The 115,343-nt window shown below is 46.7% G+C and carries 88 protein-coding genes and 1 tRNA gene (2 of these 89 running past the window's edge); 43 read left to right on the top strand and 46 right to left on the bottom strand.

The genetic code is table 11. The features are described from left to right. The 5 genes in view from VNM22_07560 to VNM22_07580 are tightly spaced (at most 39 nt apart) and all read left to right on the top strand, a layout consistent with a single transcriptional unit that may run on beyond the window. A protein-coding gene (locus tag VNM22_07560; protein HWP47006.1) for a hypothetical protein crosses the window boundary here: on the top strand, window positions 1-488 show its 3' portion. The gene continues 637 nt to the left of window position 1, outside the view; only the last 488 of its 1,125 coding nucleotides appear in the window; its start codon lies off the left edge, out of view; it ends in the stop codon at window positions 486-488. 10 nt (window positions 489-498) lie between these two features. Beyond that, window positions 499-1,299 carry a HAMP domain-containing protein gene (locus tag VNM22_07565; GenBank protein HWP47007.1) on the top strand — a complete coding sequence of 267 codons (801 nt, stop codon included), beginning with the start codon at window positions 499-501 and terminating at the stop codon, window positions 1,297-1,299. Window positions 1,300-1,338: 39 nt separating this feature from the next. Then, window positions 1,339-1,842 carry a roadblock/LC7 domain-containing protein gene (locus VNM22_07570; protein ID HWP47008.1) on the top strand — a complete coding sequence of 168 codons (504 nt, stop codon included), beginning with the start codon at window positions 1,339-1,341 and terminating at the stop codon, window positions 1,840-1,842. Window positions 1,843-1,865: 23 nt separating this feature from the next. Beyond that, complete coding sequence (locus VNM22_07575; GenBank protein ID HWP47009.1) at window positions 1,866-2,450, top strand: GTPase domain-containing protein; 585 nt, start codon at window positions 1,866-1,868, stop codon at window positions 2,448-2,450. Then, window positions 2,450-2,830, top strand: coding sequence for a hypothetical protein (locus tag VNM22_07580; protein HWP47010.1), 381 nt, complete (start codon window positions 2,450-2,452; stop codon window positions 2,828-2,830). The genes VNM22_07575 and VNM22_07580 overlap by 1 nt, the downstream gene beginning before the upstream one ends. A gap of 4 nt (window positions 2,831-2,834) precedes the next feature. On the opposite strand, the gene VNM22_07585 is transcribed toward VNM22_07580, so the two are convergent. Together VNM22_07585 and hisI are read right to left on the bottom strand one after the other, a co-directional pair. Continuing rightward, entirely contained in the window at window positions 2,835-3,179 is a 345-nt protein-coding gene (locus VNM22_07585; protein ID HWP47011.1) for a histidine triad nucleotide-binding protein, read from the bottom strand. Then, window positions 3,176-3,553, bottom strand: coding sequence for a phosphoribosyl-AMP cyclohydrolase (gene hisI, locus VNM22_07590; protein HWP47012.1), 378 nt, complete (start codon window positions 3,551-3,553; stop codon window positions 3,176-3,178). The genes VNM22_07585 and hisI overlap by 4 nt, the downstream gene beginning before the upstream one ends. A 58-nt stretch (window positions 3,554-3,611) precedes the next feature. Between hisI and VNM22_07595 the strand changes: the two genes are divergently transcribed. Beyond that, window positions 3,612-3,743, top strand: a complete 132-nt coding sequence (locus VNM22_07595; GenBank protein HWP47013.1) for a hypothetical protein — start codon at window positions 3,612-3,614, stop codon at window positions 3,741-3,743. 161 nt (window positions 3,744-3,904) lie between these two features. On the opposite strand, the gene VNM22_07600 is transcribed toward VNM22_07595, so the two are convergent. Continuing rightward, entirely contained in the window at window positions 3,905-4,726 is an 822-nt protein-coding gene (locus tag VNM22_07600; protein HWP47014.1) for a hypothetical protein, read from the bottom strand. Between the two features lie 546 nt (window positions 4,727-5,272). On the opposite strand from VNM22_07600, the gene VNM22_07605 reads away from it, so the two are divergent. From VNM22_07605 to VNM22_07620, 4 genes are all read left to right on the top strand, one after another. Then, entirely contained in the window at window positions 5,273-6,685 is a 1,413-nt protein-coding gene (locus VNM22_07605; GenBank protein HWP47015.1) for a S41 family peptidase, read from the top strand. 136 nt (window positions 6,686-6,821) lie between these two features. Beyond that, the gene (locus VNM22_07610; protein HWP47016.1) at window positions 6,822-8,141 is read left to right on the top strand and encodes a divergent polysaccharide deacetylase family protein; all 1,320 of its coding nucleotides are present in this window, start codon (window positions 6,822-6,824) and stop codon (window positions 8,139-8,141) included. A 27-nt stretch (window positions 8,142-8,168) separates the two neighbouring features. Next, on the top strand, window positions 8,169-9,314 hold the full coding sequence (locus VNM22_07615) for a glycosyltransferase family 4 protein (GenBank protein HWP47017.1): 1,146 nt from the start codon (window positions 8,169-8,171) through the stop codon (window positions 9,312-9,314). Beyond that, on the top strand, window positions 9,311-10,435 hold the full coding sequence (locus tag VNM22_07620; GenBank protein ID HWP47018.1) for a polysaccharide deacetylase family protein: 1,125 nt from the start codon (window positions 9,311-9,313) through the stop codon (window positions 10,433-10,435). Before VNM22_07615 ends, VNM22_07620 begins: the two co-directional genes overlap by 4 nt. A gap of 715 nt (window positions 10,436-11,150) precedes the next feature. Here the strand turns inward: VNM22_07620 and VNM22_07625 are convergent. From VNM22_07625 to VNM22_07710, 18 genes are all read right to left on the bottom strand, one after another. Then, entirely contained in the window at window positions 11,151-12,644 is a 1,494-nt protein-coding gene (locus VNM22_07625; GenBank protein ID HWP47019.1) for a Swt1 family HEPN domain-containing protein, read from the bottom strand. 8 nt (window positions 12,645-12,652) lie between these two features. Beyond that, complete coding sequence (locus VNM22_07630; protein HWP47020.1) at window positions 12,653-17,317, bottom strand: tetratricopeptide repeat protein; 4,665 nt, start codon at window positions 17,315-17,317, stop codon at window positions 12,653-12,655. A 118-nt stretch (window positions 17,318-17,435) separates the two neighbouring features. After that, window positions 17,436-17,822, bottom strand: a complete 387-nt coding sequence (locus tag VNM22_07635) for a type II toxin-antitoxin system VapC family toxin (protein HWP47021.1) — start codon at window positions 17,820-17,822, stop codon at window positions 17,436-17,438. Beyond that, window positions 17,819-18,043 carry a hypothetical protein gene (locus tag VNM22_07640; protein ID HWP47022.1) on the bottom strand — a complete coding sequence of 75 codons (225 nt, stop codon included), beginning with the start codon at window positions 18,041-18,043 and terminating at the stop codon, window positions 17,819-17,821. The genes VNM22_07635 and VNM22_07640 overlap by 4 nt, the downstream gene beginning before the upstream one ends. A 284-nt stretch (window positions 18,044-18,327) precedes the next feature. Continuing rightward, window positions 18,328-18,573, bottom strand: coding sequence for a phage integrase N-terminal SAM-like domain-containing protein (locus VNM22_07645; GenBank protein ID HWP47023.1), 246 nt, complete (start codon window positions 18,571-18,573; stop codon window positions 18,328-18,330). A 100-nt stretch (window positions 18,574-18,673) separates the two neighbouring features. Continuing rightward, window positions 18,674-19,846: a mandelate racemase/muconate lactonizing enzyme family protein gene (locus tag VNM22_07650; protein HWP47024.1), complete on the bottom strand. Its 1,173-nt coding sequence runs from the start codon at window positions 19,844-19,846 to the stop codon at window positions 18,674-18,676. Window positions 19,847-19,905: 59 nt separating this feature from the next. Continuing rightward, window positions 19,906-20,751: an alpha/beta hydrolase gene (locus tag VNM22_07655; GenBank protein ID HWP47025.1), complete on the bottom strand. Its 846-nt coding sequence runs from the start codon at window positions 20,749-20,751 to the stop codon at window positions 19,906-19,908. Window positions 20,752-20,788: 37 nt separating this feature from the next. Continuing rightward, a complete protein-coding gene (locus tag VNM22_07660) occupies window positions 20,789-21,862 on the bottom strand; it encodes an Ldh family oxidoreductase (protein HWP47026.1) in 1,074 nt (357 codons plus the stop codon). Between the two features lie 224 nt (window positions 21,863-22,086). Further along, window positions 22,087-22,608, bottom strand: a complete 522-nt coding sequence (locus tag VNM22_07665; protein HWP47027.1) for a cobalamin B12-binding domain-containing protein — start codon at window positions 22,606-22,608, stop codon at window positions 22,087-22,089. Between the two features lie 83 nt (window positions 22,609-22,691). Beyond that, on the bottom strand, window positions 22,692-24,401 hold the full coding sequence (locus tag VNM22_07670; protein HWP47028.1) for a methylmalonyl-CoA mutase family protein: 1,710 nt from the start codon (window positions 24,399-24,401) through the stop codon (window positions 22,692-22,694). Window positions 24,402-24,435: 34 nt separating this feature from the next. After that, a complete protein-coding gene (locus tag VNM22_07675; GenBank protein ID HWP47029.1) occupies window positions 24,436-25,188 on the bottom strand; it encodes a glucose 1-dehydrogenase in 753 nt (250 codons plus the stop codon). Between the two features lie 100 nt (window positions 25,189-25,288). Further along, the gene (locus VNM22_07680; protein HWP47030.1) at window positions 25,289-26,314 is read right to left on the bottom strand and encodes an NAD(P)-dependent oxidoreductase; all 1,026 of its coding nucleotides are present in this window, start codon (window positions 26,312-26,314) and stop codon (window positions 25,289-25,291) included. 16 nt (window positions 26,315-26,330) lie between these two features. Further along, window positions 26,331-27,185, bottom strand: coding sequence for a carbohydrate ABC transporter permease (locus VNM22_07685; protein ID HWP47031.1), 855 nt, complete (start codon window positions 27,183-27,185; stop codon window positions 26,331-26,333). A gap of 63 nt (window positions 27,186-27,248) precedes the next feature. Continuing rightward, the gene (locus tag VNM22_07690; GenBank protein HWP47032.1) at window positions 27,249-28,193 is read right to left on the bottom strand and encodes a sugar ABC transporter permease; all 945 of its coding nucleotides are present in this window, start codon (window positions 28,191-28,193) and stop codon (window positions 27,249-27,251) included. A gap of 98 nt (window positions 28,194-28,291) precedes the next feature. Next, window positions 28,292-29,737, bottom strand: coding sequence for a sugar ABC transporter substrate-binding protein (locus tag VNM22_07695; protein HWP47033.1), 1,446 nt, complete (start codon window positions 29,735-29,737; stop codon window positions 28,292-28,294). A gap of 150 nt (window positions 29,738-29,887) precedes the next feature. Continuing rightward, entirely contained in the window at window positions 29,888-31,879 is a 1,992-nt protein-coding gene (locus tag VNM22_07700; protein ID HWP47034.1) for a hypothetical protein, read from the bottom strand. Window positions 31,880-32,058: 179 nt separating this feature from the next. Beyond that, a tRNA-Lys gene (locus VNM22_07705) sits at window positions 32,059-32,132 on the bottom strand. Window positions 32,133-32,341: 209 nt separating this feature from the next. Beyond that, the gene (locus tag VNM22_07710) at window positions 32,342-32,620 is read right to left on the bottom strand and encodes a hypothetical protein (protein HWP47035.1); all 279 of its coding nucleotides are present in this window, start codon (window positions 32,618-32,620) and stop codon (window positions 32,342-32,344) included. Window positions 32,621-32,731: 111 nt separating this feature from the next. Here VNM22_07710 and VNM22_07715 point away from each other — a divergent pair, with 111 nt between their 5' ends. The 6 genes from VNM22_07715 (at window position 32,732) to VNM22_07740 (ending at window position 38,636) form a co-directional block, all read left to right on the top strand. Next, window positions 32,732-33,412 carry a TIGR04282 family arsenosugar biosynthesis glycosyltransferase gene (locus tag VNM22_07715; protein ID HWP47036.1) on the top strand — a complete coding sequence of 227 codons (681 nt, stop codon included), beginning with the start codon at window positions 32,732-32,734 and terminating at the stop codon, window positions 33,410-33,412. A 534-nt stretch (window positions 33,413-33,946) separates the two neighbouring features. Further along, the gene (locus tag VNM22_07720; protein HWP47037.1) at window positions 33,947-34,621 is read left to right on the top strand and encodes a CDP-alcohol phosphatidyltransferase family protein; all 675 of its coding nucleotides are present in this window, start codon (window positions 33,947-33,949) and stop codon (window positions 34,619-34,621) included. 95 nt (window positions 34,622-34,716) lie between these two features. After that, window positions 34,717-35,412: an SOS response-associated peptidase gene (locus VNM22_07725; protein ID HWP47038.1), complete on the top strand. Its 696-nt coding sequence runs from the start codon at window positions 34,717-34,719 to the stop codon at window positions 35,410-35,412. Window position 35,413: 1 nt separating this feature from the next. Then, on the top strand, window positions 35,414-35,704 hold the full coding sequence (locus VNM22_07730) for a cupin domain-containing protein (protein ID HWP47039.1): 291 nt from the start codon (window positions 35,414-35,416) through the stop codon (window positions 35,702-35,704). A 701-nt stretch (window positions 35,705-36,405) separates the two neighbouring features. After that, window positions 36,406-38,103, top strand: a complete 1,698-nt coding sequence (locus VNM22_07735) for a PQQ-binding-like beta-propeller repeat protein (GenBank protein ID HWP47040.1) — start codon at window positions 36,406-36,408, stop codon at window positions 38,101-38,103. A 113-nt stretch (window positions 38,104-38,216) separates the two neighbouring features. Continuing rightward, on the top strand, window positions 38,217-38,636 hold the full coding sequence (locus VNM22_07740) for a c-type cytochrome (GenBank protein ID HWP47041.1): 420 nt from the start codon (window positions 38,217-38,219) through the stop codon (window positions 38,634-38,636). 274 nt (window positions 38,637-38,910) lie between these two features. On the opposite strand, the gene VNM22_07745 is transcribed toward VNM22_07740, so the two are convergent. From VNM22_07745 to VNM22_07760, 4 genes are all read right to left on the bottom strand, one after another. Beyond that, window positions 38,911-41,415: a hypothetical protein gene (locus VNM22_07745; GenBank protein HWP47042.1), complete on the bottom strand. Its 2,505-nt coding sequence runs from the start codon at window positions 41,413-41,415 to the stop codon at window positions 38,911-38,913. Window positions 41,416-42,076: 661 nt separating this feature from the next. Beyond that, a complete protein-coding gene (locus VNM22_07750; protein ID HWP47043.1) occupies window positions 42,077-42,520 on the bottom strand; it encodes a secondary thiamine-phosphate synthase enzyme YjbQ in 444 nt (147 codons plus the stop codon). A 161-nt stretch (window positions 42,521-42,681) separates the two neighbouring features. Further along, window positions 42,682-43,062 (bottom strand): transcriptional regulator, encoded by a 381-nt coding sequence (locus VNM22_07755; GenBank protein HWP47044.1) that lies wholly within the window; start codon window positions 43,060-43,062, stop codon window positions 42,682-42,684. Continuing rightward, window positions 43,043-43,696, bottom strand: coding sequence for a hypothetical protein (locus VNM22_07760; protein ID HWP47045.1), 654 nt, complete (start codon window positions 43,694-43,696; stop codon window positions 43,043-43,045). Before VNM22_07760 ends, VNM22_07755 begins: the two co-directional genes overlap by 20 nt. A gap of 172 nt (window positions 43,697-43,868) precedes the next feature. Between VNM22_07760 and VNM22_07765 the strand changes: the two genes are divergently transcribed. The 3 genes from VNM22_07765 to VNM22_07775 all read left to right on the top strand — a co-directional run bounded on the left by VNM22_07765 (window position 43,869) and on the right by VNM22_07775 (window position 48,062). Next, window positions 43,869-46,622, top strand: a complete 2,754-nt coding sequence (locus VNM22_07765) for a VIT domain-containing protein (protein ID HWP47046.1) — start codon at window positions 43,869-43,871, stop codon at window positions 46,620-46,622. A 112-nt stretch (window positions 46,623-46,734) separates the two neighbouring features. After that, window positions 46,735-47,544, top strand: a complete 810-nt coding sequence (locus tag VNM22_07770; GenBank protein ID HWP47047.1) for an archaeosortase/exosortase family protein — start codon at window positions 46,735-46,737, stop codon at window positions 47,542-47,544. After that, window positions 47,490-48,062 (top strand): hypothetical protein, encoded by a 573-nt coding sequence (locus VNM22_07775; protein HWP47048.1) that lies wholly within the window; start codon window positions 47,490-47,492, stop codon window positions 48,060-48,062. The genes VNM22_07770 and VNM22_07775 overlap by 55 nt, the downstream gene beginning before the upstream one ends. A gap of 151 nt (window positions 48,063-48,213) precedes the next feature. Here the strand turns inward: VNM22_07775 and VNM22_07780 are convergent, their stop codons facing one another. Then, a complete protein-coding gene (locus tag VNM22_07780) occupies window positions 48,214-49,110 on the bottom strand; it encodes a DUF58 domain-containing protein (GenBank protein HWP47049.1) in 897 nt (298 codons plus the stop codon). Window positions 49,111-49,325: 215 nt separating this feature from the next. On the opposite strand from VNM22_07780, the gene VNM22_07785 reads away from it, so the two are divergent. Next, entirely contained in the window at window positions 49,326-50,246 is a 921-nt protein-coding gene (locus VNM22_07785; GenBank protein HWP47050.1) for a cobalamin-binding protein, read from the top strand. Here the strand turns inward: VNM22_07785 and VNM22_07790 are convergent. The 10 genes from VNM22_07790 to VNM22_07835 all read right to left on the bottom strand — a co-directional run bounded on the left by VNM22_07790 (window position 50,243) and on the right by VNM22_07835 (window position 62,127). Further along, complete coding sequence (locus VNM22_07790) at window positions 50,243-51,391, bottom strand: glucose-6-phosphate dehydrogenase assembly protein OpcA (protein HWP47051.1); 1,149 nt, start codon at window positions 51,389-51,391, stop codon at window positions 50,243-50,245. The two genes, VNM22_07785 and VNM22_07790, sit on opposite strands and share 4 nt — an antisense overlap. 385 nt (window positions 51,392-51,776) lie before the next feature. Then, a complete protein-coding gene (locus VNM22_07795) occupies window positions 51,777-52,391 on the bottom strand; it encodes a redoxin domain-containing protein (protein ID HWP47052.1) in 615 nt (204 codons plus the stop codon). Window positions 52,392-52,459: 68 nt separating this feature from the next. After that, a complete protein-coding gene (zwf, locus tag VNM22_07800) occupies window positions 52,460-54,016 on the bottom strand; it encodes a glucose-6-phosphate dehydrogenase (GenBank protein ID HWP47053.1) in 1,557 nt (518 codons plus the stop codon). Between the two features lie 56 nt (window positions 54,017-54,072). Further along, window positions 54,073-55,548, bottom strand: a complete 1,476-nt coding sequence (gene gnd / locus VNM22_07805; protein HWP47054.1) for a decarboxylating NADP(+)-dependent phosphogluconate dehydrogenase — start codon at window positions 55,546-55,548, stop codon at window positions 54,073-54,075. A 958-nt stretch (window positions 55,549-56,506) separates the two neighbouring features. After that, window positions 56,507-57,862, bottom strand: a complete 1,356-nt coding sequence (locus VNM22_07810; protein ID HWP47055.1) for a B12-binding domain-containing radical SAM protein — start codon at window positions 57,860-57,862, stop codon at window positions 56,507-56,509. Between the two features lie 20 nt (window positions 57,863-57,882). Beyond that, a complete protein-coding gene (locus VNM22_07815) occupies window positions 57,883-58,308 on the bottom strand; it encodes a nucleotidyltransferase domain-containing protein (protein HWP47056.1) in 426 nt (141 codons plus the stop codon). Further along, window positions 58,265-58,654 carry a HEPN domain-containing protein gene (locus VNM22_07820; GenBank protein HWP47057.1) on the bottom strand — a complete coding sequence of 130 codons (390 nt, stop codon included), beginning with the start codon at window positions 58,652-58,654 and terminating at the stop codon, window positions 58,265-58,267. Before VNM22_07820 ends, VNM22_07815 begins: the two co-directional genes overlap by 44 nt. Before the next feature lie 46 nt (window positions 58,655-58,700). Next, window positions 58,701-59,600, bottom strand: a complete 900-nt coding sequence (locus tag VNM22_07825; protein ID HWP47058.1) for a sulfurtransferase — start codon at window positions 59,598-59,600, stop codon at window positions 58,701-58,703. Between the two features lie 210 nt (window positions 59,601-59,810). Further along, complete coding sequence (locus VNM22_07830; protein ID HWP47059.1) at window positions 59,811-60,719, bottom strand: NAD(P)-dependent oxidoreductase; 909 nt, start codon at window positions 60,717-60,719, stop codon at window positions 59,811-59,813. A 115-nt stretch (window positions 60,720-60,834) separates the two neighbouring features. Next, window positions 60,835-62,127, bottom strand: coding sequence for a citrate synthase (locus VNM22_07835; GenBank protein HWP47060.1), 1,293 nt, complete (start codon window positions 62,125-62,127; stop codon window positions 60,835-60,837). 267 nt (window positions 62,128-62,394) lie between these two features. Here VNM22_07835 and VNM22_07840 point away from each other — a divergent pair, with 267 nt between their 5' ends. From VNM22_07840 to VNM22_07850, 3 genes are read left to right on the top strand one after another with little or no spacing between them, the layout of a single operon-like run. Continuing rightward, window positions 62,395-63,804 carry an ABC transporter substrate-binding protein gene (locus VNM22_07840; protein ID HWP47061.1) on the top strand — a complete coding sequence of 470 codons (1,410 nt, stop codon included), beginning with the start codon at window positions 62,395-62,397 and terminating at the stop codon, window positions 63,802-63,804. 17 nt (window positions 63,805-63,821) lie between these two features. Then, window positions 63,822-65,708 (top strand): PAS domain S-box protein, encoded by a 1,887-nt coding sequence (locus VNM22_07845; GenBank protein HWP47062.1) that lies wholly within the window; start codon window positions 63,822-63,824, stop codon window positions 65,706-65,708. Beyond that, window positions 65,689-67,062 (top strand): sigma-54 dependent transcriptional regulator, encoded by a 1,374-nt coding sequence (locus VNM22_07850; protein ID HWP47063.1) that lies wholly within the window; start codon window positions 65,689-65,691, stop codon window positions 67,060-67,062. Before VNM22_07845 ends, VNM22_07850 begins: the two co-directional genes overlap by 20 nt. A gap of 81 nt (window positions 67,063-67,143) precedes the next feature. Here VNM22_07850 and VNM22_07855 read toward each other — a convergent pair whose 3' ends face one another. From VNM22_07855 to araD, 3 genes are all read right to left on the bottom strand, one after another. Then, window positions 67,144-67,308, bottom strand: coding sequence for a hypothetical protein (locus VNM22_07855; GenBank protein HWP47064.1), 165 nt, complete (start codon window positions 67,306-67,308; stop codon window positions 67,144-67,146). 170 nt (window positions 67,309-67,478) lie between these two features. Further along, window positions 67,479-67,763 carry a hypothetical protein gene (locus VNM22_07860; protein HWP47065.1) on the bottom strand — a complete coding sequence of 95 codons (285 nt, stop codon included), beginning with the start codon at window positions 67,761-67,763 and terminating at the stop codon, window positions 67,479-67,481. Window positions 67,764-68,176: 413 nt separating this feature from the next. After that, window positions 68,177-69,874, bottom strand: coding sequence for an L-arabinonate dehydratase (araD, locus tag VNM22_07865; protein HWP47066.1), 1,698 nt, complete (start codon window positions 69,872-69,874; stop codon window positions 68,177-68,179). A 364-nt stretch (window positions 69,875-70,238) separates the two neighbouring features. Between araD and VNM22_07870 the strand changes: the two genes are divergently transcribed. Further along, window positions 70,239-72,458 (top strand): ATPase, T2SS/T4P/T4SS family, encoded by a 2,220-nt coding sequence (locus tag VNM22_07870; GenBank protein ID HWP47067.1) that lies wholly within the window; start codon window positions 70,239-70,241, stop codon window positions 72,456-72,458. A 605-nt stretch (window positions 72,459-73,063) separates the two neighbouring features. Here VNM22_07870 and VNM22_07875 read toward each other — a convergent pair. After that, window positions 73,064-73,549, bottom strand: a complete 486-nt coding sequence (locus VNM22_07875; GenBank protein ID HWP47068.1) for a bifunctional nuclease family protein — start codon at window positions 73,547-73,549, stop codon at window positions 73,064-73,066. Between the two features lie 147 nt (window positions 73,550-73,696). Beyond that, a complete protein-coding gene (gene miaB / locus VNM22_07880; protein ID HWP47069.1) occupies window positions 73,697-75,067 on the bottom strand; it encodes a tRNA (N6-isopentenyl adenosine(37)-C2)-methylthiotransferase MiaB in 1,371 nt (456 codons plus the stop codon). A gap of 397 nt (window positions 75,068-75,464) precedes the next feature. Between miaB and VNM22_07885 the strand changes: the two genes are divergently transcribed. The 10 genes from VNM22_07885 to VNM22_07930 all read left to right on the top strand — a co-directional run bounded on the left by VNM22_07885 (window position 75,465) and on the right by VNM22_07930 (window position 91,567). Then, window positions 75,465-76,733, top strand: a complete 1,269-nt coding sequence (locus tag VNM22_07885; protein ID HWP47070.1) for a ParB N-terminal domain-containing protein — start codon at window positions 75,465-75,467, stop codon at window positions 76,731-76,733. Window positions 76,734-77,056: 323 nt separating this feature from the next. Next, complete coding sequence (gene pcrA / locus VNM22_07890) at window positions 77,057-79,255, top strand: DNA helicase PcrA (GenBank protein ID HWP47071.1); 2,199 nt, start codon at window positions 77,057-77,059, stop codon at window positions 79,253-79,255. 3 nt (window positions 79,256-79,258) lie between these two features. Further along, window positions 79,259-80,401 (top strand): tetratricopeptide repeat protein, encoded by a 1,143-nt coding sequence (locus VNM22_07895; protein HWP47072.1) that lies wholly within the window; start codon window positions 79,259-79,261, stop codon window positions 80,399-80,401. Between the two features lie 81 nt (window positions 80,402-80,482). Next, complete coding sequence (locus VNM22_07900; GenBank protein HWP47073.1) at window positions 80,483-82,210, top strand: PAS domain S-box protein; 1,728 nt, start codon at window positions 80,483-80,485, stop codon at window positions 82,208-82,210. Window positions 82,211-82,404: 194 nt separating this feature from the next. Then, on the top strand, window positions 82,405-83,061 hold the full coding sequence (locus VNM22_07905) for a response regulator transcription factor (protein HWP47074.1): 657 nt from the start codon (window positions 82,405-82,407) through the stop codon (window positions 83,059-83,061). Between the two features lie 310 nt (window positions 83,062-83,371). Continuing rightward, window positions 83,372-86,611, top strand: a complete 3,240-nt coding sequence (locus VNM22_07910) for a response regulator (protein HWP47075.1) — start codon at window positions 83,372-83,374, stop codon at window positions 86,609-86,611. 4 nt (window positions 86,612-86,615) lie between these two features. Beyond that, a complete protein-coding gene (locus VNM22_07915; GenBank protein HWP47076.1) occupies window positions 86,616-86,999 on the top strand; it encodes a response regulator in 384 nt (127 codons plus the stop codon). Between the two features lie 189 nt (window positions 87,000-87,188). Further along, on the top strand, window positions 87,189-88,343 hold the full coding sequence (locus VNM22_07920; protein ID HWP47077.1) for a hybrid sensor histidine kinase/response regulator: 1,155 nt from the start codon (window positions 87,189-87,191) through the stop codon (window positions 88,341-88,343). A gap of 37 nt (window positions 88,344-88,380) precedes the next feature. Beyond that, window positions 88,381-89,898, top strand: a complete 1,518-nt coding sequence (locus tag VNM22_07925; protein HWP47078.1) for a DUF2851 family protein — start codon at window positions 88,381-88,383, stop codon at window positions 89,896-89,898. Window positions 89,899-89,983: 85 nt separating this feature from the next. Continuing rightward, window positions 89,984-91,567 carry a S8 family peptidase gene (locus VNM22_07930; protein ID HWP47079.1) on the top strand — a complete coding sequence of 528 codons (1,584 nt, stop codon included), beginning with the start codon at window positions 89,984-89,986 and terminating at the stop codon, window positions 91,565-91,567. Window positions 91,568-91,762: 195 nt separating this feature from the next. Here the strand turns inward: VNM22_07930 and VNM22_07935 are convergent, their stop codons facing one another. After that, the gene (locus tag VNM22_07935; protein HWP47080.1) at window positions 91,763-92,551 is read right to left on the bottom strand and encodes a fumarylacetoacetate hydrolase family protein; all 789 of its coding nucleotides are present in this window, start codon (window positions 92,549-92,551) and stop codon (window positions 91,763-91,765) included. Window positions 92,552-92,805: 254 nt separating this feature from the next. On the opposite strand from VNM22_07935, the gene VNM22_07940 reads away from it, so the two are divergent. After that, window positions 92,806-93,921 (top strand): aldo/keto reductase, encoded by a 1,116-nt coding sequence (locus tag VNM22_07940; protein HWP47081.1) that lies wholly within the window; start codon window positions 92,806-92,808, stop codon window positions 93,919-93,921. Window positions 93,922-94,007: 86 nt separating this feature from the next. Here the strand turns inward: VNM22_07940 and larA are convergent, their stop codons facing one another. Then, entirely contained in the window at window positions 94,008-95,264 is a 1,257-nt protein-coding gene (gene larA, locus VNM22_07945; GenBank protein HWP47082.1) for a nickel-dependent lactate racemase, read from the bottom strand. A gap of 85 nt (window positions 95,265-95,349) precedes the next feature. Continuing rightward, complete coding sequence (locus VNM22_07950) at window positions 95,350-96,837, bottom strand: aldehyde dehydrogenase (protein HWP47083.1); 1,488 nt, start codon at window positions 96,835-96,837, stop codon at window positions 95,350-95,352. Window positions 96,838-97,286: 449 nt separating this feature from the next. Here VNM22_07950 and VNM22_07955 point away from each other — a divergent pair, with 449 nt between their 5' ends. The 5 genes from VNM22_07955 to pbpC all read left to right on the top strand — a co-directional run bounded on the left by VNM22_07955 (window position 97,287) and on the right by pbpC (window position 109,119). Beyond that, window positions 97,287-99,059, top strand: coding sequence for a PQQ-dependent dehydrogenase, methanol/ethanol family (locus VNM22_07955; protein ID HWP47084.1), 1,773 nt, complete (start codon window positions 97,287-97,289; stop codon window positions 99,057-99,059). 101 nt (window positions 99,060-99,160) lie between these two features. After that, window positions 99,161-99,742 (top strand): sulfocyanin-like copper-binding protein, encoded by a 582-nt coding sequence (locus tag VNM22_07960; GenBank protein HWP47085.1) that lies wholly within the window; start codon window positions 99,161-99,163, stop codon window positions 99,740-99,742. Between the two features lie 6 nt (window positions 99,743-99,748). After that, entirely contained in the window at window positions 99,749-100,330 is a 582-nt protein-coding gene (gene mocA / locus VNM22_07965) for a molybdenum cofactor cytidylyltransferase (protein HWP47086.1), read from the top strand. Between the two features lie 460 nt (window positions 100,331-100,790). After that, window positions 100,791-106,688, top strand: coding sequence for an alpha-2-macroglobulin family protein (locus VNM22_07970; protein HWP47087.1), 5,898 nt, complete (start codon window positions 100,791-100,793; stop codon window positions 106,686-106,688). Between the two features lie 130 nt (window positions 106,689-106,818). Next, window positions 106,819-109,119, top strand: coding sequence for a penicillin-binding protein 1C (gene pbpC, locus VNM22_07975; GenBank protein ID HWP47088.1), 2,301 nt, complete (start codon window positions 106,819-106,821; stop codon window positions 109,117-109,119). Between the two features lie 195 nt (window positions 109,120-109,314). Here pbpC and VNM22_07980 read toward each other — a convergent pair whose 3' ends face one another. Together VNM22_07980 and VNM22_07985 are read right to left on the bottom strand one after the other, a co-directional pair. Beyond that, window positions 109,315-110,436 carry an SMP-30/gluconolactonase/LRE family protein gene (locus VNM22_07980; protein HWP47089.1) on the bottom strand — a complete coding sequence of 374 codons (1,122 nt, stop codon included), beginning with the start codon at window positions 110,434-110,436 and terminating at the stop codon, window positions 109,315-109,317. 441 nt (window positions 110,437-110,877) lie between these two features. Continuing rightward, the gene (locus VNM22_07985; GenBank protein HWP47090.1) at window positions 110,878-111,720 is read right to left on the bottom strand and encodes an FhaA domain-containing protein; all 843 of its coding nucleotides are present in this window, start codon (window positions 111,718-111,720) and stop codon (window positions 110,878-110,880) included. 366 nt (window positions 111,721-112,086) lie between these two features. On the opposite strand from VNM22_07985, the gene sdhA reads away from it, so the two are divergent. From sdhA to VNM22_08000, 3 genes are all read left to right on the top strand, one after another. Then, window positions 112,087-113,823: a succinate dehydrogenase flavoprotein subunit gene (sdhA, locus tag VNM22_07990; protein ID HWP47091.1), complete on the top strand. Its 1,737-nt coding sequence runs from the start codon at window positions 112,087-112,089 to the stop codon at window positions 113,821-113,823. A 43-nt stretch (window positions 113,824-113,866) separates the two neighbouring features. Continuing rightward, window positions 113,867-114,616: a succinate dehydrogenase iron-sulfur subunit gene (gene sdhB / locus VNM22_07995; GenBank protein HWP47092.1), complete on the top strand. Its 750-nt coding sequence runs from the start codon at window positions 113,867-113,869 to the stop codon at window positions 114,614-114,616. Window positions 114,617-114,804: 188 nt separating this feature from the next. After that, window positions 114,805-115,343, top strand: the 5' portion of a protein-coding gene (locus VNM22_08000; GenBank protein HWP47093.1) for a sulfite oxidase-like oxidoreductase. 46 nt of this gene lie beyond the right edge of the window; 539 of the gene's 585 nt are visible here — the first part of the coding sequence; it begins with the start codon at window positions 114,805-114,807; its stop codon lies beyond the right edge, outside the window.

Here is a 115,343-nt window from a genome sequence, read left to right on the forward strand (position 1 = left end):
TTTTAGATTCGGTTCTGACCGTATTTCAAAATATTTTACTTAATTTGGAAAAAGCAATCAATGACGCCATAGGCCAGGGGAAATTTTTGGAAATTTTCAAAAGGGTTTTAACGGCCTATGCCAATAAATATCCCTTTTTAGATCCCTTTGCCGGTGAGTTTAACTATAAGGATGGAGCCCTCTCTTTTGAAGGAACCGTAACCGTAGATGAGTTTGTAGAAGGGGTTTGTGATACCATTCGGCAGACCGTGGAAGAGGCGGCTAAAAGAACTCCAAAGGAAAAACTTCTGTATAATATTCATAACCGCTTCCAAACTATAAAAGGAGAATACAAACAAGATATCGAAAATCTTAAACTGATGAGTAGATTACCCGAACTTCTGGTAGAGCCTGCCGAACCTCCAAAACCTGCTAAGGAAAACCTGGAGGAATCCAAGGAAAAGAAAGGGTTATTGAGTAGACTCCGGTTAAACATCAAATCTGAATAGGGTTTGAAAAATGCTTGAGAAGATCAAGGATTTTAGTCTTTCGGCTAAACTGGCCTCTCTGATTGTAATTGCGTTACTCCTTTACGGTTTTTGTATTTTTTTCCTGTTGAGTTATCTACTTGATCAGAAATTTAATAGTGTTTATCCTACCGTTCGAGGAATGATGGTCGCCCAGATGGTAGCCCATAATCTGGCCAATACTTCATTAAACGGAAGCAGTATGACTAAAAGTCAGATCCAGCAGACTTTAAATTCTTATGATCCATATAAAAGATACGGACTCTTCTATATCATTGTGCAAAATGATAAAAATGAGGTGGTGGCCACCACGTTAGAAACGACCCCCTCTCCGGAACTGATTAAAGCAAATGAACTGACCCAGGGAAAAGAAATACAAAACAGGCGGTTTAAGTCGGGGGATAACACCATCCAGGACGTTGCCGTACCTATTGGGGATTCCCAACAACCTAAAGGAGTTGTTCGAGCCGGGGTCCTGGAGCAGAGTGGAAGTGAAACAGGTTGGGAAATAATCAAAGAGGGAAAAATCCATGAGGTTTTGAATCCTCTTCTATGGGGAATTTTTACCGGAGCTATTGTGATAGGCTCCCTTCTGATGCTTTTCTTTTCTAAGATTATCGTGCAACGTGTTCAGTACCTGATTGATGTCGCAGACAAAATGAGTTTTGGAGATTTGGATGTGAAGATCGTTCCAGGTCCTAAGGATGAACTGGGAATATTGGGGGAAACTTTAGAAAGTATGCGGGCCAATCTCAAAGACGCCATCGAAAGACTTAAAAAGCGAAAACAGTAATTTCTTTTTAAACTCAGTCTTTAATGAGGAGTAGGGACCATGCCGAAAAAGATAGATGGAAGTAAAATTACCATATTATCCTCTGAACAGTATGAAGCCATTAAAAAGTGTTTAGGAGAACTTTACTCCAAGACCAAGGCAAATGCGGTTCTTTTTGCCGATATAGCCGGTCAGCTTATAGGTGAGCGGGGAGATACCTCCCATATTAATACAACGGTTCTGGCCGCTTTGGCTGCAGCCGATTTTTCGGCCACTGCGGAAATGGCCAAATTGGTCGGAGAAGAAGCCCGATTTAAGCTTCTCTTCCATGAGGGGGAAAAGAATAATGTCTACCTTACCAATGTCGGAGATGAGTATTTTTTGATTATCATTTTTCAATCTAATGTGGCTTTGGGGATGGTAAGGGTTTATACCAAAAAAGCGGTCGAAGCCCTGGATAAGATCATCAAAGAGGGGGGTAGCAGTAAAACTGTTACAGATATTATTGATGATGATTTTGGAGAACTCCTGGCAAATGAGTTAGATAGCTCATTTAAAGAGTAACTTGTCTCCTATCTATCACGACTATGTATATTAACTGGGCTTTACAGCAAATCAATCTGAAGATCGTTTATTATGGCCCCGGTGTCAGTGGAAAAACCACCAATTTGCTTTATATTCACTCTAAAGTGGCTCCAGAACTTAAAGGAGAGCTCGTTTCCCTTCAAACCCAAGAAGACCGTACCATCTTTTTTGACTTCCTCCAACTGGAGGTAGGTAAAATAAAAGGGAAAAAACCAAAATTCAATTTATATACCGTCCCAGGTCAGGTGTATTATGCTTATAGTCGAAAGGTCATCCTAAATGGAGTGGATGGGGTGGTATTTGTAGCCGATTCTCAATTCGATCGACTGGAAGCCAATCTTGAAACCCTGAACGATCTGGAGAATAATTTGAAACAGGATGGACATAAGATGGATGAGTTTCCTTGGGTTATTCAATACAACAAGCGAGATCTTCCCAATGTAGCCCCTATTCCTTATTTACAACTCAAACTGAATAAATATAACGTTCCCTATTTTGAAGCGGTGGCCAATAAAGGGATCGGAGTTTTTGAAACCCTTAAGGCAGTCATTAACCTGGTAGTGGCTAACGTCAGGAAAAAACTCTGATGGATCAAGATCTTCCCTCAACTCAAAATCTCATTGAAGAAAAGCTTCAAGAAATCAGTAAAGAAGGCCGCTTTGATCTGCTGGTTCTATTTAGTGAAGAAGGTCTTCCCATGATTCAGATTCCATCATCTAAGTATGATAAAGACAATTTTATTGCCCTTTCTATCCTGCTCAACGACCTGGCAAAAGTCGCAGAAACGTTAGATTCTTCCCTCAAAGTCGTGGAAACTTCTATTACCACATACCATAAAACCAAAATCGTGGGTCGTATTTTTTATGTCAACGGAATTCGCTTGAATCTGGTCGCCATCGTCCCACCTGAAGTGGCCTATCGTAAATTTTTCAATAAGGCAGTTAAAGCCCTTTCGGCTATTTTATAACTTTCTAACCCGGCGGCCATCTCATACCTCTCCCCCCTAAAAGATGGAGATGAAGATGGTAAACCGACTGTCCCCCTTCGGGATTACAATTTATAACCAATCGGAACCCACGATGATGAACGTTTTTTAAAGTCGCAATTTTTTTTGCTACCAGGATCATTCTTCCCATGAGCATCTCTTCCTGATCTGGAACATCCATTAAAGTAGCTATATGCTTTTTGGGAATGATGAGAACATGAACCGGAGCTTGAGGATCGATATCTTCAAAGGCAAAAACCTGATCATCTTCATACACAACGGTACTCGGAAGCTCTTTTTTAACGATCTGGCAAAAAATACATCTCCTCATGATCCGTAAACCTTCTTTTCATCGAACACCTTTTCCTGAATGATAGTACTGGTTTCTAAATCCTTCTCCAGGCGCCTGTAAAAACAACTACGATAACCTTCATGGCACGCACCGACCACCTGTTCCACTTTAATTAACAGACAATCCCCATCACAATCCAAAAATACCTCCCGTACAAATTGATAATGACCGGAAGTTTCTCCTTTTGTCCATAACTTCTTCCGGGATCGGCTCCAAAAATAAACTTTACCCGTCTCAAAGGTTTTTTCTAAGGCGGTACGGTTCATATAACCCATCATGAGGACCTCATTATTTTCTGCATCTTGAACAATGGCCGGAATTAAACCATTTGAATCAAATCTGAGCGCTGTCATGGAGTACTCTTTTGGACTATAAAGCCCCAAAGGCACAAAGGAAACCGGATAAAAAAGTATGGGAGTGTGGGAGTATGGGAGTATGGGAGTATGGGAGTATGGGAGTATGGGAGTATGGGAGTATGGGAGTGTGGGAGTATGGGAGTGTGGGAGTATGGGAGTGTGGGAGTATGAAAGTGGGAGGATGTAGGAGATTCACCTATATCCCTCTACCTCCATACTTTCGTGATATTCTTTGTACCTTTAGAGCGAATAGGATTAAAAAGTTATCCACGATGTTAATCATAATTCACCATACCCCCAATATCTATGACTCCACATGCCTTGTCAACAGTTAATTGCGAATTCTTTTTAATAATCCCAGGGTCCTCTAGATAAATAGTAGTCGTCCACCACTCTAAAGGTAAATTGATTAGTCGCCTCCAGCCGCCTATAACCATATCGGGTCTCGGACCACAATTTGACCGTATAGGTTAAAACTCCCGGCGGGGTCTCTCGATCTACAACCAGATCCAATTCGTAGACCCCTGGAGATCTTTTCCAGGCTTCCACCCGTTTCCATAAATGACCCCAACTGTTATAAATTTCGAAGTAATATCGAATCGAAGGTTTGGAAGAAGCATTGGTTCTAACCGTTATAACCCCACTCCCACCTTGAGGTATAGACCAGGGAGTTACATAGGCACTGATCCATAAATCATCCGGGTAAGGACGGTCATCGCAATCCAGGACCCTAAAACGAACCCGATTAGCATAACCATAACCCGAATCCCCATCCACATTTACCCAGAGTGATTCGGTGCCTGGAGGACCTTCGACCTCAAACATGACATCCATCAAATCCGATAGATAATAAGTACCCGGATTTAATCTGCCACTGTAAAGGGTTCGGGTAATACCTCGGGTATCTCGATTCATAAGGTAAATGTATTGGGAATAATCCCCTCGATTGGTTAACCGGATATCTATCCGGTCTCTACCTATGCAAAAAGAAGTTTTCGGATATTTGGTATAGTAATCTACGGTTTCTATACTTATCCGGACCCTGGGTTGAGGAACCAGCTTGCGATACTCCGCTCCCCAGGTTTCTCCAATAAAATTCGTTAAATTTCCGATTCCTGATAAAAGTAGAGTTAAAATTAAAAACACTTTATATCCGCGAGATGGAAGCATACTCTTTATCCTCCTTTTTAATCAAGTTTAAGAAGTATAGGACATAGTGCTTTGTTACTTTAATTTTGCTTAATGTTTAAGTGGCCCTCACCCCCGGCCCCTCTCCCACGCTTCGGGAGAGGGGAGCTGGGGAGTGAAAGCAACCCTATGAGGTCAAAATTAAGGTAACAGTGTAACAGGAGCCTGCCTGGGAGCGCAGGCATCCCGCCCGACATTAATTATTTGAAACAAGATTTACAAGAGTTTGGAAGTGCAGGCATCCTGCCTGGTTTGATAGTTGTAACCGGTTTTTCTACTTAGAAAGATGTAGAAAGTGGTGAAAGGTTGCAGAATTATCGATTTGATATAAAAATCGGAAATTAAAATCTTAGTTCTGAACTCTCTTGAAATATATCTTGACAAACCCTAAGGGAACGTTCTAATCTTTCTTAATAGAAAACAAGCGTAAAGGAGTCAAACGCTAAATCAGGTTTAGATTTCAGAGATCAGCTCTCATTTAACTATCTAAATAATGAGTGGCAGATTCATTTAGGAGGAGAAAACCTCATGTATCAAAGGATCAAGAACCATAAGATATTTACCCTCATTGTCATCTTCAGTCTAGTCTTTGGGATTAGTCTGACTTCAAAAGTTCTTGCCACCCAATCTAACGCCTATGAAAAGCTGAAAATACTCAGCGAAGTTTTATACTTAATCCAAACCAATTATGTTGAAGAGGTGAATACGCAGGACTTGATTTACGGGGCCATCAATGGAATGCTTAAAGTTTTAGATCCCCATAGTTCTTTTATGCCCCCGGATGTTTATCAGGAAATGCAGGTAGAAACCAAAGGGAGTTTTGGGGGGTTAGGGATTCAAATTGCCATTAAGGATAATCAATTAACCGTCATTGCCCCTATTGAAGATACGCCTGCGTATCGTGCCGGGATTGAGGCTGGAGATAAGATCGTTAAAATAGAAGACAAGCCGACGAAGGATATGACGCTGATGGATGCTGTGAAAATGCTTCGAGGTCCTAAAGGAACTAAAGTAACCATCACCATCATGCGGGAAGGATTCGAGAAACCCAAAGATTTCGTTTTAACCCGGGATGTCATCGAGATAAAAAGTGTTAGCTGGAAAGTCTTGGAAGGAAATATCGGATATATTCGGTTAAAACAGTTCCAGGAAAATACGGCCGATGAGCTTGAGACGGCATTGGACAAACTAGAAGAAGCCGGCATCAAAGCCATGATCCTGGATCTGCGTAATGATCCGGGCGGACTCCTCAATGCAGCGGTAGATGTAGCCGATAAATTCCTGGAGAAAGGTAAGTTGATTGTCTATACCAAGGGTCGGGCGAAAAATCAGGATATGCGTTTTGTGGCCCGTCAAGGAGCTACCCATCCTTACCATCCCCTGGTGGTATTGGTTAATCACGGAAGTGCCAGTGCTTCTGAAATCGTTGCCGGGGCCATTCAGGATCATGGAAGAGGCCTTATTGTAGGAACCAAAACCTTTGGTAAAGGTTCTGTACAGAGCGTCGTACCTCTTTCAGATAATTCAGGACTTCGGCTGACTACCGCTAAATATTATACCCCCAATGGACGAACAATCCATGAAAAGGGAATTATCCCCGATGTAATCGTTGAGCTTCCTAAATCGGGCCAGGATACCGAAGAAGCGGCTCTGGAAGCTTTATCAAAGGAAAAACCTAAAGAAAAATCCGAATCTTCCGATAAGGGAAAATCCCCACAGGTCCCAACCGAAAAGGGCACACAGCCGGAAAGTAAAAATCCATCGGATAGCTCTCAACAGAAAACCGGTGAAGGCAGTGATACGAGTAAAGAAGGAAAAGAAGAAACGGTTAAAAAAGATCCCCAACTGGAAAAAGATGTTCAGTTACAACGGGCTGTGGATATCCTCAAAGGGATCATGATATTCGAAAAACAAAAACTGATGGAGGCGAAAAAGCCTTAAAAAATAGAAAGGAGACGTGTGATAACGAAACATCGGTTCTAGTTCTCCCCCACGTCTCCTTATTTCTGTGTTATTGTATCCTTTATCCCTCATGTCCTTAACTTCTTGACTTTTATCTCAAGCGGTACCCGATCCCGTGGAAGACGAAAAGGAGCAGCATCCAGCTCAACTGGATATACCTCAGAATCCGGCAGTTTTAAGATCATTCTGGATTGTCTTTTTATTCTTCGCTTTTCTTTTTTCCATAGGTTTATTAACGCGACCTTTTTTTCCAGCCCTCAAAGGATTAAAGAATTATATCTTCCATGAGATTTTTAAAAAACCTGACTTTGGCCATACGGTCTTTAATCTGGATACCATAATCAGTAAAGAACTTACCGATCTGGGTCTTTCCAAAGATCAGATCCAGGTCCAGATCTCTCAGAATGTTGATGCATTCCATCAGGAGTGGACTTCTTACCTCTATGAGATTAAACTTCCCCCGGAATATAATTTCTCGGATATCCAGCAAAGATTTTATCAGGCGATAAAGTCCGCCCGGGGAAGGCTCTTCGAAGTTTATAAAGGGGAGGTTCCTCAAGAGGTCTTTGTTTTGACCCTTGGCATAGAACAAACCATTACCCATACCCTTCGATTTATAAAACAGACCCTCCCGGATTTGAAAGAATCTCTCCCACCAGCTCTGCCGGGGCCTGAAGAGAAACGACCTCAAGTGGCCATCGTGATGGATGATGTAGGCTTCAGTGAAGAAGCAGTTCATAAAATCCTCCAGTTAGGGGAACCTTTTACTTTCGCCATCATTCCCCATCTGGAGAAATCCGTTGCCATTGCGGAACTTCTCAATGAAAAAAAGCAAGAAATTATCCTCCATATTCCCATGGAGCCCGAAGAGGATTCCTTTATAAATCTGGGGAAAGGAGGGCTCTGGACCCATATGAGCAATGAGCAGATCCGACAAACTGTACGAGAAGATATTGAAGCAGTCCCTTATATCAAAGGGGTCAGTAATCATATGGGTTCTCGATTCACTACAAGAGCCGAAAAAATGCGGGTGGTTTTAGAGGAGATAAAAAAATATCATCTTTTCTTCCTGGATAGTCGAACCAGCAGCCAAACCGTGGGCTATCAACTCGCCAGGAAAATGGGTCTTAGATCTCTAGAGCGAGATATTTTCCTGGATGATGTGGAAGAGTTAAATGCTATCCGGGCCCAGTTGAAAAAGGTCGAGAATTTAGCCCTTAGAGATGGAAGAGTCATTGCCATTGGCCATCCCAGATCTATCACCATTGAAGCCCTCCGTCTAATGCTCCCTGAGTTTAAGAAAAAAAATATTGAGATGGTCGGTTTATCTAAACTCATCGATGAAACTCAGACAGAAAGCGGACATCAGGATTCAGAAGTTAGAAATCATGAATCAGAGACCAGAAGCCAGAAATCAGAAGTCAGAAAATTCTGACTTCCGGCTTCTGATCTCTCTTTTTTGTTGTCAGAAAAATTTCGGATTCTCCAAATTACAACGGGAACTACCTGGAGTGGCGGGCAAGAACAGGTTTATCAGCTCAGTAAAGGGCTTGCTGAAAAGGGTCATGAGGTTACTGTGATATGTCCACCGGGAAGTAGTTTGGGCGACAAACTGGAAAAAATCCATATACCTGTGGAGCGTATCCCGATGCGTAAGGAATGGGACTTTCTAGCTGTCCCTCAAATTATCCGGGTACTGGTTCAGCGAAAAGTGGATCTGATTAATGCCCATAGACCGACGGCGCATATGCTGGCCTGGATTGCGACCTTTTTCCGGAAGACTCGGGCCTTCATCGTAACACGCCGTGTTGCACTTCCCATAAAAAATCCCCTCTCTGCAAAATTTAAATACCGTTTTAGAGTATCAAAAATCATTGCGGTTTCGCAAAGTGTTAAACAGGTTTTAATAGACTCCGGAATCCCTTCCACCCAGATTGAAGTCATCTACAGTGGTACGGATCTGGCGCGATTTAATCCGGCTCAGGTGGACGGAACTTCCTTCAGGAAAAACCTTGGACTGGATCTTTCCCAACCCTTGATAGGGGCCATTGGAAATCACTCTTCCCACAACTTTAGAGGTTACTCCTATTTTTTAGAGGCTGCAGCCAGGATCCTTCAGGTTGCTCCCCGGGCACGATTTATCTTGATCGGACGGGGAACGAATTCCCAAGAACTTCTTGCTTTAAGCAAAAAGCTTCATTTAGATCCTCATCTCTCCTTTCTTGGATTTCGAGAGGATATTCCAGAAGCACTGGCCGCCCTAGATATTTTAGTAAATCCTGCTCTTACAGAGGGATTCTCCGGGGTCATTCGAGAGGCAATGGCCATGAGAAAACCTGTGGTAGCTACCCGGGTAGGTGGGAACCGGGAGCTGATCCAGGACGGAATCAACGGATTTTTAGTACCCCCTGCCGATGCCCATAGCCTGGCCGAGAAAATACTTTATCTTCTGAATCACAAAGACCTTGCATTGAACATGGGAAATCAGGGTCATGCACTGGTTGAAGAAAAATTCTCTATCCAGAAGATGGTGGAAAATACAGAGCGGCTATACGAACAGGTCCTTCAGAATACAGATAACCCTTCAAATGCCTGTTCCCTATTATGATCTCACCTTCCACGGCAGTTCTTTTATACCATCATGTAGATCCCCACGATGCCATTAAACCGGAAGTGTTTGATTGGCAGATGAAGTATCTTCAACAGCATGGCTATTCGGTTGTTTCCCTCGGTGAATTGGTACAGGGGATGAAAGGGGAGCGGGATCTTCCTAAAAAATCCGTTGTAATTACCTTCGATGACGGTTTTTTAAATACCTGGGTGTACGCCTATCCGATTTTAAAAAAGTATCAGTTTAAAGCCACCCTCTTTATGATCACGGGTCTTGCAGGAAATCCCTCGACTCCGCCCCGTTTTAACCTGGAGGACGTTTTGAAGCGAAGGTGTCAGGAAAAAGATCTGTACCGGCGAGGTCATATTTTCCATCCTTCCCTTTCAGAGAGAGCACAGGATCCAGATCGTGAACTTCCGGATTTTCTAACCTGGAAAGAATTAAGGATCATGGAAGCCAGCGGAATTATCGATGTTCAATCCCACAGTCGCTGGCACAGTTCGGTCTATCGAAGCGAAAAAATTGTAGAATTTCATATCCCTGCCTTTGTAAATAGAAAATGGCCCATAGAAGGGGATTGCCGATTGGGGACCCCCATGTATCAACGCGGTTCGGCAATGGCTACGCGGAAGTATCTGGGTGATCCGCTCCTGGCCGAAACTCTGATCCAGTATGTTAACCGGCACGGGGGTGAAGATTTCTTTAAAGGCAAAAGAAAAGCCGACATCGATAAAGCCCTGATGGAAGTCGTCCGGGCCTACAAAGCCTGCCACAAAGTAGAAGATCGTTATGAGGATGAATTTTCCTGGCAGGAGCGGGTGAAAGCAGAACTCTTAGAGTCGAAACGAGATATTGAAAAGCACCTGGACAAAACCTGTCGTTATTTAGCCTGGCCCTGGGGGGAATATAACGCGGCAGCCCTTGCAATAGCCCGGGAAGTAGGCTACGAAGCGGCAGTTACCACAGAACGAGGGGCTAACGTCCCCGGAGGGGATGTGATGCGAATTAAACGGTTTAAAATCTGGAAACCCGGCCGGCTGGCCTTCGTTTTAGGGCTCCTTATCCATACCCATGCAACCTTTGCCCGAATCTATGCCCGACTCTATGGCTGGCTATAAAGAATCTGATCGGGAACCGGTTAAAACCATGAATCCTTACCATGTAAGGGCGTAAGGCCTTACGCCCCTTGTACGGGCGGAGGGCCTCCGCCCCTACTTCCAATAGCGCACGGGCATAATCTAGCAAGCAGCAATGTGCTCTCGTCTTTGATCTGGAAATTCTGCAATAATTTCCTCAGTAGTATGGGCCGGCTGCAAGGTACCTAAGAATAAGACTCCCAGGAATTTTAGTCCCTTTTATTCGGGGTTTACCCCGAAGCACATCAGCCGTACTTATAATACGATCTCTCCAGTCTACCCGTATCATATCCTCCTTTCGCATTAGGGCCTAAAGGCCTGCACTTCACCTGCGGCGAACCGAACGCAACGAGGCGAAGCCGTCAGGTGCAAGCGCATGTTAGCACGCACTAGGGTAGCGCTGTCCGTTTGCCCGGTACCAGGCTTTCTCGTAAAATCAGGTTATCGATATTCGTAATATCCTACGACTCTTATCATCTGCATTTGCTTGACAACTTTAATTTCAGCTACTTAGATAAACTACTACAGAAAGATTGTCCGAAAAAAAACGGTTAGTTCTGCAAATCGGTCATAACGTGTTGATGCAATTTAGATAATGTGACTCACTTTAAAATACTTGTACATATTATGTCAAGAAAATTTTTCTTAAGTTAAGAAAAATTTTCTTAACTATAGTTTTTACAGGTATTGCAGCAAATCACTCCTGCTCCAAAGTTGCAAGTATCTCTTTACAGTACCCCTCAGCGGTCTGTCGTTCATAATCGTAAAGCGATTGATCTCGATTGTGAGCCAAAGGAGTTCTTATTTTTGATAATAATTGGGCACGTTGATCCCAGTAGTTCTTGTCTTTGCCAAAAATATCTCTGAAAATTGCCCATTCAGCAAAGATAATGTCGAACAGGTCTCGCGGATAAGTGAACTCGATCAAATTTCGAGATGCTCTGCTTCCAAAAGACTTTTCCTCTCTCTGTTGTACTTCTGTACACCTCTCAAAAATCGGCTTCAAATTTGGTCTCGCCTTACACAACTTATCAACCCACTGCTCACCATACTGTTCTCTCATCTTTTCTGTAATCAGCCGTCGCAAAGCCACCTCAGTTTTCTTCCATAAAGGCCATAAATCAACCTGGCGCCCAATCATTTTCAAATAGGTCTGAAAATGTTCTGAAAATGCCACATAATTCCCTTGTTCAGTGAGTTTGACGAGGCCATATCTTTGTAGTTCTTCCGCATCGGTTGGTCGGGCCTCAATAACAGGGCCGAATAGAATTTGCAGAATCTTACTTAGGCTTTTATCCTCACGAAGTACGTCAAGCATGTGTTCATAATGATGAATAAAAGATTGTTCGACTCGCTTAACCGCTTGGCTTACATCAACTACATTAGTTTCCCGAAATAGTTCCACCACCTCGTATCCCACCATATCGAGAAGATAAGGATGACCGCCGCAATAATACAGAAAGCCTTCTCTAATTTGCGGTGTTATGCTGATACCAATTGATGATAAACGTGCAAGATACGCCTCAAATGCCTCATCATCAAACATACCAAGATAATAGTTCTGGAAAACACCTTCTAACGTTGAAATAGCCTTTGTCTGGAATTCAATACTCTGCAGAGATCTGCGAGATGTTGTTATTAAAGTCACCCGCCATTCCGGGCGATATGACAATTCGCGAAGCCCTTGAAAACTTGAAATATCTCCCCGAAAAAGATGACGTGCATGATCAAACTCGTCCAGAATAAAAAGAATGCGTATTCCGGCTTGGCGAACTTTCTCAAAATATCGCTGTATACGTCCGTAACCTTCACTCCACGAGACCTCATCTTTTAGGGCGCCTTCTGCCGCTCTCTTTACTGTATCAGTCAACCATCCCAGACCTTCTATCTCATCATAACTGTTTGTGACAAGCGAGCGGAAAAATATCGGCGCTTGATCAAAGGTCGCCAGATTGATCCAAATCGGAATGCGTTTTTTCTCCAGCAAGTCACTTTTGCGTGTCATTATGGAATGATAAACCAGACTACTCTTTCCAATTCGATAATCACCAATAAGTGCCAGATTTCCTGGCTCTGTTGGTCGGATGACTCGATTTTCAACGGCACGAATGGCATCAGGGCGGTTTATAAAGCGCTCTCCATATACAATGTTTCCGTAATCACTGAAAGGATTAGCAAAATCACGCTCCATCTTTCACCTCACCGATGAGCGAGCAGCCATTCCCTGAATAGCCCAACGCGAATAGAGTAGTATTGCCCTCGTTCGCGTTCGATAACGTCTCGCCTAACAAGATCTTCGAGAATCTCATCAGCGGGTGTTTTCGTCTCGCAAGCAATATTGCTTCGGCCGCAGGGTCCGGTGCGACTATTTTCGGCAATCGAGGTCAGTACTTTTAACACATCTTTATCGCTAATCGCATCCGGCGATGTATCGCCAGAGTTGATCAAGTTGTCAAACTTGTCTTTTCCTAGCGCATTCACCCCGCGAATGAGCTCGTCTTTCACCTGTTCCACATCAGCCTCTGTAACAAGACTGGCACGTTTGCGATTCATATACTCAACCAATCTATTACACAAAATCTGGATGTAGAAAGGACTTCCCGCTGTAAGCTCCAGAATACGCTCAATGGCGCGTTCCCGATAACGGCTTTCCCCGAAACGTCCACCGATACGAATCGGCTCATCAATCAATCGCATAGCATCTTCTCTCCTGAGATAAGTCACCCTTTCATCTTGCGTTGTCCCAAATTCGTTTGGAAAACGTTGCTTGAACTTGGGCATCACATCCTGTCCAACGAGCACCGCGTTGAAAAAGTTATCTTGTAATAAGGCTTTCCAGTTCTTCATAAATGATTCTGGGATGAACTCATTCATAATATACCCATAAATGTATGAGAACTCGTCTATCAACAGAATAACTCGCATCCCTTGCCAGTCAGGTAAATTGGTAGTAGCCCGGCGAAAACTTTCAAAAATATCTCTGAAAAGTACTAATGGGCTTGGGTGCTGATAAAATTCCAAATCTGCAGGGAATGAAATCCCTGGCGGATTTTTGCCTTGTGAAACTTTATCCTCAATAGCATCTCGCAGCGCCTTCAGGATTGTCCAAAGAATCTGATAGAGGAAAGGAACTTTTGAGTGTTCATCTAGAATCGCTCCGATATTGCCTATATTAAGAACAAGCAAATCATCTTTTGTCTCCAGTCTCTTTTTTAGATGATACAGAATAGATGACTTGCCAGCGCGCTTTTGCCCATAAATCACTACACACTTACTTTGGCTTCGCGATGTTTCAAGCGCTTTGGCCACATTTGCAATCAGGTCATCGCGCCCATAGAACATCGTTGGCTCGCCGACAATGCCACCTTCGGCATAAGGAGCGTATGGGTTTTCAATTTCCTCAAAATCCTGTTCTGAACTTAACCGAATTGAGAAATTGGCAGCAGGCGTCTGTTGAATTTCTCCAGACCGCGTGCGGTAACGAGCATGTATAGGAAGTGAAAAAGCTTGGGCAGAGAGGGCCTCTTCACTCAGTTGAATAGGGACCCTCAAGATGCGCTGCTCGCCACCTCGCAAAGACCCATCCAATCTGACAGAAAACGTATCCTCATACTCTTGCACAACTAACTCTAACGCCTCCGCAGGACTGCATCCTGTTCGATTACTAACTACGACCTGGACTTCTATAGAACGGTCATTGTCAGGTGTACAGGTTTCAATAGGCAAGCGTAAGGTCAATTGAGGCGTTGAAGTTTCATAGAGCTGTTCCAGGTAAACTTTTGTCTTCTCTTGGATACTCTTGACAAGCGGATACATCTCCTCTACCGAAATCTTTGTTGAACTTGCTTCAATCTCTCTCAGCAAGTCCTGGCATCTGTTCTCAATTTGAATGCAAAGTCGTTCCTTTTCTTCAAAGACTGTTTGAACACATAGGTCTAGAGCGGTTTCCAGTACTTTCTGTATTTGTATAGCCCTCTGTCGATCTAGGTCAAAAAAGAGATTTTCAGCAATCGCCTTGACCCTTTCTATACCGTGTTCAAGGGAAGCGGCGGTCAGTTCAACCTGAGCCAACGCGCGAAGCTCATTGAGCAAGGAACGTTGTTCATCCAGTTTTTTCCTCACCAATTCGTTCCATAATTTGACAAAATCATCTAATTTTTTGACGGGCCCAACGCTTATACCTGATGCCCTTAAATACTCTAGCGCCATTGCCTGTAGTGACGATTTGTCATAAAGGCGGTTAAGCAAGCGACTAGCCGCATACCGGCTGCGGAAAACAAGATAAGCAATCGCCTCAAAGACTTTGTTTCGATCTGGGTGATGAGTTAGCACATATTCGAGTGTTTCATCAATGGAAGGTATGCTGGGCTTGATGGGAATTTGCGCTGGTCCCATAGTCGAAAACAGAAATCTTACCAGAGCATTAACTGCATCTTGTTCAATCCCTTGGCTCCGATCTCCATCGTATGCACTTAACGACTCGCAGTAAAACTCCCGTGCTGCGTCTAACGGTCTATTTTCAACAACAATTGCATCACCAGAAGAAGCGAAGCTACGACAAAGGTACTTGTAGAACTGATTGGGATCTTCATCTTCCAGCAAGGAAGCTATTTTTGCCGCAGATAAATAGTAACCAGCGCGCTCCCGCGGGCGAATAGTTCGAGAACGTGTTGCTAATTGCTCCAGTGTGAAAATATCATTGCGATCAAAATTCCGGCTTTGAATGTGATCCGCTCGCACTCCCTGATAATCACAACGCTCTAAGAAAAACCTAGCGAAGCCACTAATCTCTCTAGATACGTCCGATAGTGCTGTCTCTACAATGATCTCGTTAATCGGAAGCATCTGCCCCGCTTGAGCTTGTTTGATCGCTTCCAACAATTCTACAGCCTGCGCGTCAGGCGCAGTTTTCAGAATGCGATTCAGGATTTGTTCTGCTTCTTTGTAGCGGCCTTGTTTGAAGAGACAAAGCGCAATATTCCTCTGCGCTGTACGATTATCAGGCTGTGAACGTAGCACTTGGCGGAAAGTCTGTTCGGCCAAAGCATAATCTTCTTTCCTGAGATATCCAATGGCAATCTGCCATAAGATTTGCGCCTTCTTGGTTTCTGTAGTGGCTTGCTCAAGTTTCCTCTGTAGTAATGAAATGGCTTTATCATGCTGACCAGCGCTCTGATAGAAATTAATCAGCATATTATCTACAGATTGCTGGTTAGAAATCCGACTTCGGTTCCTTTCCAAAACCCGAACAGCCTCGTCTGAGCGTCCAAGTTGAACCAGCAACGCGGCCAAGTCTTTGACGGCACTTTCGACATTATCCCCTTGCTTGATAGCATCACGAAGCAACTGAACTGCTCGTTCTAGGTCTTTCTCGACCAACTGCACACGTTTAGCCCGCGCATAGGGATTTGACCCTCTAGGGACACCGATAACTCTGGCATACTCACGCCACTTGTCGTATGCCTCTTGTGCCGATGGATAGTTTGAATTGGCCTCCAAAACTCTTTTTACAAGGGCAATTGCTTTAGAGTAATCACCATCACTGGCATACTCAGTAGCCCTTGCAAACATCTGGTCGAGAGTGCGATGGAGTGTAACCCTAATAGCGATGGGACCCTTCGGCCCCTGGCTGGGTTCAAAAGTTACCGATATCCGTTTGCCAACTGAGAAATCGCGAAGTTGTTCAAGTAGGTCATCGTCGGATACTGCAGTGATATGGAAAAAGTAAGTTTCGCCATCGTTATCTTTCAAGAAGCCGAAACTGCGCTCTGGCTTGTAAGAGTAAATGAAGCCTTGCGGGTTGTCCGGAACTGCTTTTGCAGATTGGGTGGTTTTTGCTTCAACGAACTCTGAAATCACCTTTTGATATGTTTCGTCCGGCTGCCCTTGGAGACGTACAAAAGCATCCGGTATCAAATCTTGAGGCGCTCCCCCTTTTATCCAGCGTTGGACGATATCTGTGGCAAAAGGCTTGTTTCCACTGGCAAGAAGCAGGTAAATACCTGTTTCCAATAATAGCTCGATTTCTTTCTCTGAAACACTCGTAGATCTTCTCTGGGCTATATCTCTAATAGTTGGGTAGTTAGAGAACTTCTTGATCAAGCCAATGTAGACATACCAGGCGTGTAATACCTCTACGTTAGGAATTATTTGGAAGAAACGCCCAAAACCGTAACAAGCCAGACCATCTTGTCCACTTGTTAAAGCCTTTGTTGCCAAGTTATACCAGTCCCAAGCATTATCGGAGATAGATGCAGCAGTCTTATATAAATTCAAGGACTCTTGATAGTTTCCTAAAAGATGATGAAAATAGGCCAAATGCCGCTTTATCGAAGCAGAATGCGGAAATTGCTCTGAAAGGGAAGCGAGTTCATGTACTAAGGGTTGGATTCTTCCGAACTTTGCACTTAGTTCATTGATTTTCTCTGCGTACTGATATTTATCCTTGACTCGGTTCCAAACTGTCAGTGCGCCAGCATTGTGCTTGCCTTTAATTTCATTCGCTGGGAAGACAAAATCTGGTGCTTTTATTTGTACGGAAGAAACCTGTTGTCGAGCCTGAAAACGCGCTTCGATTTCTAATAGTTTCTTGATGGCTTCTTGATCAACAGGCTCTGTAGATATGCGCACAGGCGCTGGCTTTAACCTTAAAGTTTGTTGAGGGGATTCAGATTCAGCGCCCTTGAGAACACGCCAGGTGCTTATCACTTCCGTCAAAATAGTTACCAACTCTCCGGCACTATCTAAAGTGACATGATCGCGTCCGATCTCTATTAGGACTCCGCTTATCTCACGACCGTCTTTGAGACTAAAGATTACTGTGCTACCTATTGAAATTTGGCGTTGAATTATTTGTGAAAGCATCAAAATTACCTGATCATCAGTTTGGTATCTCCAACATTCCTTAACCTGTTGCCGCCCCGCGAAGCGCAGCGGAGCGGCGTCGGCTGCAAGCGCTAATTAGCCAGCGTATCTTGTCTTTTCACCACAAGCGCGTAATTTCATAGGCATCAAATACCGCATCACTGCTTACAAGGGACATCTGTTCGATTTGAGCCTGTGCTACCAGAAGACGATCGAAGGGATCACGATGATGGAAAGGTAAGGCCGCCACCTTCGCTGTATGGCTAATCATAATATCAAGTAGCCCGATACGATTCAGACTCGGTTGGTGCGGGATGAACGTCTTAAAAGATTGTGCCAATTGTAACCGGCCAAGACTGATCTTGATGGCCATTTCCCACAGACTGGCAACGCTGAGATAAACGTCGTTGGTCAGATCTTCAATCAATGTCCGCGCAGTGGGACTGAGACGCTCATCTCCACCGATAAACCCCAAGAAAGTGTGCGTATCGAGGAGCAGTTTCATGGCATATAGGTATTAAAGTCAGGGAGAGGTGCGTCAAAGTTGTCTGCCATGACAATCAGCCCTTTCGCGCTCCCAAATTGGCGACGGGCGACAGAGGCCACAGGCACCAGTTGTACGGCTTCTTGAAGATCTTTGACGATCAACACCGTTTCCCCTTTCAGTACCGCATTAATCAACTCGAACAAACGGTCCTTGGCTTCTTCTAAATTGACTTGAAGCATTTTGTCCTCCTTTCCGCGTTCTCACTCTGCATTGTGCCACCTTGTGCTGGCTAACGGTCTGTGTTTCGCGGCGTCAGGTGCAAGCACGTATTAACCTGCGTTCTTTGTGAAAGACTAAATTCTTGCATAATAAGGTATATGCTTTGGTTCTGCGTTTTTATCGCCTGTTACAATCTTCCTGAGAATATAAGGTGGCTCAGAACCACCTTGACCTCTTCGCACGTCAGGACAATGGGCAAGCGCTTTGGCTTCCGGACGCAAATTACTGACCAAGATCGCCGATGTCACGTCCCAGAAAGGCGCTGACTCGTTCCTTCAGGGCTAACTGAGAGAAAAGCATTGATTTCCGGCTCGCCCATCTCCGCTGGATGGTGCTTGTTGTGAAAGAAGATGAACCGCTTGATCCATATCACATAGACATCTTCAGTTTGTGGGCTGTAATGACGGGCGTGAAGCACCTGACGGACTTGATCCAGAGGCTTTGGCTTGGTAGCGCCAGCACCACTTCCCACCAGACCCTTGTTATCCATCGCCCTATCAAGCGGGACGCTTAACCTAACTTATCATAACAAAACAAGCGAATTACTCGGTCAGAATTGGCAGGGAGGGCCTTTGCAGCCACATAACCGATTATTTTGGCCAGGGATGCCGGGCTATTTCCTTCTCATTAAGATCCGTTCCCCATCCGGGTTTCTGGGGGATTTTAAGATAGCCATTCTGGATCACTGGAGGGTCTGTGACGATCTCATCTTTCCAGGGAACATCATCGACATCTGTTTCCATGATGCGCACGTTAGGGACACAGGCACAGAGATGCGCACTCATCAAGGTGGAAAGGTGGCTGTAGTAGTTATGGGGTGCAATATTGATTTCATAGGTCTCGGCCAGGTCCGCTATCTTCTTTGACTGGGTAAATCCATTCCAGGGCACATCGATCATGGCAATATCCATGGCATGTTTATCGAAAAAGGGCCGGTAGCCTCGTAATGTGTAAAGATTTTCGCCTGAACAGATACGGGTGGTCGTGGATTGTTTGACCTGAAGGAGGGCGTCGGGATCATAAGTATCCACTTCCAACCATAAAAGGTTAAAAGGTTCTACGGCTTTCGCAATACGTATATTTCCTTCCGTTTTAAAATTGAAGTTCAAATCCAGGCAGATATCCACCTCTTCACCTACCGCCTGTCGAAGGGTTCCGATTAAGTTTTCAATGTCCCGCAGGATGGTATGCGTAATATTTTGGTCGGTAGTTCCATATCCACCACCGAATCCTTGCCAGACGACACGGGGAGGATCTCCAGGGGTTATAATGTTGGTTTTGAGCGCGGTAAACCCTCGACTTACAACTTCCCGTCCGAGGTTTGCAATATCCTCCAGGGAACGTAAAGGTGGGGTCCCCAGGATCTGGGGGTACATGGCCCGATAAGTCCCACAGTGGGACCAATACAACCGGACCTGGTCTCGAGTAGGTCCACCAAATAATTCATAAACAGGAATCCCTAATGCTTTGGCTTTAAGATCGCATAAAGCGTTGTCGATTCCGGCAATTGCCTGTTGAGCTATTCCGCCGGGATTCTGCCGCATAGCCCGGTACATATCCCAATATAGTTTCTCAATGGGCCTTGGATCCCGACCCAACAAAAGGGGTGTAAGATCCTGAACACAGGCCGCTATGGCAAACGGGGCCCTGGGATTACTAAACTCTCCATACCCTGTAAGACCTTCATCTGTTTGAATTTTCACGAACGACCACGGTCGCCAACCTGCATCGCAATGAATCGTTTCAACTTTGGTTATTTTCATTTAGATATAAAAATCAAGGATCAGGAGCCGGAATAAAGATGGCTTCTGACCCCTGATTCCTAAAGGAATTCTAAAAGCTTCTCAAGGATAATTTCGGGTTTTTCCTCAGGTAGAAAATGACCGCATTCGGGAATTGCTTCCCCTCGAACATCCTGAGCAAACTCTTGCCAAATTTCAAGGACATTAAAAAGATGGAGGACACTCCCTCCACCCCACAGGACCAGCGTGGGCATTTTCAGTTTCTTACCCACATCCTGTTTATCTTGAGACCAGTCTTCGGAGATTCCGGCCCGGTAATCATTGAAGCCTCCCCGTAAGGCACCGGGTGCAGAATACGTGTGTACGTATTCTGCGATGACTTCAGGTGTGAAAACCGCCCGGTTATAGGCCCAGGTTGTAAAAAAGTAACGGAGGTAGGCTTCTACATTGGCACCTACCAGGAGCTCGGGTAAATCCGGCACCAGATGAAAGAACCAGTGCCAATAACCCCGGGCGATCTCGGCATTTACCCGCTCAAAGACAGCTCGGGTAGGTACGATATCCAGGATAACCAGTTTTTCAACTTCCTCGGAATAATCCAGACCGTACCGGTGGGATACGCGTGCTCCTCGATCATGACCCACCAGCTTAATCCGATTATAACCAAGGGACCGAACTAATTCATGGATGTCGGTAGCCATGGTCCGTTTATCATAACCCCCGGCAGGTTTATCCGAGTAACCGTAACCCCGCAGGTCAGGAGCCACGACGGTATAGTGTTTCGCCAAAGCCGGAATAATCAGCCGCCACTGATACCAGCTTTGAGGCCATCCATGTAACAAAACCAGCAAGGGACCACTCCCTTGAATAACATAGTGCAATCGAATACCGTTTACATAAGCCATGCGGTGCTGCCATGTTTCCATATTTTTTTATTTTTCCCCAAAGGCGCAGAATAACCCACTAGGATCGAATCGGAGATGCATCTACTCCTAATTGTTCTGCAGCCGTTATGATTCCCTTCAAGGTATCTTCGTTCAGGGGAATTCCTTCCTTTCGATATTTTATCTCGGTTTCCGCTTCTAATTCACCCGGGGAATAGATTCGGTCAAAGCCCGGAGCTTTACGCCCATGACGAATTTGCCGAATAATTCCATCGACCCGCTGCTTAAATCGGGCCACATCCTCAAAGGCGGCTATTTTCAGGGCCATGAAAAAATGACCATCCTGCCCGGCCTTTGCTCCTTTTTCCAGATCCCCTAACTCGGTTCCGTAGCTGGCCCCTGACAAGACTGCCGAGAGAATCCCCATGATCAGAGCCAGCGAAGTTCCTTTGTATTCGCCAATTGGCTGGAGTAGACCCTCCAGGGCCTTCGCCGGATCGGTCGTTGGACGTCCCTCTGCATCAAAGGCCCAGGTGCTGGGAATCTGTAAGCCCTTCTGATGATAAACCTCGATCTTACCCCGGGCCGAATAACTAAAGGCAGCATCATAGACAATGGGAATCTCCTCGCCTGCAGGAATGGCTACACTCAGTGGATTGATCCCCAGAATTCGGTCTATTCCACCCCATGGAGCCATAGTCGGAAGTGCATTGGTTGTTGCCAGACCGATCATGTCTTCGGGGAGAGCCATCATGGTATAATAGGCCATCGCTCCACAATGATTACTTCCTCCAACCGCTGCCACAGCTACCCCGGTAGTCCGGGCCCGTTCAATGACCTGACGCATGGCAAAGGTAGATCCAATCTGCCCCATACTGTTACCCCCATGGATTACCAGGGCAGCCCCGGTATCCTTTACCACCCGGGGTCGTCCTTTTGGATTCACCCCTGTCTGCAACCTCTTAACATAGTTGGGTACCCGCATGACCCCATGGGAATGAACCCCCCGCAGGTCCGCTACTACCAATGTCTCGGTTAACAACTCTGCATCCTCTGCCGACATCCCACAACGTTGGAAAATAGATTGAACGACTTTTTTAAGTGTATCGGCCGGAATTCTCCGTTCTTTTTCGCTTCCAGGATATGTCCCCATGTGAATTTTTTTACCTCCCCTTTATACTTTTTAACGTGATAACAACCTGTGTTGTCACATTAGTCCCTTTTCCGGTTAATAAGATGCAAAGCCCTCCTCTGCTTGGGGCTTTTGAGCAGGTTTCTTACCGCCTTCTGGGGTAACTTAAAGTTTGAGTCCTTTCCTGGATGAGGGAAAGTTTCTTAATCTTCTTTTGCTTCTTCTGACCGGGTTCAAGGTCTGATTCAGGCCGGTTTTTCGATCTTTCGCTTGATATGGGTTTGAATAAAATGGATGATCTCTTCCAGGGAAGTTCCTACCGGAAAAATTCCATCCACACCCGATTCCTTCAGCTTAGGAATATCTTGATCTGGAATGGTTCCTCCCAGTACCACCAGCATCTCATCTAAAACCCCTTTTTCTTTAAGAAATCCGGTTAACTTGGGAACAAGCCGCATGTGAGCGCCGGAAAGAAGACTTACACCGATTACATCGACATCCTCATGGATAGCTGCCTGGGCAACCTGATCCGGGGTCAGTCGCATTCCCAGGTAAATAACCTCCATACCGGCATCTCGCAAGGCCTTTGCGATGACCTTTATGCCTCGATCGTGTCCATCTAAACCGAGCTTTCCTAATAATACTTTAATTGGCCGTTCCGACATAGGAATAAGCAGGAGAGTGTGGGAGTGTGGGAGTATGGAGGTATGGGAGTAGGGAAGTAGGGAAGTGTGGGAGTGTGGGAGTGTGGAAAGTAAAGTGTTCATACCTCCATACCCCCATACCCCCATACCTCCATACTCCCATACCCCCATACCTCCATACTCCCACACTCCCGTACTTTCATACCTTAAAAAACGGCGGGATCTTTGTAGTCTCCGTACAATTCTCGAAGTGTACCCATAATTTCCCCTTCTGTGGCATAAACCTTTACGGCCTCCAAAATCCGAGGCATGAGGTTTTCATTTTTCTCTACCGCCTCTCGTAGTCTATCCAGTGCCTTATCTACTTCTCTTTGATTTCGGGATTTTTTAACTTCTGCCAATCGTTCCTTTTGTCGGTCTTCTTCTGCCGGGTCGAATTCAAAGACCTCGATGGGTTGTTGAACTTCGGACTGATAGGCATTTACACCGACGACCAGATAATCCTTTTTTTCGATTTTTTGTTGATACTGATAGGCAGCTTCTGAGATTTCCTTTTCGATATATCCCTTCTCTATGGCTGTAAGCATCCCTTCGAGCATACTTCCCTTGCCGAGGGTCTCGATTTTTTCTATATACTCTTGGGCTTTTTCTTCCATGGTATTGGTTAGAGATTCTACGAAATAAGATCCGGCCAGTGGATCAATGGTATTGACGACCCCACTTTCATGTCCGATGATTTGCTGGGTGCGTAAGGATATCATCATGGCCTCTTCCGAAGGAATATCATAAGCTTCGTCGTATCCACTGACATGGAGAGATTGAGTTCCTCCCAGGACCGCGGCCAGTGCCTGAATGGTTCCCCGGATGATGTTATTTTTAGGTTGTTCCCGAACCAGGGTAGAACCCAGGGTCTGGGTATGGAACCGAACCCGCATAGATTCGGCTTTTTTAGCCCCATATCGTTCTTTCATAATTCTGGCCCACAACCTTCTGGCAGCTCGAAACTTGCTGATCTCCTCAAAAAAATCATTGTGGCAACCGAAGAAGAAGGACAGCCGGGGTGCAAAATCGTCTAGGGCGAGGCCGCGTTGAAGACCGCCTTCCACATAAGCCATCCCTTGGGCCAGGGTAAAAGCGAGTTCCTGTACGGCAGTAGACCCGGCCTCACGGGTATGATAACCCGAGATGGAAATGGTATTCCAGTTGGGAACATAGCGGGTACAATACTCTACGACATCCAGGGTAATCTTAAAAGCCGGGCGGGGAGGAAGACCAAAGGTTTTCTGCCCATGGAATTCCTTTAACGAATCGTTCTGGACCGTTCCCCGCAAATCTTCCCATTTAACACCCCGTTTCTCGGCCACAGCCAATAAAAGACTCAACAACACAATTGCCGGATGGTTGATGGTTAAAGAAATACTCACCCGATCCAGCGGAATTCCTTCAAACAGCTCTTCCATATCCCGAAGGGTATCAATGGCAACTCCTAATCGTCCCACTTCTCCTTCTGCCAGAGGATGATCTGAATCATAACCTGTGAGAGTCGGATGATCAAAGTCCGTACTAATACCTGTTTGTCCATGCTTGAGAAGGAAGCGGTACCGTTCGTTGGTTGATCGGGCCGTTCCAAATCCGGCAATCTGCCGTCGGGTCCACAGCCGCCCCCGATACATGGTGGGATATACCCCTCGGGTAAATGGAAAGGCACCGGGAAAGTTCAGATCCTTCAAATAATCCAGCTCCTTCACATCTTCAGGGGTGTAGACCCGCTTGACTTCCAGGTCAGAAACAGTTCGAAAGGTTTCACGCTGTTCAGGAGTCTTCTTAAGGACAGGAGCCAGGATCTCCGATTCCCATTTTTCTTGGGTTTCTTTGATCTGCTCCAGGGCTTTTTCATTAAAAAGTTTAGGGTCCATCTTTAAACCTCCGATTAACAAGGTATTTGGTTTTTTAAATTTCGGCCGTCTGTCCGCCATCTACGGCCAGCAGGGCTCCCGTAACAAAGGAAGATTCATGGGAAGCCAGAAACAGAGCCGCATAAGCCAGTTCTTCAGGTCGACCCAGACGTCCCATGGGAAAAGTGGCTGCAAAGGCCTCTAATTCCTTGGGGGATAAAACTTCCCTCAACATGGGAGTATCGGTAGGCCCCGGACAGAGGGCATTAACCCGTATTTTGTCTTTAGCGTGATCTATGGCCATGGCTTTGGTAAGCAAAGCCACCCCGCCTTTAGAAGTCACGTAAGCTACGGTGTTTTTAGCTGCGTCATGGGCTCCGGTTGAGGAAGATACGTTGATAATAGAACCTCCACCGCGTCGAATCATATGAGGAAGTACCGCCTTGCAACATAGGAAGGTCCCCGTCAGGTTAACGGAAATTACCCGGTTCCAGGTTTTCTCATCGGTAGTTAAAACGGTGCCGAACGTAAGGATCCCGGCTCCGTTGAACAAAATATCGATACCCCCATAAGCGTCGAGGGTTGTCTCAACCATCCGTTGGACCTGAGTGAAATCCGAAACATCTACTTCAACAAAAAGAGCTTCTCCTCCGGTATTTTTGATGCTCTGAACAGTCTGTTGACCTGCATAGGATTGGGAGTCGGCTACGGTGATCCTGGCCCCTTCTCGGGCAAACAGTTCGGCCGTAGCCCGCCCAATACCAGAACCCCCTCCGGTTATAATGGCCACTTTATCTTTGAGTCGCATGGAAAATTACTCCTTCTGTTAAATCTTTTATGGGAAAAGTTTTAATCTTAAGAGAGTTTCTGCATGTATCTCTTCGTATTTCTTTGCATTCCTGGGCGTTTTATCCATTTTGAGACTGGCGGGTTTCCGTCAGGTAACGCCGATAGGTTTGGATGTATTCGGCCACACCGTCACGAATATTCGTAAAACGAGGTTGATAACCGAGCTGTTCCTGTGCATTTTGAATACTTAATATCCCCCTATATCGAATCTCGATTAAATCTGCTTCAGACAGGCCGGATCCGATCTGGATATCTGCGTCCGGGATCAGGCTTTTAACAATTTCAGCAACCTGCCCGGCTGTAACCAGGGGTTGTCCGGTCGCTGCATAGAAGATACGGTCTTTTACTTTATCGGCAGGGATTTCAAGGGCTTTTATGGCTAACTGGGTAACATCTTCCACGTGGGTATAGTCCCTCGGGAACTCCCGACCTTTTTCGAAGCGGGTCGGTAGACCTCGAACCGAGTTTTCAACCATGGGTTTGATGAAGATCGGCCACTGCATACCAAAGCCGTAAACGGCCGAAGGGCGTAGTGTAATGAAATCGAGTCCAAAGCTCTGATGGTAGGCAAAGCAGAAGGCTTCGCCGGCAACTTTGGAGGCTCCATAAAAACTGGAACCGGGACCTTCTTGAGGTAACAGCACCGGATGTGCGGCATCGATGGGCTGGTATTGGACAGAGGGTAATACACCGATGGAACTGAAATACACGATACGTTGGAGTTTGAAAAGTCGAGCGGCTTCCAGGATATTCATCGTGCCTCCTAAATTGACACGCAGGGCTTCTAGAGGTTCCCGGGACAAATACACCGGATTCACAATGGTTGCCATATGGATCACTTTTCGTGGGCGATACTCCTGGATAACCTGAAAGAGGCGTGACCAGCTTTCTATACGACCCTGAGCAAAAACAGGAACATGGCGGATTTTATCCTTATCCAGAACCGGTTTTAATATCCAGGCAGCTTCAGGACCCGGTTCTTTGATATCGTACATAATCACCGGATACCCCCTCTCGGCCAGGTGGCGAGTGAGGTAACTCCCGATAAATCCGGTACCTCCTGTAATCAATACTGCTTCATCCACTTTCCTTTCTCCTTTCTTATTTTATAGCCCCTAAAGTTAAACCGCGAGTTAGATATTTTTGAACCAGCAGGGAAAGGACAAAAATAGGGGCCGATGCAATGACCGAAAGTGCACCGGCTGCCCCCCAGAAGGTAGATTCGGAACCAAAAAATCCACTCATTTTTACAGGTAGAGTCACCACCTTAGAGCGGGTTAAAATAACGGCGAATAGAAACTCATTCCAACTGAAGATGAAAGTAAAGACCGTGGTGGCAATCAATCCTGCTGCCGAAAGAGGTAAGGCAATGGACCAAAATACCCGAAAAACCGAGGCGCCATCTACCAGAGCACTCTCTTCCACTTCGACAGGTACATCCCGGAAGTATCCTCGCATCATCCAGATAACGTAGGGTGTGTTAAAAGCTGCATAGAGAAGGATCAGGCCGTGGTAGGTATCTACCCATTTGAGGGTACGAAAAAGCAGAAAAACAGGAAAGGCAATGGCAATAGGAGGTAGCATTCGTTGGGACAGAACCCAAAAAGCAAAATTCCTTCCCCCTGTTTTAAAGCGGGCCATACTATAAGCAGCCGGACAACCTATGATCATGGCCAAGATAGTGGCCCCTCCTGCGATCACGAGGCTATTGACCAACGCATCGATGGATCGGTTTCTCACCAGGGATTGAAAATGATCGAAGTCTAGGGATCTGGGAAACCAGACCGGAGGATTATGGAAATACTCGCTGGGCCGTTTTACCGACATGCTAAAGATCCAGTAAATGGGAAATAAAAAGAACAAAAAGGCCAGGATCATGACCACATATCGTAATCCATACCTTCGGAGAAAGTAGGTGACTCCTTTATGTTTTGAAGCAACAGCTAAACTCTGCATTGAACCGAAAAAACCTGACCTTCGACTCCTCCCCTGGGGAAGGAAGCCGAAGGGTTGGGTTTTCTACTCCTCACTAAATCGACGAAGGAAAAGGGTCGTTGCGGTAGAGACCAAAATAAGGACAATAAAGGCCATTGCCGCCGTGTAGCCCAGGCGGAAATTTTTAAAACCTAAGGTATAGATATAAAAAGTAATGGTTTCCGTAAAGGTCCCCGGTCCGCCCACGGTCAGGGCAAAAATTAGATCGAAGATTTTGAATACATCCAGACTTCGAATAATCAAGGCAATGATCATAATCGGTCGAATCAAAGGCAACGTCATATGCCAGAAAGTCTGCCAGGCTGTGGCCCCATCCAGGGCAGCCGCTTCATAAAGTTCCGGATTAATGGCGCTTAGACCGGCCAGTAAAGCCAGAAACATAAAGGGGGTCCATTGCCAGACTTCCGCTACAATCAGGGAAAAGTACACCGTTTTAGGATTGATCAGCCACACCAGGTTGACAGGATGTCCGAGTATCCAACCCAATACCTCATTGATAGGCCCATATTGAGTGTCCCATAGCATACGCCATCCATATCCTACCACCACCGGACACATAATGGTTGGCAAAATCAGCAGGGGGATGAGGATCTGCTTACCTGGAAGCTTACCCACCAGGACTTGAGCCAGAAGGAGTCCCAGGATAAGCTCGGCACTGACCGCTACCACCATGATGAACAGAGTGTGTCCCAAGGCTTCCCACATTCGGGTATCCTGAAGGACCTGGATGTAATTGCCAAGGCCTATAAAAGGGCGTTCTCTTCGTTGGAAAGTCCAGTCTAAAAAGCTAATCCAGAAAAGGTACAGAATGGGGAAGATGGTAAATGAGAGGATCAAAATAACCGAGGGAGCCACCAAGAGATATCGAATACCACGTCCCCCCCAGATAAATTTACCCCGTTGCGGGGCTACAGCCTCAACAGATTTTTTAGATCCGGTGGGTACCACGGGAGTATCGATGATTTGCATTTAATTTTTGGTTTATGGTCCATCGTCCGTTGTCCTTTGTGGAGTTTAGTCTATAATTAACCTCTGACAACGGACAACGGACTGAGGACTATAGACTCCTACCTGGGATAGGCATTAGGTCTGCTGGCCCATTCTTTGTAAGCTTCCCGTTGTTTATCTACCCCAAGCCTTTGCGTGATGGCATCCCATTCTGCCGCAGCTTTATCCAAAGCTTCTTTAGGAGGTGTTCCCGCGTAGGCAGCTACGGCTGCTCGATCCAGAGCTTCTTCATATTCCCGTGCACCGGGTATGGCCAGATCCAGAAGACCTTTTTCGGCTCCGAGTTTGAGGACATCCAGATACTCCCCGGCATTATCCCATTGAGATCGATACTCTTTAGATTCATAATGGCTCAAACGGTAGGGATCCCGTAAGGCGTAAGGAAGCATGACCCGTTGGAGGCTGATCTCCTTGCTGGTAAGCCATTGAATGAAAAGGTAAGCGGCTTCTTTGTTTGGACTATCCGACGATACACCCAGATTGAATCCTGCAGCCAGCTCGGGATGGCCTCCGGGAGGCAAGGCATAACCAACCTTACCGATAACCTTCGTTTCCGGCATCCATTTAAGTTGCTCGGCCCGATCTCTATAACCTTGCGACCAACGACCGGGGGGTGGCCAACTGATAATCATGGCAACCTTACCGTCCATCCAGGCGCTGAAGACTTCGATAAAGCTCCACTTTTCAATTCCAGGGGGCATATTTTTGTTGTTATTTACCATGTCCGTAAGGGCCTTAATGGCGGCTTCGCTGTTGATGGTAGCCTTCATGGTTTCAGGATCGAAGAATTTGGCTCCGTAGACTCGAAGCTCTTCTTCGACCCAGGGGTAGGTCTGGCCTGCGGCTCGTTGAATAGCACATCCGTGGCCTCCACTGGCGGCTAATCTCTCTTTGAAGAAGGCACAGATTTGATCCCATTCCTGCCAGGTCTGAGGGGGGCGTAAGTCCTGACCATACTTGGCCTTATAGGCCTCCTGGTTTGCCTTATCCCCAAATAAATCCTTTCGATAATACATGACAAAGGTGTCCCCATCGTCAAAGATTCCATAATGCTTTCCTTTCCAGACCAGCCACTGTTGATAGGTAGGATGGATATCATCCAGAGCTCCCGGGGGCATATACTTATTCATGAAATCATCCAGAGGCTCCAGGGCTCCCGCCTCAACCAGATCCGCCTGCCAGGCCGGGACGTAGTTGATAACATCGAAATCCCCCGACCCGGCCAGATGGGCAGTTACTATCTTGGAGAAAAGTTCAGGGAAAGGAGTTTCAATGGTCTGGACTTTAATACCCGTTAGCTTCTCCCACAGGGGACCCGAGAAGACTATAGGGTCCTGCGCCTGCAATCCGGCTTCCCATATTACCCGCAATGTGATTCCTTTGTATTTCTTAGCAGCTTCCACTGCAATATCTGCGGCAGATTTCTCTTGACCATAACTTTGCAATCCAAAACTTAGTAGAGCCAAGATAGAAATTACAAATACCGAATGGATTTTCCAGTTCATAGGCTTTGATCTCCCCTTATTTCACCAAGGTAAAAGCCGAAAATAAAACATTCCTCCCTTTACCTTATATTAATTATTTTATCATTTACCTTATTTTCGTGGTGCTTTTGGGTGACGAAGTGTTTTTGTAACAAAGCCGTTAAATGATTTTTAACGCCTGTAATCTATTCTCACCAAACCATACGGAAGCATTTCAAATTTTAAATGGCCTTCTTCTGTTCCCACCTCCTTTCCGTTCTCTTGATAAAAGGTTTCTGGCTCCTGCATGGCCTGTTCGACATTCTGTTCATCTAGAGGCCGAATCCAGACTCTGGAAGGCAACCCGGCAACGGTCACCTGTTCCGGGACCGGACTAAGATTCATCACGATGAATCGGGTATGTCCATTTTTTCTCAATCCCAGTCCATTGGCCCGTAGAATGTCACTGGAACGGGTAGGGATGACAGTACCGCCGATAAACTGACCCACATCGGCCAGGACATGGTAAAGGGGAAATACCGTACCCGGTCGTGAAGGGAACTTTTCCGGTAAGGGAGAACCCTGCTCCGTCTCCATAACCCCTCGCCAGCCGGTCGTTTCATAGTAGGTGACACTGTATATTCCTTCTTCCAGGAGATATTTGAGACTTCCCGTGGTCCAACATGCGCCAAACAAAGATGTTTGCCGAACGTCCACCTGGGGGGGAAGTTCTCCTGGAATGGCTTTTGGCTCGGGAGGCGAACCGTTGGGTTGAAGTCGGGGACGGAGCGTAACCGGACTGATGGCCAACAGTTTATCTCCGATAATTCGACGGGCATTTTGAACGGTTACCCCTTGGGTCTCCAGGTTTTCTACCAGTGTTGCATCATCAAAGGCGTGAACCTGGGGATTAATGGAATAGCTTACCAAATCGATAAGGGCCACCGGGGGATGACCGCGGTTTATCTCCGTAAAATAGGCGTTGGTACCTGCACCCACTTTGGCGGCAGGTGCGTATTCTTTCAAGACAGGACGGGCCAGTTGAATCCACTTTTCGGTGGTTGAACTCTCCCCAATATGGAAGATCAACCAGGTACAAACCCGCGGTTTAATCTGAAATAGTGCGTCCCTCAAGTCCATAAGTTCCTCCCTGGCTACATCCGACAAAATCAATGCCACTTCCAAGTCCACTCCCAGCTTTTCGGCTTCCTCGCCGGCTCGCTGCAATCGATTCCTATAATCTGATTCAAATAAAGGTAAATCCACCCGAAGATGGGAAAGGTTGAGTAGCTTCAGGCGGGCGATTTCCTTGGGGGTTAAAGATTGACCATGACTGGCCATACCCAGTCCGATACGCGGTAAGGGGAATGGATTGGCCGTAACCAGCCCCTCTATTCTCAAAGGTTTTGGCTGAGGAGGGGTGAAGAGGGCCGGGGTATGAAAACGTGCCGGATCTTTCTGTTCTCGAATTTTATCCTCTTCCCCCTCCTGACCATAGTGAAGGAAAAGAGTAACCGACTGGCTAATTTTCTCCCCGGCTTTGACTTCGACAGGACGTGGTAGCGCAAGGGGGGTACAATAGGTTTTGAAAGAAGCATCTGTCCAGTTACGATGGTCTTCGGTTTCAAATACCTCTCCTTCAAAGCGAACTTCTGCCCGAATGCCGGGTCGGACTTCATGGATCATACCCTGTAGATCCATAAAAGGTTGATGAGGTGAAATTGCTTTTGGAAACATGCTGCGTTCTCGGGTGCCATCTTTTTTCAATAATTCAACCGGTAACCCGGCAACCGACATGGGATGAAGTACACAGAAACCGAGACGGGCCCGCCAGAAATTACGATGGGCGATTCCCTCCATCGAGAAGCGAATTGTTCCCTGCCGGTCCCCTGTAATATGTCCCTGCCAGGAAAAGTCGATTTCACCTTGTTTATGATCGGCGTCAAAGGTAATTTCAAAATGATCTTCCTGGCTATCTACCTTCAGGTTGGAAATAACCGGCACCACGGTACTCCAATCCGGCGGACGCAGCGCCATATAGATGTGCCGAAGAACTTCCTGTTCACCGAGTCGAATATACCTTAGTGTACCTGCTTCAAATTGAAGCGTGAGTGGACCTGCACGAAGTTCAAGCCGTTGCGCGGGAGGTTCGTTGACCCCACGTAGAAGAATCCAATTTGACATGTCATTTCCTCCTCCGGGTTTTTTAGCAGATTTTCAACAAAACCAGGTAATATTGGCTTAACATACTCTGTCCGGGCTGGCAAGAAAATTTTAAAAAAATTGTAATCTGAAGGAGGAAGGGAAGGAAATAAGGGGAAAAAACAAAAAGGAGATCTTTAACGATCTCCTTTTTAACTCCATGGACGCTGCAGGAATCGAACCTGCGACCCGCTGATTAAGAGTCAGCTGCTCTACCTAGCTGAGCTAAGCGTCCAGATGCCTAGTAAAATTTAGTGCTTCAAAAACAATTACGCAACAAGAAAAAATTACCGGTTAACCTTCATCCCTTGCTGGACCCCTTCCTTTGTGCATCCCAACAGATGACCCCAGGAGCAATACCCTGGGTTAGATTTGGAAAGTATCCAAGGGATGGTTTCATTACTCCCGGCCATAACGGCCCGGAAAGAATCTACCCTGTAAGGTTTAAAGAGTCTCTTCCTCCAGGGCTCTGATTTTCCTCTGCAGAATATCCAGTTGTTTTTGAAACTCCTCCTCACTGGCATTCATATCTAGAAGAATCTCTCCCTCTTGAGGTATATCTTTCACTACGTACAAAGAATAATCGGGATATAATATGTCGGCCTCTGGATTTGGACTCTCTAAATCAAATTCCATAAAAGATAGATCTGAGCGTAAAAGGGATTCTGCAAGCAACATCATAGATTCCCAACCTAGAAAATGATTCCTGAATTTTCGACTCATAAACTTAATAGGCTCACGATTGACTTTATTCTATTATTTATCTTATTAATAAAAAAGGCAAATAAAAACAGGCCCGGGAAACTAACTTTTTATGTTGTCATGCAGCTTTCTATGCTAAAGCAAGCTTTGGTGATCATGGTTAAGGCACCGGTTCCAGGAAGAGTAAAAACCCGACTCTGTCCCCCTTTGACTCCGGAAATGGCCGCAGAACTTTATCGGTGTTTTCTGATTGATATTTTCAGACGAGTGGTCCAACTCCCCCAGGTGAATAAAATTATCGGGTATACCCCTGAGGGAACCTGGCCAATCTTTCGCAGTTTATTACCTTCCGGGGATTTTGAGTTTATTCCCCAACGGGGTCAGGATCTGGGAGAACGCATGGCCAATCTGTTTAAGGATTTATTTCGATCTGGATACACTTCCATTTCTTTAATCGGAAGTGATTGCCCCCATCTCCCCCTAGAGTTTCTACAAAAATCTCTGGATTATTTAAAAAACCCGGAGGTGGAAGTCGTGCTGGGACCCTCAGAAGATGGGGGTTATTACTTGGTGGGATTATCCAGATCGCAACCGGAGATCTTTCAAGGAATCACCTGGAGTACCGATAAGGTTCTTACTGAAACCCTGAATCGAGTCCACCAACTAGGGCTTAAGGTGGCTCTGCTCTCCCCCTGGTATGATCTAGATACACCAGAGGATCTTAAAAAACTTACAAAAGAAGAACTAAAACACCCCGGGAAAGATTTACCGCTGGAGACCCTGGGCTTTTTGAGAAAGCATTTGAAACTATAATACCGGATCGTGTCCGGTGCCTCCGGATCCCTTCCCTCGCATACTTCTTCAAGTTGAAAATGATCTCCCGAACCTGTCCGTGCAGGCAGGGATAAGGGTAAAGTCGTTTCTTCACTTTACGCCGGGCCTCAGTACGCCTCGTTCCGTGCAAGGGAAGGGAGACTTTCAAAGGCCCGGGTATTTCCCTTGAAACATTCCCTTTACAAGATTACTTTTTCTGAAAATTCAAAGAGATATGATCTTGTAACTTCTTTTAGTACTCATCTGCCTTTCAGGGAATAATCCCAGGATTGCCGGTCAGGACTGGGTTTAAGTAACTGTATCAATTTAGTAGATGTCCCTTTTTCTGTCTAAACACCCCCCTGGCCCCCCTCCAGGGGGGATTCAGCAGCAACCCTATGTCAGTCCCCCCTGGAGGGGGGCCAGGGGGGTGTTTCTTTTTCCACCTACTAAATGGATACGGATACCGGGTTTAAAACCTGTCTTTACTTATGAAAGGCAAACGGGTATAAAAAGAAGAAAGGAGGCTATTTCATGGAGCCCACAGAGTTTAAAAATGCTACCCGAGCCCAGTCTGCTTTCTTGACTTCTGCGGAGCGAAAAGTTCTAAAATGGCTCGCCCGGCGGACACCCCTATGGATTCATCCAGATCATCTAACCCTGATAGGCTTTGTAGCCATGTTTTTAGCCGGGGTATTTTATGGTCTCAGCCGGTGGGATGCCCGGTTTCTTCATGGGGTTAATTTTTGGCTTCTGATTAACTGGCTGGGAGACAGTCTGGATGGTACATTGGCCCGTTACCGAAATAAACAACGACCCAGGTACGGATTTTACGTGGACCATATGGTGGACACCTTTGGCACTTTTTTTCTCATAGGTGGACTGGCCTTCTCCGGTTATATGAGCGAACGGATTGCCTTTGGAGTGCTGGTTGTTTATTTCATGCTGGCCATTCAGGTTTATCTGGCTACCTACACCCTGGGGACCTTTCAATTGTCTTTCTGGAAGTTGGGTCCTACCGAGTTGAGGATACTTCTCGTTCTGGGAAACCTTGTTCTGCTTTTGTCTCCCCATGCGCAGATTTATGATCGGACTTATTTACTTTACGATGTGGGGGGTATTATGGGTATAGTCGGTATGGCCTGGACGTTAATCACTTCGGCGATTCGAAATACAAAAATTCTGTATGATTTGGAACAGGTTTCATAAAGGGGAGCATCTTTTCGCCTTGATTTCGTCTCGGTAAAGGGTATATTAATACCAGGTAGATTTATTTTTAACCTCTTAACAAAGGACAACTTATTATGTGTGGACGTTATACCCAAACCCGAGAGACGGAAGCTTTACAGGCCCGTTTTAAATTTGAGCCTACAGACATTGTACTCCATCCCAGATATAATCTGGCCCCGGGACAGGACGCTCCGGTAATTGTCCAGGAGGAGTCCAGGGTCCTCAAGCTCATGCATTGGGGTCTGGTCCCATCCTGGGCAAAAGAAACCTCCACCGGCTATAAGATGATCAACGCCCGGGCAGAAACCCTTACCCAAAAACCCAGTTTTAAGAAGTCTTTTCAGCGCAGGCGTTGCCTGGTTCCGGCCGATGGTTTCTATGAATGGCGTAAAAATGGCGGTCGGGCCAAAACTCCTCTACGTTTTGTACTCAAAAGCGGAGACCCTTTCGCTTTTGCAGGTCTCTGGGATATATGGCAGGGATCTGACGAAGACGCAACAGAAGGTAACAACCGCTTGTTGCTGCTTTCCTTTACCATCATTACAACAGAAGCCAACGATCTGATTCGTCCGATTCATGATCGAATGCCGGTTATACTCCAACCAAAAGATGAAGATACCTGGTTAGATCCGGATTTGAAGGATGTTAACAAACTGGCTTCTCTGTTAGTACCTTATCCATCGGATAAAATGATGGGGTACGAAGTCTCCTCTCTGGTAAATTCACCTCAAAACGATACCCCTGAGTGCCTGTTAGAAAGGAGGGTATAGAATGAATAATCTCAAACCGGATAGAAGTGAAATCGAGAAAAACTGGCGGGCCCGGGGATTTAGCTGTGATCTTTGGGTTGATCCCCCCGGACGGGTCTGGAAAGATTATATTCATTCCGTGGATGAGCTTTTGATGGTCCTGGAAGGAGAGATTGAACTGGAAATGCAGGGAAAGACCTTTCGTCCCAAGGTAGGGGAGGAAGTACTCATCCCGGCCAGAACCCTGCACACCGTTCGTAACGTAGGAAGTACGACTTCCCGATGGCTTTACGGTTATAAGGAGCATCCCTGAAACCTCTCTGGATCCTGAAAGGAGTCACTCTTGTTCCTGCTTATGGCAGCAATAGCCGGGACGGGTACCCGGTTAGCCGAAAGCAGAAAAAAGCAGAAGATTTTTAACAGGAAATTTTATCTCCCTGCCGAAGTCCAGATCAGGATGGATTCCTGAGAAGGTTAAGACAGGCCGATTATTAAATAACCCTGGGACTCCTGGAATTGTTTACATGGATCTAGAGAGGTGGGTTTCAAACCCTGCTTCTCAACATAGGTGGGAAGAGGATAAGCCGGAGTTCCCCTTTGATTTTAACTCAACTCCTTTAACTTCAGCATAATTCATCAAGAAAAAGGATTTTATACTTTCCCCCTAATATTTCTCTGAGGTTCCATTTTTTTTCTTGACAGGGGATTTTGGAGGGAATATAGAACAGGGTTATCCTCATCCCTCAACCCTTCCTCTAACCGGAGGGGGATCATACCACCGGAGCGACAAAAGCAGAGATCTACCGTCCACCTGTGGGATAAGGAGTCGAGTCAATTCAATCTTTGGCCATGAGTTAGATCACAACCGTCTATCCCTACCTCGTAGGGATAGATCCTTAAACCCATAAGAATCTGTGGTGAGTAGCCCCCGGCTTGTGGGTTTAGACAAAGAGGGTATCTGTGTACGTTCTATTGAATTTGCACGGATAGAACCCTGAATCAAAGGAGGAAATCATGGACCGTATTTTAAGGAGACTCGCAGTAAAGTATTTTGTTTTAGTGCTTTTCCTCACAGGTATTACCGGTTGGGTGCACGCACAACCCGTAACAGATATCATGCTGGCGGCTAATCCAGGTGAATCCTGGCTCCATGCCAACGGCAACTGGGCAGGACATCGCTACAGTACCTTAACCCAACTAAACCCGGAGAGCATCAAGGGTCTCAAGCTTGCCTGGATTTACTCATTAGGGGGAAAAACCGATGCCCAGAATACACCGCTCTATCATGATGGACTGGTATATGTTGCCCAAGACAATACCGTGTTTGCCCTGGATGCCCATTCTGGGAAACGGGTATGGAAGTATACCCACAAGCTTCCTGAAGATTGGGGTGGATACAACGTTCCCTTCATCACAGGTAAACATCGGGGCTTAGCTATTTACGGGGAATATATTTACTTCCTGTCTAACGATGCCAAACTCCACGCCATCCATTACAAAACGGGTCAGGCAAAGTTCGTAAAGGATTATCCGGACTTTCCTTACCCCAAGGACTTCGAAAAATCTAAGGATGCAAACGGCTATGCAACGACCGTTGGTCCCCTGGCAATCCCTGGCCAGATTATTGTACCTATGAACGGGACAGACTTCGGTGGACTCCCCGGATATGTGCTGGGTGTAAATCCAGAGAACGGCAACATGTTATGGAAAGCCAACATGATCCCAGGACCGGGGGAAGTAGGATACGAGACCTGGCCTCAGGGGAGCCATGAGTGGGGTGGAGCAGGTCCCTGGATTACCGGTACCTGGGATCCTGAGCTGAAAATGTACTTTACAGGGACGGCCAATGCTTATCCCTGGAATCCTAAAAACCGGGGTAAGGGATTAATGGAAAACCTGGGGGCTGCAGGTATTGTGGCAGTTAATACAGATACCGGCAAGACGGTCTGGCGCTATAGTGCTGTCCCTGGGGATCCCTGGGACTTTGATACGCCACAGACTCCGTTGATTATAGAGATCGAAGGACGAAAGACCCTTGTCCAGCCAAACAAGACCGGTTTTATCCACTATCTGGATCCGAAGACCGGAAAATTCCTGAGAGCCGTACCTTTCGCCGATAAGATTACCTGGATTAAAGGATATGATCCGGAAGGAAAACCCATCAGCCAGATCGACCTGCCTGTAGAAGGGGGGCCGACGATTGAGGTATGGCCCAGCTTGCTGGGTGGCGTGAACATGTATCCTTCAGCGTATAATCCTAAGACGGGTTATATCTATCTGGCAGCGGTCAATGCCGGAATGAAGTATGGATTCGAGGATATTAAGGTCATCAGCAACGTCCGACATTTCGGTGCGTATCAGGAATTCATCTGGGGATACGAGGTGGATCAGGCCAGGGACGTCAAGTCGGGTAGAGAAGTCTGGAGGGATCAAAAGAGTAAACATGGATTTGCCGGTGGAATGCTGACCACAGCCGGAAATCTGACCTTCTACACAACCCAGGGGGGTGTCTTTCAAGGTGTAAATGCCACTACCGGTGAAATCCTATACGCCTTCAACCTGGGAACAACAGCTTACTCTGGACCGATTACCTTCATGGTTGATGGTAAACAATGCGTCGTACAGGTAGCCGGAGGATCTCCCGAAAAATTCGGCTACAAGGAGCACAATCTGGAACACGGCAGCCTGGTTGCAGCATTCTGCCTGGAATAAACCGGAAGATGCCCAGGAGTTTTACTTAAAGTAGAGATGAAAAAGCGCGCACAGAGGACTGTGCGCGCTTTTGTGGGATAGGTCAAAAATAAAGGGAGAAAGTAATGAGGAGAATGGGTCAAGGAATTCTGTTAGGGATTTTTATGGTAGGCTTTATCACCATAAATGGATGGGGCCTGGGGAACGCCCTGGGAGCCGATACAGGAACAGAAATCCCGGCGACAAATCCTTTTTCGGGGAATCAAGCCGCCATCGAGGAAGGTCGCTCCTGGTACCGCTCTATATGCAGTAATTGTCACGGTGGAAGGGCCGATGGAGCAGGAGAGCGTGGGCATGGTGCCGATCTACGGGTGTTCAACAAGGGATTCCGGAAATTTGTTGAAACCGTAAAGAATGGAAGAGATACCGGTCGTGCCATGAAAATGCCCAGTTGGGGAAAAGTTTTATCTGATGATACTATCTATAAAATCGGAGCCTATCTGGAAACACTGGCCCAGGAAGGAGCTAACTGGAAAGAAGGAGTCAAACAGTAACCGCCTGTTAACCTCCAGCAGGGCGGTACCGATCGTCCTACCGGTTCCAGGTAAACAGAGAAAAATCAAAGTTCCGTTCTCGAACCTCCAGGGCTAATAGGAAAATTAACCGACATGAAAATGGGGGGGGTAAGGCGTTTGCGCTCCCAGGGAATGGGACCAAACTTTTCTACTTTATCCTGCGCATATAGGAACAACCTGGAGCAGTTGAGAAAACCCTAAGGAGGAATTAGAGTGAGCGGCGAGGGCCCCCTCGCCGCCTTGAGAAGTGGGATTATTTTGCCGCAGATACCGGAAGATCTCCCAGCGAACCTACAGAAACTACAGGAAATACGCCCAAAAATTGAGAAGAAGAAGTAAGAATCCACCACTGCCCCGTAGAAGGTCGAAAGATTCCCAGATCGGTCCGTCCATCTCCATCATAATCTGCCTGAACCGGAAGATCTCCGGGTTGTCCCCATGCCCTTGTCACGATTCTCCTACTTCTAAGAATACCTATCCAGGTTCCTGTGCTGGGTCTCCAGACGGCTACATTGGCTAATCCATCTCCATCATAATCCCCAGGTACCGGAAAATCTCCCACAGTTCCTAAAACCCTAATGGTAAGCAGATTATTGCTAGAATTGGTAATAAACCACTGACCGGTGGAAGGTCTAAAAACAGCAATATCCGTCACACCATCTCCATCATAATCAGCCGGAACAGGGATGTCGCCGGGCATACCCCAAATTGTGGCTCCAAGGCCACCACTTGAGAAAAGGATCCACCATACACTGCCGAGGGGCCTCCAAACAGCACGATCCGTCAAGCCATCCCCATCGTAATCTCCAGGAACCGGAAGATCTCCCGCCTGACCCCAGACCTGAATATCCTCACCGGCTGGAAGAAGAACATGCCACTCGCCGGTGGAAGGCCTAAAGAAGGCAAAATCGGCGGTTCCATCTCCATCGTAATCACCGGGAGTTGGAATATCTCCCGAAGATCCGAAGGAAACCTTTGAGGTCCTGCCGGATACCGACCACTCTCCGGTTGTGGGATTCCAGACGGCAATATCATCATTCAACCCCCCATTGAAATTCGCCTTATCTGCCACAGGAACAGCCGGAATCAAAGGTAAGGTTTGTTGAATAACCCACACACTCCCGAGAGTTCCGGCATAGAGAATAGAAGGAGTTGTTGGATCTACTGCTAAAGCCTGGATACCCAGATTCGTCAATCCTGTATTCATCACGCTCCAGTTTCCTCCTCCATCGAGGCTCTTGAACACACCCTCCAAGGTTCCCGCATAGAGAGTCACAGGGGTCACCGGATCGATAGCCAGGACTCGAACATCCAGATTCGTCAGTCCAGTACTGATACTGCTCCAACTGCCACCCCCATTGATGCTCTTGAAAATACCGTTACCGACGGTACCTGCATACAGAGTTGCAGGGGTCGCCGGATCGATAGCCAAAGCCTGAATATTCAGATTCGTCAATCCCGTATTCATCACACTCCAGCTCCCACCCCCATTGATGCTCTTGAAAATACCGTTACCGGCAGTGCCCGCATACAGAATTGCAGGGGTCGTCGGATCGATAGCCAGAGCCTGAATATTCAGATTCGTCAGCCCGGTATTTATTGCCCTCCAGCTTCCCCCCCCATCGGTACTCTTGAAGATCCCCCCACCTGAAGTCCCCGCATAGACCGTGGAAGGAGTCCCAGGATCGATAACAAGATCCCGAATATTGAAGGCCGTCAGTATATCAAAGGCCGTCAGTCCGGTATTTATTGCCTTCCAGCTTCCCCCCCCATCGGTACTCTTGAAGATGCCTCCCGAAGTTCCTGCATAGACCGTGGAGGGATTTGTAGGATCGATAGCCAGATCCCGAATATTGAAGGCCGTCAGTTTGTTATTTACAGGGTTCCAGTTTACCCCCCCATCGGTACTCTTGAATACCCCACCATCGATAGTCCCTGCATACACCGTGGAAGGGGTTATGGGATCGATGACCAGAGTAAGAACACTCAGATTGGTCAATCCGGTATTCGCCACACTCCAGCTCCCCCCGCCATTGGTACTCTTGAAGATACCTCCTCCCAAAGTCCCTGCATACAGGATAGAAGAAGTTTTAGGATCCACGGCCAGGATATAAACATCCAGGTTGGTCAGTCCAGTATTTACCGTATTCCAGTTTCCTCCTCCATCGGTACTCTTGAATACCCCACCTGAAGTCCCTGCATAGAGAATGGAGGAAGTTACAGGATCAACGGCCAGGGCTCGAACCTCCAGATTCGTCAACCCCGTATTTGCCACACTCCAGTTTCCTCCTTCATCGGTACTCTTGAATACCCCACCTGAAGTCCCTGCATAGAGAACGGAGGGAGTCGAGGGATCAACGGCCAGGGCTCGAACTTCCAGATTCGTCAACCCCGTATTTGCCACACTCCAGTTTCCTCCTCCATCGGTACTCTTGAATACCCCACCTCCAAAAGTCCCTGCATAGAGAACGGAGGGGGTCGAGGGATCAACGGCCAGGGCTTTTATGTTTCCACCTTTCGGTCCATTGGTCGTCCATAGGTTAAACCCGGCAAAAGCCCTGTCTACCCCTAGAGAAAATAGAGTCAATAGAATTCCCACAAAGAGTATCTGGAGGCGGAGATATAAGGATAAAGTTTTTATCCCTGATTTACAAAAACTATAACGAAAGTCGGAAAGTAAATATTTTTTATCTTGCTTCTCACTGTTATTGCGTAACAGAGAAAGCAGGTTTTTTATAGATTCCCTTGGAGTTTCCATCCTGTCTATCCCTCCTCCCCGGCCCTAAACACCCCCCTTTACGTCTCTTATTTCTGTAGCGTAATGTAATAAAGTAAGTTAATTTTAAAAATGCTTTTTATATCGGAACAAAACCTGTTTTCCCAAGATTAAGAATAATCTATCGAATGGTCTTTATAGGGCCGGGTCAAAGTTAAAATTCATGAACCAATTCCCTTGAGATACGCTATTACACTGTTACCTTAATTTTAGCCTCATAAAGTAGCTTTCACTTCCCAACGCCCCTCTCCCGCAGCGTGGGAGAGGGGAGAAACTCCCCTTCTCCCGCAGTGACGGGAGAAGGGAGTTGGGGGGCTGAGGGCAGAGCAAAACACTGCTTCAAATCTAACTTTACAAAGTTAGAAAAGTAGGAGATTAAAGGACCTAAATTCTGCTATAAATTCCTGCAAGGGTTATACCGTTTTGAAAAACAAAGGATAAGTCCAGGATGGGGTGAGCCTGCCCATCGGTTAAACCGTGACCCGGTCGATAAGGAAATTAAAAGATACCCAGGATAAAACCCTTAAAGTGCATAAAGGACTATCCACAGCCTGTGATATCCCTTTCCTATTGGGGTAGGGCAAAAGGGTGAGGGTTCCCCTATTCGCCTGGACTCTTTAACTTCGGCAGGATGTCCTCCGGCCTATATTCCCAAAACCATGACGGATATGGTTCTCTCCCTGGCCCGGTCCAATTCTATAAAAAAAATCCGTTGCCAGGGACCCAATTGAATCTGTCCGTTCACAAGGTTCAGGGTCTCTGAAGCTCGCAGGAGCATGGCTTTACAATGGGAGTGACCATTATCATATTCCTCAGGACCCATGTTGACCGTTCGGATGGAAAAGTCGTTATGCCGATACACGGCGTCCTGGGGAACTATATTCTCCAGAATCTTTTTCATATCCTCCAGGAGTAAAGGTTCGTTTTCATTGATCACAATGGCCGTGGTGGTATGTTTGGTTTGTACGTTGACAAAGCCATTTTGAATTTGAGATTTTTCCACCAGCTCGATGATGATGTCTGTGAGATCTACAAATTGTAAACATTCTTGAGTTTTTAATGGGATTAACTCATGAAAAACTCTCATAGCTCCCTATTCCCTTTCCTTTCCAGAAGTTCTTTTAAACCTGGAAGCTTATTCTTTTGAAGGATAAAGTACTTTGTTTAGTAAAGCAATCGGGTGAAAAAATAAACAAAATATGTAATTTATTTGCTTGCCGGGGGATAAGCTGCAAGGTCTGAACGGTGCTAGGCACGGACCGGTTTTACCCAGGATAAAATCCGGGGTGGGTCTTTTTCGGCAATTATGGCAGATTCTGCAGCCTTTCGCAGGACTTGTTCCAGGGCTTGCAGATATTCGATAAAGCTCTCACGACCCTGATCAGTAAGAAATACCGTAGTACGAGGTTTGGCTCTGACAAAGGTCTTTTCAATCTTGATGGCACCGGCTTCTTCTAAGGCTTTCAAATGCCGACTCAGGTTGCCGTCGGTAAGTTTACATTCCTCCTTGAGCTCGTTAAAAGTCAACCCATCTATGGAACCACAAAGGGCTGATACAATGGCTAAACGATTCGGCTCGTGAAAAATTTGTTTTAAGGCTACATAAGGATTATCGTACTTGGCGGACATGGTTGTTCTCCTTTATTTTAAAGAAACTACTTAAGGAAGTGGGGGTTGCCCCATCGTAATGCAAAATGATTCCCCCGGCCCATTCCCCGACAAAAAAGACCATGGCTGCCGGCCATGGATTTAAAAAAGAATTATGGGGAGTCAGCAGATAAATAGTGCCACAGATAATGTAAAACCAACCCACCTGACAAATCTGTTTCGGCAGAACATGGCGTGAGGCCAGGTTGGCCAATCCAAACAAACACATCCATACGCCAAATAAGTATTTATGGAGCCCATCCCTCATTAAGATTAAGGTTAGGACTCCTCCCACAAAAAGAGGGGGGAGTACATCAATGGTCGGTTTAAGCCGGCGGATATCCCGCTTCACACAGGGATCAAAAAAGAACCAGTAAACCAGGGATCCAAAATTTAAAAGAATGGCAAGGACAAAGACAGTTCCCCAGCCAACGGCATGGGCGGTGATGGTTTTCGGAAAATAGTCGGAAGACATAACCGGAGCAGCCAGTAAAGCAAGGGTCCCAGAAATGGCTCGGGCACGCCCCGAATAGCCTTTAAAACGTTGTTTTTCCAATACCTTCTGTTGTAATTCCTGAACCTGGGCAAGTGCATGGTGAATAGGATTGGTCATCATGGTTTCTTCCTCCTTTTCTAACAAAATATACTTGACAAATTACTTTGCAATACAAAGTTTTTATTTTAAATGTTAAAAAATCACTTGCTTTTCGGAATAGATGCGTTAGGCTGGTCGAATCGTTATTTCAATACACCTTTATTTTTATGCAAAGAAAAAAGAGAGGGAAAATATGATCCCATGGACCCAATCCGCAAAGGAAGAATTAGATCGTTATTCCGACCAAATTCGGCGTACGGTGGAATCATCGGGAGCCGATCCTTCGATATTTATCACAGACATTTATCGGTACGTTGATGAAGCTATTGCTGCTTCTCACCTTCAGGTGGTAACGGAGGAGGATATCCGGCGAATCTTATCCCAGATAGGCTTGCCTGGCTCCGATTCCATGGGATGGAAGAGAGATTTTGAACCTGAAATTCCTGTTCAAACAAATCCTTTCCATTCTGGGACAGATCCTGGGACAGAAGTACCGAAGAGTCCAGGGATAAAGTCTTTACAAAGGTCGGATTTTAACCGGATTTACAAGAGGCCATCCGGTCTGTTTATTCTTTTGTTTGGTGTTGTACTTCCTCTGATAACTCTTGGGGTTGAATTAAGCACCCATCTATGTGCCAACGAATTTTTCGATCCGATTCCGACGACCTGGCATATTCTTTTGGTCGGGTTTGTGCCCCTTGCGAATCTTTTAGTTTGGCTGGCCGTCTGGAAGGGTAAAACCTCCTATCGACGGAAATTGGGATTAATCAATGGAATTGCACTGGGTGTGGCATTTTTTTACACACTCCCCTTTATTCCTCTCCTTCCCCTGAGTGTTTTTGCAATTATTTATTTTGGTATAGGATTGTTACCCATGGCGCCTCTTTTCTCTTTCATTTCAGCCGTCCTTTGTCGCCGTTACCTTCGACAGATGACCCTCGAGGCAACGCCCAGGAAGGTCCCAGGTCTTGGATGGGGGATTCTTTTAGCTCTCGTAGCTTTTGTGGCCGCCGATTTGCCAATTGTTCTCACCCGAATCGGTATACAGATGGCTGCTTCCCCTTCTTCCGAGATCAGCCTTCGAGGGATTCGATGGCTCCGGGCCATAGGGGATAAAGACCTTCTACTACAGGCCTGTTATCGGCGCCCTGCAAGGATATCGGATTTCTTCAGTTTTATGGTTTCCATGGGAAATCTTCCTACCCCCGAAGAAGTCCGCAAGATTTACTACCGTGTTATGGGGAAGCCCTTTAACGCAGTTCCTCCACCAAAACTTGTTACCTTTGATCGTTGGAGTTTCTGGGACGAGCTTGATTTTGACCGGGATCAGGGTGGGGCTGTGGTGGGAGAACGGATAAAAGGACTTTCCCTGGTCGGCTCTCGACTGGATGGATCTTTGGATCCTGATGCCGTTTTGGTTTATACCGAATGGATCCTTATTCTCAAGAACAATTCCAATCGGCAACATGAAGCAAGAGCTCAAATCGCTCTCCCTCCAGGGGGAGTAGTTTCACGCGTAACGCTCTGGATCAACGGAGAGGAGCAAGAAGCCGCCTTTGGATCGCGAGGGAAGGTGCGGCAGACCTATGAACAGATCGTTCGACAACGGCGAGATCCTGTTCTCGTTACCACCAGCGGCCCTGATCGTGTCTTAGTCCAGTGTTTTCCTGTACCTCCAGGCGGAGAGATGAAAGTTCGAATTGGGATTACCGCACCACTTTTGTTGGAAACCAGGGACCGGGGGCTTTTTCGTTTACCTTACTTTTTGGAACGTAACTTTAGTATCTATGAAGAAGGTTCCCATTCTGTCTGGTTTGAATCGAGAAAGCCCATGGAAACCCTCAGCAAAACTCTTAAATTAGAACATTCCGACAACAACCTCTATACCATCCGAGGAACCATGTCGGATCCCGATCTGACAACATCCCAGGCTATTATCCATGTGGGTCGGTCTGGAGAGGTCGTGCAGGCCTGGACCCCAGATCCTGTAAGCAAAAAGGAACAGATCATTCGTCAGATCATCCAAGAGAGGGAACCTCAGTCTCCGGCCCGGGTTATCCTTGTCGTTGATGGCTCTCAAGGTATGCAAGGGTTTCTTCCAGAAGTTATCGATGCCCTCTCCGGGCTCCCGGAAGGCATCGAATTGGGTTTGATCTTTGCCTCAGATGACGTTCGTCTCCTGGCAGGGTCGATACAAAAAGTTACAGCCGAATGGTATAGAACTCTTGCCGATCACCTGAAGAAAGAGAATTTTGAAGGAGGCCAGGATAACATCCCGGCCCTGATCAAGGGTTGGGACCTTGCAACGGAGCATCCAGATGGTATCATCCTGTGGATTCATGGACCCCAACCCATTCTTTTGCAAACAACAGAAGAAATTCGGCAGAGATGGGAAAGACGACCTGACTCCCCTCATCTTTATGAGATCCAGGCCGGAGGTGGACCCAACCGTATCGTTGAGCAACTCGATGGGATCCCAGCCATAAAATCCATTCCACACCTGGGAAGTTTATCCGATGATTTGAAAAGACTGTTCTCCCCATGGCGTGGTGAGTCAAAAGAATGGGTGTTATTCCGTGAAAGAGTTACCCGAGAAAGCCTGGACGATTCGATCCCGGGTAAAGAGACCTCTGCCCATCTGGCTCGACTTTGGGCGAAGGATGAAATTCTGAAACGTGTTGTTTTCAAAGGGAGACCTGAATCTTCGAGTCCGAACCTGATAGAGGAAGCTCTTCAGCTTGCAATCAGCTATCAACTGGTAACTCCCCTTAGTGGAGCGGTTGTTCTGGAAACCCAGCAGCAATACCAACAAATGAATCTTGAGCCGGTCAAACCGGGTACAGTTCCAACCATCCCTGAACCGGAGACCTGGATGCTCCTGCTGGTGGTTGCTACGGTCCTGATAGGGGTCTTTTACCGATGGAAGATCTTGCCCGTTAGAGAATAGTAGAAGGGTGGGGGTGTGGGAGGGTGGGGGTAGATGTAAATTCTCCCATACTTTTACGCTCCTTTCTACCCTTCCATACTCCCATACTCCCACACCCTCATACTTCCCTCTGATGAACAACCAGAGTTTCCTTTTTATTCTCCAGTTTCTTGCCTTTTGGCCGGTTTGGAAATGGTATGTTCTCAGGCTGATAGATTCTCCCCAGGAACTATTTGGCTTAATCGCTTTAGGTACCGCGGGAGGATTTATTTTATGGAGAAGGCCTGATTTAAGTTCCGCCAAATCCCGTCTGATTTTGCCGGCCGTTTTTGTGCTTCTCTATACGGTGACTTACCCTTTTCTTCCATTCCTGATAAAGGCTGCTATTGCGCTCGTTGCCATAGGTTGTACCCTAAGTTCCTATCGATGGGGGATATCTTTTCATCCTGGAATCTGCGGGCTTCTCCTCCTATCCCTCCCCGTTATCCCCTCTCTACAATTCTACCTGGGATATCCACTCCGTGTGTTAACAGGTATCCTAGCGGTTCCTCTCCTTCAATTGGGAGGTTTTACCGTAGTTCGAGAAGGAACTTCCTTAAATTGGGATGGTCAACTCATCTTAATTGATGCACCTTGTAGTGGGGTTCGGATGTTATGGTCGGCCCTTTATCTCACTTTTACCTTGACCTGTTTCTACGGATTTAATACAGGAAAAACCTGTCTGGCCGTTCTTCTCTCATTCCTGGGGATTATTGCAGGAAATGCGCTCCGTTCGGCTGCCTTATTCTATCCTGAGGCCCATACCCTTGCTCTCCCCTCCTGGACCCACGAAGGGATTGGGATGGTCGTATTTTTCTTCACAGCCATTTTTATTGTGGGAGGTATTCGGTGGATTCGAAAAAAATTTCCATTGGTCAAGCGGGTGGTCAAGCGGGACGCTTAACCTACCTGACCCTTCCCATTTATATCATTTCCTGTGGGTTAGCCACCATAGTACCCCTGGTAGTTGCTACTCCTGATTTCAAGCCCAATTTTGTCTCGTTCCCCGGCTGGCCAAATCAATTTGAAGACCGCCCTTTGATGGAGTTACCTTTATCCAAACGTGAGAGGCGCTTTAACAATGATTTTCCAGGGCGTATCGCAAGGTTCACAGATGGAACCCGTGAGTTTGTGATCCGATGGGTGATCCAAGAAACGAGAAAACTCCATCCCGGTGCCGATTGTTTCAAAGGAATCGGCTATTTTATTCAACCTATCTCCCTCCGAATCGATATCAACGGCTACTCCTGGGGTTGTTTTGAAGCTACACGGGGTGAGGAAAGACTCAGAGTCTGCGAAAGGATCTACGATGAAGCAGGAAATAGTTGGACTGATGTGTCTGACTGGTATTGGGCAGCTCTTCTAGGAAGAACGCAAGGACCCTGGTGGGTCATCACCGTTGCCGAGAATCTACAGGAATAAGGTTAAGAGCCCAACTTTACCATTCAGGTAGTCGCTTTTACAGATTTATATCAGATCAACTTGAAATGGGGTGTAATTCCCACATGCGAGGAGGGAAAAGGAGCTTTCAAGGACAGATTTTTTCTCCTCTAACCCCTTTCCTGCTGTCAAACTAAAAACGTTGTTCTTCTAAGAGTTGGATGAGTTCATCGACAGAAAATGTTTCCCTGGATAAGAAAAGGGCTTTTATGCCAGAGGCTTGAAATTGCTCTAAGCAGTAAGCTTGTTCCCGGCGTTTTTGATCTTCTACCAGGTTTAACCAGGCTTTAGCATCTACCTTCCCAAACTCTCCACTTTCGATGTCTCGATAGGTCAAAACCCCCACCGAAGAGATGAGACTCTCTGGAATTCTTTCTTCGAGGAAAATAGGAAAGATAGGATTATGGGCTCCAATCCGTTGGACTACTGGAATCCAATCCTCATCGGTTTCAAAATCCGAGATCAGGATGATAAGCTGTTTTTTATTGGGCAGGCCTGCGCCTTTACGGGCTTCAAAGAACTGAAGGACCGGGAGTAGAGAGGTTTTTTCGCCCACAGCCGGTTGGAAGTCCCAGATGGTTTGCAGGAGGTTTACAAGGGTTTTTTCAGAGCGAAAGGGAGAGAGAACCGTTCGAAGGGTAGAATCAAACCCGATAAAACCCATAAGATCCTGTTGGCGAATAATCGAACGGCCCAGTATGGCCAAAATATCTAAGAGGAGGCGATGCTTAGATTTTTCTTCTGAGAATCCGATGAACATGGAAGCACTGAGATCTGCAACCATCCAGACTTCGAGAACCCGTTCCTCCCGAAGTTTCCGTACGAGAAACCCCCCTTCTAAGCGTTCACTGGCTTTCCAGTCGATATGGCTGGTCTCTTCGCCCACCGTGTACTGTTGGAAAAAATCAAAATCTTCTCCGCGTCCACGGAAGGTACTCCGATGCATGCCCTGCATGAGGGTCTGAACCCGGTCCCGTATCCGTAAATCCACCCTTCGGGTTATTTGAGCATACCATTCACCAAAATCCATAAAATGAGTCTAAAGTTTAAAATAGCTTCGATAAAGCCAATCTCTCAGGGTACTTTTTCTTCGGTTAAGCAAGTATTTATTCTCATAGAGAAGCCTTGAAACCATTCCCCCTAAGCTTTAGACTATACTCATAGGTAGGGATCCTGTCAAGGATTGCAATAAAATTTAACAGGCAAATGTTATCCAAAGATCATCTTTTCTTTTAAAAGGAAGGTATGTCGACCCAACGTATTGTATCTTTAATTCCCAGTGGTACAGAAATTGTTTGCGCACTCGGTTTTGAAGCCCAACTGGTCGGACGTTCCCACGAGTGTGACTTTCCCGAATCGGTTAAGCGATTACCGGTTTGTACTGAGCCCAAGTTCAACCCGGAGGGTACCAGTTATCAAATTGATCAGCGGGTCAAAGCCATTTTGCAGGAGTCTTTGTCGGTGTATCGGGTTTATGCCGAAAAATTGAGGCAATTACAACCGGATGTCATTGTGACCCAATCTCAGTGCGAAGTTTGTGCCGTCAGTCTACAGGAGGTAGAACAAGCTGTTTGCGATTGGTTGGATTTTCGTCCTCACATAGTTTCACTGGCACCGGCTACCCTTTCCGATATCTGGGCCGATATAGCCCGTGTGGCAGAAGTTCTGGAAGCTCCTCAACGAGGCAGGGAGCTTATCCAGCGATTAAAGCAACGGGTAGAAGCCATTACCGAGAAGACCCGTGCCCTATCTGAACGACCCACCGTTGCCTGTATTGAGTGGATCGAGCCTTTGATGGCTACCGGCAACTGGATGCCTGAACTGATTGAAAGGGCTGGTGGGGTGAATTTGTTTGGTGAGGCCGGTAAACATTCCCCCTGGATGGCCTGGGAGCAGTTATTGGAAAAAGATCCGGACGTTATCCTGGTTTTACCCTGCGGGTTTGATATGCCACGAACCCGCGAGAATATATCTGTTTTAATGCAAAAGTCGGGTTGGTCTGATCTGCAAGCCGTACGCAGAGGACAGGTTTACCTGGCCGATGGGAATCAATACTTTAATCGTCCAGGGCCCCGGGTTGTAGAGTCGTTGGAAATTCTGGCCGAAATCTTACACCCGGATCGGTTCCGGTTTGGACATAAAGGGACCGGATGGCAACACCTTTAGAGTCGATGATCCAGCAGCTCCGCTAAAAACGCCAGTACCTGCTCATAAACTGTATCATGACCGAGAATTTCCAGTTCCTGGCTCAGGAGTCTTGTTTCACTTTCTTTATTCAGGCAGGTGATCTTTCCGGCTACGGGAGCTCCCCCAAATTCTACATGGGTTTGTAAATAAGGGCAATGGGAAGATCCATCTCTACCTGTAACTACAAATTGTGCCGGCGGATCACTTTCCGTGATGAGCTTAAGTGAACGAAGATCTGCCCGGCCGGAGTTTATAGCCGGAGAAGTTTTAACCTGGATGAGAATGGTTCGATTCAGGGCGGCCAGTTTCATCTGGTAGATATGCCGCTCCGTCCATCGGGGCCTTGAGACAGGATGCCATTTCAATCGACTGGCCAGCCAGCCAATAATAAGAAGCGCCTGACTGGAAATGGAATCCATGGAATCGGAGTTGCATTCAATTTCTACAAAACTCAGTCGGTTCAGGCAAGATAGCCGGTCTGGAGCATCAAAGAGTCCGGCCACTGCAACCCGCCAGGGGGTTAAACGAGACCAGTTCAGGTCGCTAAAGGCCACCCAGGGAAATTCACGCCGAATGAAAGCTGCTAGTTCCATAAGTCCCTCTTCCGGATTGGGCAGGCGTGCGGAGTCGATAATTACGCGATCGGAGGTCTCAACCAGCTCTTTAAACAATCGATTCCCGAGAGCCGGAACATCCCGCCACCATAAAACAACTGGCAGATCCGATACCAAAAGCGACCTCACAATACTCGGTAACCGAAAGATTCCTTCCCCCTCAGCAGTTACCATGATCTGCTCACAGCAAACTTGCTTACGACCTCCCACAGAGACATGGCACTGGGCAGTCACCCAGGCGTGGACGACCGAGGAAGGAGCTTCGGGTTTCGGAAGCATCACAATACCCCGGCTCGGATGTTCTGGGGAGACCTCTGCCATAATTTTACTTATCTCTCCGGCACTTCCCGAGCCGGGCGCATAGATCAGGAGATTCAAGACACATACCCGCAGAACCATCTGCTGACCTTCTGCCTGGGCTGCCTCAGCCATCTGCTTCCATAATTCCTGTAAATCTCGCTCGATTTCCACGGCATTTACACCGTTTGAAATGTGGAATTCAGTATGCAACTGCTTAAATCAAGAACCGGAAATCAGAAATCAAAGTACCGGGAGTTAGCCGTTAGCTTGACTTCTCACTTCCGACTCCTGGTTCCGTTTGTAACGGTTCGCCCTTACCCCGACCTCCCATAGGCGCCAGGTTAAGGTACCCCCTTCCTGTCCCTCCCCCGTTTCCCAAGGGAGGGAACTTCACTTCAAAGTTCCTTCCTCTGCCAAGCGGGGGAAGATGAGTAGGTTAAACGTCTCGTTTGACATTAAGGAGACCCTCCTCAGGGATCTCACTCTTATCCTGGCGCGTAGGCCCCGACCCCTCCTATGCACCGGGATAAGTCCAGAAGGAATTACTTTACTAACCCCAACACCCCCTGCCTCTCCCATTTGAGGGTTAGAGCTGTTATTTTTCTAAATCTTCCAGGGCTTTTAAGAGAGGTTCCAGCGCAGGAGCTTCTCGAATGTCATGGACATCAATATAACGAAGGATACCCTGCTTATCCACAACGAATATAGCACGCTCATTGGCCAGTCTCACCTGGTCTGCATAATTTTCATCCCGGAAGATCCCGTACTTTTTGGCGACTTCATTGTTGAAATCACTTAGCAAGGGATAAGATAATTTAAGGGATTCTGCCCAAACCTTATGGGCGAAGACGCTATCAGCACTTATACCCAGTACCTGGGCATTTTTTTCTTCAAACCGGGAAAGTTCTTTCTGGAATGAAGAAACCTGCTGAATTCAAACAGGGGTCCAATCCAGAACATGAAAGGAGAGAACGACATTTTTCTTTCCCTTAAACTGGCTTAGAGTAACCTTTTCTTTACCGTCGACTGGCATACTGGCCGGCAGGGTAAAGTCCGGGGCAGGCTCTCCAACCTTGAGATGCGTTTGAGTTCTAACCGGAATCCGTTCATCGGCGCTGTAGGCGTAGGGGATCAAGGTACCCAGACTTAACATTAAAATAACTAGTAGGTCAATCGTCTTGACAGTCAAATAATGTACTTTTTTTCTCATTCTAGAACTTCTCAAAGGTCAGAAGTCAGAGCAATTCCTGGCTTCTAACTTTTGAGGGTTAATAATCTTTACAGTCGTCTCCATCTTCGACCATCTTTTTGAATCAGCTCATCGGCTTCTTTAGGTCCCCAGGTTCCCGCTTCATAATTAGGAAACTGGGGGGTTGTTTGTTGCCAGGCCTTCAAGATGGGCATGACTAACTGCCAGGAAACTTCTACCATATCACCTCGGGCGAAGAGAGTAGAATCTCCCAGCATGGCATCGAGTAGGAGTCGTTCGTAGGCTTCAGGGGACTTCTTTCCAAAGGAAGTTCCGTATTGAAAATCCATATTGACTGGGCGGATATGAATGGCCTGGCCGGGTAATTTAGCTTCAAACTTGAGGGAGATACCTTCATCGGGCTGAATGCGCAGGATCAGGGTATTAGGTTCCAGAGGTCCTTCGGCGGCATTTTTGAAAAGGAGGTGGGGGACCTGGCGGAACTGGATAGCGATTTCAGTCACCCGTTTGGGTAAACGCTTACCGGCCCGGACGTAAAAAGGGACCTCGGCCCATCGCCAGTTATCGATGAGGAATTTAACCGCCGCGTAGGTTTCCGTATTAGACTTGGGATTTACATTTTCTTCCTGCCGATAACCTTTAACCCTTTGTCCACCCACGGAGCCTTCTCCATATTGCCCCCGGACTGCCACTTTATTCACCTCCTGGATCAGGCATTCCGGATCTGTTGGGAGAGGACGAACGGCCCGCAACACCTTTGTTTTTTCATCTCGCACGTCATCGGCTTTTAAAGAAATGGGGGGTTCCATGGCAACCAGGGCCAGAAGTTGGAGCATATGATTTTGGATCATATCCCGAAGGGCTCCGGCCTGCTCATAGTAACCACCCCGGTTTTCTACTCCGATAGTCTCGGCGGCGGTGATTTGTATGTGGTCAATATAACGTCGATTCCAGAGAGGTTCGAAAATACCGTTGGCGAATCGCAGGACCATGATATTTTGAACAGTTTCCTTACCCAGATAGTGGTCGATCCGGTAGACCTGATCCTCGGTAAAAACCTTCAGAACTTCCCGGTTTAACGCCCGTGCACTTTCCAGATCATAACCGATGGGTTTTTCGATGATGATTCGGACCCAGCTCCCCGGGTTAGAGCGGTTTAGTCCGATAGCGCCCAGCATTTGGATAATATCTGTATAGAGGCTGGGAGGCGTAGAGAGGTAAAACAATCTATTGCCACAGGTTCCACGCTCGCGATCTATTTGAGCCAATAACCCGGCCAGCATTTGGTAATTGTCCTGATTTTTATAATCCATGGGGAGGTAAAATAAACCTGCGGCAAAATTTTCCCAAAGGGTGGGATCGACCGGGCCCCCTTCATAGAATTGGTGGACGGCGTTGCGCATAGCGGCACGGAAGGTATCGTGGGTCATAGGGGTACGGGCTGCCCCCACAACGGAAAATCCTTCACCCAGCAAATTTTGCTGCGCCAGACTATAAAGGGCTGGAACGAGCTTACGTTTAGTTAAATCTCCTGAGGCTCCAAAGATGACCACCACACAAGGTTCTGCTACCCGCTGCAGGCGTAAACCCTCTCGAAGAGGGTTTTCAGAGAGAGTTGCTTCCATAACCGCCAGAAGACAGAATTCAGAATTTTTCTATTCTGGTTCCTGTCTTCTGATTTTTACTGTTGTCCGGTAATGCTTGCCCAGTCCGTATGGATCGGGCCAAGCTCAGGTTTATCGATACGTTCATAAAGGTGAGCCCCGAAGAAGTCCCGCTGGGCCTGGGTTAAGTTCTGGGGTAGATGGGCCGTACGATAAGTATCAAAGTAGGCCAGGCTGGCCGACATGGCCATCAGGGGGATACCCAGGTTCTGAGCCAGCGAAACCGTTTGTCGCCAGCGGGGTTGTGCTTCGCTTACCCAGGTTCGAAAGTCAGGATCCAAAAGGAGATTGGGTAAATCCGGTCTACGTTGGTAGGCCTGTTTAATCTTATCCAGAAACTGCGCCCGAATGATGCATCCCCCCTTCCAGATCCGACTTATCTCCCCCAGGTTAATATGCCATTGATACCTGTTCGAGCCTGCCCGAATCAGCGCCATCCCTTGGGCATAAGAGCAAATCTTACTGGCATATAGGGCATCATGAACGGCGGAGATCAACTCCTTTTTATTTCCCGTGTAGGAGGAAAGAGAAATCCCCGGATCTCCGGTTTGCGGGCCGGGGATCTGCTGACTTGCCTGGACCCGTTCTTCTTTGAGATTGGAAAGTAAGCGGGCTTCAATGGCTGCATGGATCGTTGGAATGGCAACCCCTAAGTCCAATGCCACATGGGAGGTCCACAGGCCGGTCCCCTTCTGACCGGCCTTGTCCAGAATCAAATCAACCAGTGGCTTGCCGGTTTCTGGATCTTTCACCGTGAAGATTTTTGCCGTAATCTCGATCAGGTAGGAGTTAAGTAAACCTTTATTCCACTGAAAGAAGATGTCGGCCAGCTCATCGGCTCCCAGGCCTAAGACCCGTCGCAGGATATCATAGGCTTCAGCAATAAGCTGCATGTCCCCGTATTCGATACCGTTATGAATCATTTTGACAAAATGGCCTGCACCGTCCGGACCCACATAGGTCACACAGGGACCATCGTCTACTTTGGCCGCGATAGCTTCAAAGATCGGACGGATCTCCTCGTAAGCTTCCCGTTCTCCACCCGGCATCAAGGAAGGCCCCCACAATGCTCCCATCTCACCCCCGGAGACACCGGAACCGATAAAGCGGAGACCTTCTGCGGCCAGTTCTTTTTCACGCCGTTGGGTATCTTGAAAGTAAGAATTACCCCCGTCAATAATAATATCCCCTGGCTCCAGATACGGCTTTATCTGACCGATAGTCCAATCTACAGGATCACCGGCCTTGACCAGAAGCATAATTTTGCGAGGTCTCTCCAACGCTTGAACAAAATCCCGAATCGACCTGGTTCCTATGATTTTCTTTCCCTGTGCCTTGGTCCGTAAAAATTCATCTACTACCTCCGGAGTACGATTCCATACCACAACCGAATAACCATGACGTTCGATATTGAGAACCAGATTTTGTCCCATTACAGCGAGTCCTATCAGGCCAAACTGGGCTTTTCCAATCTCTGTTTTTGCGGTAGACATATCTGAGACGTAAAATGTAAAACATAAAAGGATGCCAATACCTTCTATTATGTTTTAGATTTTACCTTGTTTTACTTTGAGGTTAATAGGTGTGAGTTCCATATTGAGATCTCCAATTTAAGCCCGGGATTTGGGTCATCCTGAGGGTCTATAAGTTTAGTTATCGGATACTATTTCAAGGATATGGAAATAAGGAGGAATTGTCAAGGTGATACGTTTAGCCCCTTTGATTTCTTAAATCTTACCGATTGAGCAGGAACTTTGAGCTCATCCCGTGGCAGTGAGATCCCCTCACTTTGTGGCCTATCCATTTTCTTTACAGCCCCTAACCGGCCTTGTTTCTTCTCCCAGATTACGATTAACAGACTGGCCCCAATGATCAATGCAATAAGTAATATACCCATAACGACCCAGGTACCCGATTTTCTGAAAGTTTTACTCAGCAACCCTGGGGATGGAGCTTGAGAGCTTTGTTTGGAAGGATGGGGTTCCATTTTCAAAAGCAGTTTATTATCCAGCCGGAAAATCAAGGATCCTATAATGCCATAAATCTTCCTTCAAAATACATGGATTCTATGTAAACCATACCTTATAAAGGAGAATTGTCAAGGGCTGTGTGATAATTTTATGGAAAGTCGAAACTGATAACATCATCTTTCATTTCAAAAGACTTTCAGAAGCAACATCCTTTAAACAGGTCGCCCCGCTGGGGCTAACCTTCCTATCCTGGTTCGTAGGGTGATGAGGTAGGGTGAGGACAGGATACCAGTCTATAGCCTGGCCAGCTCCCGTTTGGCCCTATCCGGCTCTATCCAAGTACCTAACTGTTCAAAGATTTCCAGGGCTTTGGTTAAATATTTCCGAGCCTGGGCGGTATTCCCTTACTGTTTGTAGAACCGTCCATAGCCTGTGCAAGTTCGGGCTAATTCACTCTCGGTACCCTGCAAGGTAAAGAATCCTATAGATCTTGCAAGGAGTTTTCCAGTCTTTGATTGAGCTGATTACACAACCCTTTCAACCGATTTACCTCTGCTTCGCCTAAAAAACGGCTGGAGAATACCGTCTTATTATGCCATAAAGGCTCATCCAGATCGACCCATGGACGGCACGACTCTCCATCTGGAGTCCCAGGAATCGGTGAAAATTCCGATAACATCAATCGAATCCCCAGGCTATGGGCAAAATACATGGAAGCCTCAACATGCTGTTGATCTGCTTGTGGGTGGGCAATGATAAGGTACGCGGTGATGTGGTTCAAGTCGGCTCCTGCCCAGGTCAGGTTATCTACGGCCCGAATCAGTTCTTCGGAATAAACCTTTCCTCCTGTTCGCCGTTGCCATTCGTAGGCGCTACTCTCAAATCCGAGATAAAATGTCTTAAAACCTGCCTGAATCATGAGCTTTGCCAGCTCTTTGGTAATAAACCGTGCATTGAGGGCATTGGGGGTATGGAAGTAAACTTCTCTCTCCTTCTTCAGAACCTGCTGCAAGAACGGAATCAATATTTTGTCGGACCGAAAAAGGAGGGCATCATCATAAAAGACCACATTCTGAACTTCACGTTGATGAAGGAAATCAAGTTCTGCCAGAGAATATTCCAGGGATCGACCTTGAAACTTAGGATAAACTTGCGGTACCGAACAGTACGTACAACGAAAAGGGCATCCATCGGCCAGTTTTAAAACCCCTACCTTTAAATTTTCGTACCCTTCCCAAAACGGAAGTTCTTGCAGATCTGGAGCTATCTTTAAAAAGCGCCACAGCGGCTCCAGCTCCAACCCATCGATGACCAGGTCGGCTCCCAGACCCTGGGCGTGTTGTGGACAGAGGGTTGCGTAAACTCCTCCCAGTACAATTTTGGTTTGGGGTGAGAAGGTTCGGATATCCTCAATGACCTCCCGGACTCCCAAATACCAGTAGGTCATTACGGTCTGAACCAGAGCGAAATCAAAAGGACCCTCTTGCATTAAAAAGGTTTGAAAGTATTTCCTTGGAAGTCCAAACCGACGGTAATTCCTTGGAATTTGAGAAAACGGAGCGGGTCTTGGAATTATCTCTGAATAAAATTGCCCCCGTCCCCAGGGATCGGAGCGAAGTCTTTTAGAATTCGGTACCTGGGGATGAAAGCGATCCAGGTAATCAAAGAGACGAAGCTCCCCTTTTCCACGGAGATAACCTGCCACCCGAAGGAGTCCATAGGGTTTCAGCCAGAAATCGTAAGCAGAGAAATCGTAAATAGGAGGATTTACAAGCAGGATCTTATACCCTTTCCCCATTAAAACATGACCCGGGCCGTCCCAGGGATGAAAATCCATTTACCTGGAAGGAATGGGTATTAGAGGCCATTCTTATCTGGAATTTCTTTTATTTCTGTCTTTACCGAAAAAGAAGTAAAGCCAGGTCTGGTATAAACCCAGATTGCTTCTTTCATCACCGTTTGGTAAAACCTTCTTCCTTCCTGACCGAGTTTTTTCCATTCCTCCCTGGTATAAACCAAAAGATCCACCGGCACGGGAAGTTCCCCGGTATCCCATGTAAGCGTGCGTTTCTCAAAGGGTTGGTCTGAACTTTCCAGGATAACAATCAAATCAAGATCACTTCCTACCCCCCAATCCCCACGGGCATAGGAACCAAAATAACCTATCTGTAATATTTCTTTTCGACTTTGTACAATCTTTTCGGCCCAGGAACGTATGGCCCGGTCGACCATTTCAGCGTCAGGCCATTTGAAAACGGACGAATTCAAGGATCTCACGGGCATATCGAATCGCCTCTTCGCTTTGTAGGGGACCATAATGTTCAAAGGGTGCTCCCTCGGGATGCCCATTGGGATAACGGGAAGGTATGTAAAAATTATCAAGAAAGCGCCCTTTCTCCACCAGCCCTTGGGGAACGGGCACAGTTGCCGGTAACTCTTGAAGGAGTCTGGCTATTGCGTGTCCCCAGGCTTCCTGTCCCAGGTAAAGGTGTAAAGCCTTCACAGCTTTTTCTGCAGATTGTTGAGCAGCAAAGCATGCCCACTCATGACGCTCCGCCCGGCGGGAATCTTCAGCCTGTTCTAAATCTCGCAACGCTTGATTCAACCAGTCTCGGCTACGATTAGGCATGATCCCTCTCCTTCTGAAGGGCATAACCCATCCTATGCATACTTTCCTATGGTTTTGGAATCTCGATGGGCAGATCCAGCCGATCTCCCCACTCTTTCCACGACCCTATGTAGTTGTGGAGCTTCGGATAACCGATGAGTCGCAAAGCTAAATAGGCGTGGGAAGAACGGTATCCACCCTGGCAATACGAGACGATATCTTTCTCCGGGGTCACACCGGCAGCTTCATACATGGCTTTTAATTCGTCGGCGGGTTTGAAGGCCCCTTTTTCATCCAGGTTATGGGTCCATTCCAGGTGGACTGCCCCCGGAATAGCCCCTCCACGGGCAGCACGTACGTTACGAGCGTAATACTCCTCCTCACTCCTCGTATCCAGAATTACGGTATCAGGATCGTGGAGGTGTTTGAGAACTTCCTCGGCATTCCAGAAAAGCTCAGGTTTGGGTCTGGCCTGGAAATGAGACGCCTTAGGCTCTGTCACTTCTGTCGTTACAGGATAACCGGCTGCAACCCAGGCGTTAAATCCGCCATCCAGGACATGCACATCTTCATGGCCGAAGTATTCCAGAAACCAAAACCCACGGGCAGCTTTCATACCGCTGATATTCTCATAAAAAACAACCGTTTTATCGAAATCGACCCCTCGATGTTGAAGGAGGTACTGATACATCCACATGAAGGCCCGAGAAGCCTCAGGGCCTGTATCGATAAGACTGATTCCGTAAAGATCAAAATGGATGGCTCCCGGGATATGTCCCCGGGCGAACTCGTGGGACAATCGAACATCGATCAGGCACAATCTGGGATCCTTCAACCGTGTAAAGAGTTGGGTTGGGGTAAAGAGCAACTGAGGATGGGTATAGCCTTTGCTGTTCAAAAGTTCATCTATACGATCTGGCCATCGTGAATAGATCGATGAGGAATTTAGATTGGTTTCATCACCCATAAATCTTTCCTTTCTCAGAATCTGATAGGGGGAGCCGGTTATAGAAATAAGGCCCGATAATTCCCCTTCTCATCTCTTGGCCCTCACCCCCAGCTCCCTCCCTCTCCTCCCTCCCCGTCCACGGGGAGGGAGGGGGTGGGAGTGGAGAGGGGAGTTGGGGAGTGAAAGCAGCCCTATGAGCCAAAATTAGGTAAACAGTTTACTACCTGCTTACAACTGGTTATTTTGATGACCACCTACTCGAATTCCGGCCAGAGCCTCGATGGCATGAATAACCGAGGATACATCTTCTTCCCCGTGACCGAGGGCACGGGCTGCTTTGAACATTTCAAGGGCTGTTGCAGCCAGGGGAAGGGGGACTCCGAGTTCATCTCCCGTTGCTAAAACCAGCTTCAGATCCTTGCACATATGTTTGAGGGCAAAGTGGGTTTCAAAGTCCCGGTTGATAATTTTAGGGCCTCGCATCTCCATATTACCCGTTTTAGCACCTCCGGCCAGGGTACACTCCTTAAGATCGTTCAGGTTAAGTCCCGCTTTGGCACCCAGGGCTAAGCATTCGGCAACGGCTTCCATGGTTGCCCCCACCATCAACTGGATACACATTTTCGTGTAAGCGCCCATACCCTGGCCTCCCATGTAAGTTATCTTTTTCCCCATAGCCTGGAAAATTTCCAGACAGTCTTCAAAGATCTTTCGATCCCCACCGACCATAATCCCTAGACTGGCTTCCTCGGCTGCCTTTTTACTTCCTACCACCGGAGCATCCAACAGGTAACAACCTCTGGCTTTGACCTGTTCTGCAATCTCCTTGCTGACCATAGGGGAAATGGTACTCATATCAATAATAATAGTCCCTTTCTTGGCCCCCTGGAGCACGCCCTGATCCCCTAAAATAACCTCCTTCACGTCGGGGGAATCGGAAACCATGGTAATGACAACGTCTGCGTTCTCTCCAACAGCCCTGGGAGAATTCACAGCTATTGCACCTGAGGACACCAGTTCTCGGGTTTTTTCTTGGGTTCGATTATAAACCGTCAGAGGGAAACCCGCCTTTAAAATATTTCTGGCCATGGGCCTTCCCATAACTCCCAGTCCGATGAATCCGACTCTTTTCTTCATATCTCTCTGTTCCGGAAGCAATGGGGATAGGTAGCGGATCATAAACAACGGACCACAAACACTTCTTATCGGCCTCCCTTTACTGCCTGCTGCCTATCGCCCACCACCCGCTTTTTTAAGACCGCGCCTCTATAGGTACATAATCACGTTTTTGTGGACCTATGTAAATCTGTCGAGGACGGCTGATCTTCTGTTCCTTATCCAGAAGCATCTCTTCCCACTGGGCAAGCCACCCCACCGTCCGCGCAATGGCAAAGAGCACCGGAAACATATCTACAGGAAATCCCATGGCCTGATAAATGATCCCCGAGTAAAAATCGACGTTAGGATATAATTTTCTGGTTACAAAATAATCATCTTCCAGAGCGATCCGCTCCAACTCCAGGGCAATATCCAACAGTGGGTTCCTTCCGGTTACCTCAAAGACCTCATCTGCAATCTTTTTGATAATTTTAGCTCTGGGATCATAGGATTTGTAAACCCGATGTCCGAATCCCATCAGACGGCCTTCTCCGGCTTTAACGTGCTTAATAAATTCAGGAACCCGACTTTTGGAGCCAATCTGGTTTAGCATTTTTAATACTTCTTCATTGGCTCCACCATGTAAAGGGCCATACAAAGCAGCAATGGCTGCAGCAACGGCTGAATAAGGATCTACATGGGAGCTGCCTACTGTTCGCATGGCATTGGTACTACAGTTCTGTTCATGGTCTGCATGAAGGATAAACAGAACATCCAAAGCCCTTTCGAGAACCGGATGAGGTTGGTACTTAAGTTCGGTCATCTTAAACATCATGTTCAAAAAGTTACCGGTATAGGAGAGATCGTTATCCGGATAAGAGTAGGGCATTCCAATTCCATGGCGATAGGCAAAGGCGGCAATGGTGGGTATCTTTGCAATGAGGCGATGAATTTGAATCTCTCTAATCTTGGGATCGAAAATATTTTTAGCCTCCGGATAAAACGTAGAGAGGGCTCCTACTGTACTCAACAACATTCCCATGGGGTGGGCATCATAACGAAATCCATCCATGAACTTACGGATATTTTCGTGAACCATGGTATGATGGGTAATAATGTAGACAAATTCTTCATATTGAGATCGGGTTGGTAGCTCTCCATAGAGGAGTAAATAAGCAGTCTCCAAATAAGTACTCTTCTCGGCCAGTTGTTCAATGGGATAACCCCGGTACCATAAAATTCCCTTTTCCCCATCAATGAAGGTGATTCGGCTTTGACAGTAAGCAGTATTCATAAAGGCCGGATCGTACGTCATCAACCCAAAATCATCCTCCGATACCTTAATCTGCCTTAAATCAAGAGCACGAATAGCTCCATGGGTAATCGGGATCTCATATGTTTTCCCCGTACGATTATCCGTGATGGTTAGCGTTTCTTTCGGTGCCATACACCCTCCTTATAGTTGCAAAAACACCCCTTCAACCCTTTAAGTAAATTTCTAGTCGATATTTATAGTATACCTCTATTTAGACAAAATCCATAGAACTATTTTATTTAAAAGTATGGGAGTGTGGGAGTATGGGGGTAGGGAAGTGGGGAAGTATGGGGGTAGGGAAGTGGGAAAGATAGAACTCCCATACTCCTACACTCCCACACTCCCATACTCCCATACTCCCACACTTCCACACTCTTACTTAGATTCTATTCGAAGGACATGAAACCCTGGGTCACTTTTTTGCTAGAACTGCTTGCCCTGGCGGGAATGTTGAGCTGTAGTACGTCTGAAAAACAAAGTTATGTGGCGCCAAAGGAAACTCCAACAACCCCTACGGAAAGGGATATATTACCCAAAAGTAGCGTGAATTGGATTGGACATTGGTTGGGTCAGGATAAACGTGAAACCCTTGTAAGGGAAGTAGCTCGGGAATTCGAGTTTTTGAATCCGGAGATAGAGGTTAATCTCAAATTCCCTCAAGAGATATTCGGAAATCGTAGCAAGGCTTTAATCGCCAAACAGTATGCCGACAGGATTCGTAAAGGTAACCTGGATTGGGATGTTATCTGGATGGATCCCGGAATTTATCAATTGGTGGCCCAGGATCTGGGGGATGCCGAGTGGGGAAAAAAGTATCTGGTTAACTTTGAGGAGGTGGATGGCTTTAAGGAAACGCAGAAGCCTTTTATTCTGGAAGACCCTATCTATAAGAATCAAACCGGTGGTATACTCATCGGACCTTTTATAGAAGGATTCTATTGGGCCCTTTTTTATAATACGGAAGTTGCCAAAAGAATAGGAATAGAAATTAAGCAAGAAGATATGACTTTCGACGATCTGTTAGGATATGTTAAAAAGGTTTACGAATACAGGCAGAAGAACCACGTGGATATCGCGGCATTTTATGAGGCCAGGGATGCATTTTCCTTGGGGGTTCTGTTTCAAAGCCTGGTCACCTCAGAGCTTAGGGATTTTCGTAAAGTAAAAGAAGAGGTAACCTCGGAAGAAAAATGTGCAGCGTTACTGAAGACTTTTCGAGCCTTTGAAGAGTTAGGGAAATATGATCCCTTAATCCCTTCCCATGCCAGTAATCTCTGGTTTGAAACGAAGCATCTTGCCTTAGAGGATAAGGTACTTTTCCAGATCGGGGGAACCTGGATGTACAATACCTGGCGTCAGATATCCGAAGACAAAATGAAGAAGATGATTCCTGCTGAGTTACCCGTTTTTCAGGAAGTGAATTATTATCCCGGTGGCTATATCCCAACCTGGGCGGTGTTTAAAGATGCACCCCATCGGGATAACGGCATTAAGTTACTGTTATTCTGGAGTACACCCAAGGTAGCCGAAAAGTGGGTACGGTATACGAAAAGTCCAACGGGTTTACGAGGTCATTTCTCCACTCCGGAAATTGGAGCCGATGTGTTTGAAAAATTTCAACATAGAATCACAACCAAATACGGTAAAAATGTTTTGGCAGTTTCCAATGCCGGGTATTTATTAGGAAAGGAAAACAGGCTCCTTTTGAAGGACATATCCGAAAAAATTATAGAACTCCTGGAAGGCCGAACAACGGCAGAGACGGCATATCACGAAGTCATCGTAAAAGCCGGATTGGAGAAAAATTAGACGCTGAATTAAAGGACATGCCAAAGACAAAGAGGTTTCAGGATAGTTTAATCTTTAAAATAGGAGTCGTTATTGTTGCGGTAGAATCTATCATCCTTTTTGCCCTGGGTTTTTATTATATTAATCGATTTTCCAACGAGATTGATGAAAGGATTCACCGACAACTCCAAATTCCGGGGATTCTCATGGGCAAAGGTTTATTAAATTATGAATCGGTAGAGGATAAAAAAACCATGGAACAATTGGTTGGGGAAACATTGATAGATGCCCTGTTGATCGGTATTAACCACAAAGTATTTTACTCCCTCAATGGGGATTATGTGGGACGAAAAATTACGGAAATACCCGACATAAAGTTCATGGACAGACTGGATGAAACCCTGACAGAGATTGAAGAAATGAAGATATCGGAAGGTCAGAAGAACTATCGAATCAGTATAGCCCCTATTCGCCTGGAAGATGGGAAAATGGTTGGCTTTTTGTATATTAAGGCCGGAACCGATCAACTGGAACATAAAAAAAAGATCCTTACAATGGTTTTTGTAGCTGGCTCTCTTTTTTGTATTCTACTTACAACCTGTGCTACCGTTTGGTTACTCCATTGGATTATCTCTAAAAGGATTCAAAATACCCTGGCCTATTTAAAGAGGGTGGAGGCGGGCCATCTGGAAACAAGAATAGATCCTATCTTATCTCAAGATGAAATAGGCCTTCTCCAAAAAGGCATTAATTCCATGGTATCGGAAATAGAAGAACAGACCAGAGCACTTCAGGAAAGCGAAGATCGGTATAAAGGCCTGGTGGAGTCCTGCCCGGATGCTATTTTTGTCGAACAGGAGGGAAAAATAGTTTATGTAAATCCGGCGGGTTTGGATCTTTTCGGTTATAAAGCCATATTTGAGTTAAAGGGATATGGCCTTCAGGATTTATTCATTCGGCAAGATGATAATCCCATCGAAAAATGGATAAGCTCCACCTCTGAGACCCGATCTTCTTTTATGGAGGGGAAACTGACTCGAAAGGATGGAGAACTCATCGATGTGGAAGTAATACTTACCCTTACCCGGTATCAGGGTAAACCGGCCGTACAAATAATGGTTCGAGATGTCACCGAGATAAAGAATCTCAGACAAAAGACCCAGAGAATGAAACAACTTGCGGATTTGGGACAGCTTTCCGCAACCATCGCCCATGAAATTCGTAATCCCCTGGCGTCTATCCGTTTAGGTCTTGAGAGGCTTTCCGACCGGCTGGCGATTCCTGAAGCTTATAAAACTATTTTTAGCAATATTGAGCAAGGTATCTCACGAATCCAGGCCATCATCGATGGAATTTTAGACTTTACCCGCCCGGTAATACCCGATTTAAAGAAAGTAAACCTTCATGATCTATTAGATAGCAGTCTTTCTTCGGTACAGAACGAGTTGGAACAGGCCAGGATAATTATTATAAAAATTTACATGCCGATTCAACCCTACGTTCTTGTAGATCCTTATCAAATGATCCAGGTCTTTATTAATCTCTTTCTGAACGCAAAACAGGCCATGCCATCCGGTGGAAAGCTTACAATCCGTACGATTCTTCGAATTCCTCCGGCCAATCGCAGGGCAAGCTTCGGCTCAACCCAGGACAAACTCCCTCAAGATATCACCGACCGGGTCCCTCTTATAGAAGTTCAAATTGAGGATACGGGAAAAGGAATCCCTCCGGAGAATCTGGATAAGATTTTTACTCCCTTCTTTACTACACGGGCCAATGGAATCGGTTTAGGACTGGCCGTAGTTTCTCGAATTCTTGAACAACATCAAGCTCAAATATGTGTTGAAAGTCAGGTTGGAGTTGGCACAAAATTTATCATAAAACTTCCTTTCCCAGGAGACGACTATGAAAAAAGCTACTCGTAAAAAGATCTTACTTGTAGAAGATGACAGATTATTCCAACAGATGGTGAAGGATTTCCTTGTAGATTTCTACGAAGTGATACCTTCTGAGTCCGCCGAGAGTGCGTTGAATATTTTAAGGAAAACCGTTCCAGATTTGATTTTGCTGGATATTCGATTACCTGAAATGGACGGTATAGAAGCTTTAAAAAGAATCAAAACTCTTTGGCCCGATATACCCATTTTAATGTTAACGGCAGTAGATCGAGTAGCAACGGTGGTCGAGGCTATGAAATTAGGTGCCTATGATTATCTGACCAAACCCCTGGTCGGCAAAGAACTCTTGATAAAGATCGACCGGGCTTTGGAATCCCTGGAGATTAAGCGAGAACTCGAACGGCGTCGGAAGTTGCAACTGGCTACAAATAGAGAGTATCGGCTTATAGGAGTTAGTGCAGCTTTAGAAAAGGTAAGGGAACAAATACAAATTGCAGCGGTTTCCGATATCACTGTTTTAATCCAGGGCGAAACGGGAACCGGTAAGGAACTGGTTGCTCGAGAGATTCATGCTCGTAGTTCCCGTGCCGATGAGCCTTTTGTGGCTGTGAATTGTGGAGCTATTCCTAAAGATTTGATAGAATCAGAATTCTTTGGTTATAAAAAAGGAGCTTTTACGGGAGCTCAGAGAAATGAAGTGGGAAAATTTCAGTTGGCGGACCGTGGAACGCTACTGCTGGATGAAATTAGCGAGTTACCCCTCGATGCGCAAACCAGGCTTTTACGGGTTTTGGAAGAGGAAGAATTTTACCCGGTCGGCAGTACCGAGCTTGTGAGAGTGGATGTTCGAATCATAGCCTCAACCAACAAAAATTTGAAACACCTGATGGAACAGAGAGCTTTTAGAGAAGACCTGTTTTTCCGCTTGAACGTGTATCCCATTTTCCTTCTACCCCTTCGGGAACGTCCGGAGGATATTATTCCTCTGGCCGAATATTTTATGGAACGTTTTAGTACCAAATTTGGTAAGAATTTCACGGCGATTAGTCCAGAAGCCAAAGAGATCCTGCTAAAATATCCCTGGAGGGGAAATGTTCGAGAACTTCGCAACGTCATCGAACGGGTGGTCATCTCCGAGAAAGGAACCCTCATTGAAAAAGAACATCTCTCCTTCATCGAGACCCTTTCTCCCATCGAGCTCTCCAAAGACTCTCTTAAACTTCCCGAGATCGGTTTAGATAGGATGTTAGAAGAAACAGAAAAAAGGTTACTACTCGAAGCCCTGGAACTTGCCAGGGGAAGCAAACCCAAAGCCGCCGAATTGTTAAAGATCTCTCCCCCCTCCTTTTATTACCGTTTAGAGAAATATGGACTACACTAGGTCAGGACCGATCGCCATAAATATGCGCTGGGTTTCTTGGAGGGGCCATATTCGTACTATTTATTTTCAATTCCTATGGACCTATGGGGTCGTATCTTCAAGTCCTGCTTCTCTCAGAACCTGTTCTAAAAGTTGGAAAACTCCCCGAGATTGAGCTCCTCGCTTCAGATATTCATAATCCAGTGTATCACGCTGAACTTGCAAGACGCCTAACACATCGTTCCATTGCCGTATAGGAGATATCAAGCTGCTTTAATACCTCAGCAACGCGCTGAGGAATGCAAAGGGGTTCTGCAAGCATCCTCCTAGAACCTATCCGACAAAGTCCTGATCTCGATACACCAGGCTTCGATGCACTTTGCTACTTAACCACCGGTACTTCATCAACGAATTTTTCGGATAGTTCCTTAATAGCCCTATTGTTCGGGATCCCAGTGAGAGACCCGTATCATGGTTTCTCCTGGTAGCCAAAGTGCAGCTAAGCGAAGTTGTTGCTCTCGCTCTGAAATTTCTCCGTATTGTTTTCGAATACGAGCCAGTGCAAGCTGCTGAACCGCTTTTGTTAGTTCGTTGACCCGTTGTAGCTTTTGTTGGGGGGTCATCTTACGATAGCCAGCAATCAATATCTTTTGTATAGAAACAGGCGTATCCAGATTTTTGAAGGTTCTACGGCTTTCTAAAACATTTTTATTCGGAAACATAATAACGTATGAATGGTAAGGGAAAGTACACTTTTTACAATTCTAACTTTAATATAGTTGCGAGATTGATGCCAATCCGCAAATCCTTTGTTAGGACAACTGCTGGCGAGTCGGACTAAGCGGACGTAGTTAGGGTTTATGATGAAATTGAAGGAGCTACTTTTTTATTGACAAGAGCTTTTTTCTCAAAATATTCTTTTTTATCCCAACAAGGTATCAGGATTTCCTATACCTCTAATCCCCTGTCGTTACTGCGTTGCAAATCTCTAGTTATCAAGTTTTCCGGCAGTGAGAGTACGGGAGTGGGGAGGTATGGGAGTGTGGGAGTTCTATCTTCCCCACTTCCATACCCCCATACTTCCCCACTCCCATCCTTCCATACTTCCATACTAAAAGTATAGCCGTCCCCTTGACTATTGGAGATTTGTCGCCCGCAGAAAATCAAAATCAACCCCTTCGTGGGCCTGGAGGACGTGGTCCAGGTAGAGTTTTTCATAACCTCGATCGTAGGGGGGTTTTGGAGGTTTCCAGGCAGCCAGACGGCGGTTAATTTCCTCATCGGAAACTAAGAGATTGATCTTCCGGTTGGGAACGTCCAGTTCGATCAGGTCTCCGTTCTGGACAATGGCCAAAGGCCCCCCCACAGCCGATTCAGGGGAGATATGTAAAACCACCGTTCCGTAACTGGTCCCACTCATACGGGCATCGCTGATCCGGACCATATCTTCAACCCCTTTTCGCAATAATTTCGAAGGGATCGGTAGCTGCCCCCATTCCGGCATACCCGGGCCTCCTTTGGGACCTGCATTCTTTAATACCAGTACGCAGGTTTCATCCACATCCAGGTTGGGATCGTCAACACGCTGACGCATCTCCTCATAATTCTCAAATACGACGGCTCGTCCCCGATGTTTCAGCAGCTTGGGATCTGCAGCCGTCTGCTTGATGACGGCCCCGTGGGGAGCCAGATTTCCGTAAAGAATGACGGTACCTCCCTCCCCATGGATGGGATTATCCATAGATCGAATAACTTCAGAGTTGTAACATCTGGCATTCTTAATATTTTCGCCTATCGTCTTGCCTGTCACGGTCATGGCGTCCAGATGAAGCAGAGAGGAGATCTCTTTCATAACGGCGGGAATCCCCCCGGCATAGAAAAAATCTTCCATCAAGTATTTTCCCGAGGGTCGTACATTGGCAATAAAGGGGGTTCTTCTGGAAATCTCATCAAAGAGGGATAGAGGCAGTTTAATGCCCAGACGTCCTGCAATGGCAATCAGATGGATAATGGCGTTGGTAGAACCTCCGATTGCCATATCTACGGTAATCGCGTTTTCAATGGCCTTCTGGGTCATGATGTCGGAAGGTTTCAAATCCTCATATACCATTTCTACAATTCGGCGTCCGCTGGCTTCGGCAAAAGCATAGCGCCGGGAATCGGGGGCGGGAATATTGGCACACCCGGTAAGGGTCATTCCCAGAGCTTCGGCGAGACTGGTCATGGTAGAAGCCGTTCCCATAACCATACAATGACCTGCACTCCGAGAAATACTTCCCTCGATCTCACACCATTCTTCTTCACTGATTCTCCCGGCCCGCAGTTCATCCCAGTACTTCCAGACATCGGTTCCCGACCCAATCTCCTTTCCGCGCCACATTCCTCGTAACATGGGACCTCCTGGCACTACAATCGCAGGAATATTAACACTGGCAGCTCCCATGAGCTGGGCCGGGGTCGTTTTATCACAACCACATAACAGAACCACTCCATCCAGAGGATTTGCACGAATAGAGGACTCCACATCCATGGCCATGAGATTCCGATAAAGCATAGTGCTCGGTCTCATAACCGCCTCACCCAGGGAGATGGTTGGAAATTCCAATGGAAATCCTCCTGCCTGCCAGACACCTCGTTTAACCGCCTCGGCAACCAGACGAAGGTGGGCATTGCAATTGGTTAATTCACTCCAGGAGTTGCAAATTCCAATGACCGGTTTATTTTGAAAGACCTGTTCGTGAAACCCCTCGGCTCGCATCCAGGCTCGATGAATCATTCCCTGCTCATCCTTGCGCCCAAACCAATCTTGACTGCGTAGTCTCTTTTTCTCCATAAATTTTCAAGGGTTCGATCAAACCCCCAAGGATCCCTTTTGAGACCCGGAGACCCGGAGAAATTTCTCCGCGTCCCCATGTCTCCGCGTCTCCGTGTCCCCATGTCTCCGCGTCTCAAAAGGGGTCCTTGGGTCTTCCTGCCTTTATAGCTGAAAGATTTAAGTTTTATCAGGTTTAAAATCTGATATAATAAAAAAATTGGTCCCGAAGGGCTTATTTTTCAACCTCTAAAATTTTCTTCTTGACTTCTCTTATCTTCTCCTATTTATTCTTTTCCAGGCTGTTTTATCAGGAACTCTTTTTCCTCGGGGATTCTTCTAAATCAATCACCTTAACCCTTGTTATCCGTCGTAGAGGTGCCTTATGAATCGAAGGCGGCGGTTAGGAGAGGTTTTAGTCGAAGCTTGTCTGATAAGCCCGGAACAACTGGATCGGGTCCTGGCCATCCAACAGCATGAACAAAAGCCTTTGGGAAGAATTCTCATGGAACAGGGATGGGTCGAAGAAAAAGATATCTATAAGGCCCTCTCAGAAATCTGGGGGATCGAATACGTGGATATTTCCCAGGTCATGATCAGTCCCCAGGTTCTGCAGATTGTACCGGAAGAAATAGCTAAAAGATATCTGGTCTTCCCTCTTTTTCTCCAGGATAAACTCCTTTACCTGGCCATGGAAAATCCTCTCCAATTGGAGCCTATTCAGCTTATCGAATTTAAGACCCGGTTACGGGTTAAACCCTTACTGGCAAGCCGAAGCAAAATCCAGGAAGCCTTGAATCGCCACTTCAATATGGATAACTATGTAGAAAAAATCCTGGCCCAAGTTCAATCTAAAGAGAAAATTCAGGTGATCCAAAACCCCGAAGAAGAAGAGGATCTTAGTAAACTTGAAAAGTCCACCGAAGGAAGTCAGATCCTGCAACTGGTCAATCTGATTCTGGTCAATGCCATCAAAAAGCGGACCTCCGATATTCATATTGAACCGGCCGAGAGCCTGGTGGGAATTCGATACCGTATCGATGGACTCCTTTCAGATCCTATCCGGCTTCCCAAACCATTTCAACAACCTCTTGTCTCCCGAATCAAAGTTATGGCGAATCTGGATATTGCCGAGAAGCGAAGACCCCAAGATGGTAAAATTACCATCCACTTCTCGGGTCGGCCCATCGATCTGCGGGTCTCTACCTTACCGACCAATTTTGGGGAAAAGGTGGTTATACGCATCCTGGATAAGAAAGCAGCCCTTCATAACCTTGCCAGCCTGGGTATGTCAGAGACTCAACTGACCATTTTTCAGCAGGCCTTAAGTCAACCCCAAGGACTCATTCTGGTGACCGGTCCGACCGGTAGTGGAAAAACAACGACCCTTTATGCCGGCCTCAATGCGCTCCGGGATAAAACTAAGAATATCGTTACCATCGAAGACCCTATTGAATATCAACTGGAGGGTATCAATCAGGTACAGGTTAATAGAAAGGCGGGGGTTACCTTTGCCAGTGTTCTTCGATCCGTTTTACGTCAGGACCCCAATGTTATTCTGGTAGGAGAGATTCGAGATTCAGAAACTGCCGAGATTGCCATCCAGGCTTCCCAAACAGGTCACCTGGTTCTGAGTACTTTACATACCAACGATGCCGTAGCGACGGTAACCCGGTTGCTCAATCTGGGAATAGCTCCAGATCAAGTTGCTTCGAATCTCATTCTGGCCCTGGCTCAAAGACTTATTCGCCGGATCTGCCCGGCATGTAAAAAAAGTTATGTTCCTTCTTTTGAAGAGTTAAAAAAGTTTGGTCTTGGCAAGCCATCGGCAACGTCCTTTTCTACCCTGTATCGAGGAACCGGATGCGAGCAGTGTAGAAATATAGGCTATTATGGGCAGGTCGGTATTTTCGAGATGCTGGTTCCGGGAAATGATCTAAAACTTGCCATTTCAAATAAAACTTCGGAAACAATTCTAAAAAAAGTAGCTATAGAACAGGGGATGGCAACCCTCTTGCAGGATGGATTGAGTAAAGTCCGACAGGGAATCACCACCCTGGACGAAATAGCCCGGGTCTGCTATGTCCAGGAAGGCTTAACCGGGGAATCCCCCGGACTTAGAGAACTTTGCCGTACCTGCCAAAAGGAGTTGGATCCGAACTGGAAGTTGTGTCCTTATTGCGGGACTCCTAAACTTCCGGAACCCCCCGAAAGTTCCCAAAGGGTTTATAAGATTCTGGTTGCCGATGATGATGACCGCATTGGCGAAACCCTTGTGGCGATTCTGGAAGATCGGGGGTATCAGATCATACGAGCTTCCAACGGAGTAGAAACCCTGGATAAGGTTCAAAAAGAAAATCCGGATCTTGTGCTTCTAGATATTGGGATGCCCCTGAAGACGGGGTTTGAAGTTTGCGAGGAACTCCGTGCTTCGGTAGATACAATGTTTATTCCCATCATCATGTTGACGGCACAGACTTCCATTTCCGAGAAATTAAAAGGGCTCAGTCTGGGGGCCGATGATTATATCACAAAGCCATTTAACGGGGAAGAGTTAGTTGAAAGGATCAGAGCCGTTTTACGGCGGTCTTATCATACCCTTTAAAGGAAGGGATGAAAATTAAAATGCCTCTACAGATTTCTTGGATGGGTAGCTCATTCAGGCAGTAAATTAAGGAACAAAGGGATCTTTCAGAAACTTCCAGAAGAAGAAGGAACAAGTAGTACTTTGTTTACTTAGTTTTGTTTAACGTTTAAGTGGCCCTCACCCCCGGCCCCTCTCCCACGCTGGGGAGAGGGGAGCTGGGGAGTGAAAGCAACCCTATGAGGTCAAAATTAAGTAAACAGTAGTAGGATAACGCTTTAAGATTCTACAGTAGTAGGATAACGCTTTAAGATTCTTTTTCCTATCCACCCTGATGCGCAGGGACGATGGGGGTAGTTGGTAGGGCATCCTGAAGGCCGGTACTAAATACGTACCTACCAGCCATCTTTCCTTGTATGTACCCGCGGGCTGATCATCGAGGGGTTTATACCTGCAGCCCGCATTTTACAATGTTGGTTCGTGAGAGTAGGCTCCACCTATCTACTCTCACGGCCTGGAACAGGCCCTGGAGGAGAGAATAAGGTAAGTTTCCCCTCTGAAAGGGAAACCTGACAAATCCCTTTTAGGACGAGGTCTTAGCGACCTCTTCCTCCTGGGTAGGGGATTTACATTTGATATTTACTGAAATCTTCAGGCTTTAAATTCTCCAACCACTCTTTCAGCTTTTCGGTATCTTCCGACTCCTGATTCATATCGATGCTTTTGGCCTTTTCGATGACTTCTCGAGCAACGTAGATGGGCGCACCGACCCTGAGCGCCAGGGCAATGGCATCACTGGGTCTGGAGTCAATCACGATTTTATTTCCGTTGGTCGTTAACTGAATGGTTGCGTAGAAGGTATTATTTTTAAGGTCATTTACCACGATTTTATTAACCGTTGCATTCAGACCTTCGATGATGTCCTTCATCAGATCGTGGGTCATGGGTCTTGGAGTGCTGATTTTTTCCAATTCCAGTGCGATAGCATTCGCTTCAAATAACCCAACCCAAATCGGCAGAGCCTTTTTATCTTCTAAATCCCTTAGAATAACAATGGGCATATTGGTTAAGGGATCCAATGTAAGTCCTTTGACTTTCATTTCTAAATACATAAGTCCTATCCCCCTTATTTAGATGACTGGTTAGTCGTTATGCCCTGCAGAGCTGTAAACTACTACTACTATAAATCTTTTTTATTTAAATATCAAGAGGTATTTAAAAATTGTACTGACTCCCAAACCAGAGGTCCGGAGTCATAGCTAACTTCTGACTTCTGATGAAGTTAACCTACCTGCCAATCGATAAGGATAGGCTTCTGTAATTTCAACATGGACTAAACGCCCCAGTAATTCAGGGCCTCCAGGTAAAGTCACAATATGATTGGTTCGGGTTCGCCCGGTAACCTTTCCTGGAAATTTAGGATTAAGTTCATCTACGAGAACTTCCTGGATCTGCCCCAGCAAGGATTTATTTTTCTCGAGACTGATCTTCTTCTGAAGATCTAAGACCCTCTGCAATCGTTCTTCCTTAACCTCCTCGGGAACCGGGTTAGGTAATTCCGGAGATTTGGTATAGGGGCGATCCGAATATTTGAAAGCGAAGCAGCCATCGTATTGGACTTTTTCCATTACATCCAGAGTATCCTGGAAATCTTCTTCGGTTTCTCCCGGAAATCCCACAATGATATCGGTGGTGATACTAATGTGGGGGATTTCTTGTTTAAGCTGCTGGATTTTCTCCAGATATTGCTCCTTTGTATATTTCCGATTCATATCCTTTAAAACTTTGGACGAACCGGCTTGTACCGGGAGATGGATATGTTCGCAAACTTTGGGGAGATCCCGAATGGCGGCAATCAGTTCCTGGGACAGATCCCGGGGATGAGGGGTTGTATATCGAATGCGTTGAAGCCCTTTCACCTCATTCAGTGCAGCCAGGAGTTCTGGAAACGACAGATCATCTCGAATTCTTTCTCCATGGGAGATAACCCGTTTTCCATAAGAGGTTACATTTTGTCCCAGCAGCATGATCTCAATAACCCCTCGATCGGCCAACAGTTGAGCTTCTCGGAGGATATCCTTGCTGGGTCTACTCTCTTCTCGACCTCGGGTGAAGGGAACCACACAGAAAGTACAGAATTTATCGCACCCCCGCATGATGGTTATATAGGCCTTGAAGCGGTTTTCTCGAACCACATTTGCTTCAGGCTCTTGCCAGTCCATATTGGAAAGGTCCACTACCCGCGCGGGACGCCCTGAACTCTTTCGGCTTTGTTGAAGTTCTTCGAGTAATTGAGGAAGCTTGGGAATCGTGTTGGTTCCAAAGACCAGATCTACATGGAAGGCCTTCTTAAGGATATTTTCGCCTTCTTGTTGGGCCACACACCCACAAACCCCAATAATAAGATCCGGATTCCGGGCTTTGAGAGATTTTAATTGCCCCAGCTTACTGTATAACTTATGCTCGGCTTTTTCCCGAACACTACAGGTGTTTAAAAGAATAAAATCCGCCTCTTCCAGGTTTTGAGTTAATTCGTACTCCGGTTGGAGTAGACCCGCTATTTTCTCAGAATCATGGACATTCATCTGGCAACCGTAAGTAATAATATGAAGCCGCTTTTGTTTTTCCATAAATTTTTTTACCTTCTTCGAAGAAACAAGATCTAAACAGAATAAAAATGATTGATCAGGTTGAGAAAAAACCTGATCCCCCTTCCTCCGTAAAGGGGGTTAGACCTCTTAACCCCGTGTATGCAGGACTACTCCTATTTTAAGATAGGAGTTTGTTGCTGAGTTAGTCAAGGGCTTACAGAATTTTCTCATCCCTAAAGGGAACGGTATGACGTGGCTTGTCAAAGGAGATTTCGTTACCCTTTAATAAACTTGTTGACAATCCAGGTTAAAGATGATAGCAGAAAGAGTTTAGAAAATAAGTCGTAGATTCATTTCTCCATGGGGAGAAATGAATAGGAATTAAAAGGTGGGTAATGGACCAAGGTGGGATGGAATAAAAGGAAGGGAGGTTTAGATGAGTCAGGAGGGCCTAAAAAGAAGCCTGGAAGAATGGATGACGACCAAAAGAGGGTCGCCTACCTCTTCTTCAGAGCAATCCAATATCGGGAGATTACTTCAGAAAGTTAATCTCTCGGACATTGAAATGTCAGATTCACCTTTCGCTTTAAGGGGGAAAACCGATTGGCCCACGCTCAAAAATTCCCTCAAGGATCAAGGGCAAAAATACCCTATTATCTTGAAAAGAGAAGAGGGCAGATACCGAATCGTTGCCGGATTCAGACGGCTAAAAGCCTTGAATGAGCTGGGCTATAGCTCCGTGATGGCCGTGGTATATGATAAGCTGACAGACGAAGAAATGGAGCTATTTTACCTCATGGATGTTCTTCTCTATCAAGAAACCGACCTTTTGCGTCTATCCGAGTTACTGTCTGAAAAAGACGAAATTCTGGCCAAAAGTCTGGGTATTCCCCAGGCACTGTATGATTCCTTTGTAAAAATCGCCCTGGCCTCTGAAGAGATCAAAGAAGCTTTATCTCGTCAAGATATCAGCCTGAAACAGCTCCTGGAAATTCTTAAATCCGATCATCCCCAAGAATTGTTGGAAGAACTCTTAGCCTCTCAAGTTACTTCCCGAGAAATGAACCTCCTGAATCAGCTTATTTCTTTGAGAAAAGTCATGCCGGTCTCTGGAGAGGAAATTCAAAAGTGGATTGATATCGAAAGCCTGGCCATCCGGGTCTATAAAGATTTGAAACATCTATCTGAGAAAATTAAGATTCTAAAGGAGGTTTATCCCCAAATTCCCTTAGATATCCGGAAATATCTGGTAACTGAACTTAAAGAGCTGGAAGAGACCGGAATCTTTAATATCATCCATCAGCATCCGGGCGCAGAACATCTCTATGAAGAGGTGACCGGGGAAGATTATGAGGAGATTAAAATCCTCTCGGACGAGATTTTTAATACCCAGATCCTTAATTCGGAAATCCCGGTTGTGGTTAATCTGAATCTGGCAGGGTATCCTCCCTGTGAAGAACTTCAGCAGGCCCTGGGGATGTTACAGGCTAAATATCACGATAAACTTAGGTTCTATGCTGTTAACATCATGGAATCAGACTTAGGAGGTCGATTGCCCCATTTGGTTAAAATCGGAAAAGATTTTATGGTCAAAAACCTCCCTCGCATTATGATCTTTTGGAAGGGTAAGAAAGTAGCAGAGTCTAACAAGATTGATGATCTGGAAGAGGTCTTCAGGCTGGTTCGATCGGTTATAAAGGCGTGACCCTGTCTGTTGTCCGTTGTTTTTAAGATCACCCCGGAAACTACCCCGGATTCCCGACTCAGGTTGCCATTTCCTCCCCCTTCAGGGGAAGGGTGCTTTCAGAGGTAGGTTTTTTAACCTGATCCCGCTCCCTTTTCCCCCGCTCACGGGGGAATTCCTCCCGTGGACGGGGGGAAGGGGGAAGGAGGAGCCGATCGTTGCCGGGCTCCTTGATTCTCCCTTCCCTTCAAGGGAAGGGGAGTTAGAGGGGATAGGTTTTAAAAAATGCCCTTGAAAGGAAAGGGTAAGGGGACAGCAGACAACGGCCAACAGGTTATGGATCCATGAATCTGGAACAAGAGTTGAATCCTGTACAATTGGAAGCGGTATTGCATACCGAAGGACCCCTTCTTATTTTAGCCGGGGCCGGGAGTGGAAAAACGCGGGTCATTACCTATCGAATTGCCCATCTTATCAGAGATAAAGGTGTAAAGCCCTGGAATCTCCTTGCGGTTACTTTTACCAATAAGGCCGCCCGGGAGATGCAAGAACGAGTTAAATCTCTTCTCCAGGTCTCTTCCCTCTCTAATCTCTGGATCAGTACGTTTCACGCTGCCTGTGTTCGGATTTTAAGAAAAAATATTCACCATCTGGGATTCAAATCCCACTTTGTCATTTATGATACGGCCGACCGGCTGGCCCTGCTCAAGGAATGTGAAAAAGATCTTAATATCGATGAAAAAACCCTGGCCCCTAAATTAATCTCCTCGCGAATCAGCAATGCTAAAAGCTGTCTTTGGACTCCTGAAGAGTACAAACAACGGGCGACTCAATTTCTAGATGAAAAAATTGCCCAGGTCTATCAGCTTTATCAACAAAAGCTGAAACAAAACAATGCCCTGGATTTCGATGATCTGTTAATGGTTACCGTTCAGCTATTCCAGGAAATCCCAGAAGTGCTCCACTACTACCAGGAGCTTTTTAAATATATTCTGGTCGATGAATATCAAGACACGAATCATGCCCAGTATCGATGGATTTCTCATCTGGCACAAAAACATCGAAATCTTTGTGTGGTTGGAGATGATGATCAGTCTATTTATGCATTCCGTATGGCGGATATTCGAAACATCCTGGACTTTGAGAAAGATTATCCAGAGGCCAGACTGATCAAGTTGGAGCAAAATTATCGGTCCACACAAAACATCCTCGATGCAGCCTGGAGTGTAGTGGTCAACAACCGCAACCGGAAGCAGAAACGCCTCTGGACGGATAAAGGATCCGGCCATAAGATACTTCTTTATACGGCTTACAATGAATCCGATGAAGCCCGTTTTGTTTGTGAAACCATCTCTCAGCTTCATCGGCAGGAATCCCGGGATTACAGTCATTTTGCTATCCTCTACCGGATTAATGCTCAGTCCCGATCCTTTGAAGAAAGCCTGATAAGAGCCAATATTCCCTATACCCTGGTCGGCGGGCTTAAATTCTACGATCGTAAGGAAATTAAAGATTTACTGGCCTATCTGCGGGTTATTGCAAATTCAAATGATCCCCTGGCTCTCAAGCGGATCCTCAATGTACCTGCCCGCCATATCGGCGAAAAGACCCTGGAGAAAATAGAAAATTTTGCGCGGCAGCAAGGCTATTTTCTTTTTCAGGCTATGAAAGAGATGGCTAAAACCGACTTACTCCCCTCCAGGGCTTTAAAAGCCATCCATCAGTTCATCCAGCTCATCGATGATCTTAAGCTCTATGCAGAGACCCATACCGTTTCCCAGGTTCTCCAACGCCTCCTGGAGGTTACCTCTTACCGAGAGTGGCTCAAGGAAGAAGATCCTCTGGATGCAGAAAATCGTATTGAAAATATTCAAGAACTTCTTGCGGCTACTTTAGAATTTGAGCAAAATGCCTCGGATAAAAGTCTGCTGGCTTTTCTGGACCAGGCTGCCCTCACTTCCGATGTGGATACTTACCAGGCCCAGGCGGGAATGGTAACCCTGATGACTCTGCATAGTGCCAAGGGATTAGAATTTCCCGTTGTATTCATGGTTGGCATGGAAGAAGGTTTGCTTCCCTATTATCACGGTTCTTCCAACTTTTATCTCAGTGAAGCAGAACGGGAAGAAGAACGGAGGCTTTGTTATGTAGGTATGACCCGAGCTAAGGAGCGTCTCATTTTAACCCTGGCTAACTCCCGACGCTTTTATGCTTCAGATGGCTGGCAGAGACAACCTTCCAGTTTTATTGAGGAAATTCCATCTTTTCTTCTGGAAAAAGTATCCCTTTCTGGGATTGAAGTTCAGGGGACCTGGAATCCAGAAGTACAGGAATATAGGAGGGGCCAGGAACCCCTTACTCCCTCCTACGCCCCTTCGTCCAACAGTTTCCAGGTCGGAGACGAAGTGCGCCATGCTAAATTCGGTAGAGGAGTGGTCCGAAATATAGAGGGGCAGGGAGATAACCAAAAGGTTATCGTATACTTTTACGATTTCGGTAGAAAAGTCCTCTTGGCTAAACAGGCCAGGTTAGAGCATGTTTAAAAAATGAAAGTAATTTTGGTTTTCCTTATAATTCTTTTGCTTCTGATTGAGTTTCTCATCATCCGAAAAGGTTTGAGGTCTGCGAAGCGGCAGAGGACTTATTATAATCTCTTGAGAAATCAACCTGGTGATTTCGAAAGAACGATTTCGTCGGATAAGGAAGACTGGATCCCTTCTTTTAACTTTACCGACCAAAAAAAATCCTCCCGACGTAATTCTACGTTACAAGAAGAAATCCAGGAGACCCAACAAACCCAGGTGATCGATGAGTTGGGAGAATTGGAAGAAGTTTCTGAAGAGGAGGTGATGGATCTCGAAGGGAGTGCTGCTGAATCCCAGGGAGATATTGAACTGGAATCGGAGCTTGAGCCTTCCATTGTATCTCAAGAAGATCAAGAACCGGCCCAAGAGGGACATGCTTCCACGCCGGAAGAACATCTGAAAATGGGAATCGAATTGCTCCGGGAGAATAACCTGGAGGCCGGAATCCAGGAGATTCAAACGGCCATTCGACTTCAGCCTAATCTGGCCGATGCGCATTTTAACCTGGGCCTAGCCTATAGCCTACAGAATAATCCCGAGGCGGCCATGGAGGCCTATCAACAGGCGATTCGATTAGACCCCAAATACGGGAAAGCCTATTTTAATCTGGGAACTCTTTTTTTAAAAAAAGGAGAACTCCTGGCGCCGGATTCGCCCGACTTACCCGATGTTTTGGCTAAAGCAGTAGAATGCCTGGAATATGCCGTCCGATACCTGCCGGATTCAACCAAAGCCCTTTGGAACCTTTATGAAGCTTATCGACTCAATGCCCAATTCGATAAAGCCCTGGCCATTTTGCTTAAACTTAAAGAAATTGAATCGGAAGATGCCTCCCTCATGAACCATCTGGGAATTTGTTATGCAAAGCTTGGAGATTACGATCACGCCATTGAATCCTGGGAAAAAGCGTTGGCCCTTAAAGCTCCCTCTCAACTTATTTATTACAATTTGGGAAAAGCCTATGAAACAAAGGGGGTAGTGGAAAAAGCCATGAGTAATTACAGGCGCTTTATTGCGCTGGCTTCTACTTCCCCGGAACGCAGGTATCTTGTCAGTGAAGCCAAACAACGCCTGGAAAGCCTGCGAGGATCCGCTCAAGGTTAAGCAATCTTTCCGGTCGGCAGGGGCGATCCTTGTGGCCTCCTCAAAACAATTTTATAGCCTGCAAAGTTTATCGGATTCTTTATGTCCACGGAAGATAAAAATAAAACAAAGGACCACTCCCTTAAACCCTCCAGAGGGTTTTCAAAAACCCACCCTGTTCTGCAAGAACAAATCGAAAGGGTACTGTACGAAAGTGAAGCCCACTATCGGGCTATTGTTGAAGAGCAAACGGAGCTTGTTTGTCGTTGGTTTCCGGATGGAACCCTGACCTTTGTCAATGAAGCCTATTGCCGTTATTTCGGCAAAAAACGGGAAGAGTTAATCGGACGTAGCTTTATGCCCTTAATCCCCTGGGAAGATTACGAAAAATTCCAAAAACACTTTAAGTCCCTCAATCCAGAAAATCCGGTGGGTGTGATTGAGCATCGGGTTCTGTTACCCCATGGGGAAATCCGCTGGCAACAATGGGTAGATCGAGCGATCTTTGATGATCAGGGTTGTCTGGTCGAATTTCAATCGGTAGGACGGGATATCACCGAACAGAAGAGGACTGAAGAGAAACTGCGCCAGTGGAATGCCTACTTAGAAGCCTTGCATGAAACTGCAATAGAATTGATAAACCGGCTGGATTTGACCGATTTACTCCAGGCCATTGTTACCCGAGCCGGAGCCCTTGTGGGGACCCAACATGGATATATGCTTTTGGTTGAGGGAACCGAAATGGTAGTGAAGGTGGCCGTGGGAGTAAACAGTGAATTTATCGGATACCGTATAAAGCTGGAGGAAGGTATGGCCGGAAGAGTCTGGCAGACCGGTCAACCCCTAACTGTAAAGGATTATCGTACCTGGCCTCATCGTTTGCCTGACCCTCGGTTTGATATCTTCCATGCCGTAGTCACCGTGCCCCTCAAATCCGGTTCACAAGTCGTAGGGGTCCTTACCCTCAACCACCTGGAAGAAGGCTTAACCTTTGGAGAGGATGAAATCATGATATTGAGTCGGTTCGCTGAACTGGCCTCTATCGCCCTGGATAATGCCCGATTGTATACCTCCGTTCAACAGGAATTGGCTGAGCGCAAACGGATAGAAGAGGCCTTGCGAGAAAGTGAAGAACATTACCGGATATTACTTAACCAGGCCTGTGAAATGCAAGAAACTTTACGGAGTTTGTCTAAAGAGGTTTTGCGATTACAAGAAGAGGAACGAAAACGAATCAGCCGCGAGCTTCATGATGAAATCGGACAGGCCTTGACTGCCATCAATATGAATCTGGAGATGATGAAAAAAGAAATAGAACCGTATAAAAAAAATCTCCATAAAAGAATCACGGACACCCAAAATTTAGTTGCCCAGATGATGGAAAGTATCCATCGATTTTCCCGTGAGCTGCGTCCGGCCATATTGGATGATCTGGGACTTATCCCGGCCCTTCGGTCTTATACGAAAAGTTTTGCAGAACGCACAGGCATCCGGGTTTACCTTCGAACTACGTCGGCTGTGGAAAAACTGGATAGTGAGCGGAAAACCGTTCTTTATCGTATTATTCAAGAAAGCTTAACCAACGTCTCCAAGCATGCACAGGCCCATAAGGTAAATATTGGAATCAGGAACCTTAAAGGTCGTATATGCCTAGTCATCCAAGATGATGGTAAAACAGCCCGGATGGGCCAACAGGTGTTCTTATCCAGGCAGGAGAAAAGACTGGGGCTTCTGGGTATGCAAGAACGGGTACGATACGTGAATGGGGAGTTTTCCGTAGAATCGGAACCCGGAAAAGGGACCACGATCCGGGTGGAGATTCCTTTTTAAGATTTAATAACGTCCCTTTATGGCAGAATGAAACCTTCTTGTTGCCGGACTAAAACCCGAGAATAGCGCCGGACCCATAGTATCTCCCCGGATCCTTAAAAAATTATAGATAAAAATAGAACGACCTTGCGAGGAACTTCTTGATTCAAGATAAGATAAACGGGTAAGTAAAAGCAATCTTTTGGATCTTATCTATGCAAAAAACCACGATTATCCTGGCCGATGACCACACCATAGTTCGACAGGGATTACGTGCCCTGTTAGAAGCAGAGCGTGATATGAAAGTAGTGGGAGAAGCAGAAAACGGAAGACAGGCCGTACAATTAACCAAAAAGCTTCAACCGGATGTAGTGGTCATGGATATTGCGATGCCTTTACTCAATGGAATTCAGGCAGCCCGACAAATAAGAAAACACAACGCTTCTACCAAAGTGCTCATTCTTTCCATGTATCAGGACGATGAATATGTATACCAGGCAGTTCAGGTGGGTGTTGCAGGGTACCTGGTTAAACAAACTGCGGCCAATGAATTATTAACGGCCATCCGAGAAGTGAAAAAAGGTCACGCTTTTTTCAGTCCTTCTATCTCCAGGCTTTTGGTTGATCAGTATCGAGAAACCTGTGAAAGAAAAATTTTTAAAAAGAAAGTTAATATCCTTACTCCTCGCGAGTTGGAAGTACTCCAGCTCATTGCAGAAGGCCAATCTAACAAACAAATCGCCGGAGAGCTTTCCATCAGTGTTAAAACCGTTGAGAAACACCGCCAGCAGATCATGGATAAATTAAGTATACATGATGTGGCAGGTCTCACCCGCTATGCCATTGCAAAGGGAATCATAAAAAGTAAATAGTCTTCTCAGGTCTTCTGCTACCCTCTGGGGTCTTTTCCTCCCCCCTATTTCAGGTCTTTACCCCATTCACAAAATGGATCGTCCCGGTTTAATTTAACAGTAATCCTATTTAATTTTAAGACCTGGTAAACCTTAAATATAGTCATATTTAATACTATTCTTTTAATACTATTCTGGGCTGAGGAGGAGTATTTTCTCACCTCGAGACGGATACTTTAAGAATGTCTTTGCCCATGACAACCAGAGCGAAGTTATTTTGTTGGGTAAAGAGACGGTTTCGTCCTCTTTGTTTTGTTCTGGGTTTTGGCTCATGCCGTTTGTAATGAAATGGTCTATTGAAACAAAAATAGGTAGCGGATTTAGTATAGCCCTGATGTTGATTATTTTTATAGGAATAGTCTCATATCGGAGTATGGTAAAACTCATGGAAACTGCTAACTGGGTGACCCATACTTACGAAGTTCTTGAAAATCTGGAAGGTTTGTTTTCCTCCATCAAAGAGGCCCGGCTTAAACAACAGAGTTATATCATTACCGGAGAAGAATATTATCTGGAATCTTATAACCAGGCCGTCAAAGGGGTTAATCAAAAAATTACATATCTTCTGGCATTAACAGCCGATAATCCCACCCAACAACAGAGAATTGAGGATCTGGTCCTTACGATTACTAAAAAGCTTACTTCGCTTCAGGAATCCATCGACTTGCGAAAGAAGCAGGGGTCGGAAATTGAAAAGCAGGTGGTTTATGCCCATGAGGGAGAGAAGATCACGGCTGATATCCAGAAGATCATCAGCGAAATAGAGAAGGAAGAGAAGTCCCTGTTGAAAAAGCGGGATCAGGAAATGAAGACCGATGCCAGAAATACAATTTCCGCTGTGACTTTGGGAAGTTTCCTGGCCTTTCTGATCGTCACTTTAGCCGGTTTTATCACCCAGCGAGACATCACCCGGCGCAAGCACGTGGAGGAAAAGTTATATCAGCAGAATACCTATCTAACGGCTCTCCATGAGACAACGGTTGCCTTGATGAATCGTCTGGAGTTATCCAATTTACTTGAATTTATCGTTAAACGGGCCGGGGATCTATTAAGAACACCCCATGGATTTATTTATCTGGTTGATTCGGAAAAAGATGAAATAATTTTACAAATGGGGACCGGGAACTTTGCACAGTTTCAGGGTCTTCGATTGAAGCCCGGTCAAGCCTTGGCCGGAAGGATCTGGCAAACAGGACAACCTCTGGTTGTAGATAATTATTTCAACTGGTCAGACCGCTTTCCAGATCCCCATCTAGATATTATTCGGGCAGCCGTGGGAGTGCCCCTTAAGTCTGGTTCACAGGTGATGGGGGTGCTGGGTCTGGCCCACCTTGAGGGGGATCGGACTTTTGGAGACGATGAAGTAGTCCTGTTAACCCGTTTTGCCCAACTGGCGGTCATCGCATTGGATAATGCTCGACTGTATGCTTCAGCCCAGCAAGAGTTGAGGGAACGTATACAGGCGGAAGAGGCTCTGGCCGAGCGTGCCACCGAGTTGGCTTTTTCGGAAGAAGCCCTGCGGAATCAAACCAGAATCCTGCAATCCATCCTGGAAAGCATGGGGGATGGGGTCATTGTAGCCGATGAAAAAGGTCAGTTTCTGTTTTTCAACCCGGCAGCAGAAAAAATCCTGGGAATAGGTCAAATAAATATAACCCCTGACCAATGGACAACCCAGTACGGTCTCTATCTACCCGATACATTGACACCTTACCCCCCTGAGAGTTTACCCCTGACTCGGGCTATCCGAGGTGAAGCGGTGGATGCCATAGAGGTATTTGTGCGCCACCCCCAAAGACCAGAAGGTCTTTGGTTGAATGTAACGGCACGACCCTTAAAGGATGAAAAAGGTATTTTACGGGGCGGTGTGGCTGTTTTCAGTGATATCACCAAACGTAAACAGGTCGAAGAAGAATGGCGTATGGCCAAAGAAGCTGCTGAAGCTGCGAACCGGGCTAAAAGTCAATTTCTTGCCAATATGAGCCACGAACTACGGACTCCCCTTAACGCTATCATTGGATTTTCAGAGATTCTCGTAGACCAAATTTTCGGTCCGCTCAACGATAAACAAATTAAGTATGTCAACAACATCCTCAGCAGTGGTCGCCACCTGCTTCAATTGATCAATGATATCCTAGATTTATCCAAAATTGAAGCCGGACGCATCCAACTGGAGTTAACTCAAGTCGATGTGGAGACTGTACTCCATCATGTACAAACCATTGTCAAAACCCTTGCTAATAAAAAAGGGATCACCCTTACCGTCCAGGTCGAGCAAAGCCCCCTGACCGTTACGGTGGATGAAGCAAAGTTCAAGCAGATTCTCTATAATCTGCTCAGCAATGCCATTAAATTCACTCCGGAAGGAGGTCATGTAAAGGTAATCGCTTCGCTAGAAGCAGGAGAAGAAATACAGGTTGGAGAAAGGGAATCCTTGATTTCCTTCCCTACCCGGTTCATCAAGGTTTCTGTTTCTGACACCGGTATTGGCATCAAACCCGAGGATCAGGAACGAATCTTTAGGGAGTTTGAGCAGGTGGATTCCTCCTATGCTCGCAAACAGCAGGGCACCGGGTTAGGACTGGCACTAACCCGAAAACTGGTCGAATTACATGGAGGCCAGATCTGGGTGGAAAGTGAAGGCGAGGGCAAAGGGAGCACCTTTAGCTTTACCCTCCCGCAGGTTCCCAAAAAAACGGATAAATCCCGGCTTATTATTCCTGAACCGGCTTTCATCTATCCCAAATCTGATCCTCTAAAATCCGACTCATATCCCCTGGTTTTAGTCATAGAGGATGATCTATCCACAAGCGAACTGCTACGCAAGTACCTGACCGAGGCAGGGTACGCCGTAGCTACGGCATTCAACGGCGAACAGGCCCTTGATTTGGCAAGGAAACTCAAACCCGCTGCAATTACCTTAGACATCCTTCTCCCCGATAAGCATGGGCTAGAAGTGCTCGCAGAACTGAAATCTCTACCCGACACCCGAGATATTCCTGTAATAGTCGTCTCCATCACCGAAGATCGACAATTGGGTTTCAGTTTGGGAATTATGGAATGGTTCGTTAAACCGGTTAACCGAGATCGATTTATCGAGGTGTTGAATAAAGCTAGAATAGCAAGGGGAACGAAAGTCACCACCGTACTCATCATCGATGATGAACCTCAGACGGTCGAGCTATTGACAGACATCGCACAAACTCAAGGATACAGGGCTCTGCAGGCTTATACAGGTCGAGAAGGGATTCGTTTGGCCCGAGAAAAACGTCCTGACATTATCATTGTTGATTTGATAATGCCTGAAATGAACGGATTTGACGTGGTCAAAGAGCTACAGAAAGACGAGGAGACTCGAGAGATTTCCATAGTGATATTTACTGCAAAAGAGTTAACCCAAGAAGAACGCAAACAGCTAAACATGAGCGCACAGGGAATCGTTTCGAAATCCAGCAGGGAGGATTTGCTTCAAGAATTGGATAAGATAAGAACTTGCTTGAACCAAAGGTAAATCCATGTCTGGTAAGAAAGTGTTAATCATTGAAGACAATCCCATCAATATGGAATTGGTTACAGATATTTTAACTGTGGCAGGTTATGGGGTATTACAGGCAGAAGATGCAGAGATAGGGATTGCTTTGGCCAAGACCGAGAAACCGGCCTTGATTTTAATAGATATCAGTTTACCGGGGATGGATGGGCTTGCAGCGACCCGGATTCTAAAACAGGATCCTACCACCAGGAATATTCCCGTCGTTGCCCTGACCGCCCATGCTATGAAAGGAGATAGGGAGAAAATACTGGCAGCAGGTTGTACCGGGTATATCAGTAAGCCGATAAATACCCGGACACTTCCGAAAATGATAGCCGATTTTATTGAATCAGTTGAAAGCGTGTGAAAAGAACGGCTTGCAGGATGAAAGAACAGGGAGTAAAAAGGTTTTTGTTCTGGGCTTAATAGCTTAAGTCTTATCCTGGAGTCTTCCTCTGTAGGGTTTAGAGGTACCCTATGAGAATACCCATCTGAAATTCATCATGCTTACTTTTTACTCTGGAAAATGGAAAATAACCGACTCGGGAGGAAAACTGTGAATAGCACTACTTCAGGTACACCCATGTATCCAACCGGTCATGTGCTGGTGGTGGACGACGAAGAAAACAATCGCATCCTCCTCAGAGACTTGCTTGAAGCCCAGGGGCATAAAGTCAGCGAGGCAGAAGATGGGGAGCAGGCTTTACAAAAGGTCATGGAGGGTTCCATAGATGTGGTCCTCCTGGATGTCATGCTTCCTAAACTCGATGGGTTTGAAGTTTGTCGTCGGCTGAAAAGAAATCCTCAAACAGCTCCGATTCCCGTTCTTCTCATAACCTCTTTAACCGATCGTCAAGATCGATTAACAGGAATAGAAGCAGGAGCCAATGATTTTCTTACCAAACCCATCGATACCCAGGACGTCAACCTCCGGGTGCGCAATGCAGTGTATACCAAACAGCTTTTTGACCGTCTACAAGAAAATTACCACCAATTCCAGGAATTAGAGGCCCTACGGGACAATTTGACCCACATGATCGTACACGATTTAAGATCCCCCCTCACAGGCATAAAACTTTTCCTGGAAATGCTCCAGAGATCGGCCAGAAAAAAATTAGATGACGTAGAAAATCAATATTTAGAACGTGTGCTGAGTAGTATCACAACCTTGATGGAAATGATCAGCTCAGTCCTGGATGTGAGTCGGCTAGAAGTAGGAGAGATGCCTCTCAATTTGAGCCCGTGCGATTTGAGAAATATAGCCAAGAAAGCGATAGAAACCCTGGGTTATCTGGCGCATCAATACCAGGTCCATCTGGAAGTGCCACCGGAACCTGTATTACTTTTTTGTGATGCCAATATAATAAGTCGGGTTATTATGAATTTAGTGGGAAATGCTATTATTCACACTCCAAGGGAAGGAAAGGTATGGGTTAGAGTGGAAGAAAAAGAGGACCAGGCTAAGGTTCTGGTCATAGATACAGGGCCAGGGATTCCCTTAGAGTATCAGGAAAAGATCTTCGAAAAATTCGGCCAGGTCAAACTGGGGGAACAAAATCGGAAGTACTCGACCGGATTGGGCTTGACATTCTGTAAACTGGCCATCGAAGCCCATGGGGGTAAAATAGGTGTGGAAAGCAAATTGGGTCAGGGGAGTACCTTTTGGTTTACATTACCGACTAAACCGAAAACTCTCCCGGAGTCTTTCTAAATTTAAAACTTAAAATTAAGGTGAGAATTTAAAAGCTTTGAATTCCGAAATCCTGGCAAATTTGACGGAGCGCCGGTTTCTCCAACTCTGGTATTCCCAGAATCTAAAAACCATTAACCTTACCGCTACAGATGGAAGAAAGATCGAAGTTATTCGTCGTGGAAAATGGAACTTTGATACCGGTCCCGATTTTAAATCGGCCCTCCTTCGCATAGGAAATCAACTTCAGCCGGGTGATGTAGAAGTTCACTTGAGGACTACGGACTGGTATGCCCACCGACACGATAAAGATCCCCATTACAACCAGGTTATTCTCCATGTAGTATTGTGGGAAGATTTAAAAAATCCCGTTATCCGACAAGACGGTCAACCGGTTCCTACATTGGTTCTTGAACACTTCTTGAAACCCATAGATTTCCAACGCCTCCTTAAACCCTATCTCTCCCCGAGAAGCAGATCCCCACAAATACCCTCTGCTTGCCTGGAGGAAATTAAGATCCTTCCTAAGAAAAGGTTGATGGAACTCCTTCAAGAAAAGGCCGATCGGCGATTTCAGCAGAAAGTACGACGTTTTGAAGCAAGATACCGGGAGGGTGAAGAGAGAAAATGGAGAAAAGAACGATCTACCCTTCCCTGCTCTTCCACCTCCTTACCTTCCCCGGATTCCGGCTGGGATCAGCTTATTTACGAAGGATTTCTGGAAGCCCTGGGATATCCCATCAATAAAAAACCTTTCTTAAAACTGGCACAGCTTCTTCCCCTGGAATCTCTTCGGAATGTTATAACCCGGCGTGGGATGGAAAGTAAAGTACTCTGGTTACAGGCCGTTCTTCTAGGGACTGCAGGACTGCTTCCGGCTTCCCTCTCTTCGCCTGTCCTCAAAGTAGCCGATCAGAAGAACTTAGATTTAGAAACGAAAAGCTACCTTGACGAGATATATTCCCTGTGGGAAATGTTAAAACCCTGCCTGACAGAAGTTCAGATGCAGCCTGAAGAATGGCAATTCTTCAGAATACGTCCCCTTAATTCCCCCATCAGTCGATTGGCCCGGTTCAGTTTTGTACTGGCAAAGTTACCCTCAAGTTCCTGGATCCACTCCTACGTAACCCACTTAACAGATTCGCCGGAATCTTCCTCCTGGAGGGTAGAGACGGTTAAAAAGCTGGAAGCAAGCCTTCGGGTTCCCATTTCCGGATACTGGACCTGTCATAATGGCTTTAGCGGCCGCATATCCCCTCCCATCCGCTTTGCCATCGGGTGTAATACCCTTCGGGAAATGGTGATTAATGTTCTTCTTCCGATTCTGTATTTCTATGCCGAAAAAACGTCCCGATCTCATCTCCAGGAAAGGATCCATCAACTTTATCAGACTTATCCGGCTCCGGCCTATAACAAAGTTACCCGATTTATGGACGAGAATCTCTTTCAAGAAGATTCTGCGGAACCGTTCAGGCAAGAGATGGGTTATGCCCGAATCCATCAAGGTCTCATCCAGCTCCATACCGAACTCTGCCAGATGAAAGGATGTCCGACCTGCCCCTATCGGACGTTTTAAGAAAGACGGATTTCAATTATTTTTCCTCCTGAACCCTAAACTTTCTGGTTTCTCAGGTGTCCTATTTATAAAAAAGGAGGAAACCATGAAGACTAAAACCATTTTCATTCCCATCATTTATTTATTCGTTGGGGTCTTTATCTGGAATATTAGCTTTTTAGAAGGCGCCGAACTACCCCGTGTTCCTTCGAGTACGGCGTTTCAAAGTTTATCCCAAATGGCACGTCCGGAACTCAGGAGACGGACGGAATCTGCCCTGAGCTCCCGAATAGAGCAAGTGCCGATCAATCCTGCGGTCCGAGGAAATCCTGCGGTCCGAGGAAATCCTCTTCTACCGGAAGTACCGATCTGGAGAAGTCCCACGCCATTTACCCAAACTGCTCCGGTTCCCATGAGTCGGATCCAATCCAGGGGAACCGGTCGATATGTTCCAGGTGAAATCATTATAAAGTTACGACGAGATGCAAATATCCAGGGATTTCGCCAAGGATCACCTTCCTTACGGGCCGGGACCCCGGGTGCCGGTTCTGGATTGGAGAGCTTAAATCGAAGATATAGCGTTCGGAGTATGGATAAGCTCTTCCAAGCTCCTGATTTTCGCATTCAGAGTAATGCACCCAGAGGGCTGGAGTTATGGAGAATTTACAGGCTTAGATTTCGAAGCGATCTGAATCCGGAGGAGGTGGCCCGGGATTACGAAAGGCTGGCAGAGGTTGAATATGCAGAACCTAATTATATCTACACCATCTCTTTCATTCCCAATGATCCCCTCTTTCCAAGGCAATATGCTCTTCAGAGATCCCAAAGTGGAATCGATGCCGTAGAAGCCTGGGATATCGAGACCGGAAGTAGCCGTATTGTGGTTGGATTATTAGATACCGGCGTGGACTATAACCACGAGGATTTAAAGGGGAGAATTGTGAAGGGTCCTGATTTGGTCAACGAGGATTCGGATCCCATGGATGATCAGGGGCACGGAACCCATATTGCAGGGATTATTGCCGCCCGGGGTAATAACGGCAAAGGGGTCGCAGGGGTATGCTGGAGCTGTCGGGTTATGGCCATTAAAGTAGCAGATGCTTCTGGAGCCTCCACCAACGCCTGGATCGCCCAGGGGCTTGTTTACGCAGTCAACCACGGAGCTCAAATCGTTAACCTGAGCCTGGGAGGATTCGATCCGTCTAAGACGTTGGAACAGGCGGTCAGATATGCTAATTCCAGGAGTGTAGTTCTTGTCGCGGCCATCGGTAACGAATCTACCAGTCAGGCCGTTTACCCGGCGGCTTATCCTGGGGTTATTGCCGTAGGGGCGACCGATGTGAATGGCAGCCGCGCTTCCTTCTCTAATTATGGGGATTACCTGTTCGTGATGGCTCCTGGGGTTTCTATTTACAGTACTTATCGTGGAAATAGCTATCAGGGGTTGAGTGGCACTTCCATGTCCGCAGGCTTTGTATCGGGTGTGGCCGCTTTGATTTTATCCAAAAATCCTTCTCTCTCCAGTAGCCAGGTCCGCCGCATCCTGGCGGCTTCTACCGATGATATAGGGACATTCGGAAAAGATTTCGAAACCGGATATGGCCGTATCAATGCTTTTAAAGCCTTGGGTGGAGGAGCCGTCTCCGTAAGCAATTATCAATTTTTAATAAACAGGTGGAGGGGGTATTAAGGACTCCAGGTTAAAAAATTACCCAACGTCAGGAGGTCTCTACCGGGATTCTCCCTTAGGGCCTTCAATCCCGATGAGGGTCTCCTGCTCCTTTTGAAAGGTATCTTTTTATGTAGCATTGTTTCCCCTTCACACTTCAACCCCTTTCCACCCCTTGTTTATCGTCCATTATGTCCCTGCTAACGGGCAAATTTACTAAATAAACTTTGCACTTACGGAGCCCAAACGGGTAAAGGTAATACGAATATGATTTCCTTTCTTAACTTTAAAATAGCTGGTAATAGATCCTGAGATGATAATTTCCCCTGCCCTCAAATAGTCATCAAACTCAACCAGTTTGTTGGCCAGCCAGGCTACGGAATGAGCCGGATTTCCCATGACTTCGGCTCCGGCCCCGGATGCCACTAGCTCCCCATCGACCTCCAACACTACCCCTTCAAAGCGAAGATTCAGGTTTTGTACCGGAGTTAATTGAGGACCTAAAACGATTCCTGCATTAAGGGCATTGAACCCTATCAAATCAACTGCTTTGAAGTGAGATCCTTGCAGGATAATATCCCCGATTTCCATGGCGGGTAAAACTCCCTCGGTGGCTTGAAGAACCGACAGCGGACTGACGCCGGGGCCCTTTAAATCCTGTTTTAATAAAAAAGCTACTTCGGGTTCAACTAAAGGATTTACAAAGGCATCTAAAGGAATGGTACTCCCATCCAGGTAAATACCGGGACTCATCAGATGCCCAAAAATGGGCTCATCGATCCCGAACTGGATTCGGGTCGCTTTATTAGTTAAAGCTATTTTACGGCCAATAACTTTTTGTCCCCGGGTTATGAGTCTTCGAATCCAACCATACTGAACCCGATAGGCATCGTGCTGGCTCATGTTTCCTAAGAGTCCAGAAAATGTTTCGACCGGTTTTTTAACTTCATAACTCTGGGCTACCTGATTGACAGCTTCTTCTATGAGTTCTGGTGAAAGGGCCATGACTCCCTCCTTTCGTAATTAAAACGGTTTATCTCGGGAAGTAGTTTGGGAAATTGTTTGTCGCGTATTTACTTTATACACGAAACCGGATCCAAGTCAAGCTTTTGCCACCCACAGAGTTTGTTAGCCATTCCTACTTAACCATTGACAAGGGAGTAGAGGTTATGGATAATAGGGGATGGGAGAGGAGATCTTAAAGTCTGTGAAGGCCTTGGGGTCTAGCTTCTCATAGATTTTAGGAATCGGATACGATTATGGTATATACTTCGCATGCGACTCCAGAAGGTACAGATACCTATCAGAAACGCTTTTCGGGGAAATTAGCACCTGGTCATTTTCGACTGCATCAGGGTTGCTGGCTTTCGTCTATTGGGCTCGGTACATACTTAGGTCACCATGATATTACCACCGACACTCTTTATCGAGATGCCATCATCCGAGCCCTTGAGTTAGGCTGCAACGTCATTGATACGGCCATTAATTATCGATGTCAACGGAGTGAACGGGTCATAGGACAGGCTTTATCCCTTCTTTTTAAAGAGGGACGTCTCAAACGGGAAGAAGTTCTGATCGCTACCAAAGGCGGATTCATCCCTTTTGATGGAGAACCTCCGCGAAATCCCCGCGCTTATATCCTGGAGACCTTTGTCAAGCCTGGCATCATCACCTTTGAGGATATCGTAGCAGATTGCCATTGTTTAGCCCCGCGATACATACAGAACCAATTAGATCGTAGCCTTAAGAATTTAGGCCTGGGATGTGTGGACATCTATTATCTCCACAACCCGGAAACCCAGTTAAGTGAGGTATCCCGGGAAGAGTTTTACCGTCGCATGAAAGCAGCTTTCCAGGTTTTGGAAGAAAATGTTATCCGGGGTAAAATCCAGTGGTATGGTACCGCAACCTGGGATGGATATCGCACTTCTCCCCAGGCCCCCGATTATCTCTCCCTACAGGATCTGGTTGAGCTGGCCAGGGAAGTGGGTGGGGAAACCCATCACTTTAAGGTGATCCAGCTTCCTTATAATCTGGCCATGGCGGAAGCTTTTACCCATCAGAATCAAGCTGTTGGAGAAGAAGTCCTGTCCGTCTTTGAGGCTGCACAGCGGCTGGGTATTACCGTTATGACCAGTGCTTCTATTTACCAAAGTCGATTAGCCCGCAATCTTCCCCCAACCATTTATGGATTTTTTCCAGGCGTTTTCACCGACGCCCAACGGGCCATCCAGTTTGTTCGCTCTACCCCTGGAGTAACAACCGCTTTAGTCGGCATGAAACAGCGGGCCCATGTAGAGGAAAATCTCAAAACCGCCCTGACTCCCCCCATGAGCCAGGAAGAATTCATGCGGCTATTCTCGCAGGCCCCCTAAGGGAGGCAGAGACCCGGAGACACGGGGACGCGGAGATATTTCCCCGGGTCCCTAAGTCCCCGGGTTCCAAACTCCCGGGTCCAAAATTACCTGACTCGGGCCAGGGTTTTCTCGTTAATTTGGAGGGTTCCACACGGGAAAACAACCACACGAGCCTCCTTGCCGTACTCCATTTTGAGGACGTCGATAACTTCTGTCCATTTTTTACAAAAAATTGTGGTATCCGGGTAGCGGTCGTAGACATCTGCCGGGGATACATGGGGGGAAAAGACGATAAACTTTCGGTTCTCGAACATTTTACCGGCCGGACCCCGGTCATGGGTGCGGATATTTAACCGCATATTGGTATCTCCCAGGGAGTGAAAGCCACGCCCTTCCGAACTGGCCGTGGTCAGTATAATGGTCCCTCCGGGTCGAATTAAATCCTCACTGCGATTATCCCAAATATTGAAGGCATTGCTGGCCTGAATAAATTCCGTGTCTTTCGGATAGGCATTAAAAATCCCTATATCAATGGGACCTTCTGGAACCCTGGTCGCATAGACCTGTCGGGCCAGGGAAACCGCAGCACGATGGGAGGCTACCAGATCTCCAACAAAAACTCCCGAAGTCCCTCCATGGGAATTTCCAACTGCATTGATGCTTACATCCAGCCCGACAATTCGGGCTGCTTCTTCCAGATCGGCCCGATGTTCATTTCCTTCGATAAATCCGATCCCACCTATTTTCCCAATAAGGGCCGGAGTATGATTGGCCTGAAGCGTTTCTATGCCCGCAACACCTGGTAACACCGCCTTAGCTCCTCCACCGAATCCGGCAATGGGATGAGGGGTTATGAAGCTGTTACAAACTTTAAGATCGGCTTCATAGAAAGTCCGGTTGATGAAGAGAGGAGTCCCTCGACTGGTTTTTCCCAAATTTACCAGGTTCTCATAGGGATGATGGTTGTATACCGGAAAGTTATCCACGATTTCTCGCCCCAGCTTCTTGATGAGATCTTCTCGGGTCATGGGTCGATGAGCTCCAAAGGACATGACAAAGGTAATTTGGGATCGATGAACCCCACCTTCCTCCAGTTGCCGAAGGATAAAAGGAATGAACCGATAGGCCTGGGTAGGACGGGTCAAATCATCGGCCGTGATAACCACTCTTTTTTTTCCTCTGGCCAGCTCCCGAATGGTTGGAGTCCCGAGGGGCGACTCAAAAGCCTGCCTAATGGCTTCATCACTGATATCCGGCGCATCCCTCATGGCTGCAACCTGAACATCCCAGGTATCGGGAAAGGTTAATTCGAATTGGGTATTCGCATACCAGGCCCCCCAGGGGATATAGACACTTTTCATGGTTTTCTCCTTTACAAGAGAAGTCGGGAGTCAGGGAATCAGAATCGGAAGATTTTTTACCCTGACTTCTGACTTCTAGGGTTGATTATCTCATTACAAACGGATCTGGAACGGTCCCGGAAAGCTCCACCCAGACACTTTTCACCTGGGTATACTCCCTCAATACCTCAGGTCCATTTTCCCGGCCATACCCGCTATTTTTATAACCTCCAAAGGGAGAAGCGAAGGAAATATTTCGGTAAGTATTGATCCAGACCGTTCCTGCCTGGATTTCACGGGCTACCCGGTGGGCCCTTTGAATATCCTGGGTCCAGATTCCGGCCCCCAGTCCATAAGGAGTATCGTTGGCTAATCGAATGACCTCCTCTTCATCCCGGAAAGTCAGAACACTCAAGACCGGTCCGAAGATCTCCTCCTGGGCAATCCGCATATGGTTTTGCACGCCGGTAAAAATTGTCGGCTTGAAGAACCAGCCTTTACGGAGTTCGGGTTCGGTAGGCGGTTCACCTCCATATACCAATTTGGCTCCTTCTTGTAAACCTATCTCCACATATTTTTTAATCTTATCCAGTTGTTCCTTAAGGGCAATGGGACCCATTTCCGTTTCCATTTTGGAAGGATCTCCCATCTTAATTTTTGAAGCTTTATCGATCAGGCGCTCCAGAACCTCTTGATGGATTTTTTCATGGAGAAAGAGCCGAGATCCGGCAATGCAGGTTTGTCCACTGGCAGCAAATATCCCGGCAATAATTCCGTTGACGGCATTATCCAGGTTTGCATCGGGAAAAACAATATTAGGAGACTTCCCACCTAACTCTAAGGAGACCCGAGCCAGGTGATTGGCAGCATTTTTAGCTACCAGTTTTCCGGTTTCCACTCCTCCTGTAAAGGCAATTTTATTAACCAGATGATGCCGGGTCAGGGCGGCTCCTGCGGTTTCTCCATATCCGGTAACGACATTGACAACACCGGGCGGAAATCCAGCCTGTTCTATAAGGGGAACCAGTTCAAGGAGGGAAGCAGAGGTATGCTCTGAAGGTTTGATGACAATGGTATTTCCCGTTGCTAAAGCCGGAGCCATCTTCCAAAATGTTAATAAAAGGGGAGAGTTCCAGGGTACGATGGCCCCCACCACTCCCAGCGGCTCCCGGAGTGTATAATTAAAGATGTTCGGTTTCTCCAAAGGAATAACTTCCCCCATGATTTTATCTGCCCATCCTGCATAATAGTAACACCACTGGGGGATAAGTTTTGTTTGAATCAGCATCTCCCGGATTAACTTTCCGTTATCCCGGGTTTCAATCTGTGCCAGTCGCTCGGCATGATCCTTGACCAGATCTCCCAGTTTCCTCAGGAGATTTCCCCGCTCCGTGGGGGTTAATCGCTTCCAGTCCGGACTCTCGAAAGCCTTCCGGGCCGCCCGAACCGCTCGATCAACATCTTCTTCATCTCCTTCTGCAATCTCGGCCCACACTTCTCCCGTATAGGGATTGATAGTTCCAAAAGTCTTTCCAGAGGCGGCTTCCTCCCATTGACCGTTAATATAAAGTTTGTATTTTTTAATCTCAGACATTCCCATGAACCACAAAGATACAAAGGTACCAAGACCCCTTTACCCGTAAGAACGATTTTTAAATCCTGTCAGGTCCTGATATCCTGGTACCTTTATGGCTGAGTAATCTGTCCAAACGAATTTTATTCTTAACTCCTCAGAATCCTGTTCTTACCGTCAAATTTCAAGGGTGTACTAAACCTATTCTAGGAATTCAACCTCTTCAGGTCAAGGACAAATTATCCAGGGAAATAGACTTTGATTTGAAAACCTAAGATATATAGGGTTTTAGTTAAAAAGAAAAGGTTTTGCTTGACATCCCTGGGAGAAAAAATCTAAAAATTAAAAGTGATTATTATCTTTTAGCTTAATAAACTTTTGTTTCTTAACCGTTCAGGTTCTCACCCTCTACCCCTCTCCCACGCTGCAAGAGAGGAGTAGAAGACGGGGGGCGAAAGGAGCAAAGGGCTATGAGGAGGCAATTTTTTAAACCTAAAAAACTTATGAAAGCTACCCTAAGTTTGGGTATGATATGCTTTTTGCTGTCTTTTTTCTTTGTTCCCCTGGCCAATTCTGCTGAGGAGGTGAAGAAAAGCGAGAAGAAAAAAGAGGAGGCCACGGCGAAAAAAGAAGAGGTGAAGCATACCGAAGTCACCGATGAAATGTTACTGAATGCCGGTAAAGATGGAAAAAACTGGTTGATGTATGGCCGTGATTACACGAATCAGCGTTATTCTCCTTTGAATCAAATCACGACGGCCAATATCGGTAAACTGGTCCCCAAGTGGGTTTTTCAAACGGGGGTGGTCCACTCTTTTGAGAATACCCCCATTGTCGTGGACGGCGTCATGTACATTACCACACCCTTTAACCATGTATTTGCCATTGATGCCAGAACCGGCAAGCAACTCTGGAAGTATGAACATAAGGAGCCTCCCACCAGGATTTTCTGTTGCGGACCCAATAACCGAGGGGTTGCAGTTGCTTATGGGAAAGTCTACATGGCTACCCTGGATGCCCGCCTTCTGGCCTTAGATCAAAAGACCGGTAAGGTGGTATGGGACGTTGAGACCGGGGATCCTACTGCTGGTTATGGAAATACCATGGCCCCCCTGGTCTATAAAAATATGGTCATTGTGGGGACCTCCGGGGCGGAATATGGGATTCGTGGCTTTGTAAAGGCTTTTGATGCTAAGGATGGTAAATTGATCTGGACCTGGTACACCATTCCCGAGAAAGGTTGGGAAGGAGAATGGAAAAAAACGACGCCAGAAGGGGAAGATTTACATCGAGACATTGAAGCTGAGAAGAAAGCCATGGAAAAATATGCAGATGCCTGGAAGACCGGAGGCGGCTCTGTATGGATGACCCCCGCTCTGGACCCTGAATTGGGGCTGCTGTATGTCTGCGTAGGGAATCCTTCACCGGATCTGGATGGTTCTGTACGCCCGGGGGATAATCTGTATACCGAATCCATCGTTGCTCTGGATGTAAATAAAGGCGAAATGAAATGGTATTATCAATATCTACCCCATGATGTATGGGATCTAGATGCAACCAGTCCGGCTGTTCTATTTGATGTAACGGTCGGAGGAAAAAAAGTGAAAGCGGTGGGTCATGCCGGAAAAACCGGTTGGGTCTATATTCTGGACAGAACCAACGGAAAATTGATTAAGAAATCCGATGCCTTTGTACCTCAAGAGAATATGTTTGCCCCCCCTACCGAAAAGGGAACCCGCATGCTTCCCGGAGCAAACGGAGGATCAGAGTGGAGTCCCATGGCTTACAGCCCTCAAACCCAAATGGTCTACGTTGCCGGACTCCATCAACCCATGCATTATATCGTCCATACAGCCCCCCTGGAAAAGGGTAAGCTCTGGCTGGGGAGTGCTTTTATTGCAGCTCCTGGAGAGGAAAAAGATCAGTATGGAACCTTCACGGCTATCAATGTGAATACAGGAAAAATTGTCTGGCAGCATAAAACGGAACAACCCTTGATAGGAGGATCCCTGGCTACCGCCGGAGGTTTAGTCTTCACCGGCGAAGGAAATGGTTATTTCAACGCCTTTGACGCAAAAACCGGGAAACTTTTGTGGCGATTCCAATGTGGAGCCGGGGTTAATGCAGCTCCTATATCCTTTGAGGTAGATGGTCAACAGATGATCGCGGTAGCCGCCGGAGGAAATTTCCAGTTGGGCTTCCCCTATGGGGATGCCATCTTCGTTTTTGGCCTGTCTAAATAATAAAATTCAGCTCGTTTAAGTTAAAAAACTAAAGTCGTTGCTACAAAAAATTAGGTGGCAACGACTTTAGTTATTTTTAGATTTTTAGACCGATAAAAAAAATGAATAGTGAAAAACGCCGGCAGAGATTACGTTTGGTAAAGATGTTACTTTGGGTAGGACTTGGAGCGGTTTTCTTTAAAATCTCCATAACATTTGGGGAAGAAGCCTCAGAGCTGGAAAAACTGGGATGGAAATCCCAGTGGATGACCGTCGATCCTGAAAAAAAATTTGTCTCCTTTGAAATCATCGGGGGTTATAATGGAGCCAATGGGACTTTTAATTTCAACGGTTTTTACGAAGGAGAACTTACTCTGACGGTCCCATTAAACTGGCAGGTCGAGATAAAATATACGACTAAAAGTGCCTATAAACCCCATAGTGCCGCCATCATTAAAGAGACCGATCCTCTACCGGAAGAAGGCGGAGCCGTTGCCTTCAGAGGAGCGACCACGGTCAAATTAATCCAGGGTCTCCATGCTAATGAATCTGATACCTTTACCTTTGTGGTAGACAAACCTGGGAAATACCTGCTCTTTTGTGGAGTGACCGGGCATGGTCGAGGGGGCATGTGGGATTATTTTGTCGTATCCGAGACGGCCAATCGCCCCACGGTTCATATTGAAAATAAAACAAAAAAGTAGTCAAAGATGGTTTCAGCCATACTCTTAGCAGCGGGTGAATCTAAACGGATGGGCCGGCCAAAACAACTTCTTCTGGTTGACGGCCAGCCGATTGTGGTTCAATCTTTGCGAAATCTTATCGCCTCTCAGGTAGACGAAGTCATTCTGGTCCTGGGTTATTACGCAGAACTGATTCTGGCGGAAGTTCAGCGATATTTCCAGAAGGGTTTTAAGATCGTTGTGAATCCCTACTATCGAGAAGGAATGAGCCGATCCTTACAAGAAGGTTTAAAGCAGGTAAATAAGGAATCGGAAGCCGTTCTCATTGCCCTGGCAGACCAGCCTTTTGTAGAAACTCAATCCCTTAACAAAATCATTCAGGCTTATCACAACACCCCCTACGGTATTATCGTACCGACTTATGGGGGACGGCGAGGAAACCCGGTCCTCCTCAGTTTAAAGTATAGACAGGAAATGGAATCTTTAACCGGAGATGTGGGATGTCGGGAGATCCTGAAACGTTACCGGGAAGACATATTGGAAGTTGAGGTGGATTCTCCTGGGATCTTAAAGGACATAGATACTCCGGTAGATTATCAGTCCCTGTAGAGCTAATACTGTTTCCCCCTTGAAACCTCCCTGAACCCTAGGAGCAGCCCGCAGGGGTTGCTCCTTATGCATCCAGTTAAGGATTAGACTTGGGGTCCAGAACCCCCTTGACCTCCATAAACGCCAGGATAAGAATATCGGCCATGGTGGGGCGACCTGTTAATAGTTCTTATGTAGATAACAGGTTCTTTTTTCCCCCTCTCCCGAAGCTTCGGAAGAGGGGGGAGGGGATGAAGGAAAAATATCAAATTTAACTCTACACAGTATGACCGTTTAGGCGACGCTTCCACAAGGAAGCATTTTAAACCATCCTTCTTTAAATTAAATTATTTATCTATCCGGTGGTTTTCGCTTGACCCTATTTTTTTCCTAGCCCATAATCTTTTTAAATTGAAGATTTTTTCCGGCCAGAAAGAAAACCCCTTGCCATCAGAATATAAAATCTACAGGAGATACAGATATGTTTAAACGACTTTTTATTGTTTTACTTTTCGTTGGAGGTTCATCCGGTCTTACTCTTACCGTTGCCCAACAAGATACCGCCCAGTTTAACAAAAACCCGGAACCCCTCAAGCTTTTGAGTATCACTCCTTCTGGAGAGGATGTTCCGGTCGGTCGTCAAGTTGTGTTCCAGTTCAATCGCCCGGTCGTGCCCGTGGGTCGGATGGACCGGAAAGCCGAAGAGATTCCTATTACCATCGAACCAAATCTGGCCTGTGAATGGCGGTGGTTGAATACCTCTGCTTTAGCCTGTCAGTTGGGAGAGAAAACGGCGATGGCTCCGGCTACACGTTACAAAATAACTGTACGGCCTGGAATCAAAACCGAAGATGGCTCTACTCTGGCGGAAGAAGTCACCCATACCTTTATCACCCAACGTCCGAAAATTATCAATACCTGGTTTCAAACCTGGAAATCTCCTGGAACTCCGGAGATTCGGATTACCTTTGATCAACCTGTTACCCAGGACTCCGTGTCCCGGCACCTGTACTTCCAGACAGAAAAAGGTCAACGTCAAGCCTTGAGGGCTACGGAATCCCAGGACTCTGAACAGAATAGGGAAGAAGAAACCTTCCCGGAGGAAGGGCCGGGGGGGGAACAAATTGTCCGGGAAGCACCGGATCGCAAGGGTCTGGATTGGGTAGTAAGCCCTCTTGAGGAACTGCCGCAAGATGCACGCATAGAACTTTACGTGGAGCCCGGTATTGTATCCAGGTCAGGACCCGAACCCGGAGTCGAGAACCGGCTGGTGGTTGAATTCTATACTTTTCCGCCCTTTCGTTTTCTGGGTGTGCATTGTACAACCAATCAGGGAGAGGAAATAAAGATTCCGGCCACGGGGGATCCGGCTCTTCAGAAACCCCAGACATCGGGTGCAGTCGGGACTCCTTCTATGAAATGCAATCCTGTGAAGGGTGTCCGCCTGGCGTTTTCCTCTCCGGTCATCAAGGAAGCCGTCAAGGCGGGTTTGCAGGTAACTCCGGATTTGGCAGGTGGTCGAAAAGATTATGATCCGTGGGAGAGTGTTGTTTCTTACTCTCGTCTATCCCAGCTCCATCAGAAAGGAGCTGAATATGAGATTTACCTGCCGGGCATTCTGAAAGCCAATGCGGTTTATCATCTCCAGGCTGATCCAGATCAAATCCAGGATGAATTCGGACGCCCGCTCAGTGAAGCCATTTCTATGAAATTTGCTACCAACCACCGACCCCCCCATTATCACCTGGAACATCCCATTTCCGTTTTAGAGAAAAACGTCGAAACCCATGTACCTATCATCATAACCAATCTAGATGCCATCCATCTGAGCTACGAAACCTTAACCGTCCAGGGTAAAAAACCGGAACAGAAGAAAACCCTTACCCCTTACAAGGTACGGAACATCGCCTATCCCTTCCCACTCAAGATACGGGAATTGATTCCCGGTGGTTCCGGAGCCATCCAGGGAACTTTGAAAACTACCCCTTCCGTGACCGACGAGGAAGGCAAGCCGCGTTGGTTCTTTTCCCAGGTCACACCCTTTGATGTTCACGTTAAGATAGGACACTACAACACTTTAGTTTGGATCACGCGATTTGATACCGGATTACCTGTGGAAGGGGTTCGCGTACAGGTCTATGAAGATCAATTCGGCTCCTTTGCAGAGAACCCGAAAATACTTGCAGAGGCCGTAACCAATGCAGACGGCATTGCCATGCTGGCCGGTACAGGCAAGCTAGACCCGGAATTGAAGTTAATCGATCAATGGGACCAATTTCAACCCCATTTGTTTGTACGGGTTCAGAAAGACGATGACATGGCTTTGGTCCCTCTAATCTATGATTTCCAGGTCCAATCTTATGGCGCCCATGAGGAATATATCTTTGCCGACATGAGGCGCCGTTATGGGCATATTCAGGCCTGGGGAACGACGGCACAGGGAATCTATAAGGTCGGAGATACGGTGCAGTACAAATTTTACGTACGGGATCAAAGTAACGAACATTTTATCCCGGCTCCTCGTAAAGGATACTCCTTACAGGTCATAGACCCCACCGGTAAGGTAGTACACGAGGTTAAGGAACTGGTTCTATCCGACTTTGGGGCTTATGACGGTGAATTTCTATTGCCTCAGACCGGGGCAGTCGGCTGGTATCGCTTTGTTTTATCTGCCGTCTTTAACCCAAAGCAACCCGATGATAAAATGTCCTGGGAACCGATGCGGGTGTTGGTTAGTGACTTTACACCGGCTCCTTTTCGGGTGACCACCGATCTGAATGGAGCTCTATTCCAACCGGGGGATACGGTTCAGGTAACAACGCAGGCTAAACTCCACGCCGGTGGCCCCTATGCAAATGCCCCGGCGCGTATTACGGCTTTTGTACGAGGTCGTCCTTTACTCCCCCAAGACCCACAAGCCAAAGGTTTTTATTTTGATGTTTCCCAGGGGGCAGATACCGAAACCTTATACCAAACCGAGGGTTTTGTGAACGATCAAGGGGTTCTGGAAACCCAATTTACCGTTCCTCAGGCCCAGATTCTCTACGGTCAGTTAAAGGTTGAAAGCACTGTACGAGATGATCGGGGGAAAGATATAGCCAATGTCGCAACGGCCGGCTATGTCGGTCGGGATCGCTACGTAGGCGTCCATCAGGCAGATTGGGTGTTAGCCGCTGGTAAACCGGTCCAGCTCCAGACATTGGTCGTTAATGAACAGGGGATTGTCGTAGCCGGTACAGAAATTCAAATCAAAGTAGAACATCTTCAGACCAAAGCTGCCCGGGTCAAAGGAGCCGGTAATGCCTATCTGACGAATTATGTCCATGAGTGGATCTCCGTTGCCGGGTGCACACTGGCTTCAGAAACCAAACCGGTTGTCTGTGAATTTACACCTCCAGCCCCTGGGACTTACAAAATGACGGCCAGTATATCGGATACTAAAGGCCGTAAGCACAGCAGTAGCCTCGAACGCTGGGCCGTCGGTAAAGGAGAAGTATTGTGGGAGACCACCCCGGAAAATACGTTGAATATCTTTCCTGAGAAGAGCGAATACAAAGTTGGTGAAACTGCTCGCTTCCTGGTTCAGAACCCTTATCCGGGAGCTAAAGCCCTCATCACGATAGAACGCTATGGGGTACAGAAAAGCTGGATCGAGACTTTCAACGATAGTGCCGTCATTGTAGAATTTCCCATCGGTCCCGATCAGATTCCGGGCTTTTATCTATCGGTGGTCGTTCTCTCCCCGCGGGTAGATAAACCCTTGGATGAAAATCAGGTGGATCTGGGCAAACCTGCTTTCCGTATGGGATATGTTCAGGTACCGGTGAAGGATACTTATAAAGAACTCCTGGTCGAGGTCAAACCCCGACAGGAAGTGTACAAGCCCCGTGAAGTGGCTACAGTCGATCTATACGTCCGTACCCGTGCAGAAACGACTAGTCAGTCGCCCTTACCACCCATAGAACTTGCGGTGACCGTGCTTGATGAGGCTGTATTTGACTTGCTTAAGCATGGAAAAGCTTATTTTGATCCTTACAACGGTTTTTATTATTTAAACCCTCCGGATCCCCTCGATTTGAGAAATTATAACCTGCTCACTCAGTTGATTGGTCGACAAAAGTTTGAGAAGAAGGGAGCCAATACCGGTGGAGATGGGGGATTGGGCCTGGATTTGCGTTCTGTATTTAAGTTCGTCAGCTACTGGAATCCGTCTCTTAAGCCCGATGCCAACGGCAAAGCAACCATTCAATTCAAGCTCCCGGATAATTTGACCGGATGGCGGGTGTTTGTCCTGGCAGTAACACCCGAAGATCAGATGGGACTGGGGGATGGCCACTTCAAAGTTAACCAGGCTACGGAGATACGTCCCGCCCTCCCCAACCAGGTTACCGAAGGAGATAATTTCCAGGCCGGCTTCACTATTATGAACCGTACCGACATGAAGCGAACCCTGGAGGTTACCATTACCGCGGAAGGTCCCATTCAGGCTACCGAACCCGTGCATCACCGGCTGGAAGCCGAACCTTATAAACGCTATGTAGTTAGAATGCCTCTACAAACCGTAGGTGAGGGTGAAATCAAGTTCAGGGTACTTGCAGGGGATAATGTGGATCGAGATGGTTTAAAAGCTTCTTTAACGGTGCGTAAACGTCAGGCCCTGGAGGCAGTGGCCACCTACGGTACCACGATTTCCAATGAAGTTAAAGAAACCCTGGAGTTTCCCAAGGATATACATACAGATGTCGGTTATGTGAGTGTTGTGGCTGCACCTACAGTCCTGGGTCATTTAGAAGGGGCCTTTCAATATATGCGGGATTATCCTTATATCTGTTGGGAACAGATCCTTTCCAAGGGGGTGATGGCTGCCCATTATCTTCCTCTCAAGCCCTATCTCTCGGATACTTTCCACTGGGAGGAGAGCCGGGGTTTACCGGAACGGACTCTCCAACTGGCAGCCAACTATCAGGCCCCCAATGGAGGGATGACCTATTATATCCCACAGGATGAATATGCAAGTCCTTATCTGAGCGCCTATACGGCCCTTGCTTTCAACTGGTTACGGGCGAAGGGTTACCAAATTCCACAACAGGTGGAAGGCCCCCTCCATAACTACTTACTCGAACTCTTGCGTAAAGATGGGATGCCGGACTTTTATTCTAAAGGGATGGCTTCTACGGTTCGTGCCGTGGCCCTTGCTGCTCTATCCGGTCACAATAAAATCAATCTTTCCGATCTGCAACGCTATCAGGGCCATGTCCGTGAGATGAGCCTGTTCGGTAAAGCCCATTACCTGATCGCCCTGACTCAGGTTCCCGGCACACTGAACCTGCAGTCCCAGGTCGTGACTATGATCCGGGCCCATGCCAATGAAACAGGGGGCAAATTGATTTTTACAGAAACCCTGGATGACGGTTTCCAACGTATTCTGGAATCCTCTTTGCGAACCCAATGTTCAATTCTCAGTGCCTTCCTGGCTTACGAGGATCAAAAAATAGAAGCCGGTTCGAAATCCACCCTTATCGGAGATATACCGTTTAAACTCGTCCGCCTGATTACCCAAACCCGCAAAAACCGGGGTCATTGGGAAAATACCCAGGAAAATATGTTCTGTATGAATGCCCTGGTCGATTTCAGCCGGGTCTATGAGAAGGATAAACCCAAACTGACATTACAAGCCTTTCTGGACAATGAAAAACTTGGTCAGGTCCAATTCCAGGATTTTAGAGATCAGCCCGTAGACTTTCAACGCCCCCTTCAACCCAGCGATCCGGGCCGCAAGGCTACCATTACCTTAGATCGGGAAGGCACGGGTCGCATCTACTACGCAACCCGGCTGTTTTATTCCCCCTCTGAACCGAAAGTACAACCCATTAACTCCGGCATCGAAGTCTATCGAGAATACAGCGTAGAACGTAACGGCGCCTGGGTCTTACTCCAAAACCCCATGCAAATCAAAACCGGTGAACTCGTTCGGGTTGATTTATATATCTCCCTCCCCGCCGCCCGTAATTTTGTAGTGGTGGAGGATCCGGTCCCCGGAGGCCTGGAACCCGTCAACCGGGATCTCGCAACGGCTTCTACTGTAGATGCAGCCAAAGCCACCTTTACCTACCCTAAGGATTCTTTCTTTTTCCGATATGATGACTGGAGATATTTTGGCTATACCCTCTGGAGCTTCTATCATCGGGAATTTCGCCACCATGCTGTGCGTTTCTATTCAGAGTATCTACCGGCCGGGCGATATATACTGTCTTACGTAGCCCAAGCCATTGCACCCGGTGAGTTTACGGTTATGCCTCTACACGCGGAAGAGATGTATGACCCTGACGTTTTCGGACAAGGGATACCGGCTACGTTGCGGGTGAATGGGGCTCCGTAATGATCTGGATTTTAGAGGGATATGGGAGTATAGGGGTAGGGAAGTGTGGGGGGTGTGGAAGTGTGGGAGTATGGGGGTGTGGGAGTTTATTTTTTTACTCCCACACTTCCATACCCTTTTTATACGGATAATGGATAAACGAAAAATATTTTTCTTTCTGGTTATCCTTCTCCTGGCTATGGGTTTGTTTATCTGGAAAACGTGGGTTGACCTGCTTCCGCTGCCGGAATCTCTTACCCCGGATACGTTGGGTCTCCGTAGGGTTCAAGTTTTAGACCGTCGAGGCATTCCGCTTTCGGTTACTTTCCAGAACCCCTGGAATCTTCACCAGATAATTCCCCTCCATAAGATTCCTACCTTTCTCCAACAGGCCTTTATCCTGGCCGAGGACAAACGGTTTTATTTACATAGGGGTGTGGACTGGAAGGCCCGGCTGCATGCATGGGTTCAAAATCTGAAGGCATTTCGAGCGGTGCGTGGGGCAAGTACCATAACCGAACAGGTAGTCCGCATGCTGCATCCGCGTCCACGTACCTTATGGTCACGCTGGTTGGAAGGGATTGAAGCATCACGGTTGGAAAAACGGTTTTCCAAAGCTACCATCCTGGAATTTTACCTTAATCAAGTTCCCTATGCCCGTCAACGACGGGGTGTAGCTCAGGCGGCATACGATTATTTTGATCGGGATCTGGATACGCTCAGTGCCAAGGAGATGCTGGCATTGGCCGTATTGGTACGGGCACCCAGTCGATTGGATTTGAATCGGGGTACAGATCAAATTCAAAAACCCCTCACCCGCCTGGCCCATCGCATGTACACGGCGAAACTGATCTCCACCGACGTGTATCAGAATATTCTCCAGGAGAAGCTGGTGCTTAGAGAACCTACTCTTCCAGTTCAGGCAAGCCATTTTATCCAATATGTCCGTCATCTGGATCTTCCAACCTCCGGGTTACAAAATGGGCGTCTGCATACCACCCTGGATGCTTCGCTTCAGAAACGTGTCCAGGATATTCTGGATCAACGACTTCTGACTTTGCGCTCCCAACAGGTAACCGACGGGGCCATTTTGGTCGTGGATCATCTCTCAGATCAGGTGTTGGCCTGGGTCAATGGAGGTTCATTTTTGGCCGACACGGCTGGGAGTCAGATCGATGCGATCCTTACGCCTCGACAACCCGGGTCGACGTTGAAACCTTTCCTTTATGCCATGGCCCTGGAAAAAGGTTGGACGGCGGCAACATTGATCCAAGACTCTCCCCTGTCACAACCTGTTGGTCTGGGACTGCATAATTTCCACAATTACAGTCAGCAATATTATGGACCTCTCCGGCTTCGGGAGGCTTTGGGGAACTCCCTCAATATCCCGGCGGTACGGACGATTCAATTTGTAGGAGTCCAGTCCTTCCTGGAACGTTTACATGAACTCGGTTTCTCCAGTTTAACCCGATCTTCAGATTTTTATGGGGAGGGTCTGGCGCTGGGTAATGGAGAAGTCACGTTATTTGAATTGGTTCAGGCTTATGCCACCCTGGCTCGGGGAGGGGTATTTCGTCCCCTGAAGGTACTCCTTGAAGAAATAGTTCCAGCCGAACCTCCCCGACGGATATATGGCAAAGAAGTCAGCTCGCTCATTGCCGACATTCTTTCCGATCCCCAGGCCAGACGGTTGGAATTTGGGGAGGGTCATTTATTACGATTCCCAGTTCAGACGGCTGTAAAGACCGGCACTTCTACCGATTATCGAGATGCCTGGGCCATAGGTTTCTCTTACCGTTATACGGTAGGGGTATGGATGGGGAATCTGGATCGTCGATCCATGGATGCGGTTACCGGATCTACAGGTCCTGCCCTGGTATTACGTGGAGTATTTGCCGAACTTAACCGGTATGAAGAATCCCGGCCTCTTTTCCGAAGCCCCCAACTCACTCCTGTTAAAATTTGTCGTGTGAGCGGGCAACTTGCTACCCCCAACTGTCCAACCCTTCTGGAATGGTTTGAGCCCCATAAAAGGCCTGCACAACGCTGTCCTTTGCATTCAGCCCCCTCCTGGGAGGTGAAGGAAACCCTCGATGAACCGGAAAGAACTCCGGATAAAGAGGAAACAACCCCGGTAAAGTTAGAAAGGAAACCGGTCAGGAACGACCTGGAGCTTATCTACCTGTTACGCCCGACCCCTGGGCTCCAACTGGCTATGGATCCCCGGATTCCCGATGAGCTGGAAGCCTTTCCTTTCCAGTTACCCGAAGGGATTCAAGCCGTAAAAGTAGATTGGATCGTGGATAAGCAACTGGTAGGTTCGACTTCCCAGGGGGAACGCCAGTTTCTATGGCCTCTGTCCCGAGGAATCCACAAAGCTCAGGCCAGGGTGTGGTTGAAAGAACAAACCGATCCCGTTGAAACCCCTGAAGTGGAATTTGTAGTGAAGTAAAAAATAGGATATCTTCTGGAGTCTAAGAACCCATTGCGTTTATCAGGCAGGGCAGGTTTGAAACTCGCCTCTCTGTAGGGGGACGGAAAAACCGATGGGTATAAAAAGATGCCGTTAAAAGATAGAACCCGTGGGCGGGAATCCTCTACCGACCGCCCACAGGTTTCTGTTTTTACTTCAGGGGACTATCTATCATCAGGTGATATGGGCTCCCTGGGTTTCCACGTAAACCGCATAGAGGGACTGGCTGGCCGTCATGAAGAGTCGATTTCGATAGGTACCTCCAAACACCAGGTTGGAGCATATTTCAGGCAATCTTATGATTCCAATTCGCTCCCCATTGGGGGCAAAGATATGCACGCCATCGTAACCGTCGCCAACCCAGCCCATACCGGCCCAAATATTACCATCCACATCGGCCCGGATACCATCGGCGAAACCCGCTTTGCCTTCATAAGTTGTTGAGGTAAACTCTTTGCCATTGGCCAGCTTGACGTTATCCACTACATCCCAGACCTTGATGTTTTTAGGAGCATCGGGATAATGGGAGGCACCGGTATCAACGACATAGAGTTTTTTATAATCTGGAGAGAAGCATAAGCCATTGGGTTTAAAAATCTCGTCGGTGACCTTCTCGACATTTCCAGATTTGGGATCGATCCGATAGACCGCTTCCTTTTGAAAAGGCTGAGGAGAGCCGGTATTTCCTTTGCGCCAGTTACTTTCATAACCGACCAAAGCTCCATAACCTGGATCGGTGAACCAAATTCCGCCGTCCGGATGAACTACAATATCATTGGGGCCGTTGAGGGGTTTCCCATTGGCCTTATCGGCAAGGACCGTGATGGTCCCGTTATTCTCATAGCGGACCACGCGCCGTGTCCCGTGCTCACAGGCAAGCTGCCTGCCCTGCCAATCGAAGGTATTGCCGTTGCTGTTATTAGAGGGATATCGAAATCTGCGAGAAACATGACCGTCTTCCTCAATCCAGCGGAGTTGCTCATCATTGGGGATATCGCTCCAGATTAAATAACGACCCAGTCCATTCCAGGCCGGACCTTCTGCCCACAGGGTACCGGTATAGAGCCTTTGAATCGGCGTGTTACCTATCTTGGCTTTAAACCGTTTGTCCAGGGCAACAATATCCGGATCGGGATAACGTGTGGGTTCTGCCTCCGGACCAAAATTTCGAGCAAATGCCACAGGATCCATGGAAGTAATGGCGGCTATAGCCGCTGCCGCCTTCATAAAGGCCCGGCGTGTCATCAGCTTGCGTTCTTGCTGCTCATGCAGAATTTCTTCTTTATCTTTTTTCATCGCTTTACCCTCCTCTGTTTTTTAATTCGGGTTTCCCTCCTGTATTTAACAGGGCGGTTTCTTTATCCACCCTAAAACTACAAAGAAATAATTATAAACAAAGCAAACGAGGGATAATGATTAGGGTAGCAACAGTTATCCAATATAACCGTTGCTAGTATTTTAGGGTATTTAAGGATTGAAATAAAGTCAAGAAGATTTAAAAGAAATTTACTTGCAGCCCGATATAAGCGCGAAGTACCGTTGGATGGCCTTTTAGCCTCAACGGGGTGATCTGTTTATAAAAACTATCTTCCCTGTCTTTAGCTCCGGATCCCCTGAACAAGCCAGCCTGTCAGGCGGACAGGTCGCTTCTCCAAAGATTGATTGTTGAAGGATAAGCTTGACTCTCAACAGGCCCCTCTTACAGCTATTCTGATATCGAAACCTTAGAAAAGAACTTTAAGATTCCAGCATAAACCGCATGATCACTTTTCCGATTCTGATTTCAGCTCCAGGCTCCAATTTGACTTTTTTTATGGAAGTTTCATTCACATAAGTGCCGGTGCTGCTGTTGGCATCCTCGATATAATAGCGTTCCTTGTCATAGTGGATGATGGCATGTCGGTCGGAAATATCCAACATGTCTGCGGGAAAGCGAATATCTGCCAGGGGACTTCGGCCCAGGATGGTTTTATGAAAGATCAAACTAAACTTCTTCCCTTTCATGGGTTCCCCACTTAAAACTTCCAGGAATGCCGTCGGTTTACCGGTTGGAGGTCTCAAGGAACCGGGTTTTTCATCTCTGGCCTTTAATTCCGGATTTTTTTCCTTCTTCACCCGCCTGCCTTCACCCTTTCTTTTACTAACAGAAGCAGACGACAGGAGTTTTTCGGGAGTTTTTCCGGATTTCTTGAAAGGAGGTAAAACTTTTGGTTCCTGAGCCGGTTTAATTTCTTGCGGGCTAACCGGGGGAAGCAGATCTATGGCAAAATGGGTGGTAAGAGTTCTATCCTCGACAAAAGAAATAGAAATAGGCGTGGTGATGAGTTTATACCCTTTTTCCAATACCCGTTGATTCAACTGATACGTCAACTGTTCTTGAAGACGGGGCAGTGTTGGAGAAAGTTGTTGAAAATTTTTTGGATGCAATCGAATTTTATAGGCATGGGGAACATAGGTTTCTGTAGGTAATATCCACATATACCTTTCCATATGCTCTTCCAGGGCTTTTTTGAGCTGCTCGGGGTAAAACTCGGATTTACCAGATATCCATAAGAGAATATTCTTTAAAAAGTTCTTCATATTTTATGGCGCGTCCTTTACGATTAAGGCCTGAGTAGAAAAGTTAAATCGAATAAAATGCTAGCAAAAGTTATACCGAATCTTTTATAATCCGTCAAGCTTTTTCTATTAGAAAAGGTTGTTTCCAGAGAAAATAAAAGTTGACTTTCCCCCTTTGGGCTTCATATAATTCATAAAGATTTATCCACCTGAACAGAGGTACACCGGACCCTAAGGATAAGACCGTAAGTGACAAAGTCACAAATCCCTGCAAAGACCGGGCAGGTGACAGAAAAGGTTTCAGGTTCTTTTGATCTCGAGGAGGGACCGGGGTGATACCTTCCGGGTTTTGGGGGTTTGGTGACTTTGGAGCCGGAAAAACGGAAGATGAAAAATCCTAAGATAGCTATTGTAGGGGGTGGCCTGGCCGGCCTTATGTCTGCCATTAAGCTGGCCGAGAAAGGATATGCCTTGAGTCTTTTTTCCCTTGTACCGGTTAAACGTTCCCATTCGGTGTGTGCCCAAGGAGGGATCAATGCCGCCAAAAATATCAAAGGGGAGGGAGATTCTCCCTGGCAGCATTTTGAGGATACCATCTATGGAGGGGATTTTTTAGCTAATCAGCCTCCAGTCAAAGGGATGTGCGAAGCAGGCCCGGGAATTATCGATCTGCTGGACCGCATGGGGGTTATGTTCAACCGAACCCCGGAAGGTTTGATCGATATGCGTCGATTTGGTGGGACTAAATACAATCGGGCAGCTTTTGCAGGTACGACCACCGGTCAGCAGCTTTTATATGCTTTGGACGAGCAGGTGCGCCGGTATGAGGCAGCCGGACTGATTAAAAAATATGAGGGTTGGGATTTCCTATCCGCTGTCATCGATGAAGCGGGAATTTGTCGAGGGCTCTGTGCCATGAACTTAACGACCCTGGAAGTTCGAACTTTTCCGGCAGATGCAGTTGTGCTGGCCACCGGAGGGATCGGGTATATTTTTGGTAAGAGTACCAATTCCATCATTTGCAATGGGAGTGCTGCCAGTGCCGTTTATCAACAAGGGGCCTATTATGCAAACGGTGAGTTCATCCAGATCCATCCTTCGACCATCCCTGGAGAGGATAAACTCCGTCTCATTTCAGAATCCGTTCGGAGCGAAGGGGGACGGTTATGGACGTATAAAGATGGAAAACCCTGGTATTTCCTGGAGGAATGGCACCCAGAGTACAAAAATCTGGTTCCTCGAGACATTGCCTCCCGGGCTATTTATAAGGTCTGTTACGAGTTAAAGCTGGGGATCCAGGGAAAAAATCTGGTTTACCTGGATATCACCCATCTGGATCCCCAGCTTATCGAGACGAGACTGGGAGGAGTGGTGGAAATCTACCAGAAATTTATGGGAGAAGACCCCCGGAAGGTCCCCATGAAGATTTTTCCCGGTATGCATTACTCCATGGGCGGGCTCTGGGTGGATTATAATCAGATGACAAATATCCCGGGACTCTTTGCCGTAGGGGAATGTGAATATCAATATCATGGAGCCAATCGATTAGGAGCTAATTCCCTTTTATCCTGCTTTTACGGGGGAATGATCATCGGAAGATCCGTGGTGGAATATACAACCGGATTACAATCCGGAGTAGAAAGTGTTTCCTCTACGGTATTTGAGCGTGAACTGAAACGTCAGCAGCAAATAAACGATCAGCTCCTCCGTTCTGCCGATGGCCCTGAAAATCCTTATCAAATCCACAAAGAAATGGGAGAGTGGATGACCCAGCATGTAACCGTTATTCGCTATAACAAGAACCTTCAAGAAACCGATCATAAACTCCAGGAACTCCTGGATCGATATAAAAAAATCGGATTAAACGATCGCGGGAACTGGGCAAATCCTTCCCTTCCCTTTGCACGTCAGTTATACAATATGCTTCAACTCGCCCGTGCCATTACCATCAGTGCACTGGCCCGTAACGAAAGCCGGGGGGCCCATTATAAACCTGAATTCCCCAACCGGGATGACGAAAACTGGCTCAAAACTACCAAGGCCCGCTTCACTCCCCATGGACCTGAATTAAGTTATGAGCCGGTGGATGTGTCGTTAATTAAACCGAGACCGAGGAAGTATTAACCCTATTCCCCCTTAACCCTAACCAGATAATAATCCATCGTGCATGGAGACAAAGACGGTATATCTAAAAATTAAACGGCAAAGGAGACCTGAGGAGGCACCCTATTGGGAGGAATTTGAAATTCCTTATCGACCCAATATGAACGTGATCATAGCCCTGCAAGATATTCAGAAAAATCCGGTTACCCGGCAAGGACAGAAGACAACGCCGGTTGTCTGGGATTGTAATTGTTTGGAAGAAGTCTGCGGGGCCTGTTCGATGATCATTAACGGTCAGGTCAGACAGGCCTGTTCGACTCTGATCGATAAACTCTATCAACCCATTGTCCTGGCACCCATGACCAAATTCCCGGTTATTCGGGACCTGCTGGTGGACCGGAGCCGCATGTTCGAGAGTCTAAAAAAAATAAAAGGCTGGATTCCCATTGATGGGACCTATGATTTGGGACCGGGTCCCAGAATGGCCGAATCTGAACGGCGTAAAGCCTATGACTTTTCCCGATGCATGACCTGTGGCTGTTGCCTGGAGGTCTGTCCACAGGTAAATCCCTTATCTGAATTTATGGGCCCGGCTGCATTGGGACAGGTCCGGTTATTTAATACCCACCCAACCGGACAAATGAACCAAGCAGAACGATGGGAAGCTATTATGGGACCCGATGGTATTGTCAATTGTAGTAACGATCAAAATTGTGTGAAAGCCTGTCCGAAAAATATCCCTTTAACCGAAGCCATTGCAGAGCTTAACCGGGACCTGACATTCTACGGTATCTTAGGATTATTGAGGAGATAACCGACTTGACCGGTGTAAGGATTCTAAATATCCAACGACAGATAAGTAAGTCAACCTATCAGAAATTGTAAAAACTGAAAGGATTCCCCTGAATGGCCGATTCCCTATAGAAGCTACAAAGTAAAGAAGAGTTGAATCCTGGAAAATAGGTTCTTCGTACTTTTGTAGTAGATTACCTGTGAAAGACTATGTCTCGAAAAACCACAGATCCCAAACGAATACCTCCGGGCCAAACGGTTACGGAGAAATTTCCTGTACTTCATGTAGGTTCTATTCCAACCTTCGATGAAAAAACCTGGGATTTCCGGGTTACCGGACTTGTAGAAAACCCAATACGACTGACCTGGAGTGAGTTTCTTCAACTTCCCAAAGTAACTATTATCAGCGATTTCCATTGTGTAACGACCTGGAGTCGCTTCGATAACGTTTGGGAAGGGGTTAGTTTCAGATATCTTGCAGATCTGGTTAAGCCGAAACCGGAAGCCCGGTATGTTGTGACCGATGATGGGAGGGGTTATACTGCCAATCTTCCCCTGGAGGTTTTGATGGATGAGGACGTTCTGTTTGCTTACAAACACGACGGTCAGCCCCTAGCCCCTGAACATGGAGGCCCCCTTCGATTGGTGGTTCCTAAAAGGTATGCCTGGAAATCTACCAAATGGGTTCGCGGGGTTCGCTTCCTCCAGGAAGATGAACCGGGTTACTGGGAAGTTAGAGGGTATAGTAA

It is taken from the genome of Candidatus Limnocylindrales bacterium (assembly GCA_035559535.1).
Taxonomy (GTDB): Bacteria; Moduliflexota; Moduliflexia; order Moduliflexales; family JAUQPW01; genus JAUQPW01.

Bases quoted from the DNA above. Each gene is read 5' to 3' on its own strand.
- VNM22_07565 (HWP47007.1), top strand. From the start codon at position 499: ATGCTTGAGAAGATCAAGGATTTTAGTCTTTCGGCTAAACTGGCCTCT.
- VNM22_07570 (HWP47008.1), top strand. From the start codon at position 1,339: ATGCCGAAAAAGATAGATGGAAGTAAAATTACCATATTATCCTCTGAA.
- VNM22_07575 (HWP47009.1), top strand. From the start codon at position 1,866: ATGTATATTAACTGGGCTTTACAGCAAATCAATCTGAAGATCGTTTAT.
- VNM22_07580 (HWP47010.1), top strand. From the start codon at position 2,450: ATGGATCAAGATCTTCCCTCAACTCAAAATCTCATTGAAGAAAAGCTT.
- VNM22_07585 (HWP47011.1), bottom strand. From the start codon at position 3,179: ATGAGGAGATGTATTTTTTGCCAGATCGTTAAAAAAGAGCTTCCGAGT.
- hisI (HWP47012.1), bottom strand. From the start codon at position 3,553: ATGACAGCGCTCAGATTTGATTCAAATGGTTTAATTCCGGCCATTGTT.
- VNM22_07595 (HWP47013.1), top strand. From the start codon at position 3,612: ATGGGAGTGTGGGAGTATGGGAGTATGGGAGTATGGGAGTATGGGAGT.
- VNM22_07600 (HWP47014.1), bottom strand. From the start codon at position 4,726: ATGCTTCCATCTCGCGGATATAAAGTGTTTTTAATTTTAACTCTACTT.
- VNM22_07605 (HWP47015.1), top strand. From the start codon at position 5,273: ATGTATCAAAGGATCAAGAACCATAAGATATTTACCCTCATTGTCATC.
- VNM22_07620 (HWP47018.1), top strand. From the start codon at position 9,311: ATGATCTCACCTTCCACGGCAGTTCTTTTATACCATCATGTAGATCCC.
- VNM22_07625 (HWP47019.1), bottom strand. From the start codon at position 12,644: ATGGAGCGTGATTTTGCTAATCCTTTCAGTGATTACGGAAACATTGTA.
- VNM22_07630 (HWP47020.1), bottom strand. From the start codon at position 17,317: ATGCTTTCACAAATAATTCAACGCCAAATTTCAATAGGTAGCACAGTA.
- VNM22_07635 (HWP47021.1), bottom strand. From the start codon at position 17,822: ATGAAACTGCTCCTCGATACGCACACTTTCTTGGGGTTTATCGGTGGA.
- VNM22_07640 (HWP47022.1), bottom strand. From the start codon at position 18,043: ATGCTTCAAGTCAATTTAGAAGAAGCCAAGGACCGTTTGTTCGAGTTG.
- VNM22_07645 (HWP47023.1), bottom strand. From the start codon at position 18,573: ATGGATAACAAGGGTCTGGTGGGAAGTGGTGCTGGCGCTACCAAGCCA.
- VNM22_07650 (HWP47024.1), bottom strand. From the start codon at position 19,846: ATGAAAATAACCAAAGTTGAAACGATTCATTGCGATGCAGGTTGGCGA.
- VNM22_07655 (HWP47025.1), bottom strand. From the start codon at position 20,751: ATGGAAACATGGCAGCACCGCATGGCTTATGTAAACGGTATTCGATTG.
- VNM22_07660 (HWP47026.1), bottom strand. From the start codon at position 21,862: ATGGGGACATATCCTGGAAGCGAAAAAGAACGGAGAATTCCGGCCGAT.
- VNM22_07665 (HWP47027.1), bottom strand. From the start codon at position 22,608: ATGAACACTTTACTTTCCACACTCCCACACTCCCACACTTCCCTACTT.
- VNM22_07670 (HWP47028.1), bottom strand. From the start codon at position 24,401: ATGGACCCTAAACTTTTTAATGAAAAAGCCCTGGAGCAGATCAAAGAA.
- VNM22_07675 (HWP47029.1), bottom strand. From the start codon at position 25,188: ATGCGACTCAAAGATAAAGTGGCCATTATAACCGGAGGGGGTTCTGGT.
- VNM22_07685 (HWP47031.1), bottom strand. From the start codon at position 27,185: ATGCAGAGTTTAGCTGTTGCTTCAAAACATAAAGGAGTCACCTACTTT.
- VNM22_07690 (HWP47032.1), bottom strand. From the start codon at position 28,193: ATGCAAATCATCGATACTCCCGTGGTACCCACCGGATCTAAAAAATCT.
- VNM22_07695 (HWP47033.1), bottom strand. From the start codon at position 29,737: ATGAACTGGAAAATCCATTCGGTATTTGTAATTTCTATCTTGGCTCTA.
- VNM22_07700 (HWP47034.1), bottom strand. From the start codon at position 31,879: ATGTCAAATTGGATTCTTCTACGTGGGGTCAACGAACCTCCCGCGCAA.
- VNM22_07710 (HWP47035.1), bottom strand. From the start codon at position 32,620: ATGAGTCGAAAATTCAGGAATCATTTTCTAGGTTGGGAATCTATGATG.
- VNM22_07715 (HWP47036.1), top strand. From the start codon at position 32,732: ATGCTAAAGCAAGCTTTGGTGATCATGGTTAAGGCACCGGTTCCAGGA.
- VNM22_07720 (HWP47037.1), top strand. From the start codon at position 33,947: ATGGAGCCCACAGAGTTTAAAAATGCTACCCGAGCCCAGTCTGCTTTC.
- VNM22_07725 (HWP47038.1), top strand. From the start codon at position 34,717: ATGTGTGGACGTTATACCCAAACCCGAGAGACGGAAGCTTTACAGGCC.
- VNM22_07730 (HWP47039.1), top strand. From the start codon at position 35,414: ATGAATAATCTCAAACCGGATAGAAGTGAAATCGAGAAAAACTGGCGG.
- VNM22_07735 (HWP47040.1), top strand. From the start codon at position 36,406: ATGGACCGTATTTTAAGGAGACTCGCAGTAAAGTATTTTGTTTTAGTG.
- VNM22_07740 (HWP47041.1), top strand. From the start codon at position 38,217: ATGGGTCAAGGAATTCTGTTAGGGATTTTTATGGTAGGCTTTATCACC.
- VNM22_07745 (HWP47042.1), bottom strand. From the start codon at position 41,415: ATGGAAACTCCAAGGGAATCTATAAAAAACCTGCTTTCTCTGTTACGC.
- VNM22_07750 (HWP47043.1), bottom strand. From the start codon at position 42,520: ATGAGAGTTTTTCATGAGTTAATCCCATTAAAAACTCAAGAATGTTTA.
- VNM22_07755 (HWP47044.1), bottom strand. From the start codon at position 43,062: ATGTCCGCCAAGTACGATAATCCTTATGTAGCCTTAAAACAAATTTTT.
- VNM22_07760 (HWP47045.1), bottom strand. From the start codon at position 43,696: ATGATGACCAATCCTATTCACCATGCACTTGCCCAGGTTCAGGAATTA.
- VNM22_07765 (HWP47046.1), top strand. From the start codon at position 43,869: ATGATCCCATGGACCCAATCCGCAAAGGAAGAATTAGATCGTTATTCC.
- VNM22_07770 (HWP47047.1), top strand. From the start codon at position 46,735: ATGAACAACCAGAGTTTCCTTTTTATTCTCCAGTTTCTTGCCTTTTGG.
- VNM22_07780 (HWP47049.1), bottom strand. From the start codon at position 49,110: ATGGATTTTGGTGAATGGTATGCTCAAATAACCCGAAGGGTGGATTTA.
- VNM22_07785 (HWP47050.1), top strand. From the start codon at position 49,326: ATGTCGACCCAACGTATTGTATCTTTAATTCCCAGTGGTACAGAAATT.
- zwf (HWP47053.1), bottom strand. From the start codon at position 54,016: ATGGAAGCAACTCTCTCTGAAAACCCTCTTCGAGAGGGTTTACGCCTG.
- gnd (HWP47054.1), bottom strand. From the start codon at position 55,548: ATGTCTACCGCAAAAACAGAGATTGGAAAAGCCCAGTTTGGCCTGATA.
- VNM22_07810 (HWP47055.1), bottom strand. From the start codon at position 57,862: ATGGATTTTCATCCCTGGGACGGCCCGGGTCATGTTTTAATGGGGAAA.
- VNM22_07815 (HWP47056.1), bottom strand. From the start codon at position 58,308: ATGCCCGTGAGATCCTTGAATTCGTCCGTTTTCAAATGGCCTGACGCT.
- VNM22_07820 (HWP47057.1), bottom strand. From the start codon at position 58,654: ATGCCTAATCGTAGCCGAGACTGGTTGAATCAAGCGTTGCGAGATTTA.
- VNM22_07825 (HWP47058.1), bottom strand. From the start codon at position 59,600: ATGGGTGATGAAACCAATCTAAATTCCTCATCGATCTATTCACGATGG.
- VNM22_07830 (HWP47059.1), bottom strand. From the start codon at position 60,719: ATGAAGAAAAGAGTCGGATTCATCGGACTGGGAGTTATGGGAAGGCCC.
- VNM22_07835 (HWP47060.1), bottom strand. From the start codon at position 62,127: ATGGCACCGAAAGAAACGCTAACCATCACGGATAATCGTACGGGGAAA.
- VNM22_07840 (HWP47061.1), top strand. From the start codon at position 62,395: ATGAAACCCTGGGTCACTTTTTTGCTAGAACTGCTTGCCCTGGCGGGA.
- VNM22_07845 (HWP47062.1), top strand. From the start codon at position 63,822: ATGCCAAAGACAAAGAGGTTTCAGGATAGTTTAATCTTTAAAATAGGA.
- VNM22_07850 (HWP47063.1), top strand. From the start codon at position 65,689: ATGAAAAAAGCTACTCGTAAAAAGATCTTACTTGTAGAAGATGACAGA.
- VNM22_07860 (HWP47065.1), bottom strand. From the start codon at position 67,763: ATGTTTCCGAATAAAAATGTTTTAGAAAGCCGTAGAACCTTCAAAAAT.
- araD (HWP47066.1), bottom strand. From the start codon at position 69,874: ATGGAGAAAAAGAGACTACGCAGTCAAGATTGGTTTGGGCGCAAGGAT.
- VNM22_07870 (HWP47067.1), top strand. From the start codon at position 70,239: ATGAATCGAAGGCGGCGGTTAGGAGAGGTTTTAGTCGAAGCTTGTCTG.
- VNM22_07875 (HWP47068.1), bottom strand. From the start codon at position 73,549: ATGTATTTAGAAATGAAAGTCAAAGGACTTACATTGGATCCCTTAACC.
- miaB (HWP47069.1), bottom strand. From the start codon at position 75,067: ATGGAAAAACAAAAGCGGCTTCATATTATTACTTACGGTTGCCAGATG.
- VNM22_07885 (HWP47070.1), top strand. From the start codon at position 75,465: ATGAGTCAGGAGGGCCTAAAAAGAAGCCTGGAAGAATGGATGACGACC.
- pcrA (HWP47071.1), top strand. From the start codon at position 77,057: ATGAATCTGGAACAAGAGTTGAATCCTGTACAATTGGAAGCGGTATTG.
- VNM22_07895 (HWP47072.1), top strand. From the start codon at position 79,259: ATGAAAGTAATTTTGGTTTTCCTTATAATTCTTTTGCTTCTGATTGAG.
- VNM22_07900 (HWP47073.1), top strand. From the start codon at position 80,483: ATGTCCACGGAAGATAAAAATAAAACAAAGGACCACTCCCTTAAACCC.
- VNM22_07905 (HWP47074.1), top strand. From the start codon at position 82,405: ATGCAAAAAACCACGATTATCCTGGCCGATGACCACACCATAGTTCGA.
- VNM22_07910 (HWP47075.1), top strand. From the start codon at position 83,372: ATGCCGTTTGTAATGAAATGGTCTATTGAAACAAAAATAGGTAGCGGA.
- VNM22_07915 (HWP47076.1), top strand. From the start codon at position 86,616: ATGTCTGGTAAGAAAGTGTTAATCATTGAAGACAATCCCATCAATATG.
- VNM22_07930 (HWP47079.1), top strand. From the start codon at position 89,984: ATGAAGACTAAAACCATTTTCATTCCCATCATTTATTTATTCGTTGGG.
- VNM22_07935 (HWP47080.1), bottom strand. From the start codon at position 92,551: ATGGCCCTTTCACCAGAACTCATAGAAGAAGCTGTCAATCAGGTAGCC.
- VNM22_07940 (HWP47081.1), top strand. From the start codon at position 92,806: ATGGTATATACTTCGCATGCGACTCCAGAAGGTACAGATACCTATCAG.
- larA (HWP47082.1), bottom strand. From the start codon at position 95,264: ATGAAAAGTGTCTATATCCCCTGGGGGGCCTGGTATGCGAATACCCAA.
- VNM22_07950 (HWP47083.1), bottom strand. From the start codon at position 96,837: ATGTCTGAGATTAAAAAATACAAACTTTATATTAACGGTCAATGGGAG.
- VNM22_07955 (HWP47084.1), top strand. From the start codon at position 97,287: ATGAGGAGGCAATTTTTTAAACCTAAAAAACTTATGAAAGCTACCCTA.
- VNM22_07960 (HWP47085.1), top strand. From the start codon at position 99,161: ATGAATAGTGAAAAACGCCGGCAGAGATTACGTTTGGTAAAGATGTTA.
- mocA (HWP47086.1), top strand. From the start codon at position 99,749: ATGGTTTCAGCCATACTCTTAGCAGCGGGTGAATCTAAACGGATGGGC.
- VNM22_07970 (HWP47087.1), top strand. From the start codon at position 100,791: ATGTTTAAACGACTTTTTATTGTTTTACTTTTCGTTGGAGGTTCATCC.
- pbpC (HWP47088.1), top strand. From the start codon at position 106,819: ATGGATAAACGAAAAATATTTTTCTTTCTGGTTATCCTTCTCCTGGCT.
- VNM22_07980 (HWP47089.1), bottom strand. From the start codon at position 110,436: ATGAAAAAAGATAAAGAAGAAATTCTGCATGAGCAGCAAGAACGCAAG.
- VNM22_07985 (HWP47090.1), bottom strand. From the start codon at position 111,720: ATGAAGAACTTTTTAAAGAATATTCTCTTATGGATATCTGGTAAATCC.
- sdhA (HWP47091.1), top strand. From the start codon at position 112,087: ATGAAAAATCCTAAGATAGCTATTGTAGGGGGTGGCCTGGCCGGCCTT.
- sdhB (HWP47092.1), top strand. From the start codon at position 113,867: ATGGAGACAAAGACGGTATATCTAAAAATTAAACGGCAAAGGAGACCT.